The sequence below is a fragment of the Solwaraspora sp. WMMD937 genome (genome assembly GCF_029581175.1).
Classification (GTDB): domain Bacteria; phylum Actinomycetota; class Actinomycetes; order Mycobacteriales; family Micromonosporaceae; genus Micromonospora_E.
In genome coordinates this window covers 5,524,294-5,639,636 of the sequence record NZ_CP120738.1, presented here as the reverse complement: position 1 = coordinate 5,639,636, position 115,343 = coordinate 5,524,294, and the positions used below count along the sequence as shown (strand labels likewise).

At 72.5% G+C, this 115,343-nt stretch carries 92 protein-coding genes and 5 pseudogenes (2 of these 97 only partly in view); 68 read left to right on the top strand and 29 right to left on the bottom strand.

Translation table 11 applies throughout. The features are described 5' to 3' along the window. The 5 genes in view from O7621_RS24810 to O7621_RS24790 are tightly spaced (each overlapping or abutting the next) and all read right to left on the bottom strand, a layout consistent with a single transcriptional unit that may run on beyond the window. Positions 1 to 2,044 carry the 5' portion of a TIGR03986 family CRISPR-associated RAMP protein gene (locus tag O7621_RS24810; protein WP_282231469.1) on the bottom strand. The gene continues 530 nt to the left of window position 1, outside the view, so 2,044 of the gene's 2,574 nt are visible here — the first part of the coding sequence; it begins with the start codon at positions 2,042 to 2,044; its stop codon lies off the left edge, out of view. Beyond that, positions 2,037 to 2,597 (bottom strand): CRISPR-associated protein Csx19, encoded by a 561-nt coding sequence (gene csx19, locus O7621_RS24805; RefSeq protein ID WP_282231468.1) that lies wholly within the window; start codon positions 2,595 to 2,597, stop codon positions 2,037 to 2,039. The genes O7621_RS24810 and csx19 overlap by 8 nt, the downstream gene beginning before the upstream one ends. Continuing rightward, positions 2,594 to 4,258, bottom strand: a complete 1,665-nt coding sequence (locus tag O7621_RS24800) for an RAMP superfamily CRISPR-associated protein (RefSeq protein WP_282231467.1) — start codon at positions 4,256 to 4,258, stop codon at positions 2,594 to 2,596. The genes csx19 and O7621_RS24800 overlap by 4 nt, the downstream gene beginning before the upstream one ends. Continuing rightward, the gene (locus O7621_RS24795; RefSeq protein WP_282231466.1) at positions 4,255 to 6,825 is read right to left on the bottom strand and encodes an RAMP superfamily CRISPR-associated protein; all 2,571 of its coding nucleotides are present in this window, start codon (positions 6,823 to 6,825) and stop codon (positions 4,255 to 4,257) included. The genes O7621_RS24800 and O7621_RS24795 overlap by 4 nt, the downstream gene beginning before the upstream one ends. After that, on the bottom strand, positions 6,825 to 8,510 hold the full coding sequence (locus O7621_RS24790; RefSeq protein WP_282231465.1) for a hypothetical protein: 1,686 nt from the start codon (positions 8,508 to 8,510) through the stop codon (positions 6,825 to 6,827). The genes O7621_RS24795 and O7621_RS24790 overlap by 1 nt, the downstream gene beginning before the upstream one ends. Positions 8,511 to 9,062: 552 nt before the next feature. Here O7621_RS24790 and O7621_RS24785 point away from each other — a divergent pair. The 8 genes from O7621_RS24785 to O7621_RS24750 all read left to right on the top strand — a co-directional run bounded on the left by O7621_RS24785 (position 9,063) and on the right by O7621_RS24750 (position 21,927). Continuing rightward, the gene (locus O7621_RS24785; RefSeq protein ID WP_282231464.1) at positions 9,063 to 9,488 is read left to right on the top strand and encodes a hypothetical protein; all 426 of its coding nucleotides are present in this window, start codon (positions 9,063 to 9,065) and stop codon (positions 9,486 to 9,488) included. Between the two features lie 12 nt (positions 9,489 to 9,500). Continuing rightward, positions 9,501 to 12,962: a hypothetical protein gene (locus tag O7621_RS24780; protein WP_282231463.1), complete on the top strand. Its 3,462-nt coding sequence runs from the start codon at positions 9,501 to 9,503 to the stop codon at positions 12,960 to 12,962. Between the two features lie 174 nt (positions 12,963 to 13,136). After that, positions 13,137 to 13,982, top strand: a complete 846-nt coding sequence (locus O7621_RS24775; RefSeq protein WP_282231462.1) for a hypothetical protein — start codon at positions 13,137 to 13,139, stop codon at positions 13,980 to 13,982. A 389-nt stretch (positions 13,983 to 14,371) separates the two neighbouring features. Beyond that, on the top strand, positions 14,372 to 14,992 hold the full coding sequence (locus O7621_RS24770) for a C39 family peptidase (RefSeq protein ID WP_282231461.1): 621 nt from the start codon (positions 14,372 to 14,374) through the stop codon (positions 14,990 to 14,992). 516 nt (positions 14,993 to 15,508) lie between these two features. Next, positions 15,509 to 16,018: an SAV_6107 family HEPN domain-containing protein gene (locus O7621_RS24765; RefSeq protein WP_282231460.1), complete on the top strand. Its 510-nt coding sequence runs from the start codon at positions 15,509 to 15,511 to the stop codon at positions 16,016 to 16,018. 123 nt (positions 16,019 to 16,141) lie between these two features. Then, positions 16,142 to 16,939 (top strand): hypothetical protein, encoded by a 798-nt coding sequence (locus O7621_RS24760; RefSeq protein WP_348775262.1) that lies wholly within the window; start codon positions 16,142 to 16,144, stop codon positions 16,937 to 16,939. Positions 16,940 to 16,991: 52 nt separating this feature from the next. Continuing rightward, complete coding sequence (locus O7621_RS24755) at positions 16,992 to 18,578, top strand: DNA polymerase Y family protein (protein WP_282234722.1); 1,587 nt, start codon at positions 16,992 to 16,994, stop codon at positions 18,576 to 18,578. After that, the gene (locus O7621_RS24750) at positions 18,571 to 21,927 is read left to right on the top strand and encodes an error-prone DNA polymerase (protein WP_282231459.1); all 3,357 of its coding nucleotides are present in this window, start codon (positions 18,571 to 18,573) and stop codon (positions 21,925 to 21,927) included. Before O7621_RS24755 ends, O7621_RS24750 begins: the two co-directional genes overlap by 8 nt. Positions 21,928 to 21,948: 21 nt before the next feature. On the opposite strand, the gene O7621_RS24745 is transcribed toward O7621_RS24750, so the two are convergent. Both O7621_RS24745 and O7621_RS24740 read right to left on the bottom strand, forming a co-directional pair. Beyond that, entirely contained in the window at positions 21,949 to 22,926 is a 978-nt protein-coding gene (locus tag O7621_RS24745) for a hypothetical protein (RefSeq protein ID WP_282231458.1), read from the bottom strand. Further along, positions 22,923 to 23,255: a PadR family transcriptional regulator gene (locus O7621_RS24740; protein WP_282231457.1), complete on the bottom strand. Its 333-nt coding sequence runs from the start codon at positions 23,253 to 23,255 to the stop codon at positions 22,923 to 22,925. Before O7621_RS24740 ends, O7621_RS24745 begins: the two co-directional genes overlap by 4 nt. Before the next feature lie 145 nt (positions 23,256 to 23,400). Between O7621_RS24740 and O7621_RS24735 the strand changes: the two genes are divergently transcribed. The 3 genes from O7621_RS24735 (at position 23,401) to O7621_RS24725 (ending at position 26,003) form a co-directional block, all read left to right on the top strand. Next, on the top strand, positions 23,401 to 24,147 hold the full coding sequence (locus tag O7621_RS24735) for a methyltransferase domain-containing protein (protein WP_282231456.1): 747 nt from the start codon (positions 23,401 to 23,403) through the stop codon (positions 24,145 to 24,147). Next, the gene (locus tag O7621_RS24730; RefSeq protein WP_348775261.1) at positions 24,144 to 25,334 is read left to right on the top strand and encodes a nucleotide pyrophosphatase/phosphodiesterase family protein; all 1,191 of its coding nucleotides are present in this window, start codon (positions 24,144 to 24,146) and stop codon (positions 25,332 to 25,334) included. The genes O7621_RS24735 and O7621_RS24730 overlap by 4 nt, the downstream gene beginning before the upstream one ends. Before the next feature lie 282 nt (positions 25,335 to 25,616). Beyond that, positions 25,617 to 26,003, top strand: coding sequence for a DUF3040 domain-containing protein (locus tag O7621_RS24725; protein WP_123602618.1), 387 nt, complete (start codon positions 25,617 to 25,619; stop codon positions 26,001 to 26,003). Positions 26,004 to 26,222: 219 nt separating this feature from the next. On the opposite strand, the gene O7621_RS24720 is transcribed toward O7621_RS24725, so the two are convergent. Genes O7621_RS24720 through O7621_RS24710 form a run of 3 tightly spaced genes read right to left on the bottom strand, consistent with a single transcriptional unit; the run spans position 26,223 to position 31,099 of the window. Next, positions 26,223 to 28,730: a DUF3488 and transglutaminase-like domain-containing protein gene (locus O7621_RS24720; protein ID WP_282231455.1), complete on the bottom strand. Its 2,508-nt coding sequence runs from the start codon at positions 28,728 to 28,730 to the stop codon at positions 26,223 to 26,225. Next, positions 28,727 to 30,025 carry a DUF58 domain-containing protein gene (locus tag O7621_RS24715; RefSeq protein ID WP_282231454.1) on the bottom strand — a complete coding sequence of 433 codons (1,299 nt, stop codon included), beginning with the start codon at positions 30,023 to 30,025 and terminating at the stop codon, positions 28,727 to 28,729. Before O7621_RS24715 ends, O7621_RS24720 begins: the two co-directional genes overlap by 4 nt. 3 nt (positions 30,026 to 30,028) lie before the next feature. Next, on the bottom strand, positions 30,029 to 31,099 hold the full coding sequence (locus O7621_RS24710) for a MoxR family ATPase (protein WP_282231453.1): 1,071 nt from the start codon (positions 31,097 to 31,099) through the stop codon (positions 30,029 to 30,031). 445 nt (positions 31,100 to 31,544) lie between these two features. On the opposite strand from O7621_RS24710, the gene O7621_RS24705 reads away from it, so the two are divergent. The 8 genes and pseudogenes from O7621_RS24705 (at position 31,545) to leuS (ending at position 41,336) form a co-directional block, all read left to right on the top strand. Continuing rightward, a complete protein-coding gene (locus O7621_RS24705) occupies positions 31,545 to 32,207 on the top strand; it encodes a universal stress protein (protein WP_282231452.1) in 663 nt (220 codons plus the stop codon). A gap of 81 nt (positions 32,208 to 32,288) precedes the next feature. After that, on the top strand, positions 32,289 to 35,099 hold the full coding sequence (gene mbhE / locus O7621_RS24700; protein WP_282234720.1) for a hydrogen gas-evolving membrane-bound hydrogenase subunit E: 2,811 nt from the start codon (positions 32,289 to 32,291) through the stop codon (positions 35,097 to 35,099). Then, a pseudogene (locus O7621_RS29255) lies at positions 35,096 to 35,359 on the top strand (NADH-quinone oxidoreductase subunit K); the annotation flags it as partial. The gene mbhE and the pseudogene O7621_RS29255, both read left to right, overlap by 4 nt. Positions 35,360 to 35,565: 206 nt before the next feature. Beyond that, entirely contained in the window at positions 35,566 to 37,104 is a 1,539-nt protein-coding gene (locus O7621_RS24690) for a monovalent cation/H+ antiporter subunit D family protein (RefSeq protein WP_282231451.1), read from the top strand. Between the two features lie 113 nt (positions 37,105 to 37,217). Further along, a complete protein-coding gene (locus O7621_RS24685; RefSeq protein WP_282234718.1) occupies positions 37,218 to 37,604 on the top strand; it encodes a Na+/H+ antiporter subunit E in 387 nt (128 codons plus the stop codon). Continuing rightward, entirely contained in the window at positions 37,601 to 37,858 is a 258-nt protein-coding gene (locus O7621_RS24680) for a monovalent cation/H+ antiporter complex subunit F (RefSeq protein WP_278170202.1), read from the top strand. The genes O7621_RS24685 and O7621_RS24680 overlap by 4 nt, the downstream gene beginning before the upstream one ends. Continuing rightward, a complete protein-coding gene (gene mnhG, locus O7621_RS24675) occupies positions 37,855 to 38,241 on the top strand; it encodes a monovalent cation/H(+) antiporter subunit G (protein WP_282231450.1) in 387 nt (128 codons plus the stop codon). The genes O7621_RS24680 and mnhG overlap by 4 nt, the downstream gene beginning before the upstream one ends. Before the next feature lie 254 nt (positions 38,242 to 38,495). Further along, the gene (leuS, locus tag O7621_RS24670; protein ID WP_282231449.1) at positions 38,496 to 41,336 is read left to right on the top strand and encodes a leucine--tRNA ligase; all 2,841 of its coding nucleotides are present in this window, start codon (positions 38,496 to 38,498) and stop codon (positions 41,334 to 41,336) included. Here the strand turns inward: leuS and O7621_RS24665 are convergent. Genes O7621_RS24665 through O7621_RS24655 form a run of 3 tightly spaced genes read right to left on the bottom strand, consistent with a single transcriptional unit; the run spans position 41,320 to position 44,019 of the window. Then, positions 41,320 to 42,063 carry a VTT domain-containing protein gene (locus O7621_RS24665; RefSeq protein ID WP_282231448.1) on the bottom strand — a complete coding sequence of 248 codons (744 nt, stop codon included), beginning with the start codon at positions 42,061 to 42,063 and terminating at the stop codon, positions 41,320 to 41,322. The two genes, leuS and O7621_RS24665, sit on opposite strands and share 17 nt — an antisense overlap. Further along, a complete protein-coding gene (locus tag O7621_RS24660; protein ID WP_282234717.1) occupies positions 42,060 to 42,773 on the bottom strand; it encodes a DJ-1/PfpI family protein in 714 nt (237 codons plus the stop codon). Before O7621_RS24660 ends, O7621_RS24665 begins: the two co-directional genes overlap by 4 nt. 25 nt (positions 42,774 to 42,798) lie before the next feature. Continuing rightward, positions 42,799 to 44,019: a MurT ligase domain-containing protein gene (locus O7621_RS24655; RefSeq protein ID WP_282234716.1), complete on the bottom strand. Its 1,221-nt coding sequence runs from the start codon at positions 44,017 to 44,019 to the stop codon at positions 42,799 to 42,801. A gap of 84 nt (positions 44,020 to 44,103) precedes the next feature. Between O7621_RS24655 and O7621_RS24650 the strand changes: the two genes are divergently transcribed. The 24 genes from O7621_RS24650 to O7621_RS24535 all read left to right on the top strand — a co-directional run bounded on the left by O7621_RS24650 (position 44,104) and on the right by O7621_RS24535 (position 72,058). After that, the gene (locus O7621_RS24650) at positions 44,104 to 46,932 is read left to right on the top strand and encodes a DEAD/DEAH box helicase (protein WP_282231447.1); all 2,829 of its coding nucleotides are present in this window, start codon (positions 44,104 to 44,106) and stop codon (positions 46,930 to 46,932) included. A 317-nt stretch (positions 46,933 to 47,249) separates the two neighbouring features. Then, positions 47,250 to 47,681, top strand: coding sequence for a division/cell wall cluster transcriptional repressor MraZ (mraZ, locus tag O7621_RS24645; protein WP_123602607.1), 432 nt, complete (start codon positions 47,250 to 47,252; stop codon positions 47,679 to 47,681). Between the two features lie 261 nt (positions 47,682 to 47,942). Next, positions 47,943 to 49,076 (top strand): 16S rRNA (cytosine(1402)-N(4))-methyltransferase RsmH, encoded by a 1,134-nt coding sequence (gene rsmH / locus O7621_RS24640; protein WP_282234715.1) that lies wholly within the window; start codon positions 47,943 to 47,945, stop codon positions 49,074 to 49,076. An 11-nt stretch (positions 49,077 to 49,087) separates the two neighbouring features. Beyond that, positions 49,088 to 49,666 (top strand): hypothetical protein, encoded by a 579-nt coding sequence (locus O7621_RS24635; protein WP_282231446.1) that lies wholly within the window; start codon positions 49,088 to 49,090, stop codon positions 49,664 to 49,666. A gap of 5 nt (positions 49,667 to 49,671) precedes the next feature. Next, entirely contained in the window at positions 49,672 to 51,909 is a 2,238-nt protein-coding gene (locus O7621_RS24630) for a penicillin-binding transpeptidase domain-containing protein (RefSeq protein WP_282231445.1), read from the top strand. 54 nt (positions 51,910 to 51,963) lie between these two features. Further along, positions 51,964 to 53,553: a UDP-N-acetylmuramoyl-L-alanyl-D-glutamate--2,6-diaminopimelate ligase gene (locus tag O7621_RS24625; RefSeq protein WP_282231444.1), complete on the top strand. Its 1,590-nt coding sequence runs from the start codon at positions 51,964 to 51,966 to the stop codon at positions 53,551 to 53,553. Continuing rightward, positions 53,550 to 54,995 (top strand): UDP-N-acetylmuramoyl-tripeptide--D-alanyl-D-alanine ligase, encoded by a 1,446-nt coding sequence (gene murF, locus O7621_RS24620; RefSeq protein ID WP_282231443.1) that lies wholly within the window; start codon positions 53,550 to 53,552, stop codon positions 54,993 to 54,995. Before O7621_RS24625 ends, murF begins: the two co-directional genes overlap by 4 nt. Continuing rightward, a complete protein-coding gene (mraY, locus tag O7621_RS24615) occupies positions 54,992 to 56,116 on the top strand; it encodes a phospho-N-acetylmuramoyl-pentapeptide-transferase (RefSeq protein WP_282231442.1) in 1,125 nt (374 codons plus the stop codon). The genes murF and mraY overlap by 4 nt, the downstream gene beginning before the upstream one ends. A gap of 259 nt (positions 56,117 to 56,375) precedes the next feature. Next, complete coding sequence (locus O7621_RS24610) at positions 56,376 to 57,782, top strand: putative peptidoglycan glycosyltransferase FtsW (RefSeq protein WP_348775330.1); 1,407 nt, start codon at positions 56,376 to 56,378, stop codon at positions 57,780 to 57,782. Between the two features lie 127 nt (positions 57,783 to 57,909). Continuing rightward, a complete protein-coding gene (gene murG / locus O7621_RS24605) occupies positions 57,910 to 59,016 on the top strand; it encodes an undecaprenyldiphospho-muramoylpentapeptide beta-N-acetylglucosaminyltransferase (RefSeq protein WP_282231440.1) in 1,107 nt (368 codons plus the stop codon). Between the two features lie 21 nt (positions 59,017 to 59,037). Next, on the top strand, positions 59,038 to 60,471 hold the full coding sequence (gene murC, locus O7621_RS24600; RefSeq protein WP_282231439.1) for a UDP-N-acetylmuramate--L-alanine ligase: 1,434 nt from the start codon (positions 59,038 to 59,040) through the stop codon (positions 60,469 to 60,471). Positions 60,472 to 60,659: 188 nt separating this feature from the next. Continuing rightward, positions 60,660 to 61,397 carry an FtsQ-type POTRA domain-containing protein gene (locus tag O7621_RS24595; protein WP_282234714.1) on the top strand — a complete coding sequence of 246 codons (738 nt, stop codon included), beginning with the start codon at positions 60,660 to 60,662 and terminating at the stop codon, positions 61,395 to 61,397. A gap of 289 nt (positions 61,398 to 61,686) precedes the next feature. Continuing rightward, positions 61,687 to 62,805 (top strand): cell division protein FtsZ, encoded by a 1,119-nt coding sequence (gene ftsZ, locus O7621_RS24590; RefSeq protein WP_282231438.1) that lies wholly within the window; start codon positions 61,687 to 61,689, stop codon positions 62,803 to 62,805. After that, positions 62,802 to 63,542, top strand: a complete 741-nt coding sequence (locus tag O7621_RS24585) for a YggS family pyridoxal phosphate-dependent enzyme (protein WP_282231437.1) — start codon at positions 62,802 to 62,804, stop codon at positions 63,540 to 63,542. The genes ftsZ and O7621_RS24585 overlap by 4 nt, the downstream gene beginning before the upstream one ends. Before the next feature lie 186 nt (positions 63,543 to 63,728). Next, positions 63,729 to 64,427, top strand: coding sequence for a cell division protein SepF (sepF, locus tag O7621_RS24580; RefSeq protein WP_282231436.1), 699 nt, complete (start codon positions 63,729 to 63,731; stop codon positions 64,425 to 64,427). A gap of 25 nt (positions 64,428 to 64,452) precedes the next feature. Further along, positions 64,453 to 64,758, top strand: coding sequence for a YggT family protein (locus O7621_RS24575; RefSeq protein ID WP_123602596.1), 306 nt, complete (start codon positions 64,453 to 64,455; stop codon positions 64,756 to 64,758). 40 nt (positions 64,759 to 64,798) lie between these two features. Continuing rightward, positions 64,799 to 65,605 (top strand): DivIVA domain-containing protein, encoded by an 807-nt coding sequence (locus O7621_RS24570; protein ID WP_278170187.1) that lies wholly within the window; start codon positions 64,799 to 64,801, stop codon positions 65,603 to 65,605. A gap of 52 nt (positions 65,606 to 65,657) precedes the next feature. Further along, complete coding sequence (locus tag O7621_RS24565; protein WP_282231435.1) at positions 65,658 to 66,230, top strand: hypothetical protein; 573 nt, start codon at positions 65,658 to 65,660, stop codon at positions 66,228 to 66,230. Positions 66,231 to 66,315: 85 nt separating this feature from the next. Then, entirely contained in the window at positions 66,316 to 66,606 is a 291-nt protein-coding gene (locus O7621_RS24560; protein ID WP_282234713.1) for a DUF167 domain-containing protein, read from the top strand. A 392-nt stretch (positions 66,607 to 66,998) separates the two neighbouring features. Further along, a complete protein-coding gene (locus tag O7621_RS24555) occupies positions 66,999 to 67,418 on the top strand; it encodes a TraR/DksA family transcriptional regulator (protein WP_278174555.1) in 420 nt (139 codons plus the stop codon). Positions 67,419 to 67,576: 158 nt separating this feature from the next. After that, positions 67,577 to 68,101: a signal peptidase II gene (gene lspA / locus O7621_RS24550; protein WP_282234712.1), complete on the top strand. Its 525-nt coding sequence runs from the start codon at positions 67,577 to 67,579 to the stop codon at positions 68,099 to 68,101. After that, the gene (locus tag O7621_RS24545) at positions 68,098 to 69,039 is read left to right on the top strand and encodes an RluA family pseudouridine synthase (RefSeq protein WP_282231434.1); all 942 of its coding nucleotides are present in this window, start codon (positions 68,098 to 68,100) and stop codon (positions 69,037 to 69,039) included. The genes lspA and O7621_RS24545 overlap by 4 nt, the downstream gene beginning before the upstream one ends. Before the next feature lie 59 nt (positions 69,040 to 69,098). Continuing rightward, the gene (locus tag O7621_RS24540) at positions 69,099 to 70,418 is read left to right on the top strand and encodes a hypothetical protein (protein WP_282231433.1); all 1,320 of its coding nucleotides are present in this window, start codon (positions 69,099 to 69,101) and stop codon (positions 70,416 to 70,418) included. A gap of 221 nt (positions 70,419 to 70,639) precedes the next feature. Then, entirely contained in the window at positions 70,640 to 72,058 is a 1,419-nt protein-coding gene (locus tag O7621_RS24535; RefSeq protein ID WP_282231432.1) for an AAA family ATPase, read from the top strand. 27 nt (positions 72,059 to 72,085) lie between these two features. Here O7621_RS24535 and O7621_RS24530 read toward each other — a convergent pair whose 3' ends face one another. Continuing rightward, on the bottom strand, positions 72,086 to 73,615 hold the full coding sequence (locus tag O7621_RS24530; RefSeq protein WP_282231431.1) for a hypothetical protein: 1,530 nt from the start codon (positions 73,613 to 73,615) through the stop codon (positions 72,086 to 72,088). A 231-nt stretch (positions 73,616 to 73,846) separates the two neighbouring features. Here O7621_RS24530 and dnaE point away from each other — a divergent pair, with 231 nt between their 5' ends. Continuing rightward, positions 73,847 to 77,389 carry a DNA polymerase III subunit alpha gene (gene dnaE, locus O7621_RS24525; protein WP_282231430.1) on the top strand — a complete coding sequence of 1,181 codons (3,543 nt, stop codon included), beginning with the start codon at positions 73,847 to 73,849 and terminating at the stop codon, positions 77,387 to 77,389. 21 nt (positions 77,390 to 77,410) lie between these two features. Then, positions 77,411 to 78,214, top strand: a complete 804-nt coding sequence (locus O7621_RS24520; RefSeq protein WP_282231429.1) for a DUF2567 domain-containing protein — start codon at positions 77,411 to 77,413, stop codon at positions 78,212 to 78,214. Here O7621_RS24520 and O7621_RS24515 read toward each other — a convergent pair. Next, on the bottom strand, positions 78,129 to 78,830 hold the full coding sequence (locus O7621_RS24515; protein ID WP_282231428.1) for an LON peptidase substrate-binding domain-containing protein: 702 nt from the start codon (positions 78,828 to 78,830) through the stop codon (positions 78,129 to 78,131). The genes O7621_RS24520 and O7621_RS24515 overlap by 86 nt on opposite strands. Positions 78,831 to 78,917: 87 nt before the next feature. Between O7621_RS24515 and hisD the strand changes: the two are divergent. The 8 genes and pseudogenes from hisD to hisF form a co-directional block, all read left to right on the top strand. Continuing rightward, a pseudogene (gene hisD, locus O7621_RS24510) lies at positions 78,918 to 80,210 on the top strand (histidinol dehydrogenase); the annotation flags it as partial. Between the two features lie 92 nt (positions 80,211 to 80,302). Next, positions 80,303 to 81,403, top strand: a pseudogene (locus tag O7621_RS24505) (histidinol-phosphate transaminase); the annotation flags it as partial. Between the two features lie 112 nt (positions 81,404 to 81,515). Then, positions 81,516 to 82,127 carry an imidazoleglycerol-phosphate dehydratase HisB gene (hisB, locus tag O7621_RS24500; protein ID WP_123602584.1) on the top strand — a complete coding sequence of 204 codons (612 nt, stop codon included), beginning with the start codon at positions 81,516 to 81,518 and terminating at the stop codon, positions 82,125 to 82,127. Position 82,128: 1 nt separating this feature from the next. Continuing rightward, a complete protein-coding gene (locus O7621_RS24495) occupies positions 82,129 to 82,299 on the top strand; it encodes a hypothetical protein (protein ID WP_282231427.1) in 171 nt (56 codons plus the stop codon). Continuing rightward, complete coding sequence (hisH, locus tag O7621_RS24490) at positions 82,299 to 82,964, top strand: imidazole glycerol phosphate synthase subunit HisH (RefSeq protein ID WP_282231426.1); 666 nt, start codon at positions 82,299 to 82,301, stop codon at positions 82,962 to 82,964. Before O7621_RS24495 ends, hisH begins: the two co-directional genes overlap by 1 nt. Continuing rightward, the gene (locus O7621_RS24485) at positions 82,961 to 83,287 is read left to right on the top strand and encodes a hypothetical protein (RefSeq protein WP_278170174.1); all 327 of its coding nucleotides are present in this window, start codon (positions 82,961 to 82,963) and stop codon (positions 83,285 to 83,287) included. The genes hisH and O7621_RS24485 overlap by 4 nt, the downstream gene beginning before the upstream one ends. Before the next feature lie 27 nt (positions 83,288 to 83,314). Continuing rightward, on the top strand, positions 83,315 to 84,061 hold the full coding sequence (gene priA / locus O7621_RS24480) for a bifunctional 1-(5-phosphoribosyl)-5-((5-phosphoribosylamino)methylideneamino)imidazole-4-carboxamide isomerase/phosphoribosylanthranilate isomerase PriA (protein ID WP_282231425.1): 747 nt from the start codon (positions 83,315 to 83,317) through the stop codon (positions 84,059 to 84,061). After that, on the top strand, positions 84,058 to 84,840 hold the full coding sequence (gene hisF, locus O7621_RS24475; RefSeq protein ID WP_282231424.1) for an imidazole glycerol phosphate synthase subunit HisF: 783 nt from the start codon (positions 84,058 to 84,060) through the stop codon (positions 84,838 to 84,840). Before priA ends, hisF begins: the two co-directional genes overlap by 4 nt. A gap of 33 nt (positions 84,841 to 84,873) precedes the next feature. On the opposite strand, the gene O7621_RS24470 is transcribed toward hisF, so the two are convergent. Beyond that, entirely contained in the window at positions 84,874 to 85,353 is a 480-nt protein-coding gene (locus O7621_RS24470) for a hypothetical protein (RefSeq protein WP_282231423.1), read from the bottom strand. 56 nt (positions 85,354 to 85,409) lie between these two features. Here O7621_RS24470 and O7621_RS24465 point away from each other — a divergent pair, with 56 nt between their 5' ends. Continuing rightward, the gene (locus O7621_RS24465) at positions 85,410 to 86,927 is read left to right on the top strand and encodes a beta-N-acetylhexosaminidase (RefSeq protein ID WP_282231422.1); all 1,518 of its coding nucleotides are present in this window, start codon (positions 85,410 to 85,412) and stop codon (positions 86,925 to 86,927) included. Here the strand turns inward: O7621_RS24465 and O7621_RS24460 are convergent. Then, the gene (locus O7621_RS24460; RefSeq protein ID WP_282231421.1) at positions 86,902 to 87,708 is read right to left on the bottom strand and encodes a hypothetical protein; all 807 of its coding nucleotides are present in this window, start codon (positions 87,706 to 87,708) and stop codon (positions 86,902 to 86,904) included. The genes O7621_RS24465 and O7621_RS24460 overlap by 26 nt on opposite strands. Before the next feature lie 59 nt (positions 87,709 to 87,767). Between O7621_RS24460 and O7621_RS24455 the strand changes: the two genes are divergently transcribed. After that, entirely contained in the window at positions 87,768 to 89,228 is a 1,461-nt protein-coding gene (locus O7621_RS24455) for a PLP-dependent aminotransferase family protein (protein ID WP_282231420.1), read from the top strand. A 25-nt stretch (positions 89,229 to 89,253) separates the two neighbouring features. On the opposite strand, the gene O7621_RS24450 is transcribed toward O7621_RS24455, so the two are convergent. Further along, entirely contained in the window at positions 89,254 to 91,080 is a 1,827-nt protein-coding gene (locus O7621_RS24450) for a long-chain fatty acid--CoA ligase (protein WP_282231419.1), read from the bottom strand. A gap of 382 nt (positions 91,081 to 91,462) precedes the next feature. On the opposite strand from O7621_RS24450, the gene O7621_RS24445 reads away from it, so the two are divergent. Both O7621_RS24445 and O7621_RS24440 read left to right on the top strand, forming a co-directional pair. Next, on the top strand, positions 91,463 to 92,677 hold the full coding sequence (locus O7621_RS24445) for a S8 family peptidase (protein ID WP_282231418.1): 1,215 nt from the start codon (positions 91,463 to 91,465) through the stop codon (positions 92,675 to 92,677). Between the two features lie 266 nt (positions 92,678 to 92,943). Further along, the gene (locus O7621_RS24440) at positions 92,944 to 94,326 is read left to right on the top strand and encodes a S8 family peptidase (RefSeq protein WP_282231417.1); all 1,383 of its coding nucleotides are present in this window, start codon (positions 92,944 to 92,946) and stop codon (positions 94,324 to 94,326) included. Between the two features lie 66 nt (positions 94,327 to 94,392). Here the strand turns inward: O7621_RS24440 and O7621_RS24435 are convergent, their stop codons facing one another. From O7621_RS24435 to O7621_RS24420, 4 genes and pseudogenes are all read right to left on the bottom strand, one after another. Next, positions 94,393 to 94,734 (bottom strand): PepSY domain-containing protein, encoded by a 342-nt coding sequence (locus O7621_RS24435; protein ID WP_282231416.1) that lies wholly within the window; start codon positions 94,732 to 94,734, stop codon positions 94,393 to 94,395. 106 nt (positions 94,735 to 94,840) lie between these two features. Then, a pseudogene (locus O7621_RS24430) lies at positions 94,841 to 95,029 on the bottom strand (ATP-binding protein); the annotation flags it as partial. 5 nt (positions 95,030 to 95,034) lie between these two features. After that, complete coding sequence (locus O7621_RS24425; RefSeq protein ID WP_282231415.1) at positions 95,035 to 95,985, bottom strand: terpene synthase; 951 nt, start codon at positions 95,983 to 95,985, stop codon at positions 95,035 to 95,037. Between the two features lie 87 nt (positions 95,986 to 96,072). Beyond that, positions 96,073 to 96,702, bottom strand: coding sequence for a TIGR03085 family metal-binding protein (locus tag O7621_RS24420; RefSeq protein ID WP_282231414.1), 630 nt, complete (start codon positions 96,700 to 96,702; stop codon positions 96,073 to 96,075). A 175-nt stretch (positions 96,703 to 96,877) separates the two neighbouring features. Between O7621_RS24420 and O7621_RS24415 the strand changes: the two genes are divergently transcribed. After that, positions 96,878 to 98,818 (top strand): ABC transporter ATP-binding protein, encoded by a 1,941-nt coding sequence (locus O7621_RS24415; RefSeq protein WP_282231413.1) that lies wholly within the window; start codon positions 96,878 to 96,880, stop codon positions 98,816 to 98,818. A 113-nt stretch (positions 98,819 to 98,931) separates the two neighbouring features. Then, on the top strand, positions 98,932 to 100,665 hold the full coding sequence (locus O7621_RS24410; protein ID WP_278174553.1) for an ABC transporter ATP-binding protein: 1,734 nt from the start codon (positions 98,932 to 98,934) through the stop codon (positions 100,663 to 100,665). Between the two features lie 52 nt (positions 100,666 to 100,717). Here the strand turns inward: O7621_RS24410 and rpsD are convergent, their stop codons facing one another. Then, the gene (gene rpsD, locus O7621_RS24405) at positions 100,718 to 101,329 is read right to left on the bottom strand and encodes a 30S ribosomal protein S4 (protein WP_282231412.1); all 612 of its coding nucleotides are present in this window, start codon (positions 101,327 to 101,329) and stop codon (positions 100,718 to 100,720) included. Positions 101,330 to 101,403: 74 nt separating this feature from the next. On the opposite strand from rpsD, the gene O7621_RS24400 reads away from it, so the two are divergent. Further along, positions 101,404 to 102,153, top strand: coding sequence for a DUF2470 domain-containing protein (locus O7621_RS24400; protein WP_282231411.1), 750 nt, complete (start codon positions 101,404 to 101,406; stop codon positions 102,151 to 102,153). Between the two features lie 16 nt (positions 102,154 to 102,169). Here the strand turns inward: O7621_RS24400 and O7621_RS24395 are convergent, their stop codons facing one another. From O7621_RS24395 to O7621_RS24380, 4 genes are all read right to left on the bottom strand, one after another. Then, entirely contained in the window at positions 102,170 to 102,805 is a 636-nt protein-coding gene (locus tag O7621_RS24395; protein ID WP_282231410.1) for a TetR family transcriptional regulator, read from the bottom strand. A gap of 26 nt (positions 102,806 to 102,831) precedes the next feature. Continuing rightward, positions 102,832 to 103,587, bottom strand: coding sequence for an ABC transporter permease (locus O7621_RS24390; protein ID WP_282231409.1), 756 nt, complete (start codon positions 103,585 to 103,587; stop codon positions 102,832 to 102,834). After that, entirely contained in the window at positions 103,584 to 104,324 is a 741-nt protein-coding gene (locus O7621_RS24385; RefSeq protein WP_282231408.1) for an ABC transporter ATP-binding protein, read from the bottom strand. Before O7621_RS24385 ends, O7621_RS24390 begins: the two co-directional genes overlap by 4 nt. A gap of 107 nt (positions 104,325 to 104,431) precedes the next feature. Continuing rightward, positions 104,432 to 105,652 (bottom strand): hypothetical protein, encoded by a 1,221-nt coding sequence (locus O7621_RS24380; protein ID WP_282231407.1) that lies wholly within the window; start codon positions 105,650 to 105,652, stop codon positions 104,432 to 104,434. A 371-nt stretch (positions 105,653 to 106,023) separates the two neighbouring features. Here O7621_RS24380 and hisI point away from each other — a divergent pair, with 371 nt between their 5' ends. From hisI to O7621_RS24365, 3 genes are read left to right on the top strand one after another with little or no spacing between them, the layout of a single operon-like run. After that, complete coding sequence (gene hisI / locus O7621_RS24375) at positions 106,024 to 106,470, top strand: phosphoribosyl-AMP cyclohydrolase (protein ID WP_282231406.1); 447 nt, start codon at positions 106,024 to 106,026, stop codon at positions 106,468 to 106,470. Beyond that, on the top strand, positions 106,467 to 108,023 hold the full coding sequence (locus O7621_RS24370; protein ID WP_282231405.1) for an anthranilate synthase component I: 1,557 nt from the start codon (positions 106,467 to 106,469) through the stop codon (positions 108,021 to 108,023). Before hisI ends, O7621_RS24370 begins: the two co-directional genes overlap by 4 nt. Then, positions 108,020 to 108,604 carry a Trp biosynthesis-associated membrane protein gene (locus tag O7621_RS24365; protein ID WP_282231404.1) on the top strand — a complete coding sequence of 195 codons (585 nt, stop codon included), beginning with the start codon at positions 108,020 to 108,022 and terminating at the stop codon, positions 108,602 to 108,604. Before O7621_RS24370 ends, O7621_RS24365 begins: the two co-directional genes overlap by 4 nt. A 55-nt stretch (positions 108,605 to 108,659) precedes the next feature. Here the strand turns inward: O7621_RS24365 and O7621_RS24360 are convergent. Continuing rightward, positions 108,660 to 108,887 (bottom strand): annotated as a pseudogene (locus O7621_RS24360) (hypothetical protein); the annotation flags it as partial. Between the two features lie 434 nt (positions 108,888 to 109,321). Between O7621_RS24360 and trpC the strand changes: the two are divergent. The 5 genes from trpC to O7621_RS24335 all read left to right on the top strand — a co-directional run bounded on the left by trpC (position 109,322) and on the right by O7621_RS24335 (position 114,842). Beyond that, on the top strand, positions 109,322 to 110,125 hold the full coding sequence (gene trpC / locus O7621_RS24355; RefSeq protein WP_281555624.1) for an indole-3-glycerol phosphate synthase TrpC: 804 nt from the start codon (positions 109,322 to 109,324) through the stop codon (positions 110,123 to 110,125). Further along, a complete protein-coding gene (gene trpB / locus O7621_RS24350; RefSeq protein ID WP_282231403.1) occupies positions 110,122 to 111,420 on the top strand; it encodes a tryptophan synthase subunit beta in 1,299 nt (432 codons plus the stop codon). Before trpC ends, trpB begins: the two co-directional genes overlap by 4 nt. Then, positions 111,417 to 112,217, top strand: a complete 801-nt coding sequence (trpA, locus tag O7621_RS24345; protein ID WP_278170147.1) for a tryptophan synthase subunit alpha — start codon at positions 111,417 to 111,419, stop codon at positions 112,215 to 112,217. Before trpB ends, trpA begins: the two co-directional genes overlap by 4 nt. Positions 112,218 to 112,334: 117 nt before the next feature. Continuing rightward, positions 112,335 to 113,600 carry a prolipoprotein diacylglyceryl transferase gene (gene lgt / locus O7621_RS24340; protein ID WP_282231402.1) on the top strand — a complete coding sequence of 422 codons (1,266 nt, stop codon included), beginning with the start codon at positions 112,335 to 112,337 and terminating at the stop codon, positions 113,598 to 113,600. A gap of 45 nt (positions 113,601 to 113,645) precedes the next feature. Continuing rightward, entirely contained in the window at positions 113,646 to 114,842 is a 1,197-nt protein-coding gene (locus O7621_RS24335) for an NAD(P)/FAD-dependent oxidoreductase (protein WP_282231401.1), read from the top strand. A 49-nt stretch (positions 114,843 to 114,891) separates the two neighbouring features. On the opposite strand, the gene O7621_RS24330 is transcribed toward O7621_RS24335, so the two are convergent. Continuing rightward, positions 114,892 to 115,343 carry the 3' portion of a GNAT family N-acetyltransferase gene (locus O7621_RS24330; protein WP_282231400.1) on the bottom strand. The gene runs 544 nt beyond the window's last position, so the window shows 452 of its 996 coding nt (coding positions 545-996); its start codon lies off the right edge, out of view; the stop codon is at positions 114,892 to 114,894.

Here is a 115,343-nt window from a genome sequence, read left to right as displayed (position 1 = left end):
GTGACAGCGACAGTGTGCGGTAGCGGTCCAGCAGCCGATCGCCGGTGAACAGCCGGGTGTCGTCCCAGTCGACTTCGACCCGTACCGCGCCGAAGCCTAACGGCTTGCCCAGCCCCAGCTTGAGGCAGGCGCCGTCGGGCAGCGACAGCAGCCACAGCAACGCCCCCAGCTCGGTGCCGGTCAGATTGTCGACCTGAAGGGTGAGCGTGAACGTGGTCCCCGGCTTTACCCAGTGCGACACCGACGTGGTGATCTGGGTGTTGTCTCTGGCATTGCGGTCGACAGGTGGGCGAGCGTACTCCCGGAAGCGGGTCCGCCCGCCGACCGCCATCGGTCTTGGCTTCGGCGGTGGGGGACCGTTCGGTGTCGCCGGCCGGGGCAGCTGAGCCGGCGGCGTCCAGTAGTCCGCCGCGCCCGGCTCGCCGTCAAGTACCTCGGCGTGGGTGAGATAGGTCTTCCGGCCCCGCAACCGGCGAGCACCGGCGGCGGCCGGGTAGCCCTGCCCAGCGCGCCGATCCGGAGCCTCCAGCGGAGCCCCGTCACGGTCGCCGAGATAGAATAGGAACTGCGACGGTTTCGGCCCGTTGAGCACGACCAGCTCCAGTGGGCGGATGAGCCGATGAACCTTGTCCTTGCCGGGCACCCCGTCGCCGTCGGGCGGTAGCACCCTCAGGTGCCCCCGATGCGCCACCCGTGAGTCGTCCTCGCCTTGGCGTACCCACCCGAACACCCGGTCGGCAGGCGAGAGTTGTGTGCGGTCGGTGGCGGGTTGGTGTCGGTGCGGCAGGCTGGTCACCGGTGCTCCCGGGAACGGCACCCGCCCGATCATCGCCGGATACAGCCCGACCGGCGCACCCCGTCTCGGCTCGACGTAGAGCGTGTCACCGACGTGCAGTGTCCGCCATCGCTTCGCGTCCCACACGTAGCTGCCGTAGCGGCCCGTCAGGCTGCTTTCCGTCTCGTGGGCGCGCTCGTAGGAATCGATCACCGCTCGCCAGCCGTCGACCAGGGCCTTGCCGACGGTCGGGGCCGACAGTCCCGGCTTTGCCGGACCCTCTTTGACCTGCGTGACAACGAACCGTTCGAACCTTTTGCGCCCTTCGCCGGCCGGAAATGTGCTGCCGGTGACATGTAGCCGCCCCCGGACCCGCACCAACGGATGGTTGGTGACGATCAGTCCCGTGTTGTTGTTCTTCTTCTTTCCCTCCTCCTGAGCCTTTCGTGCCCGCTCTATTGCCCGGGCCCGTTCGTCCTGGCGGTCGGCGACACGGCGCTGCTCCGCCACCGACTCGTCGCACAGCTCGCCGGGCCGGGCATAGACCGCGACCCGCCACAGCGGAAACGGGCCGAGGAGAGCGAAGTAGATCCACGCCTCCATCTCGGGGCTGCGCGTCGACTCCTGCGAGCCGGCGACCGCATGACCGACCTTGCCGCTACAGCCTCCGACACACTCACAGGGCAGGTCCATGGGCACCCACACCGCCGTCTGCACGGGCTTCTCCAGCGGATCACCCTGCCAGTCCTTCGGATCCAGCGCATCAACCACCTGCAGTGTGGCGCTGCCGTCCCCGTTGACCTCTGTCACCACTGCGGGTCGCAACCGCTGGGCATGGTCGGTGGTGGCTCGGATCGCCAACTGCTGGTCGTGGCCGGTGAACACGCCGAACCGCGAGTTGGTGACCGCCTCGTACGCCGACCGCAGCGCACCCTTGACCGCCGAGCCGGCCAGCACCGGTCGGCCGGCGTGGTCGACCCGTACCGGCAGCGGCGCGTTGGCCGCGGTGCCGTCGGCCGCGCGCCGACCGTGGTCCGGGATCAACATCGGGGTACGGGTGGTGACCCGGACCCGGATCGTGCCGGTCCACCGGTCCGGGTCGTAACGGTCGTGGCTGGCCGGCGGCCCGTCGGCCAGCTCCGGCGGCAGTGCGGCGCGGTCCGGGATGGACACGAAGCCGTACGGGTTGAGGAAGTGCCCCTCGGCGTCCTTCAACTCGGTCGGGCCGGCCGCGTCGATAGAGCCGTCAGGCAGGTGCTGGTCACTCATCGGGCTTTGCCTCCTCGGTCACCTCGCTGTTGGGGTGTGGTCGGGCGACCAGCCCGACCAGCCGTTCGTCGACCACGGCGACGTTGCCGTGCCGGTCCTCCTCGACGTACTCGACGGCCCGCAGCCACACCAGGTCGCCGTCGGCGGGAGCCGGGCCGCCGACCGGGACGTGCAGTGCGCCGATCCGGGCGTCGTGCAGCGTCACCCAGCCCGGTCCGGGAGCCGGGCCGACCACCGTGCCCCACAGCAGCCGACGATGCTCTGGCAACCCGTGGCCACGGACCACAGCGGTGGTCCCGGACCCGGCGGAGCAGTGCCGCCAGCGCAGCTCCTTTTCGGCGGTGAACGCCCGCAACTCGAACACCCCGGTCAGGTCCAGCGCCGTCCCGTCGGCACCTCTGGGCACCCCGTCGGCACCGAACCGGAACCAGCGGACGTCAACCGGCCGGTAACAGAACCCGACCCCCGACGTCCTACTGTCCACGAACATGCGCAGTGCCTGCCCGGTCGTGCCGCGCCCCAGATCCGAGATGACCCGCCCCACGGTGTTCATGCCGCCCCTCCTGTCGTCGCCGTGAGCCAGGCCGTGGTCAGCGACGCGGTCAACTCCTCGTCGGCGAGCACATCGGCCAGTGACCGGTTGCCGAGCGCGTGGAACCAGCCGGTCCGGTGACCGGCCCGGAACGTCACCGCCTCCGGATCGACCCGTACGCCGCCCGCGCCCCGGGTGGTGCCGTGGCCGAAGCCGAGCCAGCCGTCGCACAGATCCCGCAGCACCAGCAGCAGCAACGCCAACGCGGCCCGCCGGTCGTCGTCGGCTCCGGGGCCGGCCGTCGTCGGATCCTGGTCGAGTTGGTCCACCGCCAGGTCGAGGATGATCGGCTGCCACGCGTCCGGGCCGGTGGTGTGCGCCTCCACCGTCGCGAACAGCAACGCATCTGCCGCCCCGCCGGTCCACCGGTCGACCGCGACATGGTGGGCGATGGTGAACCGGATGCCGTCGACCGCTTCGTTGAGGTCGTCGACGGCCAGTTGCAGCCGACTCAGCGCCGCCCGCTGGTCCGACACCTTCGGTGGTGCCGGATCGTCACCACCGGTGCCCCCCTCGACCCCATCTTCGCCCCTGTCCTGCCCACTGTGGTCAGCCGTCTCACTGAGCCGCTGCTGCAGCAGGCGGACCGCGTCCCACTGGGCGGCAGGTAGGGCGGTGGCGCTGACGCAGGTGGCGACCTGCAGCGCGCCGCGCCGGCCGGCGGGCAGATCCCGGTCGCCACTGTCCCGGGCTGCGGCGGTGCCGAACAGCGCCGCCACCGGCCCCAGCCCGTCGGCCCGCATCTGAGCCAGGAACTTCTCCCGCACCTCGGCGCCGGTCACCGTGCGGGTGATCCGCTCGGCGTGGCTGCGCAGCACCCCTTTGATCGAGCTACCGGGCAGCTCCAGCCGGTGGCCGCCGGCACCGTCGCGGCCGGTCAGCGGGAACGCGCTGACCACGTCACCGTCTGAGCTGACCTGCACTGCCAGCGGACCGTGCGGGCGCCACGGCACGACGACCCGCAGTACGCCGGCCGGCACCTCGTCCGGGTCGGCGTCCGGCAGGTCAGCCGGCTTCCCGCCGGAGCGCAACGCGGCGATCATGCCGGCCCGGGTGGCCAGCATCGACTCCTGCAGTTCGGCGTCCGCCAGCCGGACCAGGCCGAGCCCACGGGTGACCGCCGCTCCGACGCTGATCCCCGGTCCGCGTAGCCGGGCCGCGATGGCGTGGACGAGCTGCTCCGCTTCGTCGGCGTCGATGCTTTCCGGCGCGTCAACCACCATCCGGAAGGCGAACCGGGTGCCGGCGGGCAGCACCTCCCGGCTGAACAGATGCCCCTTGGCGGCCACTCCGTGCACCCGGTCGATCGACACGTGGTCGCGTAGCTCGACCTGCGGCTCGTCGATGGCGGGGGCGTCGTCGACCCGTACCCAGGATGCTTCGCCGCCGGCACCGTCGCGGTCCGGTGGCAGCCCCCACAGTTGATAGTCGGGTACGCCTTCCGCCTGCAACGCCGACCGGATCACCCCGGCCAGCGTGGTGCCGGGCAGCAGTGGACGGTCTGCGCCGTCGCGGGCCTGGACCAGCTGTGCCGGTCCGACGTCGAGCCCGCCGATGTGCAGCGGAGCCTGGGCGACGAGTGTGCCGGTCAGCTCCCACCGGCTGGTCACCCGGCGGCTCACGACCGTACCCCGGTCTGCGTCGCGGCGGCGGTTTCGTCGCTCGCCGGCTGGTTACGGCGTTGCCCGACCTCGGCCCGCACCACCTCGGCCAGCAGCCACCCGGCCGCCGCCGGGTGCAGTTCCCCGGCGATGTCGGCCGGCGGTTCGGTCAGGTGCCGCCACAACACATCGTCTCCGCTGGCCAGCATCCGCAGCAGGCCGAGCCGCTCGGCGCCCCACACCTCCTTGCGTGTCCGGTTGCGCTCGGTCGCGGCGATCCAGCTCAGCATCTGCTGCGGACCGCCGGCTACGGTGAGCCGGTCGGCCAGGGTTCGTAACGTGCCGAGCTGCGCTGCTGTCGCATCGGGCGGCACGAACTTGCGCCGCAGCTCGGCGCTGGCCGCCCGGACCGCCGCGGTGCGGTGCAGTTCGCGTCGCCAGCCGCGCCGTCGCAACTCGACCGCCAGGCCGGGCTGCTGTTCGGCGGGCCGCTCGCCCTCCTGCTGCTCGGTACCCGGTTTCTGCGCGTTTCCGCAGTCGTGCGGGAGGGCCGGGTCGGACAGTCGGACTGTGTCGGCTGCGAGTAGTGGCGGCTGCAGCGCAATTCGGCCGTACCCTTCGGCGGTCCGTTCTCCGAGACCGGTCGCTTCGACCCGCAGCACCCGCTTCCTGTCGAGCTTCCCGGTCATCTCGAACCGGATGACGCTGCCGGCGGCCAGCCCGGTCAGCGAAGGGCGCGGCATCGACCATCGGCGCTGCCACGATTCGACCCGCCGGGTGGTGACCAGCTCCCTCGGCGGCCCGTCCGGGCCTGGATCCGGCAGGGTCAACGTGACCCCGAGCCGCTTGCCGAGCACGGCCCCGACCACCGTCGGGTCGGTGACCGGCTCACCGGCCGGCCCGGACAGCAGCAGATCCGACAGCAGCCAGAGGACGAGCTGACCGTTATTCGCGTCGCCGCCATCGTCGTTGACGTCGCCGTCGATGTTGTCGCCGGTCCGGTCCGGCGACGAGTGGGCTTTCAACGGCCTCCCCGGAGCGATCACTTCGACCGTGACGTGTCCGTAGTCGTCCTTGCGGGACCGGCCGATCGCGTGCTTGCCGTTGAGCCATTTGGTGTCCAGCTTCGTGCCGGCCGGAAGCCACAGCTCGCAACGCAGCACCGTGCCGGCGGCGATCGCCTCGTAGACGAACAAGCCGCCGGAGTCCTCGGTCGGCCGCTGCGAGGTGTCGTCGACGACGGCGTGCGCCTGCGCCACCAGGTCAGCCTCCGCGTGACGGATGCCACCGCGGCCGTCGGGTACGTAGTAGCCGGTCATCGGTTGTAGCCGCCGGCCGTCGTCGGTCCGGGGCCGCAGGAGGTTGATCAGCTGCACTGGCTGATCGCCGTGCTGTTCGTCCGGCCCGGTGCCTTCTGTGTCCGGGTCGGTGTCCTTGGGCCGGTGCAGGGCACGCGGCACCGGCAGCGACCGCTTGTCGTTGACCTCCACGGTGGCGTTGGTGACCACCACCTGACCGCCGGTGATCAGCTCGGTGGCCGATCGGTCGTTGGCCGACTGATCCAGCGCCTGCGCCACCATCGGCAGCAGCGACGTACCCGGCACGAACCGCTCCGTCAGCACCATGTTGCCGATCACGCCCCGGGCGACCAGCAGCGGAGTGAGCGTGGTGATCCGCAGATCGTGCAGGTGCACAGGCGGTTCGGTGGCCCAGGCCCCCAGCGGCGTGGCCTTGTCGTCGGTGCCCGTCGACACCACGTCGGCCGGGGGCCGGACCTCATCGACCCGGTCCAGCAGCGCGGTCAGCTGGGAATCGGCGCCTCGGCCGACCTCCGGTCCAACTTCTTCTCCGTCGGCGCCGTGGTTCGGGGGCGCGTCATCGACGATGGTGACCCGGCACCGGCCTGCCCCCCGGCGGCGCTTGCCGCCGATCGCGTCGACCAGCCGGGCTGCGGCCCGCAACAGCAGCTCCGCCTCCCACGGCACCTCGCTGCCCACCCCAGGAAAGATCAACTGCCATTCGGCGGTGACGGTCAGCCCGACCGCTGCCCGCTCCTCGATTCGGAACGTATCGTCGGCGGCGGTGCGCCGGTCGATGTCGATCGCCACCCCGGGGCGGAGCAGCGCCGTCGCCTCCCGGGCCAGGTCCCGGTCACGTGTGTCGAAAGCGGCGATCGCGCGCCGGACCTCCTCGGGCAGGCGCAGCGGCCGAGCCTGCAGGGCCGCCGGAACCGGCGTGGCGCGTTGCTGCGGCCGGAACCGCCCGCCGGGGTCGAGCCGCTGCCGGGACGAGGCGCCCGGCTGACTGCCGAAAATCGCTTCGACCCAGTCCTGCCAGACACCGCTGATGGCTCCGTCGTCCAGCCCGACGGCGACTGTCTCCGCCGCGTCGCGCAGTACCGCCGCGAGCGCCTTGCCCCGCAGCATCGGCAGACCGTCGGCGTCGCGCTGCACCTCACGGTCCACCGCACCGTGCCGGGACGTGCCGGTGCCGCACGCCCAGTCGCTGAGAAACTCCACCTCGACGGTGAACGGCTGGCCGTTGCGCAGCCCGCTGCGGGCGTCGCGGGTCGATTCCAGGTCGCCCATCAGGTCGCCGCCTCCTGTCGTGGCCGCCGGCTGTCGTAGCCGATGCCCCGGCTGGCGTGCGGTGCGGTGCCGGTCGCCATGTCGATCAGGTCGATCGCGCCGAGGATCCGGCTGAACCAGACGGACCGGACCTTGCCGTCCAGGGCACGGCTGGTGACCTGGCGGCCATCCGGGCCAGCGGGTTCCGGCATCAACAGGTGCGCAGCCAGAAACGCCCCCGCCGCCGCCGGATCCGGCGCCCAGACGGCGACCTGGTGGCGGGCCCGGCCCGCCTCGGTACGGCCGGCGAGCAGCGCCTGCCGCAACCGGTGCAGTGCACTTCGGGGCAACACCGGCGGATCGTCCTCGTTCGACTGCTTGCCCAGCCCCTTCACCGCCGCGCGCAGCAGCGTGACGTCGCGGGCCGCCGCCCGGCTGCCTTTCTTCGGCTCGCCGATCACCACTGGGCCGGGCCACAGCCGCAGCTCGGTCTCACAGTCGGTCACGGTCAGCGGTGCCCGGATCTGTTTCAGATGCTGCCCGACCGAGTCATGCAGCACGTGGAAGTCCAGCGCGCCGCAACTGGGATCGATTCGTTTGATCTGCTTGGCGGACGTGCACAACTCCTCGGCCAGCTCGTATGCCTGGCTGAACGGGTAGTGCGGCTTGACGTACGCGATCCCGGCGCAGGCGGTCAGCCTCGGCTGCCCGACGTCGGTCGCCTTTCGGCGGCCGATATCGGCCAGCACCTGCGAGATGGTCGCGTTGCCGGCGGCCTGCTCGGCGAACCGTTCCACGAAGGTCGCGGTGACCTCGAACGCATGTCGAGCGTCCATCACCACGGTCACGTCGTCACCGCCGACGACCAGTGGCAGCAGCCAGCCGGTCCGGTCGGCGACCTGCTCGACGGCGTACCGCAGGGCGGTGACCGTCACCTCGTCGAGCGCCCGGCTGAAGGCCCGCAGCTGGTCCAGGAACTCCTTACCGCTGTACGCATCGGCGATGCTGCGGAACACGCCGCCGATGCCGTTGCCGTCGGCGTGCATCACCGCCACCCAGCCGGCGTTGCTCACCCCGTCCGCCAGTTGACTGGCGCTGACCACAGCTTTCTCGCCGAGTCGGCTCGCCATCCGCTGTCGGCCCGGGCTACGCCGCGACCAGGCCGCGTGCACGCTCGCCGCCCTCGGGTACGGTGTGCCACCTTCTTCACCCATCACGGTCGACGGCTGTCCCGAGTAGTGACACGGCCGGGTGAACGGCAACGTCGGGTGTCGCAGCAGCGGCGACGGGCGGCGGCTGCGCCACGCCGCCTGCCGCCGGTAGGCCCGGCCCAGCCCATCCGCCAGATCGGCGTCGCCGACGATTGGCTTCGGGTCAACGGTGCCCCAGATTTCCAGGCCCGGTGCCTCGTCGAGGGCACGGCGGGTCACCGCCCGGATGACCCCCCTGCCGGCGTCCTCGTCGTCGGCGAGCAGCAGCGCTTTGCCGGAGGCGGCCACCACGATCTCGACGACGGGCTCCGTACGCTCTTCGTTGACCTTGTCAACGGCGGTCTTCACCCACTCGGTGCCGCTCCGGAAGATCAATTCGCTGGCCCCGACGTTCACCGCCTGTTTGTTGCTGGCGAACACGTACGCCTGATTGGCGCCGGTCTCTATCACCACCCAGTGCCGGCTCTTGCCGCTCGCTGGAGACTGGCTGCTCATCCGTTCCCCTCTGTCGTTCCGGTGCCTGTACTTAAGACACGGACGGACAGGCGGACCGTGGATGCTGGTCCACCGCTGCTTCGAGGGCAGCCGGCAAACATATCCGACCCGACTGGCCAGCCGCACAGAACCGGTAGACAGATTTCAGACAACCGCCCGGGTACGGCCAATGGTTCGCCGCCGACGCCGGACAGCCAGCGGTTGATCCACTTCGGCTGATCGACGCGACATGCCGTACCACTGTCTGCTGACGCGAAGTGGATCAAGCCGTAATCTGTCGGACCGGTCCCGTGGTGCGGTGCGCCCGGCAGGGATGCGGGCGGGCGCTACCGTCGGCCGGGTGTCCCGGATACGAGCGATCGGATGGCGGACTGTCGCCCAGCGGGTGAGTGCCGTTGCCGCTGTGCTCGGCTGGTTGCTCCTCTGCGTCTACAGCGGCTCGCTGTACCACAATGGCCAGTACTGGGGGGAATCTATCTCGGTGCCGCTCTCGTCGGCGGCAGTCTCGGACTGGGACTGCTCATCGTCCGGGCCATCCGCCCTCGGGCTTCGGTGCCGTCACGGGTCGCGCTCGTCGCTGTCGTGCTGCTCGGCTGGGCGGTCTTCGTCGGGCTCGGCCCGGTCTATCTGCACCTCACGGGTGAGCGGACACCGGTCGTCGTGACCGACACCTGGCGCGGCAGTGAAACCGAGCGGTACCGGTTGTCGCGGTTGGACACCGGAGCGGACGTCGGCTGGCAGTACCGGCACGACATCGGGGTACGCCGCGACGGTGACCAGTTGACCATGTGGGTGGACCCGAACGGCTGGTACGGCCCACTACCGGCCGACCGCAGCGCAGGCCGCTGGGCGGTGACGGTGGCGATGTCCGGCCTCCTGATGGCCGTCGCGACGGCTCTCAGCGGCTACCTGCTCGACCGTTGGTCGGTGTCGCGTCGGCTCGTCTGCCGGAGCGGATACCCGGTTGCCGGCGGCTGAGACGATCATGCGGTGCCGCACCCCACCGCCGAATTGCTCGCCGCCGGAGACCCGCTGACCCACCGGGCCCGGATGTCCGCCCTGGCCGGGCACGCCCGCAGACTGGCCGCCGCCGGGGACCTGACCGCCGTACTGACCGACCTGGCGGCCGGCGACTCCCACCAGCGGTTCCTCGGGCTCACCATGGCGGTGATCGTCGGCGACCAGGCGACGGTGCGCGCCGGCTTCGTCGACCCGGACCGCCGGCTTCGGGCGGTCGCGGTCACCGCGTACCTGCGCTCCGGCTGGGCGGACCCCGACGAGGCGGCGGCGCTGCTGCACGACGCCCCGGCCGACCTGCGGCGCACCGCGTACCGGACGCTGCGCGCGGCCCGCCGCGCTGACCTGGCCGACGCGCTGATCGACCCGGTCCGCGCCCGGTTCGGTGACACCGAGGCCGCGGTCCTGCTGCCCGCCTGCGGCCCGGAGACCGTCGCCCGGCTGCTGCCGCCGCTGTCGTACGCCGTCGCCGGCGGCACCGCGCTGGCTCGCCGGCATCCCACCGTGCTGCTCGATTTCGCCGACACGCAGCTCGCCGGCCGGTCCGGCGTCGCCCGCGAGGACTGGTGGTCCGAGTGGGGCCGCGCGGTGCTGCACACCGCGCAGCGGCATCCGACGCGGGTGTTCGACCTGCTGGAGCGGTACGCCCCGACGACCCGCCTGCCCGGCGAGCTGACCGCGTACGGCGTGCTGGCCGGTGCCGATCCGGCGCGGACCCTGCGGCTGCTCACCGCCCCGGCGCGGGCCGGCTGGCTGCGCCGCCAGCAGTTGCCGTCCGGGTTGCTGGACCGGCTGCGCGACGCCGACCTGGCCGACCTGACGCCGCTCGGGGTACGGCTGCGCGGCACCGACCACACTTTCGCCCGGCTGCTCGCCGCCCTGGCCCCGGCCCGCCGGGGCGAGCTGTACGACGCGGTGACGGCCGATGTGGACACCACCGAGCTGCTGCTGTCGGAGCAGCTGCTGGCCGTGCTGCCCCGCCGCTGGCGGCACCGGGAGGCCCGTCGGATGCTCGGCCTCGACCGGGTCCGGGGCAGCGAGGACCTGACGCTGACGTACACCGCGTTCCTGCCCTGGGCCGAGGCCGAGTCGGCGCTGGTCGCGGCGGCCCGGCGCGCCGACGCCACCGCCCGGGGCACCGGCTACACGCTGCTGCTGGCCGCCGCCGGGCGCAGCGGTGACCCGGCGGCCGTCGTCGCCGCCGTCGAGCAGCTGCGCCGGCTGCGCAACGACCAGGACCCGGTACGGGCCCGCGCGTTCACCGCGCTGTCGCAGGTCGTCGGCCTGCTCACCCCGGCGACGGTGCCGGCGCTGACCGACGTCGTCACCCAGGCGGTGGCCGCCCGGGACACCTCGTCGGCCAGTCTGACCGCGATCGGCGGGCTGGCCGGGCAGGTGCTGCGCCGGCACGCGGCCGACCCGGCGCTGGCCGGCTGGGCGATGCAGACCTTCGACACGCTGTACGACGGCCGGCAGCTGCCGTTCCTCGGCCGGCTCGACCAGGTGCTGCGCCGAGGCCAGGAGCACGACCTGTTCACCCGGATCGCGCCGTGGATCGAGGGCGCGGCGGCCCGGGACCGGTACGAGCCGCTGTTCGCCGTCGCCTGGTCGCTGGGCCGGCGGGCCTGGCTGCTGCCGCACCTGCAGCGGCTGCTGCGCCGGGCGATCCACCCCGGCGTGGTGTCGTCGGTGTTCCGCCGGGCGGTGGCGTTGTGGCTGGCCGACCCGGCGACCCGGGCCGACCGGGTCGGCGAGGTGCTCGCCGTCGACCCGTCCACGGTGGAGATCCACGAGGTGTGGCAGACGATCTGCGCCCGCCGCACCGACCTGCTCGACGAGGTGTTCACCACCCCAGCGGACCGGCGGGCCGGCAAGTTCTTCTCTGCCGGTGCCCACTGGGTGCCCGGCCCGGCGCACCGGGTCGACCGGTGGTTGCCCCGCCACCAGCAGGCGTACGTCGACCTGATGGCCTCGATCGCCGCCGATCAGAGCATGGCCAGACACCATCGGGTACGGGCGATCAGCTGCGCCGCTCCGGTGCCCGGCGCCGGCTGGGCGGTCGTCGCCCGGTATCTCGACGCGGCGGACGTCACCCTCGCCGAGGCGGCGCTGGCCGCGCTGGCCTGGACCGACCGCCCGGACGAGGCGCTGCCGGTGCTGCTGCGGCACGTCGACGACGACCGGGCCCGGGTCGCCGTCTACGCGGCCGGCCGTACCGCCCGGCTCGTCGCACCGTCGCCGCTGGTCGCCACGCTGACCGGCGTGGCCCTCGGCACCGGCAAGGTGACCAGCCGCAAGCAGTCGCTGCGGCTGCTCGCCCGGTACGGCCCACCGGAGGCGTTCGACGTGGTCACCGCAGCGTACCAGCGGGAGGACCAGCACCCCGACGTGCGGGCCGCCGCGGTCGCCGCCGCCCGGCAGCGGCCCGACGTCCCGGCCAGCTGGGCGATCCTGGCCGGGGCGGCCGGCGTCGGCCGGCCGGATTCGGTGGCCGACGCCGCTAACTCACCGACACCGTCGCGGGCCGAGGTGACGGCGCTGCTGGACGCGCCGCCGTCGACCATCGCCGAGCCGGACCGCCCCCGGTACGCCGCCCTGGTCGTGGCCGCCACCGGCAACCCGGACCCGGAAGCGGCCCGGCTGGCCTGGATGGCGTTGCCGGCCTGGGCCCGCTGGGCACCCGAGCTGACCGGGTTGACCGTCGCCGCCCTGACCGACCTGGACGACCCGTACCGGTGGGCGTCGGCGATGCGGGTGGTGACCCGGCTGCTCGACGAACCGGCGGCGGCAGCGGCAGCCGATGGATCGCCGCCGGCGGCTGACGGGTCGCCGCCGCCGGCCGTCGACCGGTCGCCGCTGGTGGTCGCGGTGGACGCGCTGGCCCGGCTGGACCGGTCCGACGACCGGCCGGGTGACCCGGCGCGGGACCGGCCGGCCCGGCGCCGCCTCGACCGGGCCGTCGACGCGGCGGTGCGCTGGTGCCGCGACGCCGACCCGGACACCGACCGGGCGGCGGTGCGGGCTGCCGCGCGTACCCTCGCCGGGTTTGCCGATCTGACCCCGCAGGCGGCCCGGCTGCTCGCCCACCTGGTGCCGCTGGCCGCACCCACCGCGCTCCCGATCGTGGCCGAGCTGACCGCGCTCGCCGACCTGGTCGCCGACCGGCCGGTGCTGGCCGGCCGGCTCGCCGAGACGCTGACCGAGCAGGTCCGCCGCGCCGACGGCAGTTGGGATCCGGCGGTGCTGACGGCCGCCGTCGGGACGCTGGCCGACCGAGGCGACCTGGCGACCGGGTTGTTCGCGATGGCGCTGGTCCGGGCCGGTGACCGGTACGGCTGGTCGCCGCCGTGGCGGTCGTCGCTGCACCGGCTGCGCCGCCATCCGGTGCCCGATGTCCGGTCGGCGGCCCTCGACATCGCGATGTCGTCCGGCTGAGCCCGACCGGGCGTTGACCTTGCACGACCACCTCACCATGATCAGCAAACCGGCAGGTCGGTGCCGGTGTGGTCGGAGAGGCGGTAGGTGCGCGTGCAGCGAACGGGACGATCGCGGCCGTACGGAGGTAGCGGGTCGGGCCGGCCGCCCGTGTCGGGCCGATGGGTCCGGGCGGTGGCCGGGCTCGTCGCGGCCGTCGTCACGGTGACCGCCGTCGCCGGCTGCGGCGACGACGAACGGATGGCCGCCTTCGAGGAGGCGATCATGCCGATCGTCGTCGAGATCGCCAAGGAGTCGGTGGCGGCGCTGCCGGCGCCGTACCGGATCGTCGCCGAGGTCGGCATCTACGCCACCGAGGAGGCGGCCCGTGAGCAGGCGACCGACCGGGACGCCACCTACCTGTTGATCAACCAGACGATCGACGGTACGCAGCGGGTGAGTGTCTTCCGAATCGACACCACCCGTAAGTTGCGGATCGACATGGACGGGCGGTTCGTCACCGAGATCGAACAGAACCGGATCACGATCACCGCCGACCCCACCGTCGACTCCACGCTCGTGATCACCGACGCGTTGGACAGCGAACCGGTGTACGCCGGTGACCGGCTCGTCTTCACCGGCGACGACCTGCACTACGACCTGGACACCGGGCGGTTCGGCGACCCGGAGCAGGATCCGGAGTTCGCCGCCGCGATGGACCTGGTGGAGCCCCGGTTCGCCGGCACCTGGAGCTCGCTGACCGGCGGCCAGGCCGCGCTGCGTAACGGCGCACAGGCCGCAGACTGGGACGAAGGCACGCCTACCCTCGGCGGCTGCTCGTCACTGCCCGACTCGGCCTGGAACGACGAGGAGGTCGTCCAGGGCATGTTCAGTGGCAACCGGTGGCGGCGGCTGTTTCCGGTCTACTGCATCCGGACCAGCGACGGGCGGTACGGCACGCTCACCCAGCGCACGTCGGTCGACGGCGAGGAAGGCCCGCTGCAACTGGAGTACGTGCTGTGGAAGAAGCCGGGCGACTGACCAGGGTCGGGCGGCATCCCATTTGTGTGGTTGAGGTCCGTCTGGGCGCTTCAACGCGGCGCAGCGGGCGGGTGGCTGAGGCACCGGGCGCGGGGGAACATCGGCCGGCGGGGCGGCGTTGGATCCTGGCGTTGGACCGAGTAGGCGAGCGCCCGTGGTGCGGGGTCGCCCGGTCCGCCCGGTGCGGAATGCCGGGCAGCCCCGGGTGGTTGTATCTGGTGCGCCGGTGAGACCGCCCCCCGCCTGGACCGGCGGGTGTGCGCGGGTCGGAGCGCGTCGTTTGAGTTCGACTTTCTTGTGCGTGTTCTTGTTCTGTCCCGTTCGTGACCGGTCATCGACCCGGTGTGGTCTGGTGTCCGGTTCATTCCCCTCGGAACGGAGATTCTGTTATGAACACGATTTTCCGTAAGTCTGCTCTGTCGGTTGCTGGTGTGTTGACCGCTGGTGGTGTGGTGGCTGCTCCTGCGGTGGCGGCGCAGGCGGCTGGTCCGGGTGCCGCTGACGGCGGTGCGCGTGAGGTGGCGGTGCAGTACGAGGCGCAGCCGAATTTCTACTACTGCGGGCCGGCGGCGACGCGGATCGCGTTGACGGCGCAGGGTCATGCTCCGTCGCAGGATGAGGTGGCGGGCAAGCTGGGGACGACCGAGGCCGGTACGGATTCGGCGGAGGAGACGACCCGGGTGCTGAACGAGGTGACCGGTGGCGACGAGTACGAGACGGTGTCGATCGGTGCGGCTGCGGCGAAGCCGGAGCATGTGGAGAAGCTGAAGGCTGATGTGCGTGAGGCCGTGGACGACGACCGGGCCGTGGTGGCGAACATCATGGGTACGGCGTCGGACGTCGACGGGGTGGCGCATTCGTATGAGGGTGGGCATTACCTGACGGTGACGGGTTACCGCGATGGTGGTGACACGGTGAAGATCGCCGACCCGTACTACGAGGGCCAGGAGTACTGGATGGATCTTGAGGTGCTGGCGGACTGGACCGCCAAGCGCGGCTACTCCGCCTGAGCCGTCCCTGAGCCACGTCCCTGAGCTCTGCCCAGGTCGAACCGATGAGGTTGCTTGACCGGTCCGCTGGCCGGGTCCCGTACGCCGGGACCCGGCCAGCGGCGTTTGGTGTGCCTGACGTTGCATTTTCGTCGGTGGCAGGGTGTACTGTGAAGCAGAGGTTAGAACGGGTGTTCGATAACAGGTAGCTCTGCTGGTTGGGTCCGCCGGTCAGCAACGGCACCACCGGAGTCGACACCCGTCCTGGCCGCCGGGAGGAGCGATTCGCGGCGCGAGTCCCGGCAGTGCGGCGCCGCGAGCCGCACGCCCCGGCACTGGACTTTCGCGGGTCCAGCGCCACCAGGCAGGACCGCTGCCCGCCGCCCCCGACCCCCGGGCGGCGGGCAGCGGACCCCGCCAGCATCGTCGGTGCGGATGCGGTGTGGGGAAGCATCCGCATCCGCACCGACGACGTCCCGCCGACGTCTTCCTCCGTGGGCGGGCACCCGAACAGGTGAAACGCGCGGAGGAGGATCCATGCCGACCACTTCGGCACCGGCTCATTCGGCACCGGCCCAGGCCACGACTGCAGTCCCGGCCCAGGCACCCACGGTGCCGGCGCACCTGCTGCCCAACCGCACCCCGGCCCAGTTGCTCGTCCTCGCCCGGCACGGGCTGACCGAAGCGGGCAACACCCGCCCCGACGGGCTGCGGTACGCGGCGGCCCACCTGTCCGCTCTGCGCGCCGCCGCCGCGATGCTCGCCGCCCGCGCCCGGCCCGCCCCGACCCGCCGCAACCGGGTCACCAGCGTCTGGGCCCTGCTGATGATGGTCGCTCCCGAGATGGCCGAGTGGGCCACCTTCTTCGCCGCCGGTGCCAGCAAACGGGCCGCCGCCGAAGCCGGCATCCCCCGGGTGGTCACCGCCCGGGAAGCCGACGACCTGCTGCGCTCCGCCGGGCAGTTCGTCTCCCTGGTCGAGGACACCCTCGGGCTGGCCCACCAACCAGCTCTCGACCCGGCTCTCGACGGCCTGGCCGCTGCCTGACCAACCAACCCCCACACCGGCGTGACCTCTGTCGCCGCCGGCACTCGTGGTGCCGGCGGCGACCACGCGCGCACCAACACCGAGACCAACACCAGTGAGCGAAACCCGGGGGAGAGAAGCAGGATGGCGGGGCGAATGGTGGCCGGCACGGCGGCACTGTCCGCGGTCGCCGCCGCCAACCTGGTCCGCCCGGCCAGCGCGCTCGCCGGCGGTGCCGGCTCAGCGGTGACGGCCGGTACGCCGGACCGGACCGGCCTGCCCGGTTCGGCCGGCATCGACCAGGTGCTTCCCGTCCCGACCATGCTCACCGGCCTGCTACCCGGGCGAGGGCTGCGCCGCGGCTCCACTGTCAACGTGCTGCCCCACCGGTCGGCCCGGCTCGGTGCCACCTCGCTGCTGCTGGCCCTGCTCGCCGAGGCGTCCCGGGCCGGCCTGTGGTGCGCCGTCGTCGGAGTGCCGGCGCTGGGCGTGACCGCCGCCGCCGAGCTGGGCATCGCCTTGGACCGGCTGGCCCTGGTGCCCAACCCCGGACCGGACTGGCCGGCGGTGGTCGCCGCGCTGATCGACGGGGTGGACGTGGTGGTCGTCGCCGCCCCCGCCGCCGTGACAGCGCAGGTGACCGGCCGGCTCGCCGCCCGGGCCCGGCAGCGGGGCTGCGTGCTGGTGCCCTGCGGCCGGTGGGACGCCCCCGACGTCACCCTGCAGGTGGTGAACGGCCGCTGGGAAGGGCTCGGGCCGGGCCGGGGCCGGCTCCGCCGTCGGGAAATGGTCGTCTCCGCCCGGGGCCGGGGAGCGCTGACCCGGCCCCGGGAGATCCGGATCTGGTTGCCCGGTGGCCCGCCCCCGGCAGCCGCCGCGCCGACCGGCGGCATCACCCGCCGGGCCCGCCGCGCCGAGCTGACCCTGGTGCGGCGGGGATGAGCCGCCCTGAGCCGACTCTGGTGCGGCCGACTTTGGTGCGGCGCGGATGAACATGGCCACCCCGGCCGGCTCGCCCACCCGGGCGCTGGTCGTCTGGTGCCCCGACTGGCCGGTGACCGCCGCCGAGATCATCGACGGCGTGCCGGCCACCGGGCCGGTGGCCGTCCTGCACGCCAACCGGGTGGTCGCCTGCACCGCGGCTGCCCGCGCCGACGGCGTACATCCCGGGTTGCGCCGACGGGAGGCACAGAGCCGCTGCCCCGGGCTCACCGTGCTCGACCACGACCCGGCCCGCGACGCCCGCGCGTTCGAGCCGGTCGTCGCCGCGATCGAACAGGTCGTCGCCGGGGTCGAGGTGCACCGCCCCGGGGCGTGCGCCGTCGCCGCCCGGGGCCCGGCCCGCTACTTCGGCGGCGAGGAGGCCGCCGCCGAGCAGATCGTCGAACACGTCGCGCAGGTCTGCGAGGTCGAAAGCCAGGTGGGTGTCGCCGACGGGTTCTTCGCAGCCGGGCTGGCCGCCCGTACCGGCCGGATCGTCCCGCCCGGCGACAGCCGCACGTTCCTGGCCGGGCTGCCGCTGCGGGTGCTCGGCCGGCCCGACCTGGCCGGCCTGCTGCGCCGGCTCGGTCTGCGTACCCTCGGGGATTTCGCCGCGCTGCCGGCCCGCGACGTCCTCGCCCGGTTCGGCCCCGACGCGGCGCTGGCCCACCGGCTGGCCGGCGGGCGCGACGAACAGCCGTTCACCCCCCGACAACCGCCCCCCGAACTGTCCGTCACCGCCGACTACGACGAACCGCTCGACCGGGTCGACGCGGCCGCGTTCGCCGCCCGCGCCCTGGCCGAGCAACTGCACGACCAGCTCAGCGGGAACGGACTGGCCTGCACCCGGGTCGGCATCGAAGCGGTCACCGCACACGGCCAGGAACTGCACCGCGTCTGGCGGCACGACGGCATGCTCACCGCCGCGGCGATCACCGACCGGCTGCGCTGGCAGCTCGACGGCTGGCTCACCGGCGCCGCCGCCCGCCGGCCGGGTGCCGTCACCGCTGCGGCACCGCCGGCGCCCACCGCCGGGATCGTCCGGCTGCGGCTCGTCCCGGACGGGGTGCTCGCCCGGGTCGCCCTGCAGCCCGGCCTGTGGGGGGAGATCGGCGCGGAGGACGCCCGGGCCCGCCGGGCGTTGACCCGGGTTCAGGGGCTGCTCGGGCCGGACGCGGTGGTCACCGCCGTGCTCGGTGGCGGCCGGTCCCCGGTCGACCAGGTCCGACTGGTGCCGTGGGGCGACGAACGGGCGCCGGCCCGGCCCGAAGCGCCGCCGTGGCCCGGCCGGCTGCCACCACCGGCACCGGCGGTCGTGCTGCCCGCCCCGCTGCCGGCCGAGGTGTACGACGCGGCAGGCGAACCGGTCACCGTCAGCGCCCGGCTGGTGGTCAGCGCCCCACCGGCCCGGCTCGCCGTCGGTACGGGCACCCCGGTCGACGTCACCGGCTGGGCCGGCCCGTGGCCGCTCGACGAACGCTGGTGGGCACCGGCCGAGGCGCGCCGCCGGGCCCGGTTCCAGGTCGCGCTCGCCGACGGCAGCGCCCTGCTGATCGCCCGCACCGACGGGCGCTGGGTGGTGGAGGCCGTCTATGACTGACGACCCGATCGTGGTCGACCCACTCGCGGCCGACGGCGACGGCGGCGACGCGCCGGGCTGGACCCGCAAGCGGGCACCGTACACACCGCCGCCGGCACTGGCCGCACCGTCGACCGCGTCGCTGGCCACCGCCGGGGGCGGGTTGGTCACCGCCGGGGGCGGGCCGGTCACGCCGTACGCCGAACTGCACTGCCACAGCAACTTCAGTTTCCTCGACGGGGCCAGCCACCCGGAGGAGCTGGTCGAGGAGGCGGTCCGGCTGGGGCTGACCGCGCTGGCCGTCACCGACCACGACGGCTGCTACGGGGTGGTGCGCTTCGCCGAGGCGGCCGCCGCGTACGGGCTGCCGACCGTGTTCGGTGCCGAACTGACCCTCAGCGCCGTGGACGCCGCAGACCGGCGGGCGGCACCGCGCACCGGGGAGCCGGATCCGGCCGGGCGGCACCTGCTGGCGCTGGCCCGTGGCCCGGCCGGGTACGCCCGGCTGGCCCGCGTCATCTCCCGGGCGCAGCTGCGCGGCGGTGAGAAGGGCCGACCCGACTACGGCAGCCTGGAGCAGGTCGCCGCCGAACTGCGCGACCACGTACTGGTGCTCACCGGCTGCCGCAAGGGGGCGGTGCCGGCGGCGCTGCGTACCGGCGGAGCAGCCGCCGCCGACGCGGAGCTGGACCGGCTGGTGGCGCTGTTCGGCGCGGACAGCGTCGCGGTCGAGCTGACCGACCACGGGCATCCGGACGACGGTGACCGCAACGACGCCCTCGCCGAGCTGGCCCGCACCCGGCGGCTGCCGACGGTGGCCAGCGGCAACGTGCACTACGCCGCGCCGGCCCGGCACCGGATGGCCGCCGTGCTGGCCGCGATCCGGGCCCGGCGCGGCCTGGACGACATCGACGGCTGGCTGCCCGCTGCCGGCGCCGCCCACCTGCGCTCCGGTGCCGAGATGGCGGCCCGGTTCGCCGACTACCCGGGTGCGGTGGCCCGGGCCGCCGCGTACGGCGCCGAACTGGCGTTCGACCTGCAGCTGGTCGCCCCCCGGCTGCCGGACCACCCGGTGCCGGCCGGACACACCGAGATGAGCTGGCTGCGGGAGCTGACCTGGCGGGGCGCGCTGGAGCGGTACGGCCCCCGCGAGGCCCACCCGGATGCGTACCGGCAGCTCGACCACGAACTCGACATGATCGAACAGCTGGACTTCCCCGGCTACTTCCTGGTCGTGCACGACATCGTGGCGTTCTGCCGCGAAGCCGACATCTACTGCCAGGGGCGGGGGTCGGCGGCCAACTCGGCGGTCTGCTACGCGCTGCGGATCACCAACGTCGACGCGGTCCGCCACCAGCTGCTGTTCGAGCGGTTCCTCGCCCCGGAACGCGACGGCCCGCCGGACATCGACGTCGACATCGAATCCGGCCGCCGCGAGGAGGTCATCCAGTACGTCTACCGCCGCTACGGCCGGGAACACACCGCCCAGGTGGCCAACGTGATCTCGTACCGGCCCCGGTCGGCGGTGCGCGACGTGGCCCGCGCGTTCGGGTTCTCGCCCGGCCAGCAGGACGCCTGGAGCAAGCAGATCGACCACTATGGCGCGGTCGCGGCGGCCGGCGAGGACATCCCGGCGCAGGTGGTGGCGTACGCCGACGAACTGCAGACCTTCCCCCGGCACCTGGGTGTGCACTCCGGCGGGATGGTGATCTGCGACCGGCCGGTGATCGAGGTGTGTCCGGTGGAGTGGGCCCGGATGCCGGGGCGCACCGTGCTGCAGTGGGACAAGGACGACTGCGCCAGCGTCGGCCTGGTCAAGTTCGACCTGCTCGGGCTGGGCATGCTGACCGCGCTGCACGACGCGCACGACCTGATCGGCTCCGAACTGGACCTCGGCGCCATGTCGTTGGACGACCCCGAGGTGTACGCGATGCTGTGCCGGGCAGACTCGGTCGGGGTGTTCCAGGTGGAGAGCCGAGCCCAGATGGCCACCCTGCCCCGGCTGAAACCGACCTGCTTCTACGACCTGGTCGTCGAGGTGGCGTTGATCCGGCCCGGCCCGATCCAGGGTGGCTCGGTGCACCCGTACATCCGGCGGCGCAACGGCCAGGACCCGGTGACCTACCCGCATCCGCTGATGCGCAACGCGCTGGAGAAGACCCTCGGGGTGCCGCTGTTCCAGGAGCAGCTGATGCAGCTGGCGATCGACCTGGCCGGCTTCGACGCGGCCGGTGCCGACCAGCTGCGCCGGGCGATGGGGTCGAAACGGTCGGCGTCTCGGATGGCCGCGATCCGCGACCGGCTGTACGCCGGGATGGCCGGCCGGGGCATCACCGGTGAACTGGCCGACGACATCTACCTGAAGCTGTCCGCGTTCGCCAGCTTCGGCTTCCCGGAGAGCCACGCGATGAGCTTCGCCTACCTGGTGTACGCCAGCGCCTGGCTCAAGCGTTACCACCCGGCGCCGTTCCTGGCCGCGTTGCTCAACGCCCAGCCGATGGGGTTCTACTCGCCGCAGACCCTGGTCGACGACGCCCGCCGGCACGGGGTGCGGGTGCACCGGCCGGACGTCAACGCCAGCGGCGCGGCGGCCACCCTGGTCGTCGACGCCCGTACCCGGTGGGGTGGCGCGCCGGGGGAACCGCCGCACCGGTGGGGGGTCGGCGGCCCGCAGGTGCGCCTCGGCCTGTCGGCGGTCCGGGGCATCGGTGACGACCTGGCCGAGCGGATCGAGGCCGAACGGGTCGCGCACGGGCCGTACCGGGACATGCCGGACCTGGCCCGCCGGGTCGGGCTGACCGCCGCCCAGCTGGAGGCGCTGGCCACCGCCGACGCGTTCGCCTGTTTCGGGCTGACCCGTCGGCAGGCGCTGTGGGCGGCCGGGGCCGCCGCGCAGGAACGCGCCGACCGGCTGCCGGGTGTCGCCGTCGGGGTCGCCGCGCCGACCCTGCCCGGCCTGGACGAGGTCGACGCGCTGATGGCCGACGTGTGGGCCACCGGGCTGTCACCGGACACCCACCCGGTGCGGTTCGTCCGGGACCGGCTGGTCGCCGCCGGGGCGGTGCCGATCGCCGCCCTGGGTCGGGTCGACGCCGGCACCCGGGTCCGGGTCGGCGGTATCGTCACCCACCGGCAGCGCCCGGCGACCGCCGGTGGGGTGACCTTCGTGAATCTGGAGGACGAGACCGGGATGCTCAACGTGACCTGCTCACCCGGGCTGTGGCAGCGCTACCGGACGGTGGCCCGGTCCAGCGCCGCCCTGCTGGTGCGGGGCCGGCTGGAGAAGGCCGAAGGGGTGATCAACCTGGTCGCCGACCGGCTGGACGCGGTCACCACCCCGGTCAGCCCGGCTTCCCGAGACTTCCGCTGAACACACAGCCGATGCCGCAGATCAGCTCGGCGACGGGCCGGGTGCCGGGGTGGTGTCGGGGCTCGGAGTCAGCGCGGGCAGTTCGAACGGGTTCCGCTCGGGACAGAGCGGGTAGGTGTACTCCACATTCGGGTCGCGCAAGGTGACTCGGCCGCCCATACGCGAGAGGCTCTGCCCGACCCGCAGCTGTTCCAGGTCTGACAACTCACACCAGTTCGGGGAGCCGAGAACGATCGGCTCGCCGTTCTCGTCGAACAGCCGGGCACCTTCCACCAACTGTCCCTGACTGTCGTAGACATACACGTCCAGCGGAGCCGGCAACGGGGGAGCGAGGTAGGCCGCACCACCGTTCGACTCCAGAACGACGAGCGGACCTTCTGACCTTGATCCGAGGCCGAACAGGAAGTACGAGGCGAACCCACCGAGCGCCAGGGCGGTGGCGACAGTCACCACCAGCCGTGGCCGTCGGGTCGGTCGTAGTCCCCGGCGGCCGAGCCAAACCGAGCCGGTCACGGCCACGGTGAGAAGTAGCAGCCCGGCCGGGACGCTGCCACCGGGGGTGGGCAGCGGCGAGGAGATCCCTCCGAAGAGCAGGTGGGTGAGGAGCATCGCGGCGAGGTAGCCGCGCAGCACCCACCAGCCGGGACGCAGCGACCGCAGGAACTCGCTGGCGGTGGCGTAGCCGAGGACCGGCCCGACCCGGCGGTCGATCTGGCCCAGCCGGTCGCGGGTGGCCCGCCAGGCGACACCGGCCCGCCGGCCGAGACCGACTGGCTCCGCCGGGGCGTCCAGTGCGGCGCTGGTACGCAGTTCGGCGGCGTACTCCGTCGGGTCGCCGAGCCGGTCGACCAGCGTGCCGTCGCCTTCGGCGAGCACCTCGGCGAGGTGCTCGGGCAGATCCTCCAGCAGTTCGGCGCGGACCGGGCCGGGCAGGTCGGCCAGCGCGGACCGGACCTGCTCGACGTAGTGCGTGATCTCAGCCTGCGTCGCGGCACTCACGCCGCCACCCCCCGATCGTCAAGTAGGTTGTCCATCGTCGTGGCGAAGCTGCGCCAGGTCTTGCCGGAGCGGGTCAGCTGGTCACGCCCGGCGCCGTTGAGCGAGTAGTACTTGCGGTGCGGGCCCTCCTCGGACGGGACCACGTAGGTGGTGAGCAGACCGGCCTGGAACAGTCGGCGCAGCGTGCCGTACACCGAGGCGTCGCCGACCTCGGTCAGCCCGGCGGTGCGTAGCCGCCGCAGGATGTCGTAGCCGTACCCGTCCTCGTGCCGCAGCACCGCGAGGACGGCCAGGTCGAGCACCCCTTTGAGAAGCTGGGTGGTATCCACGCTTCACAGACTACTTCGCAGTGCGATGTACCGTCAATCGTGTAATACCGCTCTACGACGAGCGCCGCCCGGATCCGGCCGCCCCGGACCAGCCCGGGTCGCACCGGGCCGAGTGGGACCGGACCGGGCCGATAGGCTCGCACGGGTGGAACTGACACACATCCCGGCCGGCCAGGCGGCCGGCCCGCGAACCGCCGTGGTCTGGTCCGTCCTGCGTCACGAGCTGGACCGGCAGCCCGACCGCAGGCTCACCGTGGTCGACGTCGGCGGCGGCACCGGTGGCTTCGCGGTGCCGTTGGCCGAGGCCGGACACCAGGTGACCGTGGTCGACGCCAGCCCCGACGCGCTGGCCGCGCTCACCCGCCGGGCCGCCGACGCCGGGGTCGCCGACCGGATCACCGCCGCCCAGGGCGACGGCGACGCGCTCGGCGAGCTGATCGCGCCGGCCAGCGCCGACCTGGTGCTCTGCCACGCGGTGCTGGAGGTGGTCGACGAGCCGGCCCGGGTGGTGGAGTCGCTGGCCACGGTGCTGCGGCCCGGCGGGGCGGCCAGCGTACTGGTCGCCGGCCGCGCCGCGGCGGTGCTGGCCCGCGCGGTCAACGGACATCTCGACCTCGCCGCCGCGCTGCTCGCCGACCCGCACGGCGCCGCTGGCGCGCGGGACACGCTACGCCGCCGCTACGACGCCGATCTCGCCGTCGATCTGCTCGCCGCCGCCGGGCTGCGGGTCGAGCAGATCCACGGGGTACGGGTGCTGTCCGACCTGCTGCCGGCGGCCGTCGCCGAGGGCGACCCGCAGGCCCTGCTCGCCCTGGAGCTCGCCGTCGCCGCCCAGCCGCCGTACCGGGACCTCGCCACCCAGCTGCACCTGTTCGCCCGGCGTCCGCTGTGACAGCGCCGGAACCGCCGGCCGCGGAGCTGCTGCGCCCGGTGCGTCCGGAGTACGGCGCGGCCAGCCTCGCCGACGTGCTGCCCAGCGTGCTGGCGGTGCTCGGGGTGCCCGGCGCCAGTGACGTACTCGGCCTCACCGGGCCGCTCACCGGGGTGCGGCGTGTCGTGGTGCTGCTGGTCGACGGGCTCGGCTGGCACCAGTTGCCGGCCGCTGGCGAACACGCCCCGACGCTGGCCGCGCTCGCCGCCGGCCGGTACGCCCGGCGGCTCACCACCGGCTTTCCGTCCACCACGCCGACCAGCCTGGTCAGCTTCGGCACCGGCGCAGCGCCCGGGGCGCACGGGGTGCTCGGCTTCCGCAGCCTGGTGCCCGGCACCGACCGGGTGCTCAACCACGTCGACTGGCGTGACGACCCGGACCCGGAGCGGTGGCAGCCGGTGCCGACCCAGCTGGAGCGGGCGGCGGCCGCCGGGGTGACGGTCACCGTGGTCAGCCGGCCCGAGTTCGCCGGCAGCGGGCTGACGGTCGCCGCCAACCGGGGTGGTGCGTACCGGGGCGCGGCCGACGCCGACGCCCTCGCCGCCGGGCTGCTCGACGCGGTCACCGCTGGCGACGCTCCGGTGCTGGTCTCCGGCTACCATCCCGACCTGGACCGGCACGGCCACCTGTCCGGGGTCGGTTCCCCGGCCTGGCGGGCCGCCGCCGCCGACCTGGACCGGCTGCTGGACCGGGTGCTGGCCAATCTGCCCCGGGACGCGGCGCTGCTGGTGACCGCCGACCACGGCCAGCTGAACGTGCCGGCCGACCCGCGACACCGGTTAGACCTGGACACCGACCCCCGGCTGCGGGCCGGCGTGCGGGTGGTCGCCGGGGAGCCCCGCGCCCGCTACCTGCACCCGGTGCCGGGCGCGGTGGGCGACGTCATCGCCGGGTGGCGGGCCGTCCTCGGCCCGGCGGCCCGGGTGGCCGAGCGGGACGAGCTGATCGCCGAAGGCTGGTTCGGCCCGGTGCCACCGGATCATTTGGGCCGGATCGGTGACGTCGTGGTGATCTGTCGGGACCGGTCTGTCGTGGTGGCCACCCGGACCGATCCGGTCGGCTCCGCGCTGGTCGGCTTCCACGGTGGAGTGACCGAGGTCGAGATGGCTGTTCCACTGCTGATCGCCACCGGTGCGGGTCCCGAGTGATTTGCCCGGTTGGGTGTGCTATGGGAGTGAAACTCGCGGTGTGGCAGGCGAGAAAGATCGAGTTCCTGGTGCGACGAGGGCCGGGCAGCGGTGCACTGTCCGGTTGGGCGGCTACTCTGTTACCAGGTGATGACGTCCGCCGGACGGAAAATCAACCTAGGCGGTCCGTCGTCCGGCTTTCCGACCCGCGACCCCCCTCGTAGACTTGCGGGTAAGCAGCCGGTTGGCTGCCACGGTCTGTCGGTCCGACCGGGCTGACCAACGTGACCGGGGAGGAGTGCCGTGCCGCTCTCGGAGCACGAGCAGCGGCTGTTCGAGCAGATCGAGCGGTCGCTTGCCGAGGACCCCAAATTCGCCTCGGCCGTGCGCGCCAGCGACCCGCGTTTCCACGCGCGGCGTCGCCTGCTCGTCGCTGCCGGTGTGATCATCATTGGCCTTGCCCTGGTCGTTTACGGCACAGTGAGCAAAGTGCCGCTGCTCGGTGTGGCCGGCTTCGTGGTCATGCTCGGGGCAGCGGCGTTCGCCATGCAGTCCCAGCGCAAGTCGAACTCGCCCGATCTGCGGGTGGTCGGCGGGACCACACGTCGGAAGACCCGCAGCGGGCGACGGTCATCGTTGATCGACCGGCTGGACGAGCGCTGGCGCCAGCGGCCGGAGGGCCACCGCTGACCTAGCGGGCGGGACCAGTCGCCCGGTCGGGCGTGACCGGGGCGGTCTTGTCGTGCCCACCTACCGGCCCGCCACGCGGGGCAGCGGCGGTCGGCCGCGGATCTCGTCGACTGACCGCGCTTCTTGATTGACCGCGCTGCGATCGAGCGTCTCGGCACGTGGGCGATTATGCCCGTCGCGCGGACCTCAGGTGGCGGTTTCGCGAAACCCCGGGACGGGTCAGCGACCCGCCCGGTTGGCCAACAGCCGGCGCGGACTCAACCGCGCCGCCGCGTCGCGCCACCGGCCGACGACCGAGAACACCCGGCTGTACGCCTCGACAACCGCGTCCCGCCAGCGCAGCAGTACCGACAGCGGCAGGAGCCGGGCCGCCAGCCGGGTACGCCGACCCACCCCGGCCGCCAACGCCGCCCGTACCCGCCCCAACGCCTCGACCAGCGGCTCGCCCGGCACCGGCTGACGGGCGTACCGGGCCCGCTCCTCCGCCCGGCTGAGCAGCTGGACCGCGTCGGCCGCCGCACCGTGGACCGACTCAAGAGCAGCCAGCCGCACCGCCGTCGCCCGTGGCGTCTCCGACCGGTCGACCGGCATCCGCAGGTCGACCAGGGTGTCGACCAGTTCGCTCCAGACGGCGTGCGCGTGCTGCCGGGCGGCCCCGGCGTCGGCGCCGGTGACCGTCATCAGCGGGGCAGCACCGGCGGCGGCCCTGCTCACGGCGGGGGAGTCGGTGTCCCGAGCGCCCGTCGGGTCGGTGCCCGCCGGGGTCACCGGAGCCAGGACACGGGCCAGCCGCCGACGGCGTACCGTCGCGCGTCGGGCCGCCGGCAGGGCCGCCAACACGAGCACCGCGACCACACCGGCGAGGGTCCACCACGGCCAACGGGGACCGGCGGTGGAATCGGCGGCGGATCCGGCACCCAGCGCACCCGGGTCGAGCTGGCCGGGTCCGGTCTCCGGCAGCGCCGTCGTCGACGGCGCGGCGGACGGGGCCGCGCTCGGTCCGGCGCTCGGGCCGGCGTCCGGCGGGGCGTCCACGTCCGGCGCCCACTCGGAGCGCACCGAGCCGGGGATGCTCGCCGCCGGGGTCGGGTCGAACGGCACCCAGCCGAGCCCTTCGAAGTAGACCTCGGTCCACGCGTGCAGGTTCAGGTTGGTCAGCGTGTACGTGTTCTCCAGCCGCCGGGATCCGTTGGTGAAACCGAACGCCACCCGGGCCGGCACGTCCGCCGCACGCACCAGCCACGCCATCGCGGCGGCGTACTGCTGGCAGAAACCGACCTTGTTGTCGAGGAAGTTGACGATGTCCTGGCCGGCCGTGCCCCCCTCGGTGGCCAGGCTGTAGGTGAAGCCGTTGTCCCGGGAGAAGTGTTCGTAGATGGCCAGCACGCGGTCGTAGTCGCTGCGCGCGCCGGCGGTCAGCTCCCCGACCAGCTCGGTCACCTGCGGCACCTGCGGCACCGCGGTGAACGCCTGCCGCAGGTCGTTGTCGGCCGGCAACGGTTGGGACCGGCGCAGTGCCCCCGGGGTGTAGCTGGTGCGGACGTACTCGAATCCGTAGGTCATGTTGCGGGCCCGCGACTGGCCGGAGAAGACGATCTGCGCGGTGCGGTCGTAGGCCCAGCTGCCATCCACGTCGCGCATCTGCACCGGCACCGCGTAGGTCGGCAGCAGCGCCATGTTGAAGTTTCCAGTGACCTCGACGGTCGCCTCGTACGCCTGGTGGCTGACCCCGGTGTTGCGGATGTCCGGGTCGGTACGCGGGTCGGGCAGCGACCGGGCCGAGTCCGGCCGCCCGCGTGGCGGGCGACTGGCGAAACCGTCCTCGCGCAGCTCATCGGCGATACCGATCCGCAGGTACGCGGGGGCCGGGTCGTTGGTCGTCACCCGGACCATCTCGGTGACCTCGCTCTGGTTGAGCTGGCCGCTCAACGCCGCGAACAGGTTCACCTGGCCGGGCCCGTTGCCCAGCCCGTTGCCGCCGGTCCCGCCGCCGCTGAGGTTGGTCAGCAGGCCCGAGGTCATGCCGGGGATGGTCAGCGGGATCAGCACCGCGACGACCACACCGAGCACGGCGAGTCGCCGTCCGGCGGCGGCCAGCGGCGACGGCTCCCAGACGTCGACGTCCCGGCCGTCGCCGGTGAACCGGCGGCCGAACCGGCGGACCCGGTCGACATTGTCGGCCATCAGCAGCCACAGGTAGCCGACCGCGCCGACCACGAACGGCACCGCCGGGACGCTGTCGACGTAGATCGCCACCGGTACCGAGTAGATCGCCAGCATCGGCAGACCGGCCAGCGCCGGCCGGCGCAGGGTCACCGTGAGCACGTCGACGACGACCGCGACCGAACCGATCCCCAACGCGGTGATGAACAGCAGCGCGTCGCCGTCGGGCACCGGCACGCCGTACGCGTGCACGTCCTGCGCCGACTGGGCCAGCAGCGCACCGAAGTGACCGATCGTCGCCGGCGACGGCAGCACCGCGAGCAACTCGTCGCCGCTGGGGAACAGCCAGGTCAGGGCGAGGAGCAGCGCGCCGATCATGGCCACCGGGTGCAGCCATCCGGGAGCCCGCAACGAGCGGACCAGCAGCCCGGCGCCACCGATCATGGTCACGGTGATCGCGCACTGCACCAGCCAGGTCCAGTCCTGGAAGATGGTTGCCATCGGCGCGGCCGCCATCAGGGTGGCTGCCGCCGCGACCAGACCGAGGTGTCTGCGGGTGGTCAATTCACTCCTCCGGCTATCGTCTCGGCCAGCGCGGCCCGCCAGGCGAAGCCCTGGGAACCCCGGGCGAGCTGCGGCCACAGCGACGGCAACTGGTCGCCGTGGTTCACTCCGATCACCCGCCAGCCGCTCTGCAGCAGCGACAGCGCGGCGGCACCGTGCGCCCGGTCGGCCTCGGCCCGCTCGTCCGGGCTCAGATTCATCCAGGTCGAGCTGTCGATCAGCAGGCCGACGCAGGTCGACCGGTTGCCCCGCAGCCCGGCCAGCAGCTCCGCCTCGGTCGGGGTGAGCGCCCCGAACAACGCCACCACCAGTGAACTGTCCGAGCGGCGGCGTACCTGATCGACCAGAGTGGCGATGTCGCTGCGCTGGCTGGCGGTGACGTCGGCCAGCCGGTCGAGCAGCAGTCCGTCCCCGTCGGCCTCGGTGGCGTCGGCGTCGATGCCGGTGTCGGTGACCAGCCGCAGCCGGTAGCCGTTCGACCGGAAGTGCACGGCGATGCTCGCCGCCGCCGCCACCGCCCACTCGAAGCTCGCCGTCGGGCCCTCGCCACGGTGCGCGTACGCCCGGGTGTCGAGCACCACGGTCGCCCGGGTCTCCCACGGCTGTTCTTCCCGGCGCACCATGAGTTCACCGGTGCGCGCGGTCGACTTCCAGTGCACCCGGCGCAGGTCGTCACCGCGGCGGTACTCGCGGGTGGCGGAGTCGTCGTCGCCGTGCACCGCCACCGACCGGGCCCGACTGTCCCCGGAACCGGCGTACTCGCCAGCGAGTCGGACCGACGGCAGTGCGGTGACCTGTGGGATGACCGTGAGCCGGTCGACACTGGGGAAGGCCCGGGTCAGCTCGCACAGGCCGAACGGGTCGGTTAGCCGGACCACCAGCGGGCCGACCTCGTAGCGGCCGCGGACCTCGGCCCGCACCGTGTACGCCACCGAACTGGCCTGCTGGGCACCGAGCCGCTCCAGCACCACCCGGGGCCGGCTGCCCAGGGCATACGGCAGCCGGTCCTCCAGCAGCAGGGTGCCGGTGGGCAGCCGGGACAGGTTCTGCAGCCGCAGCACCACCCGGGCGGTGGAGCCGACTGGGACCCGGTGCGGCTCCAGCGAGCGGGTGCAGGCCAGCTTGTACCGGCTACGGCCCACGTACAGGGCGGCCAGCAGTGGCAGGACGGCCAGCAGGATGGCGACCCGCAGCAGGTCCTTCTCGCCGAGGATCAGCGCCGAGACGACCGCCGCCGCGCCGGCGGCCAGGAACGACCGGCCGCGGGTGGTGAGGCCGCGCAGCGCCGCCCGCATCGGTCACCGGCCTCGCGGCTCGAAGGGGACCGCCATCGTGCCGTCCGCCGGGCCGAACTGGCGACCGTCGTACGCCGCAGCGGCCGGCCGTTGCCGTTCGTGGGGTAACGGCATCCGGTGCACCAGCTCGGCGATGATCGCGTCGGTGGTCCGCCGGGCGAGTTGGGCCTCGGCGGTCGGGATCAGCCGGTGGGCCAGCACCGGAACGGCGAGCGCCTGCAGGTCGTCCGGGAGTACGTAGTCGCGGCCCTCCAGCGCGGCGACCGCGCGGGCGGTACGCAGCAGCTGCAGCGTCGACCGGGGCGAGGCACCGAGCCGCAGCTCCGGGGACTCCCGGGTGGCGGTCACCAGGTCCACCGCGTACTGCTTGACCGGGTCGGCGACGTGTACCTCCCGGACGGTGGCGATCAGCCGCCGTACCCCGGCCGCGTCGGAGACCGGCTGCAGCTGGTGCACCGGATCTGCCGCGCCGTGCCCGTCGAGCATGGCCAGCTCGGCGCTCGGGTCGGGGTAGCCCATCGCGATCCGGGCGGTGAACCGGTCCCGCTGAGCCTCCGGCAGCGGGTAGGTGCCCTCCATCTCGATCGGGTTCTGGGTGGCGATCACCATGAACGGCGTCCGCAGCTCGTAGGTGGTGCCGTCGACGGTGACCTGCCGCTCCTCCATGCATTCGAGCAGCGCGGCCTGGGTCTTCGGGGACGCCCGGTTGATCTCGTCGCCGACCACCAGGTTGGCGAAGACCGCGCCCGGCTTGAACTCGAAGTCGTGGTTGTCCTGGTTGTAGACGCTGACTCCGGTCACATCACTGGGCAGCAGGTCCGGGGTGAACTGGATCCGGCGTACGGAGCAGTCGATCGACCTGGCCAGCGTCTTGGCGAGTTTGGTCTTGCCGACTCCGGGAACGTCCTCGATCAGGAGGTGTCCCTCCGCGAGCAGGACGGCGAGTGCCAGCCGAACCGTGGCGGTCTTGCCCTCGATGACCTGCTCTATGTTGGCCACGATAGCGTCGGACACGGCGCGGAACTCGTCATGGGGCATCGGAGCACCCAGATCGTCCCAGCTGTCTTGGGTCACGATCCTCCTCCTCGTCGTACGGCGTCACGCGGGTCGGCCCGGCCGCCCGCCGTCGGTCACGTGGGGGACCGTCGTCTCCCGCCGCAGGGACCCCACATGCCTCTCAGGCTATCCATCTTTCGCGCGTCCGCCATCCACGGGATGGTGTGGTCCGCTAACCCGCCCATGCTCACCGTGGGCGACCCGGTCGTAGACGGACGGTTCGGGTGCCGTGTGGGAGCGGGCAGGGCGGCACCCGCTCCCACCGGGAGTACGGGCCGGTGACCGGTCCGGTTCAAGTGCCCACCCGGACCACTTGCCCCGCCCCGACCGACCCCACCCGCCGGGGTGAACCCGCCGGGCGGCCGGGTAGGACCGGCATTTCCCGGGTAGTCGGCGACGCCAGCGGTGACCAGGTCAGATAGTCGGGCCGGGTCGACCGGTACGTGCAACCGGAGGGAGCTGGATGTCCACAGCCGGCTACATCGTGACCGTCGTCGCCGTCTGGGTGCTCTCCGGGATCGTAGCGGTGGCGGTGTTCCTCACCCGGCACGGCCAACGCGCCTGGTACTGGTATCCGTTGGGCGCGGTGCTCGGACTGCTCTTCGTCCCGATCGCCGTGGAGCGCGGATCGCGACCGACGGGGCGGTTGGAAGTCCGCCCGGCACCGGCCGGCACCGGGCCGAGCGCACCCGGCCCCGGGCCCCGGGTGCTGGTCGGCCTGGACGGCTCCGCCGACTCCGAGCACGCCCTGCGTACGGCGCACCGGGTGCTCGCCGGTCGGGTCGGCGAGCTGATCCTGACCACCGTGGTCGACGTCGCCGCAGTCGAGCGGGGCGACCGCACCGCCGAAGAAGTCGACCAGCTGGACCGGGCGCGGGACCTGCTCACCGATCGGGCGGCCCGACTGCGCCGAGCCGACGGGCCGCCGCTGCCGAGCAGCATCGAGATCGTCACCGGCCGGCCCGCCCGGGCCCTGCTGGACGTCGCGCAGGCTCGCGACGTGGACATGATCGTGGTCGGGCGGCGGGGCCGTGGACTGTCCAACCGGCTGCTCGGCAGCGTCGCCGACCAGGTGCTCCGGGACGCCACCCGGCCGGTGCTGCTGGCCGCCAGCGAGGACGGTTGAGGTGCGACCGGCGACCGTCGACCGGTGCCGGGCCGGTCCGTACCCCTGGATCACCGCCGCGCCGAGGGACGTCCGTTGACGATGATCGCGGTGCTGGCCCTGTTGACCGGGCTCGCCGCCGCCGTACCACTGCTCACCCGTTCGCTCGGCCGCGACGCCGGCTACCCGCTCGCGGTCGGTTACCTGATCGGTTGCGGGTTGCTCGCCTCCCGGCTTCCGGTGGTACTGGACAACGGCGCGGTCTCGGTCTCGGTGCGCTGGCTGCCGTCGCTGGACATCGCGTTCGCGCTGCGGCTCGACGGCCTGGCGATGGTCTTCGGGCTGCTGGTGCTCGGGGTCGGCGCGCTGATCATGATGTACTGCCCGCGCTACCTCGCCCCGCACCGCCCGTGCACCGCGCTCTACACGTTGCTGACCCTGTTCACCGTGGCGATGCTCGGCCTGGTCTTCGCCGCCGACACGGTACTGCTGTTCCTGTTCTGGGAACTGACCACGGTCTGCTCGTTCTTCCTGATCGGCCAGGCCAGTCCGGCGGCGGCCCGCCCCGCCACCCGGGCGTTGCTGATCACCGCCGGTGGTGGCCTGGCGCTGCTGGCGGCGGTCGTGGTGATGGTGGTCGCGCTGGGCACCAGCGACCTGACCACCATCCTGGCCTACCCCGACCGGCTGCTCGGCTCGCCGGTCGCCTGGGTGGTCGGTGGGCTGCTGATCGTCGCGGCGTTCACCAAGTCCGCGCAGTTCCCGTTTCACTTCTGGCTGCCCAGCGCGATGGTGGCGATCACCCCGGTCAGCGCCTACCTGCACGCCGCGACGATGGTCAAGGCCGGGATCTACTTGCTGATCCGGTTCTCGCCGATCTACGCCGAGCAGGTCGCCTGGACCATCGTGCTGGTCCTCGGCGGGCTCGGCACCGCGCTGGCGGGTGCGTTCCTCGCGCTGCGCCAGCACGACCTGAAGGCCATGCTGGCGTACTCGACGGTCAGTCAGCTCGGGCTGCTGGTCGGGGTGATCGGGGTCGGCACCCCGGCGGCGCTGGCCGCCGCGGTGCTGCACACCGTCGCGCACGCGCTGTTCAAGGCCACCCTGTTCATGCTCGTCGGCATCATAGACCGGGAAGCTGGCAGCCGGGACATCCGACAACTCTCCGGCCTGCGCCACGTGATGCCGGTTACCGCCACCCTGACCGGGCTGGCCGCGATGTCGATGGCCGGCCTGCCGCCGCTGCTCGGCTTCGTCAGCAAGGAGGCGATCTTCGACGCGTTGATCAAGACCGGGGTCGATCCGTGGCTCAGCCCGTCGGCCGAGGTGCTGGCCGTTTCGGCGTCGGCCCTGACCTTCGCGTACGGAGCCCGGATCGTCTATGAGACCTTCGCCGGACCGCCGCGACAGCCGGAGCTGTACGAGCCGGCGTGGACGTTTCTCACCCCGGCGGCGATCGCCGCGCTGCTGAGCCTGCTGCTCGGCCCGGCGGCCGCGCTGCTCGGCCCGTTGATCGACCAGGCGACCGAGGACGCGTCCCCCGGCGGCGATCCGCCGTACGTGGCGTTCTGGCACGGCTTCACCCCGGCGCTGGCGCTGTCGGCGCTCACCGTGCTGGCTGGTACGGCCCTGTTCATCGCCCGCAGTCGGGTCGACCAGCTGGTGCAGTCGGTCCGGCTGCCGCCCGCCGGGGCGGTCACCTTCGACCGTTGCTACGGCGCGCTGCTGAGACTGGGCGGGATCGTCGGCCGGCCGACCCGCTACGACTCGCCGGCCGCCCATCTGTTCCGGCCGGTGCTGCTGCTGGTGCTGCTCGGGGGGGCCGGAAGCGCCGCGTTGGGGTCGATGCCGCCCTGGCCGGCCGCTGCCGCGGCGGCCGGCGACTGGCCGCTGCTGGTGCTGCTGGCGGTGGCCCTGGCCGGGATCGTGCTGGCCAGGTCGGCACTCGCGGCGGTCGGGCTGCTGAGCCTGGTCGGTCTGATGGTCGCCACCTGGTTCCTGCTCGCCGGCGCGCCGGACGTGGCGCTGACCCTGATGCTCGTCGAGGTATTGACCGCAGTCGTCGCGATGCTCGTCCTGCGCCGGCTGCCGGCCCGGCTGCCGGGCGCCGGGCGCCAGCCGGTCAGCTTCTTCGCCGCCGCCCTCGCGGTCGCCGCCGGAGCCGTCGCGGTGGCCGCGACGGTCGGGCTGACCGGTCGTCGTGACCTGTCCGCCCCGGCGGTTTACATCCTGCGGACTGCGGAACCGGCGACCGGCGGCGGCAACGTGGTCAACGTGATTCTGGTCGAGTTCCGGGCGTTCGACACCCTCGGTGAGGCGACCGTCCTCGTCGCCGTGGCGCTCGGGCTGATCGGGCTGTTCCGGACCACCGGACGCGGCGTCGTCGGCGGGCCTGGCGGCACCGCTGGGCGCGGCCGCACCGGATCCGGCCCGGCCATACCGGATCCGGTGCTCCGGTTCGCGCACCGACTGCTCACCCCGGTGATGCTGGTGGTCTCGGCGTGGCTGTTCCTGCGCGGCCACGACGAGCCCGGCGGCGGCTTCGTCGCCGCGCTGGTGGCCGGGATCGCGGCCGGGCTCGGCCAACTGGCGTACGCCGGCCACCCACCGACGGCGGCCGGCCGGCTGCGGCCCCGGCCGCTGCTCGCCGCAGGGCTGCTGACCTGTCTCGGGATCGGCCTGTCCGCGCTGCTGGCCGGTGAGCCGTTCCTGACGCCGTCGCCCGGACTGAAACTGTCGGTGCTCGGCTTCGCGGTGTCGCCGGTGACCGTCTTCGACCTCGGCGTCTATCTGATGGTGCTGGGCCTGATCGCGGCGGCGGTACGGCGGCTCGGCACGGTGGTCCCGTCGGACGCTGGAGTTCCGTCGGACGCGCCGGTCCCGCCCGACGCGGCGGGGGTGCGGGCACCGTGACTGTCGCGTTGGTGATCGGCCTGCTCACCGCAGCCGGCGTCTATCTGATCCTGCACCGCGGCCTGATCCGGGTCGTCATCGGCTTCGTCCTGCTCGGCCACGCCGTCAACATCCTGCTGCTCGCCTCGGGCGGGCTGTGGCGCCGACAGCCGCCGTTCGGCGACATCGACCCCGCGGCGACGGCCGATCCGCTGCCCCAGGCCTTCGCGCTCACCGCCATCGTGATCACCTTCGGCATCACGATCTTCCTGCTCGCGCTCGCGGTGGTCGACCGGCCGCGACCGGGCCGACCCGATCTGGAGCTGGGCGAGGCCGGCCCGGACGGCAGGGACGGTCCGGACGGCGCGGCGGGACCGGAGCCGGAACCCGGCCCGGAGCCGGTGCTGACCGAGCCACGGTCGATGTCCGACCAGGTCGCCGAACACGGTCGGACAGCGGCCGGCGGCGACACCGGGGAGCTGCCCCGATGAACGCGCCGCTGCCGCTGGTCGGTCCGATCGTGCTGCCACTGGTCGTGGCCGGACTGCTGCTGGCCGTACCGCGTCGGTTGACGCTGCACCGGATCGGCTGGCTGGGTACCGGCGCGGCTGTGCTCGCTCAGGGCGGTACGCTGTTGGCCGCGACCCGCCGTGGTGAGGTGCTGACCGAACGGATCGGTGGCTGGCCGGCCGGCTTCACGATCACCCTGGCGGCGGACACCTTCAGCGCACTGATGGTCACGGTCGTGGCGCTGGTCGTGCTGCTGTGCGGGGTCTTCGCCATCGGTTCCGGGGACGACCGACGGCCGTACCTGGTCCCGCTGGCGCTGATGACGAGCGCCGGCGCATTCGGGGCCTTCCTGACCGCCGACCTGTTCAACCTGTTCGTGCTGATCGAGGTCATGCTGGTGCCGTCGTACGTGCTGCTGACCGCCGGCGCCGGCCGGGAGCGGACGGTGGCCGGGCGGATCTACGTGACCGTCAACCTGCTGGCGTCCACGATCCTGCTGGCCGGGGTGGGGCTGGTCTACGCCGTCGCCGGCACCGTCGATCTCGGCGAACTGGCCGGGGCAGCCGGCCGCGACGGCGCGTTGGCCCTGGCCGGCACCGTGGTGCTGCTCGCCCTGGCGGTGAAGGCCGCGGTGGTGCCGCTGCACGGCTGGCTGCCCCGCAGCTACCCGTACGCGCCACCGGTGGTCACCGCGCTGTTCTCCGGCATCCTCACCAAGGTCGGCGGGTACGCGATCGTCCGGATCGTGGCGGTGGTCTACGACGGCGCGGTCGACTACCGGTGGGTGATCGGGCTGGCTGCCGCCGTGACCATGGTGATCGGCGTCCTCGGGGCGCTCGGCGAGACCACGATGCGTTCAGTGCTCGCGTTCCACATGGTCAGCCAGATCGGCTACCTGCTGATCGGGCTGGTGGTGTTCAGCCCGGCCGCACTCACCGCGGCGATCTTCTTCCTGGTGCAGTACATCCTGGTCAAGGCGGCGTTGTTCCTCTGCGCCGGTGCGGTGGTGGTCGGCTACGGCACCGATCGGCTGGACCGGCTCGGCGGGCTGGCCACGGCGCACCGGCTGCTCGCCCTGGCCTTCATCGGCGCGGGGCTGTCGCTGGCCGGGATGCCGCCGTTCTCCGGATTCCTGGCCAAGTTCCTGCTGCTGCGGGCCGCGGTCGCCGACGGCAACTATCTGATCTTCGCGGTCGCGGTGCTGGTCAGCCTCGGGACACTCATCTCGATGATCAAGATCTGGGATCTGGCGTTCTGGGGCGAACCCGCGCCCGCACCCCCGGACCCGGCCGGTCAACCGCCGGTCTCCGCGGACTCGGCCGGCCACCCGCCCGCCCGCACCACCGACGACGTACCGCCGCGAATCGCCACCTGGCTGACCGGGCCGGCGGTGCTGCTCGCGGCCCTCACCCTGCTACTCGGGCCGGCCGCGCAGCCCCTGCTCGGTCTGGCCGCCACCGCAGCCGACGGACTGATCAACCCGAGTGCCTATGTAGAGGCGGTGACCGGACGGTGACCAGACGAACGCGACGGACGGAAGAGCCCCGTACCGGCCAGGTGGAGAGCCGCACCGGCCGGCGAGCCGGCGGTGGCCGGGCCGGCAGGCCACGCCGGGGGTCGGCCCGGACGCTGCTGCACTGGCCGGTCCGGACGCTGCGCCGGGCCGGCCGGGTACTGGGCTTTGCCGGCTACTTCACCGGTCGCCTGGTAGTGGCGAACGTCGTCGTCGCCCGGGAGATCGTCACGCCGGGCAGCGGGCTGTCGCCGGGGATCGTCGAGTTCCCGCTGCGGACCCGGACCAGTACCGAGATGGTGCTGATGGCGCTGGCCGTCGGACTGACCCCGGGCACACTCACCGTGGCGGTCCGGCCGCAACCGCCGACCCTGTTCGTGCACGGTATGCATGCCGAGGACCCGCAGCGGTTCCGTGCCGAACTCGCCCGGCTACAGGACCACCTGCTGCCCGCCGCGCGCCCGGTCGAGCCGGTCGACCAGCCGGGGGGAGCCCGCCGGTGACCGGACTCGACCTCGTTCTCGCCGTCCTGGCCCTGGCGATGGCGACGGCGATCATCCGTCTGGTGATCGGCCCGACCGACGCCGACCGTGCCGCCGCCGTCGACTTCGGCTTCTTCGTCTTCATCGCCGGGGTGGCGGTCCTCGCTGCCCGGCTGCGGATCGCCGAACTGCTCGACATCGTGCTGACCGCGACCCTGGTCGGGTTCCTCGCCACGGTCGCGCTCGCCCGCCTGGTGCATCGGAGGAGCCGGTGACCGGCTGGAACGTGCTCGCCGGGGTACTGCTCGGTGCGGGCACCCTGCTGATCGGGATCACCGGGCTCGGCATGCTACGGCTGCCCGACGTCTACAACCGGATGAACGCGGTGGCGAAGGCGGCCAGCCTGGGCCTGGTGCTCATCCTGCTCGGCGTGCTGACCCTGCTGCCCAGCCCACGGACCGCGGCGGTGGTGACCCTGGCCGTACTGCTGCAGGTGGTCACCGCGCCGGTCGGCGGGTACGCGCTGGCCCGGGCGGCCTACCTGTCCGGTGCGCCGATGAGCCCGCAGAGCAGGTTCGACGCCCTCGCCGAGCAGGGCGAGACACGGCCGGGCGCGGTGCCGGAGGGACCGGGGGAGGCCAGCCGACCGGAGCCCTAGCCGAAGCCGTCGCCGAAGCCGTCGCCGGAGGCGGCGGTGAGGGCGGTCCACCTGGTTCTCCGACCCGGAGTACACTGGCGCCATGGCCGGCGCCTTCCTGCTCCTTCTCCGGCCGTGCTGACCCACCAGGCCGCCTGACCGGCGCAGCGGCCGTCCGGCGGCGGCAGCACGGCGACCCCTCCTGTGGAGGGGTTTTTTCATGCCCACGACCAACACATCACAGCACTCAACCGACCCTGAGGTGGCGACCGACGATGAGCGAGGCAGTCGAGACCGCGGCGGACACCCCACCGTTCCGGTACACCGCCGCGATGGCCGGCGAGATCGAGCGACGGTGGCAGCAGCGGTGGGAACGTGACGGCACCTTCCACGCGCCCAACCCGGTCGGCCCGCTGGCCGACCCGGCCCACCCGCGCGCCGGCGCCGAGAAGCTTTTCCTGCTGGACATGTTCCCGTACCCATCCGGCGCGGGCCTGCACGTCGGCCACCCGCTGGGCTTCATCGGCACCGACTGCTATGGCCGCTACCAACGGATGGTCGGCCGCAACGTGCTGCACGCGATGGGTTTCGACGCCTTCGGCCTGCCCGCCGAGCAGTACGCGGTGCAGACCGGCCAGCACCCGCGGACCACCACCGAGGCCAACATCGAACGGTACCGGGCCCAGCTGCGGATGCTGGGGCTGGCCCACGACGACCGGCGGTCGGTGGCCACCACCGATGTCGAGTTCTACCGCTGGACTCAGTGGATCTTCCTGCAGGTCTTCAACTCGTGGTACGACACCGAGGCCGGCAAGGCCCGGCCGGTCAGTGAACTGATCGCTGCGTACGAGTCGGGTCGGCGCGCGACCCCGGACGGGCGCGCCTGGTCCGAGCTGACCGACCGGGAACGCCGCGAGCTGGTCGACGCGCACCGGCTGGCGTACGTCTCCGAGGCGCCGGTCAACTGGTGCCCCGGTCTGGGCACCGTGCTGGCCAACGAGGAGGTCACCGCCGACGGCCGGTCCGAGCGCGGCAACTTCCCGGTCTTCAAGCGCAACCTGCGCCAGTGGATGATGCGGATCACCACCTACGCCGACCGGCTGCTGACCGATCTGGACCTGCTGGACTGGCCCGAGCCGATCAAGCTGATGCAGCGCAACTGGATCGGCCGGTCCACCGGCGCGCACATCACCTTCCCGACCGACGCCGCTCCGATCGAGGTCTTCACCACCCGACCGGACACCGTTTTCGGCGCCACGTACATGGTGCTGGCCCCGGAGCATGCCCTGGTCGACGAGCTGGTGCCGACCGCCTGGCCGGCGGGCACCCGGCCGGCGTGGACCGGCGGGCACGCCACGCCGGCCGAGGCGGTCGAGGCGTACCGCAAGCAGGCGGCCGGCCGCACCGACGCCGAGCGGCAGGCCGAGTCCCGCGACAAGTCCGGCGTCTTCGTTGGCGCGTACGCCACCAACCCGGTCAACGGCGCCCGGCTGCCGATCTTCATCGCCGACTACGTGCTGGCCGGCTACGGCACCGGGGCGATCATGGCGGTGCCGGCGCAGGACGAGCGGGACTGGGACTTCGCCGAGGTGTTCGACCTGCCGATCGTGCGGACCGTGACGCCGCCGGAGGACTTCACCGGCAAGGCGTACACCGGCGACGGACCGGCGATGAACAGCGACTTTCTGAACGGCCTGGGCGTGACCGAGGCCAAGGAACGGATCATCGCCTGGCTGGAGGCGGGCGGCCACGGCCGGGGCGCGGTCACCTACCGGCTGCGGGACTGGCTGTTCAGCCGGCAGCGCTACTGGGGCGAGCCGTTCCCGATCGTGTACGACGAAACCGGGCTGCCGATCCCGCTGCCGGAGCAGATGCTGCCGCTGGAGCTGCCCGAGATCGACGACTTCTCGCCGCGTACCTTCGACCCCGACGACGCCGCATCCGACCCGGAGACCCCGCTGTCGCGCGCCACCGACTGGGTCGAGGTGGAGCTGGACCTGACCGGGGTGCCGGGTGCGCCGGCCGGCCGGCGGCGCTACCGCCGGGAGACCAACACGATGCCGCAGTGGGCCGGCTCCTGCTGGTACGAGCTGCGCTACGCCGACCCGGCCAACAGCGACGCCTTCGTCGACCCGGCCAACGAGCGGTACTGGATGGGTCCGGCGTCGTCGGCCGACTGCGGCGGTGTCGACCTGTACGTCGGCGGGGTCGAGCATGCCGTGCTGCACCTGCTGTACGCCCGGTTCTGGCACAAGGTGCTGTTCGATCTGGGGCACGTGTCCAGCGTCGAGCCGTTCCGCCGGCTGTTCAACCAGGGCTACATCCAGGCGTACGCGTACACCGACGCGCGCGGCGCGTACGTCGACGCGGCGGCGGTGACCGAGCGCGACGGCGGCTGGTTCCACGGCGACACCGCGGTCAACCGCGAGTACGGCAAGATGGGCAAGAGCCTGCGCAACGTGGTCACCCCGGACGAGATGTGCGAGGCGTACGGCGCCGACACGTTCCGGGTGTACGAGATGTCGATGGGCCCGCTGGAGGTGTCCCGCCCCTGGGAGACCCGGGCGGTGGTCGGCTCGTACCGGTTCCTGCAACGGGTCTGGCGGGCCCTGGTCGACGAGCGGTCCGGGGCGTCCCGGGTGACCGACGACCCGGCCGACGACGAGCTGCGTCGGTTGACGCACCGGGTGATCGACGGCGTCCGGTCGGACATGGACGGGCTGCGGTTCAACACCGCGATCGCCAAGCTGATCGAGCTGACCAACGCGTTGACCCGGCTGCCGGCCACCCCCCGCGAGGTGGCCGAGCCGCTGGTGCTGATGCTGGCCCCGTTCGCCCCGCACGTCGCCGAGGAACTGTGGCAGCGGCTCGGCCACACCGGTTCGCTGACCTACGCCGACTTCCCGGCGGCCGACCCGGCGCTGCTGCGGGCCGCGTCGGTGACCTACCCGGTGCAGGTGGCCGGCAAGGTGCGGGGCCGCGTCGAGGTGCCGGCCGAGGCCGCCGAGGACGAGGTACGGGCCGCCGCGCTGGCCACCGTCGCCGAGCACCTGGCCGGCCGTACGCCGCGCAAGGTGATCGTGGTCCCGGGCCGGATGGTCAGCGTGGTCCCGTGACCCGCAGCGCCGCGCGGTCCGCCCGGACCGCGCGGCGCCAGCGCAGCAGCAGGACGACGGTGGCCGCCGCGCCCAGCCCGGCGGGCGCGGCGGCCAGCCAGTTGACCTCACCGGGGGCGACCACCGCCGCACCGATCACCGCGTAGCCGACCGCGGTCGGCGCCGACGCCAGCACACTGCCGATCAGGAACGGGGCCAGCCGGGCACCGGTGGTGCCGTAGCCGTAGCTGACCATGCCGAACCCGCTGATCGGCAGCAGCCGGACCATGACCACGCCCAGCACGCTCTGGGTGGCGAACCAGCGGTCCAGCCGGGCCAGCCGCAACCGGATCCGGTCGGTCCGCCCGGCCAGGCCGGCCGGCGGGGCCGCCATCGAGGTCCGGCTGACGACGTATTCCCGGCCGAGCCACCGTCCGACACCGAAGCCGATCAGCGCCGCCAGCGCGGCCGCGGCGAGGCTGTAGCCGGCACCCGCCACCGGGCCGAACAGCGCTCCCCAGGTCAGGGTGATGAACGTGCGGGGGACCAGCACGGTCAGCAGCAGCGCGCCGCCGACCACGGCCAGCACCGGCCCGGCCGCTCCGAGCCGGTCGGGCAGCCCGGCCAGGGCCGCCAGATCGGGCCGGGGGACCAGCAGCACCAGCAGGCCGCAGCCGCCGATCAGCGCGAGCAGGGCCGCGAACCGGGCCACCGCCGGCTCGCGCAGTGCCCGGCCCAGCCGCCTCACGTGCGGATCGCGGCCATCCGTTCGGCCCGCAGCCGGTCGGCCCACAGGTCGTTGAGCGGTGGCAGGCTGGCCGCGCCGATCGCCCAGCGCAGCAGCAGGTCGGCCAGCGCCGGGTTGCGGGCCAGCGCCGGGCCGTGCGCGTAGGTGCCGAGGATGTTGCCCCGCCAGGCGCCCTCGCTGGTCCCGTCGTTGCCGACCCCGGCGGTGACCCGGGCCAGCGGCGAGACGCCGTTGCCGAGATGGGTGCGCCCGCCGTGGTTCTCGAAACCGCTCAGCGGCGGAACACCGAGCCGCGGGTCGATGTCGCCGGCGAGTTCGCCGACCGCCCGGCTCGGTCCCCGGTCGGAGTACAGGTCCAGCAGCTCCAGGCCGGTGCACTGGGTGCCCTTGGCAAAGAACGAGGTGCCCAGCAACTGGTAGCCGGCGCAGACCGCGAAGATCACCGAACCCTGGTCGACCGCGTGGTGCAGCCCGGTGTCGGCCCGTAGCCGCTGGGCGGCCAGCGCCTGCGGGCCGTCCTCGCCGCCGCCGATCAGGTAGATGTCGGCCGACTGCGGCACCGGCTGGTCGGAACGAATCTCGGTGAGCTCCACCGGGATGCCGCGCTGCTGGGCCCGCCGGGCCAGGATCAGCAGGTTGCCCCGGTCGCCGTAGGTGGACAGCAGGTCAGGGTAGATCCAGACCAGGCGGAGCACGCTTGGGCCGCCGATCGACGGGCCGATGGCCGGGAACGACTCAGTTGACACGGTCCAGCTCCGCTCGGATGTCCTGGAATGCGGTGTAGTTCGCGATGACCTCCAGCCGGCCGGGCGGCACCGAGGCGATCGCCGCGTTGAGCGACGGGACGTGCAGGAACGGCACGTCGTTGACCTCCAACCGGACGGCGAGGTCGAAGGCGCGGTCCCCGGTGATCAGCACCTGGCGGCCGCGTAACGGCGAGAAGTCGACGTCGAACAGCCAGGAGGTGTCCAACCCGTCGGGGTCGCGGGCGTTGATCGACAGCAGCGTCGGTGCCTGTTCGGCCATGTCGAACGCCTCCAGCCAACTGGCCGGGTTCTTGGCCAGCAGCAGCCGGATGGTCCGCCCGTTGCGGACCACCTGCGCGTACCGGCCGGCCACCGAGGTGACCACCGCCAGCCGGGACACCGCGTCCACCGGGCGTACCCCGAACTCGGCGGCCACCGCCAGCGCGGTGGCGGCGTTACCGATGTTGACCTGGCCGGGCAGCTGCAGCGTCACCTTGTGCCAGGCGCCGGTCGGGTCGATGACGCCGTCCTCGTCGACCACCCACTCCGGCTCGGGCCGGCGCAGCGGGCAGCCGGCACACCACCACTGGTCGTCGGAGCGTTCGATCGCCGAGCCGCATTCCGGGCAGACCCAGGAGTCGTCGTGCCACCGCTGCCCGGCGCTGAACCAGGAGACCGCGCCGGCGGTCGCGGCCGCCCACACCACCATCGGGTCGTCGGCGTTGGCCACCACCTTGACCTCGGGGTGCTCGGCCAGCGCCACCTGCCACAGCTGGGCCATCATCGCCACCTCCTTGGCCCGGTCCAGCTGGTCGCGGGAGAGGTTGAGCAGGGCGACCACCCGGGGACTGGTGGCCTCCAGCACCTGAGCCAGGTAGTGTTCGTCCACTTCGAGCACCGCGTAGGGCGTGGTGCCGGCCTTGGCCAGTGCGGAGGTGTGCCCGGTCGGCATGTTCGCGCCGTACGAGTTCGTCGCGACCCGGCCGAGTACGCCGACCGCCGCCGCGGCGAGCCGGGTGGTGGTGGTCTTGCCGTTGGTGCCGGAGACCAGCGCGACGGCCCGCCCGGCGGCGAGATGCGCCAGCAGCTCCGGATCGATCTTGAGGCCGATCCAACCGCCGATCACCGACCCGTCGCCCCGTCCGGCGGCCCGCGACAGTGCTGCGGCGGTGCGCGACACCGAGCTGGCCACCTTCGCCCGCAAGGGCATCTTCGCGTCCGTCACCCGAGCGAGGTTACCGGACCCCGTCCGGTGCCGATCGTCGCACGGACGCGTTGGTACGGTCGACGACCGATGAGTAGCTCAATGGTCGCCACCGCGCTGCGGGCGTTGGCCGAGCTGGCGCCCGCCGCACCCGAGCGGATGTTGGACGTGACCCGGGGCGGCCAGCCGCTGCTCTGGCTCGCCGATCCGGACCGGCACCAGCGTGATGCCGCCACCGACCGGTTGGCCGCGGTCGACCTGTTGCACCGCGACGAGCGGATCCTGCGACGCGGCCTGGGTCTGGTCGTCGGCACCGTCGAACGGGACGGGGTCCGCCGTCGGGTCCGGCTGCCGTTGCTGTCCGAACCGGTCCGGTTGGAGCGTGCGCTGCGTGGTTACCGGGTGGTGTCGGCCGGTGAGTTGGAGCTGACCTCCCTGGTCACGGATCGCGCCGCGGCGGCGAACCTGGAATCGGTGCCGGGTCTGGGCGGGCCGGGTTGGCTGACGGCGACCGGGACGCAGGCATGGCTGCGGACCGCCGCCGCGGCCGCCGGGCTGCCGTTGACCGAGGTACGGCCGGCACCGACCGGTCGGCGGCCCCGGCTGCCGGCGAGCGGGCTGACCGGCTATCTGGCTGCGGTGCTGTTCACCGTCCGGGATGTCTACGGGGTGGCGCTCGCCGACGGACTACGGGCCTGGGCCGGCCGGGACCTGACCGGCACCGCGCTGGCGGCGGTCTACCAGCCGACGCCGACCGGCGCTGACGGCGGTGCCGGCGAGACAGTGGCGGGGGACGCCGCCGCGGCCGGCGCCCGGTTCGACGCCGCTGCGGTCGAGTCGCCGTTGCCGCTGACCGCCGCCCAGTCGGACGTGGTCCGGCGGGTCCGGCGGGAACGGCTCACCGTCGTGTCTGGTCCACCGGGCAACGGCAAGAGCCACGCCGTGGTGGCCGCGGCCCTGGACACGGTCGATCGGGGCGGCAGCGTCCTGGTGGTGACCCAGTCGCCGCATGCCGCAGACGTACTGGTTGATCTCCTGGCCCGCTACCGGGGGCCGACCCCGGTGCTGTTCGGTGACGCTCGACGACGGGCGGAGGTCGCCGCCACTCTCGCCGCCGGTGCCGGTTCGGGTGTCCCGGCCGTGCGGGTGTCCGCCGCCGAGGACGCGGTGGCGGTGGCCCGCCGCCGAGTTGCTCGGGAGACCGGACTGATCCGGCTCGCCCTGGAGACCGAGCGGCTGGCCGCCGCCGCGACCGAGTGGGAGCCGCTGCTCGGTGCGCTGTCCTTGACCGCACCGGGTGCGTTCGTACCCGGGGCCGACCTGTCCGGTGCCACGCGTGCGGTCCGGCTGGCGCGTACCCCGGGCGGCGGGAACTGGTGGACGAGGTGGCGTCGGCGGGCCGCCCGTCGCTGGCTGCGGCGTCGGCTCGGTGTCGCCGTCGACCTCGCCGGGGACACCGACGGTGCGCTGGACCAGGTCGCCGACGCGGTCGAGGCGGCCCGGGCGGTGGCGGCTCGGGCTCGGCTCGCCGCCGCGGGCGGCACTGATCTGGCGGCGTACTGGGACCGGCTCGATGAGGCCGACCGGGAGCTCGCCGAACGGGTCGCGACCGCGATGCGGGACCGCGCCGGCAGTGAGCGTCGATGGGATCCGTCGGCCCGGCGCAACGCCGGGGCGTTGGCGAGCGCGTTGCGGGCGGGGCGCAACCGGCGCCGCGAGCTGCTGACCGCCTTGGACGGTCCGGCCCTGGTCCGGGCGTTGCCGTTGTGGATCGGCACGGTGACCGACGTAGCCGAACTGTTGCCGCCGTCGCCCGGTCTGTTCGACCTGGTCATCCTCGACGAAGCCTCGCACAGCGACCAGATCCGGGCTGCCCCGGCGCTGGCCCGGGCCCGGCGGGCGCTGGTCGTCGGTGACCCACGACAGTTGCGCTTCGTTTCCTTCGTCGCGGATGTGGACGTGACCGACACGCTGGACCGACACGGTCTGGACGACCGGCTCGACGTCCGCCGGGTCAGCGCCTTCGATCTCGCTGCTGCCGGCGCACCGGTGACCTGGCTCGACGAGCACTTCCGCTGCGTACCGCAGCTGATCGAGTTCTCGGCCCGGCGGTTCTACGCCGACCGGTTCGCGGTCACCACCCGCCACCCGGCGAACGAGTCGATCGACGTGATCGCGGTGCGACAGGTGGTGTCGGCGGCCACCGTGGACGGGGTGAATCAGGCGGAGGTGACCGCCACCGTCGAAGCGGTGCGGGAACTCGCCACTTCCGGCCAGTCGCAGATCAGCGTGGTCACTCCGTTCCGCGCGCAGGCCGACGCGCTGGAGGCGGCACTGGTCGCGGAGTTTCCGGTGGAGCGGATCGAGGAGCTGGGGCTGCGGGTCGGCACCGTGCACGCGATCCAGGGCGGTGAGGCCGAGACGGTGGTGGCGTCGTTCGCGGTGACCGACGACGATCCGCCGGCCAGGTTACGTTTCCTGGCCGATCCGAACCTGTTCAACGTACTGATCACGCGGGCGCGGCGGCAGTTGGTGGTGGTGACCTCACTGACCGTCGCCGACGGCCTGGTGGGGGAGTTTCTGCGGTACGCGCGCCAACCGCCGCCAGCGGTGCCGTCCGGGGGCGCGGTGACCACCGCCGGGGTCAGCGGTTGGACTGAACAGCTCGGTGCCCGGCTGACCGAGATCGGCGGCGCGGTGCGGTTCGACTACCCGGTCGGACGGTGGACGGTGGACATCTGTCTAGGTGTCGGCGCCGACGCCGTCGGTCTCAACTGCGTGGTCCATCCGGATGGTCCGCAAGCGCACCTGGCGCGGCAGCGGGCGTTACGCCGGGCCGGTTGGGCGTTGGTCGACGCTTTCGCCTCCCGCTGGAACGGTGATCCGGTGCGGGCGGCGCTGGAGATCCTCGTCGGGTAGCGGGCCGCCATCGGGTGCGGACAGCCCTTGCCGTCCCCGCTGCGGGCGGTGCCGGTGTCCGCGCCGTACGGGAGCCGGACGGGAGACCTCGGTGTCGCGTTGTCGGAAAGCGGACCGGTGCCGGCCCGCCCTCCACTCGGCACCACCCCCGCTGACGTGCGGTTTTGTCGGTGAATCGGGCGTGTTTCGGTCGCGATTCTGGTTGCAGGTGGAGGGAAGTGGAGTAGAGTGGGGCGCGATGGCGGGGCCGGGAGGGCCCGCCGGCCCCGGGGGATGCGGCACCGCGAATGCCGTACAAGGGCAAGGGGGGTTGGGCCGTGTTTCTCGGCACCCATACTCCGCGCCTGGACGAAAAGGGCCGGTTGATCCTTCCGGCCAAGTTTCGGGACGAGCTGGCGGGAGGTGTCGTGATCACCAAGGGACAGGAACGCTGTCTGTACGTGTTCCCGACGCCGGAGTTCCAGCGGATCGCCGAGCAGCTGCGCGAGCAACCGATGACGCACAAGGCGGCGCGGGCCTACAGCCGGGTCTTCTTCGCCAGTGCGCATGACGAGGTGCCCGACAAGCAGGGCCGGGTGACGATTCCGGCACATCTGCGGGAGTACGCCGGGCTCGGCCGCGACCTCGTGGTGATCGGGGCGAGCAGCCGGGTGGAGATCTGGGACAAGCAGGCATGGGAGACATACCTCTCCGATAGCGAGGACGACTTCGCGGACATCGAAGAGGGGGTGCTGCCCGGCGGACTGTAGGGCAACGGATGATCGACTGCCCGGCTTCAGGTCGGGTGTCGGTGGCTGACGCGAGAGCCGCCGGTCGGCACCGGTCGTCCGACGTACTGCGAGATCTCCAGCCGCTCCCGCACCTGGCGCCACTTCCCCGGCGCCAGGCGCGTGTTTCGAGCACCGGTCCGGCACGGGCGGTGGGCGGGAGTAGAGCGGATGGGGATCTGGCGGTACGACGAACGGCAACGCAGCAACCGGGCACGACACGGCAGGCCACTGGGGGTCGACATGGGGGAGCTTCGCGGTACGCACGTACCGGTGCTGCTCGAGCGGTGTCTCGAGCTGCTCGCCCCCGCGCTGGACCGCGGTGACCGGCCGGCCGTGCATGTCGACGCGACTCTCGGCCTGGGCGGTCACGCCCATGCGGTGCTGGCGGCGTTCCCGCTGGTCACCCTGGTGGGGCTGGACCGTGACCGGGAGGCGCTGGCACACGCCCGGGCGAGGCTGGCCGGGTTCGCCGACCGGGTCCATCTGGTCCACGCGGTGTACGACGAGTTGCCCGAGGTCCTTGATCAGCTCGAGCTGTCCGGGGTGGACAGCGTGTTGTTCGATCTGGGGGTGTCCTCACTGCAGCTCGACGCGCCCGAGCGCGGGTTCGCCTACTCCCGGGACGTCGCCCTGGACATGCGGATGGACCAGGGGCGGGGGACCACGGCCGAGGAGATCGTGAACGGCTACCCCCCGGGGGACCTGGTCCGGGTGCTGCGGGAGTACGGCGAGGAGCGGTTCGCCAGCCGGATCGTCTCGGCGATCGTGCGGGAGCGGCAGCGGCAGCCGATCACCTCGTCGACGCGATTGGCCGAACTGGTCGAGTCGGCCGTGCCGGCGGCTACTCGAAGAACTGGGGGAAACCCCGCGAAGAGGACGTTTCAAGCGTTGCGCATCGAGGTAAACGAGGAGCTGGCGGTGCTCCGCAGGGCGCTGCCGGCCGCGCTGGACGCGTTGCACGTCGGCGGCCGCATGGTGGTGCTGTCCTACCACTCGCTGGAGGACCGGATCACCAAGCAGACGTTGGCTGGCCGGGCGCGTAGCACGGCGCCGGTGGAGCTGCCGGTCGAGCTGCCGGGCACCGGCCCGACGCTGCGGCTGCTCGGCCGGGGTGCCGAGCAGGCCAGCGAGGCGGAGATCGCGGCCAACCCGCGGGCGGCGTCGGTACGGCTGCGCGCGGCGGAGCACATCGGACAGGCGGCGGTGCGCAGTGCCGGCACCGCCGGGCGGGGAAAGGGTGGGGCCGCCCGCGAACGGCCCCACCCGGGGAGAGCACCACACCGGCCCGACGCGGCGGCGTCCGGGCCATCCACACCGGACGGGATAGCCGGCCGGCGGAGACGTCACGATCGGGGTCGTGACGAGAAGGAGTAGGGGGAGGGGAGATGAACGTCGAGAAGCGCGACCGCTCGGGGCAGGTCGGTCAGCGCGGCGCCCGGGTGGGCGCACCGCGGTCGGGGGGCCGGACCGCGGCGCGGCGCAGCAACCCGTCAGGGGGCTACGTGACCCAGGGCAGCGCGGCGCTGCAGGAGCAGTCCACGACTCAGGACTCGGTCCGGGTCTGGGACAGCTCGGCGGAGCCGGCGCCGCCGCGACTGCGGGTCGCACCGCCGGCACCGGTGTCGGTGCCCCGGGCACCGTTCATCGCGATGATCCTGGTGGTCGTCGTCGGTGGGGTGCTCGGTGTGCTGCTGGTCAACACCAAGATCAACGAGAACGCGGTGCGGATCGGCACGCTGCAGCAGCAGCAGTCGAACCTGGATCTGCAGGAGCAGCAGCTGGAGAAGGAGATCGCGCAGTACGAGGCGCCGAACAACCTGGCCGCTCAGGCACGCAAGCTCGGTCTGGTCGAGTCCGGTCCGCCAGCGTTCATCCGGCTGCCGGACGGACGGATCATCGGCGTACCGCAGCCGGCCACCGGTGAGCCGGCCATCACCAGCTCGCAGCAGGGGGCGGGGGAGTAGGCCGGGTGGCTGACCGTTCCGATCCGCCGCGCCGGGATCCACGTGGATCCCGGCGCGGCGGCGTCGGTGAACCCGGCCCGATCGGCGGCATCGCCGACGCCCGCGCCTACACCCCCCGGGGTAGGACGGTGCGCGAGTCTGCCGAGCAACGCCGCACCGGCCGCGCCGAACGCAGTCGGGATCCGTTCCGGCCCGCGCTGCAGGTGCTCGACGGGGGTCGGTCCACCAGCGGTCGGCCGCCAGCCCGGACCGGTCCGGCGGACCCCGGCGACCGGGGTACCGGACCACGTCGCGACGCCGACCTGCGGAGCACGTCGCGCCGCGACGTGGACCCGGACCGGGCAGCGCGACGCGGAGCCGACTCCGACCGCCGCAGGTCGACCACCGGCCGTGCCGGGTCGGCCGGCAAGTCCCGGCAGGCGTCGTCCGGCTCCGCCCGGCGTGCCCCGGGCCCGGCCCGACAGGGCACTCGGGGCCGCCCACGGCGGCCCGCCACCCTGCCCCGGCTGGCCGACCCCCGGCGCCGGCTGCGGCTGGGCACCTTTCTCACCCTGACCATGTTCGTGGTGATCGGGATCCGGCTGATCGTGCTGCAGGTCGTCGACGCCCCGGCGTACGCCGACGGCGGCGTCTGGGACCGGGTCGGCTCGCCGGTCGTCGTGCCCGCCCCCCGGGGCAGCATCTACGACCGCACCGGCGCGGTGCTGGCACACAGCGTCGCCGCCCGGTTCGTCTACTCCGACCCGGGTCTGGTCGAGGATCCGCAGGCGACGGCGGAGGCGCTGTCACCGCTGCTCGGCATCCCCCGCTCCACGCTGCTGGACCGGCTGGTGCCGCAGACCCGCGAGGACGGGCAGGAGTCGCGGTTCGAGTTCCTGGCCCGTGGGGTGGACGTCGAACTCGCCGACCAGGTGATGGACCTTGAGCTGGCAGGTATCGGGGTGGACTACGACGAACGGCGCGAGGTGCCCGGCAACGACCTGGCCGCGAACCTGCTCGGCTTCGTCGGCCTGGACATGAACGGGCTGGAAGGCCTCGAGGCGCGCTACGACGAGGTGCTGCGCGGGGTGAACGGGCAGCGGATCGCCGAGCAGGGCAACCGTGACCTGCGATTGGCCGAGATTCCCGGCGGCTACCGGCAGGAGACCGAGCCGCAGCCCGGCAGTTCGCTGGTGCTCACCATCGACCGGGACCTGCAGTACGAGGTGCAACGCATCCTCAGCGCGACGCTGGAGCAGTGCACCGTCAGCGTGGCCGCCGCGGTGGTACTGGACCCGCGTACCGGGGAGGTGCTCGCCCAGGCCAGCGAGCCCACCTACAACGCCGCCGACGCGTGGTCCAGCGACCCGTCCGACCGGCAGGACATCGCCACCACCTTCACCGCCGAACCCGGCTCGGTGCACAAGCCGCTGGTGCTCGCCGCGGCCTTGGAGGAAGGGCTGATCGGGCCCGACACCACACTCGACCTCGGGCCGACGATCCGCAAGGGCGACACCACCTTCCGGGACACCCGCCCGATCGAGGCGGGTGTCGCGACCAGCCTGGCCGGCATGCTGGCCTACTCGTCGAACGTCGGCACGATCAAGATCGCCGACCAGCTCGGGCCGGAGCGGCTGCACGCGTACCAGCAGGCGTTCGGTCTGGGTAGCCCGACCGGTGTCGGACTGCCCGGCGAGGCCAGCGGCCGGGTGCTGCCGCTGGACGAGTGGAGCGCCTCGTCGTACGGGTCGGTGCCGCTCGGGCACAGCGTCGACGCCACCCCGCTGCAGATGGCCGCCGCGTACGCGGCGATCGCCAACGACGGCGTCTACGTACCGCCCCGACTGGTCCGGGAGATCATCGACGAGCACGGGCAGCGGACCCCGACCGAGGAGCCGACCGCCCGTCGGGTGCTCGGCGCCGACAACGCCGCCACGCTGCGCTGGATCATGGAAGGCGTCACCACCATCCCCGGTGCCACCGGCACTGCGGCGGCGGTCCCCGGCTACCGGGTGGCCGGCAAGACCGGCACCGGTCGGCGGATCGTCAACGGCTCCGTCGCCCCGGGCGAGGTGACGTCGTTCATCGGCATGGCGCCGGCCGACGACCCGCGTTACGTGATCGCCGTGATGTCGCACACCCCCGGTGGTGACTGCGGGGACGTCGCCGCCCCGGCGTTTCGCGACATGATGCGCTTCACCCTGCTGCACTACCGGGTGCCGCCGACCGGCACCGAGCCACCCCGTTTCGTGGTGCACCCGTGACGGTCCGTCCCGACCGACGTTCGGGACTCATCCGTACGGACGAAACGCCGCGCGATGCGGAGTGACCGGTACGCCGCTGCGCGGGCCCGGACCGCGGACCGGGTAGGGTCTAGCGCCGTGCCCGGCAATCCACGACCCCGCACCAATCGTCCGATTCCGTTCGCGGAGCTCGCCGCGTCGCTGGCGGTGCCGCCACCGACCGCCGCAGCCCCGCTGATCAGCGGAATCACCCACGCCAGCGGCGACGTCCGGCCCGGTGACCTGTACGCCGCGCTGCCCGGAGCCCGCCGGCACGGCGCCGAGTTCGTCGCCGACGCTGGTGCCCGAGGCGCGGTGGCCGTGCTCACCGATCCGGCCGGCGCCCCGGCGGCTGCCGAAGCCGGGCTGCCCGCCCTGGTGGTCCCCGAGCCGAGGACCGTACTGGGCCGGGTCGCGGCGGTTGTCTACGGCGAGCCGACCCGGCACCTGGCCATGATCGGGTTGACCGGCACCGCCGGCAAGACCTCCACCGCGTACCTGGTCGAGTCGGGGCTGCGGGCCGCCGGCCAGTCGACCGGGTTGATCGGCACGGTCGAGACCCGCCTCGGCGAACTGATCGTGCCCAGCGTGCGGACCACCCCCGAGGCGACCGACCTGCACGCGATGTTGGCCGTGGCCCGCGAGCACGGCGTGGCCAGCGTGGTAATGGAGGTGTCGAGCCACGCGCTGGCCCTGGACCGGGTCGGTGGTGTGCGGTTCGCGGTCGGCGGCTACACCAACTTCGGGTCGGACCACCTCGACTTCCACGCCGACGCCGCCGATTACTTCGCCGCCAAGGCCCGGCTTTTCGACGGCCGCTGCGCGGTCGAGGTGCTCAACCACGACGACCCGGCCCTGGAGCCGCTGCGTCGTCCGCACACGGTCACCTACTCGGCCGCCGGGGACGCCGCCGCCACCTGGCGGGCTGCGGCGGTCAGCGACGACGGCTACCGGCAACACTTCATCGCCCTGGGTCCGGACAGGATCTCCATCGAGGCCGCCGTCGGGCTGCCGGGGCGGCACAACGTGGCGAACGCGCTGCTGGCCATCGCGACCCTGGTCGCGCTCGGCGTCGATCCGGCCACGGCCGCTGCCGGAGTGGCCGACTGCCCCGGCGTACCCGGCCGGCTGGAACAGGTCGCTGCCCCCGGCCCGGTGCTCGGCGTGGTGGACTACGCGCACAAGCCGGACGCTATCGTCGCCGTGCTGACCGCGCTGCGCGGTCTCGCCGACTCCCGGCGGGGCCGGCTGATCTGTGTGATCGGAGCCGGGGGCGACCGGGACCGGGGCAAACGTCCGACGATGGGCGCCGCCGCCGCCCGCGGTGCCGATCTGGTGATCGTCACCGACGACAACCCGCGGACCGAGGACCCGGCGGCGATCCGGGCCGAGGTACGCCACGGGGCCGACGGCGTCGCCGGAGCCGAGGTGATGGAGGTCGCCGGCCGGCGGGCGGCGATCGACGAGGCGGTCCGGCTTGCCGGGCCCACCGACGTGGTCGCGCTGCTCGGCAAGGGCCACGAGCAGGGACAGGAGATCGACGGCAACGTCCAGCCGTTCGACGACCGGGTGGAGCTCGCGGCGTCACTGACCGCCCGGTTCCCGGCACTGGTGAGGCAGAAATGATCACGATGACGCTGGCCGAGGTGGCCGAGGCGGTCGATGGGCGGCTGCAGGACGCCGATCCAGCCAGCCGGGTCACCGGCGGCGTGGAGTTCGACTCCCGCAGGATCGGGCCCGGCGGGTTGTTCGTCGCCTTCGCCGGCGAGCGAGTCGACGGGCACGATTTCGCCGGCGCGGCGCTCGCCGCCGGAGCCGTCGCGGTGCTCGGCACCCGCCCGATCGCCGTCGACGGCGGAGCCACCCCGGTGCCGATGGTGCTCGTCGACGACCCGCTCGACGCGATGGCCCGGCTGGCCCGGGCGGTCCTGGACCGACTGCCCCAGCTGACCGTGATCGGTCTGACCGGATCGTCGGGCAAGACCACGACCAAGGACCTGATCGCGCAGCTCGCCGCCGGGCTCGGCCCGACGGTGGCGCCGGCCGGCTCGTTCAACAACGAACTCGGCCACCCGTACACCGTGCTGCAGGCCGACGCCGAGACCCGGTTTCTGGTGCTGGAGATGGGTGCCCGGGGCATCGGCCACATCCGGCACCTGTGCGAGGTCGCGCCGCCCCGGATCGGCGTGGTGATCAACGTCGGGGTCGCGCACCTCGGGGAGTTCGGTTCGGTCGACGCCATCGCCACCGCCAAGGGCGAGCTGGTCGAGGCGTTGCCGGCTGACGGCGTCGCGGTGCTCAACGCCGACGACCCCCGGGTGCGGCAGATGGCTGAACGCACCGCCGGGCGGGTGGTGCTGGCCGGGGAGGACTCCGCGGCGACGGTGCGCGCCGAGAACGTCACAGTGGATGACCGCGGGAGGGCCGCGTACCAGCTGGTCACCCCGGCAGGGTCGGCGCCGGTGCGGCTAGCGGTCAGCGGCCGGCATCAGGTCGGTAACAGCCTGCTCGCCGCAGCCGTGGCGATCGAGCTGGGGCTGTCCGACCCGGCGGAGCTGGCGGCCGGGCTCGGCCAGCTCCGGCTGGTCTCGACCCGTCGGATGGACGTGATCGACCGGGCGGACGGAATCACCGTGATCGACGATTCCTACAACGCCAACCCCGCCTCCACGGCGGCGGCGCTGCGGGCGTTGGTCGATCTCGGCTCGGGGCGACGGACCACTGCGGTGCTTGGCTACATGGCTGAGCTTGGCGAGTACGAGGAGCAGGGGCACGCCGAGGTCGGCAGGTTGGCCGCCGAGCTCGGCGTGCACCGGCTGTTGGTGGTGGGTGAACAGGCCGCGCCGATCCGGCATGGGGCGGCGGCGGTTGCGACGTGGGAAGGGGAGTCGGTGCTGGTCACCGATCAACAGGCGGCGATCGACCTGCTCCGGCGGGAACTCACCGACGGGGACGTGGTGCTGGTGAAGGGCTCGCGGTACCGCACCTGGGAGGTCGCCGACGCGCTGCGCGACGGATCGGCCTCCGAGGGTACGCCGGTGACCGGGGCCGGGGAGGCGACGGCGTGAGAGCGGTCATCGTCGCGGCGGCCGTGGCCTTCCTGGTGTCGCTGTTCGGCACCCCGGTGGCGATCAAGGTCTTCACGCGGCTCAAGGCCGGCCAGCCGATCCGGGCCGAAGGCCCGGTCATGCACCAGGGCAAGAAAGGCACGCCGACGATGGGCGGCGTGGTCTTCATCGTGGCGACGGTGATCGCGTACGTCGCCGGTCACCTCGCCCTGACCACCCTGCCGGCCCAGCAGATCGCCCAGGTCGGGCCGACCATCACCGCGCTCGTCCTGCTCGGCCTGTTGGTCTTCTCCGGGGCGGTCGGCTTCGTCGACGACTTCCTCAAGGTCCGCAAGCGCAACAGCGCCGGGCTGAACAAGCGGGGCAAGCTACTCGGTCAGATCCTGGTCGGCGCGGTGTTCGGGGTGATCGCGCTGTACTTCCCGAGCACGATGGTGGACTCCACCGGCGACGCGACCAACACCGAGACGGTCGGCAGCACCACGCTGTCGTTCATCCGCGACATCGACGCCCTCGACGTCGGCAAGGCCGCGTCGGTGGTCATCTTCATCCTGGTGGTGATGGCCACGACCAACGGCGTCAACCTGACCGACGGGCTGGACGGTCTGGCCACCGGCGCGTCGGTGATGGTGCTCGGCACCTACGCGTTGATCGCCTTCTGGCAGTACCGGCACTGGTGCGCCGATCCGAACTACACCGCCCAGTACTGCTACCAGGTGCGCGACCCGTTGGAGATCGCGTTGATCGCTGGTGCGGCAGCCGGGGCCTGTGTCGGTTTCCTCTGGTGGAATACCTCGCCGGCGCGGATCTTCATGGGTGACACCGGCGCGCTCGGGCTCGGCGGGCTGATCGCCGGGATGGCGATGGCGACCAGGACCATGCTGCTGCTGCTGATCATCGGTGGGCTCTTCGTCATCATCACCATGTCGGTGGTGATCCAGATCATCTCGTTCCGCACCACCGGCAAGCGGGTGTTCCGGATGTCGCCCCTGCAGCACCATTTCGAACTGGCCGGATGGAGCGAGGTCAACATCGTCGTCCGGTTCTGGATCATCGCCGGGATCGGCGTGGCGATCGGTCTCGGCCTGTTCTACAGCGAGTTCCTCGCGGTGATGGGCTAGCCCAAGCCGGCCCGCGCCCGTCGTGGCGGCCGGCCCGACACGCCGGTGCTGTGTTGATGTCCGGCCGCCGGGGACGGCAGCGCCGATGATGGACCGATGGCGACGACAGGTGGCGGCCCGGATGAGCGCTGACCCGGGCCGGCCCGTCACTGATCGGCCTGTCACCGCTGCGGACCGGTCTGTCCCGGACCGCCCGGCTGCGGACCGGTCTGTCCCAGATCGGCACGGCCCCGCGGCCCGGCTGGATCCGATCGGCGGACTGGCCGCGTTGCGTGGTCTGCTGGCCCGGCCGCTCGCCTCGTACTATCTGCTGATCTTCAGCAGCGGGCTGCTGCTGATGATCGGCCTGACCATGGTCTTCTCCGCGACCAGCATCAAGGCGTACATCGACGACGGCAGCGCGTTCAGCGTGCTGAGTCGGCAGGCGACCTTCGCGGTGATCGGCCTGGTCGCGTTCTGGATCTGTCAGCGGCTGCCGGCAGCGACGTTCCGTACTCTGGGCATCGTGGTGCTCGGCGCGGCGGTCGCCCTGCTGCTACTGCTCAACGGCCTGCTGCTGGTGTCCACGCTGGCGGGCTGGCAGGCCGCCCGGGTCGGTCCGGTGGAGGCGGAGCTGCTCTGGCTCTACTTCGGTTCCTTCCAGCTGCAACCGTCCGAGCTGGCCAAGCTCGGCCTGGTGCTGTGGGGTGCCGACGTCATCGCCCGCAAGGGTGCCGAGCTGGGTCACTGGCGGGAGTTGGCCATCCCGCTGTTCCCCGCCGTCGGCCTGTTGTTCCTCCTGGTCGGCTACAACGACCTGGGCACCATGCTGTGCATCCTGGCCCTGGTCGTCGGGCTGCTCTGGGCGGCCGGTGTACCGCTGCGGATCTTCGCCACGTTGGGCGCGGTCGGGCTGGTCGGCATCGGCCTGCTGATCGCCGCCGCCTGGCAGGGTGCCGGTTCCGGCGCCCAGGACGCGGACAACTACCGGCTGGCCCGGCTGACATCGTTCTTCACCCCACCTGACCAGTGCGTCGACGACTGCTACCAGGCGCTGCAGGCGAGGTACGCGATCGCGAACGGGGGATGGTTCGGTGAAGGGCTCGGCTCCAGCCGGTTGAAGTGGGGCTACCTGCCGCAGGCCGAGGACGATTTCATCTTCGCCATCGTCGCCGAGGAACTCGGGGTGGTCGGCTGCGTCGTGGTGCTGGCCCTGTTCGCGGTCCTCGCGTACACCGCGTTGCGGATTGCCCGCCGGGTGGACGACCCGTTCCGACGACTGGCCGCCGCAGCGGCGGCCAGCTGGCTGATCAGCCAGGCGGTGATCAACATATCCGGGGTGATCGGGCTGCTGCCGATCACCGGTATTCCGCTGCCGTTCATCTCCGCCGGTGGCAGCGCGCTGGTGGTCACGCTCGCCGCGATCGGCATGCTGGCGTCGTTCGCCCGGGCCGAACCCGACGCCGCCCGGGCGCTCAACGCCCGTCCGCCGGCCCGCTGGGTGCGACTAGTCTGGGCCCCGCTGCCGCCGATGCCCCGCCAGCGCCACCCCGCCAAGCCGCGGATGACCGGCGTCGGACCGCGGCGGGCCGGTGCCGGGCAGCCGGACGGTCGCGGTACGTCACGGTCGGGTAGCCAGAGCGGATCGGTGCCGCCCCGTGTGCCACGGCGACGGGACGGGCGTTAACGTACCCCCGCGAAGCGCGCATCCGGGTCGACGGGCCCCGTACGCACCGCCCGGCGTGCCGCGTAAGCCGTCGGTGGTCCCGTCGGGTCCGCCGCGCGGCCACCGAGTCGAGCGAGAGGAGATGCTGATGGGTCCGCTGCGATCGGTGGTGCTGGCAGGTGGGGGGTCCGGTGGGCACGTCTACCCGCTGTTGGCGTTCGCCGACTGTCTGCGTCGGCACGACCCGAGTGTGCAGATCACCTGTCTCGGTACCCCTAGAGGGCTAGAAAACGAGCTGATTCCGCCGAAAGGGTACGATCTGCGGTTGATCCCCGCACATCAGCTGCCTCGGTCGGTCAACATGGACCTCGTGCGTACGCCAGACCGGATGTTCAAGGCAGCCCGCGCCGCCGGCAAAATCATCGACGAGGTACGGGCCGATGCGGTGGTGGGCTTTGGCGGGTATGTGTCCGTACCGGCCTACCTGGCGGCGTGGCGTCGTGAGATGCCGATCGTGGTGCACGAGGTGAACGTGCCTCCGGGCGTGGCCAACCGGATGGGCATGAAGTTCACCAAGCACGTCGCGGTGGGCTTCCCACACCAGCCGAACCAGGCCGAGTCGCTGCGCGACGCCCGGGTGGTCGGGGTGCCGCTGCGCCGGTCCATCACCGGGCTGGACCGGGCGGCCACTCGGGAAGCCGCCCGAGCGCACTTCGGGCTGCGACCGGATCTGCCGACGGTGTTCGTCTCCGGTGGATCCCAGGGCGCCCGGTCGATCAACCTGGCGGTTGCCGGGGCGGCGAAGGAGCTGTCCCGGGCCGGTGTCCAGGTGCTGCACGCGATCGGTGCCCGCAACGAGCCGGTCTCGGTGCCCAGTGATCTGCCGGTGCCGTACGTGACGCTGACGTACCTGTCGGAGATGGAGCTCGGGTACGCCGCAGCCGACCTGATGGTCTGCCGGGGGGGTGCGATGACCTGCGCCGAGGTCGCCGCGATCGGACTGCCTGCGGTCTACGTGCCCTATCCGCACAGCAACCAGGAGCAGAAGCGAAACGCGCTGCCGGTGGTCGAGGCCGGTGGCGGTCTGCTCGTCGACGATGCCGAACTGACCCCGGCATGGGTGGAGCAGGTCGTGGTCCCGTTGGCCCGCGACCCGCAGCGGCTGGCCGCGATGGGCGCGGCGGCGGCGCAGTACGGTCGCCGCGACGGCGACGAGGCGCTGCTCGACTTCGTCTACGAGGCGGTGTCCCGATGACCCGCACGGGAAGGTGACCACGTGAACATCACCGAGTTCGCCCCCACCGGTACGCTCACCGCTGAGGAGCTGGGCACCGTACACCTGATCGGCATCGGCGGGGTCGGGATGAGCGGTCTGGCCCGCCTCCTGCTGACCAGGGGGATCCCGGTGACCGGCAGCGAGCTGCGGGACTGGCCGTCGCTGGCGGTGCTACGGGCACTCGGCGGCACCATTCACATGAGCCACGAGGAGGCCAACCTCGACGGGGTGGACACGGTGGTCTACTCCACCGCCATCCCGGCCGACCACGTGGAGCTGGCGGCCGCCCGTCGGCGCGGGCTGCGGGTGCTGCACCGGTCGGAGGCCCTTGCGGCGGCGATGACCGGCCGGCGGACGATCGCGGTCGCCGGCACCCACGGCAAGACCACGACCACCTCGATGGTGACCCTGACCCTGCAGCGGGCCGGCGAAGACCCGTCGTTCGTCATCGGTGGCGAGATTTCCGAGGTGGGTTCGAACGCCCACCACGGTACGGGTGAGTACTTCGTTGTCGAGGCCGACGAGAGTGACCGTTCGTTCCTGCTCTACCGCCCGTTCGTGTCGATCATCACCAACATCGACGCGGATCACCTCAACACGTACGGTGATCTGGCCGGGCTCGCTGCGGGTTTCGCCGAGTTCGCTGGGTTGACCGATCCGGATGGGTTCGTGGTGACCTGCGCGGACAACCCCGGGACCCGGCAGCTCACCGAGGCGCTGCGCGACCAGGGCCGGACCGTCTACACCTACGGCGAGTCCGCTGACGCAGACCTGCGGCTGTCCGAGATCACGTCGTCCGCAGCCGGGGTCCGCTATCTGGCCACGCTGGACGGCGCGACGCTCGGCGAGATCGCCCTGCCGGTGCCCGGCCGGCATCTCGGGCTCAACAGCGCCGCCGCGGTGCTCACCGCGCTGCGCCTCGGGCTGCCGTTGAGTGACGCGGTCGCCGCGCTGGGCGCGTTTCCCGGGGTACGGCGCCGGTTCGAACGCAAGGGCTCGGTCGGCGGCGTCACCGTCTACGACGAGTACGCCTACCACCCGACGTCGATGACCGCGGCGCTGCACACCATGCGGGAGGTCGCCGGTGCCGGACGGCTGGTGGTGGTGTTCCAGCCCTACCGGGTCTACCGGACCCGGGACCTGCAGGCCGAGCTGGCCGCCGCCCTGGCGATCGCCGACGAGGTGATAGTGATGGAGGTGTTCGGACCGGGTGAGCTGCGGGAGCCGGGCGAGGGCGGGGTGGCGCTGACGGCGGACGTCCCGTTGCCGGACGATCACAAGGCGTTCGTACCGTCCTGGGAGGACGTTCCACCGGAGGTGGTCCGCCGCTGCCAGCCGGGTGACCTGGTGGTCACGATGGGCGCTCCGCCGATTTCGTTGCTGGGTGACGAACTGTTGTCCGCGCTCGCCGTTGCGGCGGCCGACGCAGGATGACCCCGCCAGGTCGCCCGCCGCGACCCGGCTCGGGCCGGTCCGGTGCCGGTCGGGTGGGCGATGCCCGGCCGGCAGGTCGGACTGGTCGGGCCGGGGCGAGCGCCGCCCGGTCCGGGCCGGCGGGAGCGGATACCGGGCACACCCGGCGCCAGCCGGGACGCCCGGACGGGTCGACGGGCCGCTGGCGGCTGGTCCGGGCGAGCCGGGAGGCGGTGCCGCCGTCGGTCCGGCGGTTCATGCGCCGGGCCCGGCGACGACGGTTGCGGGCCGCGCTGCCCTGGGCGGTGGCCGGTTGCGTGGCGGCCCTGGCCGCGGTCAGCTGGTGGGTGGTCTCGGCGACCTCGGTGTTCGGCGTGGACCAGGTCCGGGTCGCGGGGGCGGCGCTGGTGACCGAGTCGGACGTACGGCAGGCCGCGCAGATTCCGCCGGGGACCCCACTGGCGCGGGTGGATCTGGCCGCGGTGGCCGGTCGGGTCTCCGGCCTGGCTGCGGTGGAGCGGGCGGTGGCGAGCCGGGACTGGCCGGGTACGGTGGTGATCACCGTGGTGGAGCGGGTGCCGGCCGCCGTGGTGCCCCGGGAAGACGCGTTCGTCGTGGTCGACGGGGCCGGGGTGGCCTTCCGGACACTGGCTGCGCGTCCGGACGACCTGGCGGTCGTCCGGCTGGAGACTGCCGAGTTCGATCAGGCGTTGGTCCGTGACGCGGTCGGGGTGCTCGAGTCGCTGACCGCCCAGCTGCGCGCGGTGCTGGTGGAGGTCGTGGTCAGCGGCCCGGCCGGGATCGAGCTACGGATCGCCGACGACCGGGTGGTGATCTGGGGTGACGCCACGGAGAATGCGGTCAAGGCCCGGGTCGCCGACGCGTTGCTGGTCCAGGACGGCAGCGTGATCGACGTCAGCGCGCCGGATGTGGTGACCATCCGCTGATCCGGCATGTCGTCTGGGTGATTTCAGGGCGGATCGGTGTAGAAGGTACATTACGGTTTGCCGAGACTGGCTCGGCCCGGTGCGGCCTGCGACACGCCCAGCATGGTCCTTGGATCACGCGGTACGTGCGCATACGTTGCCCGGAGAGGTTCAGTGGTTGACATAGCCCTAAGCCTCTAGTAGAGGGTGAGGGTTCGCCCCGCTCTCGTGTACCGACGGGTCTGTCCTCCGTGGTCCCAGTGGGCCGGGTCAGGCCGGCGCCCGCCACTCTCGAAGGGAAGGCACCCCGATGACACCTCCGCACAACTACCTGGCGGTCATCAAGGTCGTCGGCATCGGCGGAGGCGGAGTCAACGCCGTCAACCGGATGATCGAGGTTGGCCTCAAGGGCGTCGAGTTCATCGCGATCAACACCGACGCCCAGGCGTTGCTGATGAGCGACGCGGACGTCAAGCTCGACGTCGGCCGGGAGCTGACCCGGGGCCTCGGCGCCGGGGCGAACCCGGACGTCGGCAAGAACGCTGCGGAGGATCACCGCGACGAGATCGAGGAGGTGCTCAAGGGCGCCGACATGGTCTTCGTCACCTGCGGTGAGGGCGGCGGTACCGGCACCGGTGGGGCGCCGGTGGTGGCCAACATCGCCCGCAAGCTCGGTGCCCTGACGATCGGCGTGGTCACCCGACCGTTCTCCTTCGAGGGCAAGCGACGCCAGGTGCAGGCCGAGGCCGGTATCGAGGAGTTGCGTAACCAGTGCGACACGCTGATCGTCATACCGAACGATCGGCTGCTGGCCCTCGGCGACCGGGGGATCAGCATGATGGACGCCTTCCGGCAGGCCGACCAGGTGCTGCTCTCCGGTGTCCAGGGCATCACCGACCTGATCACCACGCCCGGCCTGATCAACCTGGACTTCGCCGACGTCAAGAGCGTGATGAGCGGGGCCGGTAGCGCGTTGATGGGGATCGGCAGCGCGCGGGGCGAGAACCGGGCGGTCGAGGCGGCCGAGGCGGCGATCTCCAGTCCGCTGCTGGAGCAGAGCATGGACGGTGCCCGGGGGGTGCTGCTCTCCATCGCCGGTGGATCCGATCTCGGCCTGTTCGAGATCAACGACGCGGCACAGTTGGTCACCGACGCGGCACACGCCGACGCCAACATCATCTTCGGGGCGGTCATCGACGACGCGCTGGGCGACGAGGTGCGGGTCACCGTCATCGCCGCCGGCTTCGACGGTGGCGCTCCCGCGTACAAGCCGGCCGAGGGTCCGCGTAAGGTCCCGGCCGCGCCGGTCTCGCCGGCCGCGCCGGCCGGCCCGGCTGTCGCCCCGGCGCCTCAGACGCCGACCCAGCAGACCCGCCGGGTGCTCTTCGACGACGTCGACGTGCCGGACTTTCTCAAGAACGGATCATGACTGTCGACACCGAACGCCGACGCGCGGAACTGGCCGACCGGCTGGCCGCCGTACGGTCCCGGCTCGCCGCCGCCACGGCGGCAGCGGGTCGACCGGTGGACAGCGTCACGCTGATCGCGGTGACCAAGACATATCCGGCCGCCGACGTGCGGCTGCTGGCCGAGCTCGGGGTCACCGACGTCGGCGAGAACCGGGACCAGGAGGCGGCGGCCAAGGCCGCCGAGCTGGCCCCCGGACCGTCCGGCGGGCCCGGGCTGCGCTGGCACTTCGTCGGCCAACTGCAGCGCAACAAGTGCCGGTCGGTGGTCGGCTACGCGGACCTGGTGCACTCGGTCGACCGGGTGCCCCTGGCCCGGGCCCTGGCCGCCGCTGCCGGTCGGCGTGGTCGACCGCTCGACGTGCTGGTCCAGGTCAGTCTGGACGGCATGGCGGGGCGCGGCGGCGCGTTGCCGGACTCGGCGGATGGAGTGACCGGCTTCTGGCCGGTGGTCGAGTGCATCCTGAGCCAGTCCGATCTGCGACTCGCCGGGGTGATGGCGGTGGCTCCGCTGGACCAGCCGCCGGAGCCGGCGTTCGCCCGGCTGGCGGAGGTGTCTGACCAGCTCAGAGCCGCCGTGCCGGAGGCATGGATGGTTTCGGCCGGAATGAGCGCTGACCTGGAGGCGGCGGTGGACGCCGGCGCGACACATGTCCGTGTCGGAAGTGCGTTGCTCGGAAAGCGCCCAACGCTACGGTAGCCTGGCGGCGGATACCAAACTACATCAGTGTTGTTTGAGCCGGGCTCCCCGTCGTCGGGGGTCGACGTCCGTGACCGCGCACCGGTCATGGCGGGGAGCCGGCTCGGACCGGTGGGCACTGCAGTGTTCACGCGCGACAGTGGCACGGCGGGGGCGCGTGCCGCACGGCGGACGGAGGGGCGCGGCATGGGTGCACTGCGCAAAGCGGGGGTCTGGCTAGGCCTGGTCGAGGAGGACGACGACCAGGGCTACGACGACGGCTATGACAAGGGTGGATACCGAGAGTCACGATACCGTGACAACAGGTATGCCGACGAGTTCGCCGACGACGAGGAGCCGGACGACCCGCCACCACGCGCGCGGCCACCGGTGGATCGGCTGCGGCCGTCGGAGCGGCTGCAGGCCCGGGCTGCCGAGCGGGAGCACCGGGCTGCCGAGCGGGAGCACCGGGGTCCGGACCTCGACCGGGGTGAGCGTGCCAGTGTGCGATCGATCACCCGGGCCGGTGCCGAGGCCACGCCGGCCAGCTACCCGACCAGGGACAATCTGGCTCTGGCGCCACAGCCTGTGGTGCGGGAGCGGATGGTCGTCGCCGAGGAGGAGCAGCGGTACCAGATCACCACGCTGCACCCGACCACCTACCGGGAGGCCCGGACGATCGGGGAGCACTTCCGCGACGGCACGCCCGTGATCATCAACCTCACCGAGATGGATGAGGCCGACGCCCGCCGTCTGGTTGATTTCGCTGCCGGTCTGGCGTTCGGTCTGCGCGGTACGATCGAACGCGTCACCAACCGGGTGTTTCTGCTCTCACCGGCCAACGTCCAGGTCACCGCGGAGGACAAGGCCAAGATAGCCGAGGGTGGATTTTTCAGCCTGGGCTAGCCCTGACCCGAGGACCTCGCCTGCCGTGTTGTCGATCCTGTTCCAAGTCCTGTATCTGCTGCTGTACGTATTTCTGCTGACCCTGTTGGCGAGGTTTGTCCTGAGTGCGGTGCTTCAGTACGGTCGACGCTGGCAACCCGGTCGGGGTGCCGCAGCCGGATTGGAATCGGTGTGGAGCGTCACTGATCCCCCCCTTAAGGCGTTGAGGCGGGTGATCCCACCACTGCGAATTGGTACCGTGAGCTTCGACCTGGCCTCCCTTGTGCTCCTGGTTATCCTGTTCGTGCTGATCACGTTCGTGGTGGAGCCGCTGATCAGGGCAACCAACTGACCGGCGCGCTACGCGGCCGCAACTGACCCGAGGAGTTTCGATGCCGCTAACCCCGGCCGACGTCCACAACGTCGCCTTCAAAAAGCCTCCGATCGGCAAGCGGGGGTACGACGAGGAGGAGGTCGACGCCTTCCTGGACGAGGTCGAGCGTGAGCTCGCCCGTCTGATCGAGGAGAACAACGAGCTGCGCGCCCAGGTGGAGCGCGGAGGTCGTGGCGGGCCGGCGGGCCCGGGCGCCGACCCGCGTCTCGCGGCGGAGCTCAACGACATGAAGGCCCAGCTCGACCGCGTACAGCGGGACAAGGCCGCCGCCGAGCAGGCAGCCCGGGCCATGCAGGCCGAGTTGGAGCAGGTCAGGTCGGCGGGTGGCCCGGTCGTCGGTGGCGGCGGCGACGGCGAGCAGCAGGCGCTGCGGGTGCTGATGATGGCCCAGCGGACGGCGGACGACCACGTCTCCGACGCCCGTCGGGAGGCGGACAAGCTGCTTACCGACGCCCGCACCAAGGCCGAGGAGGTCACCCGCGAGGCGCGGGCCAAGGCCGACGCGCTGGAGCGGGACGCACGCCAGCGCCACCAGGAGGCGATGGGCGGCCTGGACGCCAAGCGCACCGCCCTGCAGAAGCACATCGAGGAGCTCAAGCAGTTCGAGCGGGAGTACCGCACCCGGCTCAAGGCGTACCTGGAGAGCCAGCTGCGTGACCTGGACGGTCGCGGGCAGGGCCTCGAGGCCGAGATGGGGCGGGTCGAGGGCGGCCGCTCCGCGTCAGGTGGTGGCGGTCTGGCGACCGCCGGCCTGGCCAGCTCCTACGGCGGTGGGCGGTCCGGCGCGCTTGAGGCCGGCCGCTGAGGCCGAGCCTCTCGCGGGGGGTACGTCAGCAACGAGGCGGCGGGGGTGAGCCGTGATAGTGGCAAGTCTGGTGCTCATCCTCGTCGCCGTCACTCTGCTCGTGCTCGGCCTGGCGAGCGGGTCCAGCCTGCTGCTGGTCGGCTCGATCGTCGCCAGTCTGCTCGCGGCGGTGGCTCTCGTGGTCGGTGCTCGGCAGGCCGCTGCGGCCCGTGCCGGCAACCTGCGCACCGGCCCGTTCGACCCGGAGACGGTTTCCCGTCCGGCGTTCGGTGTCGACCCCGATCCGGACCAGTGGGCCGGTCAACGGTCATCCGCCGCGCCGGTCGGTCGGCAGCAGATCGACCCGGTCGACGACCATCTCGGCGGCGGGACAGCCGACGATGACCCGCCCGACGAACCGGCGGTCGAGGAGACGGGTGAGACCGATCACGCCCGGCTGGCCGGGCTCGATGCCGAGGTGATCGTGGTCGACGGACGGCCCCGCTACCACCGGGCGAGCTGCCTGCACCTGGTGACCAGGGACGGTGAGCCGCTGCCGGTGCGCGAGGCCCTGGAACTTGGATTCACCCCGTGTGGGCTCTGCCAGCCGAACCGGACTCTGCTGGCCGAGTCCGGCCGCGTCTGAACAGGCGGCGTCTTTCGTGTCCGGTGCGAGCAGCCGCCGGCCCACCCGGCCGGCCGCCGGTGCCAGCGGGCGTCCGGAGACCGACCTGGTGGTCGCCGTCCGGGTCAAGCCCGGTGCGTCCCGCACCCGGATCGGTGGTTGTCACCCCGGCCCGCAGGGACCGGCGCTGATCGTCGCGGTCACTGCCCCGGCGGTGGACGGCCGTGCGACGGAGGCGGCCCGGCATGCGCTCGCGACAGCGCTCGAGGTGCCGACCCGGCGGGTCACGCTGCGGGCCGGTGCCGCCAGTCGGGACAAGCTGTTCAGGGTGGACACCGTGTCCACCGACGAGGCCGAGGCGTTGGCCGCCCGGCTGCGGCGGCTGCGGGACGGGTGAACGGTCGGCTGCCGACACCCCGACCACCCGGCTCACTCCCCGACAAGGCGCGGCGACTGTCCTTGATGAGTGATATGTCGGCCCGCGCCGTGCCGCCGTGTCCTTCGGCTCGATCTGGCCGGTCGAATCGGTGCATCACCGGACGAAAGCTGTGCCATTGTTGTCGGATGTCTTCACGTTCCGTATCCTTGCGAATCTCCGGAGTGTGCAACGGACCCGTTGTACGCCCGTTTTGTGCTTTGGGGGCAGCATGGCCGAGCTGACGGGAGCGAGGTGCCGGACGGGTCGGGTGACCCTGTCCACCGCGCCGCGGACCGTCCGGCCTGCCGACGCCGGAGGATCCCGTACAGGCACTGCCGATCGCCGCGGGTGACGCGGCCGAGGGAGCGACGATGGCGAAGCCAGCCGACACGAAGACCGCCGCCCGCGGGCGAGCGGCCCGGGCACCGCGCAGCGCGGCCGAGACCACCAAGATCCAAATTGCCCTGCAGGCCCGTCGGGACGAGTTGCGAGCCGAGTATGATCAGACGCTGAGCGAGATCACCGAACTGCAGCGGGAACGGCTGACCGACTCGGCCGGCGACGATCAGGCCGACACCGGCACCAAGACGTTCGAGCGGGAGCAGGAGATCTCCCTCGCCAAGAGCATCCTGGATCGCATCAACCAGGTCGAGCGGGCGCTGGAGCGGCTGGACGAGGGTAACTACGGCTGGTGTGAGCGGTGCGGCACGGACATTCCGGTCGAGCGGCTCGCCGCCTTCCCCTCGGCCACGCTCTGCGTGTCCTGCAAGCAGATCGAGGAGCGGCGCTAGCCGGGCGGTGACGGGCCCGACGCGGGCGAGCCGCTCCACTGAGAAGGGAGAGGCGTCTGTCTGCCGACGGCGATCCGCGCCCGGACGTTCCGAACGCCGGTGGCGACGCCCCGCCAGCACCTGAAGCGGGTTTCGGCGTGCCCGTCACCGGCGAGCCGGTGACGGGCACCGACCGACGCGCGCTGTGGGTCTTCGCCCTGGTCGCGGCGGCGGCACTGCTGGTCGACCTCGGCGCGAAGCAGTGGGCGATCAGCGCCCTGACCGACCGGGAACCGGTCCGCCTGCTGGGCGGCGCCCTCTACCTGACGCTGATCCGCAACAGTGGTGCGGCGTTCAGCCTCGGATCCGACTACACCTGGATATTCCCGCTCGTCACCGTGGCGGTCGTTGGCTGGATCGGCTGGTTGACCAGAGGGCTGCGGTCGCTGCCCTGGGCGGTGGCGCTCGGGCTGATCCTCGGTGGGGCGCTCGGCAACTTCCTGGACCGGGTGTTCCGCGCCCCCGGGCCCCTTTTCGGCCACGTGGTGGACATGTTCAGTGTCTTCCATCCGTACGGCCAGGTTTTCCCGATCTTCAACGTGGCCGACAGTGCGTTGGTCGTCGGCGTACTCCTTGCCGTACTGCTGGAACTGACCGGCCGACAGCGCGACGGCCGCCGGCTGTCCGGAAAGGTGGACCGTTGACCACACCTGCCCGCCATGGGGAGCGACGGTCGCTGCCGGTGCCCGACGGGCTCGACGGCACCCGGCTCGATCAGGCCGTCTCCCGGCTGTTCGGACTGTCCCGCACCGCGGCCGCCGCGCTGGTGGAGTCCGGCGACGCTGCGGTGGACGGGGTGACCCGGCACAAGTCCGACCGGGTGACCGCCGGCGCCTGGCTGGAGGTGGTCCTGCCGGCGCCCGTCGCGGCTCCGGTAGTGATCGCCCAACCGGTCGACGGACTGCGGGTCGAGTACGCCGACGAGGACATTGTGGTGGTGGACAAGCCGGTCGGCGTGGCGGCGCACCCAAGCCCCGGATGGACCGGCCCGACCGTGCTGGCCGGTCTGGCGGCTGCCGGTCACACCATCGCGACCAGTGGCGCGGCCGAACGCCAGGGCATCGTGCACCGGCTCGACGTCGGCACCAGCGGGCTGATGGTGGTGGCCAAGAGCGAGCGCGCGTACTCGGTACTCAAGCGTGCGTTCAAGGAACGCGAGGTGGACAAGCGGTACCACGCCGTCGTGCAGGGGCATCTCGACCCGTTGCGCGGGACCATCGACGCCCCGATCGACCGTCACCCCACCCACGACTACCGGTGGGCGGTCGTCTCGGGCGGCAAACCCAGCGTCACCCACTACGAGACGGTGGAGGCCTTCCCCGCCGCCAGCCTGGTCGACATCCGCCTGGAAACCGGCCGTACCCACCAGATCCGGGTGCACTTCTCCGCGCTGCGGCACCCGTGCGTAGGTGACCTGACGTACGGTGCGGATCCGACACTCGCCGCCCGACTCGGACTGACCCGCCAGTGGCTGCATGCCCGTGCGCTCAGTTTCCTACACCCCCGTACGGCGGAGGAAGTTCGCTTCCACAGCGACTACCCTGACGACTTGAAGCGTGCCCTGGCCGTGCTCGGCGATTGAGAGCCGGCGAACACGCGGTCACTCAGCGTCCACCCGCCATAGGGGAAAGGGAGTCGCCCGTGCGTGCCGGCAACCTGTTGCGGCGAATCGACCGACGGCTGCTGCCGATCCTGGTGGACGCCGCCGTCCGGCTCGCGCAGCGACCGGTCCGTCCCCAGTTGCTCGTCGGGGTGGCCGGGGTGTCGATCAGCGCGGTGCTGGTCGCCGCCGTCTGGGCGGTGGATCACGACGACGGCGCCGTCCGTGCGGTGGACGACATTGTGCAGGTGGGAGTGGCCGAGGGCGAGTCCATACCGGACTACCTCCGGGCGGTACGTGGTGAGCTGGCCACCCTACCGGAGGATCCGGTCCCGGCCGGGTCGACCGGCGACAGCTACGCACTGGTGACCTTCAACGGATACCTGACACCCGACCGGCTCGCCGCTGTCCTGTCCGGAGTGTCCGCCGTGGAGGTGTACACCCGGGTCCCGTTGGGACGGGAGAAGACCCAGGTGATCCGGATGCCGGCCTTCCAGCTGCCCGAGGACGTGCTGACCGGGATGGATCAGGTCACCGAGCGCAAGAGCAGGCAGGCGACCGACTACCGCCGCCGGGTCGCTGAACTCGGCCGGGCAGCCGACCTGGACCAGTGGCTGGCCTACGACAAGGGTGCCCGGGTGGCCACCGCCGAGGCCGCCGCTTACCGCGAGCACTGTGCCTGCGTGTTCGCAGCGGTGGTCCAGGGCGTTCCGGTAGACCTGCGCAGGCTGGCCCGGCTGGCCGAGATCCGGGCCGTCGATCCCGCGCCCGAGGTCCGCCGCCTGGACCGGGCGGTGTTTCTGCCTCCGCTACCGGAGTACGACGGGGTGGTGCCGGTTGGCGACGCCGCGCTCACCAGCAGCGGTTTGCCGTTCGACGTTCCGGCCGCCGAGCCGAGCGGTGCGGCCGACAGCGCGGTCGGTGGCGGCCCGACCGGCGTCGCTCCGGCGACCGGCGTCGCTCCGGACGTGGGGTCAGGCACGCAGACCGGGTCCGCGCCCGACCACGATTCCGCCCCGGACAGCGCCGATTCCGCCCCGGACGCCGAGGACGGCACCCGGGACGGCGCCGACACGTCGCCGGCCGGTCCCGGAAACTCGGCAGCTTCTGGAAATCCGGCAGCTTCTGGAAATCCGGCAGCTTCTGGAAATCCGGCAGCTTCTGGAAACTCGGCCGGTGCTGGAAACCCGGCGGGTCGGGCCACTTCGTCGGCCGGGTCGGGGAGCCCGACCACGGCTCCGTCGGGCCGATCGACCAGCGGGGCGGGCCGTCCGGCCACGCCGGCTGGCTGTACCCCGTCACGGACCGGCGCGTCGCCGGCCACCGTCGGACCGTCGGGCTGCCCGGAGCACCCCCGGTGAACCTTAGTAGCGGGCCGGTATCGACCACCGGTGTCTCGGTTCCGTACGCTACCCCCGGTGCCGCCACGATCCTCGTCAGGTGACGGCTGCGGTGACCGGACTGGGGGAGTCCGGTAGAGATGGCCGGTCGGGCCGAACAACGGGCCTTTGGCGGTGTGGCCTGAACAGGTCTAGCTTCGTAGCCTGTCAGGCGGGGACCGATAGCGCTGGGAGGGCGAGCCGTGGAGGGCACCGAGTCCGGCTGGGGCCGGCCTGCCGAACCAGCGCCGCGCTGGCGTGCGCTGCTCGACCGGGCTCGACTCGGTGGCCGCACCGGTGAGCATCCCGAGGTAGCGGACCGCAACGGGGCGGTACCCCGGCTGCGGGAGAACGGTCGCGGCACCGCCCAGGTGCCGGGTCACCAGCCGGAGCCGGGGCATTCCGCCGGTTCCAGTTGGATGGGCGACTCCGGCCATCCGGCCGGTCCCGGCCACCCCGCCGATCCTGGCTATCCGGCTGATCCTGGTTATCCGGCCGACCCGGGGCCGTCGGCGCCGGCCGCCGGTCGGTACGCCGCCCTGGCGCCGCCGCCGGGTCCGGTCGCCCCGGGTGGCTACGCACCCAGCTATCCGGTGATGCCCGGTCACCCTGCGGACCGAGGCGCTCGCCCGGTGCGCCCGAGTGTGCCGCCACCTCCGGAACAGGGCTTCCCGGCCGGCCCCGAGGTCGGCGGCTACCCGCCGGTCGCCGAGCCGCCCCGCCGGGGCGGGCCAGGGCCGGGGTACCCGCCGGGTCCGGACGGCGGCGGCGGATACCCGGCGCGGATCGAGTGGCGGGAGAGCCGGCCTGACGCGGAGGTCGACCGGGCCACCGGCATCCTGCGCCGCAACCTCGGCATACCGCGGGTGCTGGCGTTTGCGAATCCGAAGGGCGGGGTGCACAAGACGACGGCGACCGTCCTCGCTGCGGCGACGATCGGTAGCGTCCGTGGCCGTGGCGTGCTCGCCTGGGACGACAACGAGCTGCGCGGTACGCTCGGGCTGCGGGCCGGCAGCGCCCGTCACGCCCGGACAATTCGCCATCTGATCTCCGATCTGGTGGAGATCGAGGGATCGCACGGCTACGAGTTGACCGACCGGCTCGACGATTACCTCCGGCACGCCTCCGACGGCTCGTACGATGTACTCGCCGGTGAGGAGAGCCCTCGGTTCGCGCAGCGTCTCGACCCGCACACCGTTCGGCGGGTGCTGGAGCTGCTCCGCCGGACCCACGACGTGATCTGCGTGGACACCGGCAACAACGTGGAGAGCGCCAACTGGCAGACCGTCCTGCAGGCCGCCGATCAGCTGGTGGTCACCTGCGTACCCCGGGAGGACGCGGCATTCACCGCGGACTGGATGCTGGACCTGCTGGACGACGTCGGCATGGGCGACCTGGTACGCAACGCGGTGACCTTGCTGTCCTGCCCGAGTCCGGGGCCGATGCCGCTGCTCGACGACCTGCGCCGGCACTTCGCCACCCGGACCCGGGCGGTCGCCGTGGTGCCCTACGACCCGGCTCTGGAGACCGGATCGTCGATCGAGTACGTGCAGTTGCAGCCGGAGACGCGGCAGGCGTGGCTGCAGGCGGCCTCGATGATGCTGGAGCCGTTCGTCCGCTGAGTCCGGGCCGGTCCCGCTGACCCTTCGTCAGTCGGCCGGCACCCGGTCGGTCGTCGGCTGGCAGCCGTGTGCCACCCCCCAGCGGGAGCACCGGCCGTCCGGGTAGGGCGTCGTGTGTGCGATCCAGGCGAAGTAGCCGGCGTGGTTGGTCCGCTCGTCGGGCAGGTACCGGTCGACGGTGGCGGACCCGGCGGAGGCGAACACGAACAGCAGCGGCACGAGCAGCAGCCCGGCCGGGGCGGTCGGCTCCCGGCCGGCTGGGCCGGTGGCGCCGGTGCGGTCGTGCCAGCGTTGGACGGCGAGCAGCACACCGAATCCGGTGAGGATCAGCAGACAGTAGAGCACCACGGCGGTGGTCCGCGGATACAGCCGTACGGTCTGGGTCTCCCACTGTTCGCTGGCCAGCCACATCCGCAGGAACCAGGCGCTGGCCGCGCACGCGCCGAGGGCGATCACGATGCTGCGCCGCCAGGCCAGCGCGAGGGCCAGCCCGAGCCCGACCGCGAGCAGCAGGGTGAACAGTCCGACCCCGCCGAGTTCGCCGACCGGCGGCCAGACCGGGCCGACGTCGGCTGGTCGGTCGTTGCGCCACATCGCGATGTACGCCGGCTCGGTGTCGGTGTCGAAGTAGAAGTAGTCGTCGGAGGTGCCGCCGGTCGGGGCGAGCAGGCCGCGTAGATGTACCCAGCCGACCAGCACGAAGCTGACCACGGTCGCGCCGCCGAGTAGCAGGACCGACCGCGAGCCGGTCCGCCACGGGGCGGTCAGCGCGACGGCCACCAGCATTCCGCCCGCGCACCAGACGAACCACCCGGAGTAGAGCAGGAAGAGCAGTCCGAGGCCGAGCCCGGCCAGCGTGCCGGCCAGCAGTGCCCGCCGGGCGGTCATCCGGTCCGCCCGGCGGACCGTCGACAGGAACTTCACCAGCACCGGGATCAGCATCACCAGGGTGATCTGCGGGTACGGCTTGACCGGTTCGATCATCGGCAGCATCGCCAGCACCCCGACGGTCACCGCCCAGAGCGGACGCAGCACCAACCGCCAGGCGAGGTAGGCAGCCGGGCCGAACAGGGCCGTACCGGCCAACTGGAGGTCCTTGAGGGCGAGGACCTGCGGTTGGTCGGTCAGCCGGGCCCAGGCCCCGATCATCCAGAAGACGGCCGGTGGGTAGTGGTCGGAGATCTCCTGCCCGGACCACAACGCGGCGGTCCATTCGAGGATCCACTGGTAGTCGCCGCCGCCGGCCCACAGCGGCAGCTGGGTGCCGCGCAGTGCCACCGCGATCCCCCCGGCGACGAGCCCGGTAGCGAGTCCGGCGATCGCGGCGCAGCCGGCCCGGACGATGTACGGGCGGTGTGCCGGGGCGAGCAGCCGGTGGGTCAGCACCATCGCGACGACCAGCACGCCGGCCAGCACCGCGAACCGGAGCTGGAGTGCTGCCAAGCCGCTCACCTGGCCTTTTCGGTCCAGCGGATCGACATTAATGTCTTTGCTCCAGGCCAGGAACCCGAACGCGGTGCCGATGCTGACCAGCGCCTCGATGCCGATACCGGCCAACCTGGAGCGAAATGTGGGTCTCTGTCTGGCTGCCTTCACACAGAGACGGTAAACCCTCACTGACGGTGTTGTCGGGCGGAGCTCGTGGTCTGCCGGGAGTGTCGCGAGTCGCGACGAGTGAAAGTGGCGCGGCGTCGTACGGCTACGGACCCCGCGCGCCTCGGTGCGGGGCCGGCGGCGACACGATAGGGTTCGCTGGTCGTGCCGGGACGGGAGAAGGGGGCCGGGTCGGTGTCCGATGGTTTTGTGCACCTGCACGTGCACACAGAGTATTCGATGCTCGATGGAGCGGCCCGGTTGAAGGAACTGTTCGCCGAGGCCAACCGTCTGGAAATGCCGGCCCTGGCGATGACCGACCACGGCAATCTTTTCGGCGCGTACGATTTTTTCAAGCAGGCGACCGGCGCCGGGGTGAAACCGATCATCGGCCTGGAGGCGTATCTGACGCCGGGGACGGACCGGCGGGACCGGACCAGGGTGCGGTGGGCCGACGGCGGGGAGAACGACGTCTCCGGTGGTGGCGCGTACACCCACATGACGATGCTGGCGGCGGACGCGGACGGCCTGCGTAACCTGTTCCGGCTGGGCTCGCGGGCGAGCCTGGAGGGGTACTTCTACAAGCCGCGTGCGGACCGGGAACTGCTGAACGAGTACGGCAAGGGGATCATCGCGACCACGGGGTGCCCGTCCGGTGAGGTCCAGACCTGGTTGCGGATCGGTGACTTCGAGAAGGCGTGCGCGTCGGCGGCCGAATTCCGCGACATCTTCGGGGCCGACAACTTCTACCTGGAGTTGATGGATCACGGTCTGGGTATCGAGACCCGGGTCCGGGACGATCTGATCCGGCTCGGAAAGCGGTTGAATCTCAAACCGGTCGCGACCAATGATCTGCACTACACGCATGAACGGGACGCGGATGCGCACGAGGTGCTGCTGTGTGTCCAGTCCGGTTCGACGATGGCTGACCCGAAGCGGTTCAAGTTCGACGCCCGGGACTTCTATCTCAAATCCGCTTCGGAGATGCGGAAACTGTGGGACGCCGAGGTGCCGGGGGCGTGTGACAACACTCTCGAGATCGCCGAGAAGATCGGCGACTATTCGGCGTTGTTCTCGTCCCGGGACCTGATGCCGCAGTTCCCGGTGCCGGCCGGGGAGACCGAGGAGTCGTTCCTGCGGGCCGAGGTGATGCGGGGGCTGGAGCGTCGGTTCCCCGGCGGGGTGCCCGACGGGCACCGCCGGCAGGCCGAGTACGAGCTCGACGTGATCCTCAAGATGGGGTTCCCGGGCTACTTCCTGGTGACTGCGGACCTGGTGCACTACGCCAAGCGGGAAGGCATCCGGGTCGGTCCGGGCCGTGGTTCGGCGGCCGGGGCGCTGATCGCGTACGCCCTGGGTATCACCGAGCTGGATCCCATCCCGCACGGCCTGCTGTTCGAGCGGTTCCTGAATCCGGACCGGGTGTCGATGCCGGATATCGACATGGACTTCGACGAGCGTCGCCGCGGTGACATGATCCGGTATGCGACCGAGCGGTACGGCGAGGAACGGGTCGCCCAGATCATCACCTACGGCACGATCAAGGCGAAGGCCGCGATCAAGGACGCCGCCCGGGTGCTCGGCTACCCGTTCGCGATGGGTGACCGGATCACCAAGGCGATGCCGCCGCCGGTGATGGGCAAGGACATCCCGCTGACCGGCATCTTCGACCCGAAACACCCGCGCTACCCGGAGGCGGTGGAGTTCCGGGCGCTGTACGAGTCCGACGGCGAGGTCCGCAAGATCGTCGACACGGCCAAGGGCCTGGAGGGGCTGAAACGGCAGTGGGGGGTGCACGCGGCCGGGGTGATCCTGTCCCGCGACCCCTTGGTGGACGTGCTGCCGATCCAGAAGCGGGAGCAGGACGGGGCGATCATCACCCAGTGGGACATGGGCGCGTGTGAGTCCATCGGCCTGCTGAAGATGGACTTCCTCGGGCTGCGCAACCTGACCGTGATGGACGACTGCCTGGCCGGGATCGCCGACAACCAGAACCTCAACCTGGTCCTCGAGGATCTGCCGCTGGACGACAAGCGCGCCTACGAGCTGCTCGCCCGGGGCGACACGCTCGGGGTGTTCCAGCTCGACGGCGGGCCGATGCGGTCACTGCTGCGCTCGATGGTGCCGGACAACTTCGAGGACATCTCCGCCGTCCTCGCCCTGTACCGGCCGGGTCCGATGGGCGCCAACGCGCACAACGAGTACGCCGACCGTAAGAACAACCGTAAACCGGTGGTGCCGATCCACCCCGAGCTGGCCGAACCCCTCGCCGACATCCTGGGCGACACCTACGGGTTGATCGTCTACCAGGAGCAGGTCATGGCGATCGCCCAGCAGCTGGCCGGCTACACGCTCGGCGCCGCGGACCTGCTGCGTCGGGCGATGGGCAAGAAGAAGAAGGAGATCCTGGACAAGGAGTACGTGCCGTTCTCGCAGGGCATGCGGGACAACGGCTACTCCGACGAGGCGATCAAGACGCTGTGGGACATCCTGGTCCCGTTCTCCGACTACGCGTTCAACAAGGCGCACACCGCCGGCTACGGTCTGGTGTCGTACTGGACGGCGTACCTGAAGGCCAACTACCCGGCCGAGTACATGGCCGCGCTGCTGACCAGCGTCGGCGACGACAAGGACAAGGCCGCCGTCTACCTGGCCGAGTGCCGGCGGATGAAGATCAAGGTGCTGCCGCCGGACGTCAACGCCTCCGGAGCCCGGTTCACCGCCGTCGGCGCCGACATCCGGTTCGGCCTGGCCGCCGTGCGTAACGTGGGCACGAACGTCGTCGACGCGATCGCCCGGTGCCGCAAGGACAAGGGCGCCTACACCGACTTCTACGACTTCCTGCGCAAGGTCGACCCGGTGGCCTGCAACAAACGCACCGTCGAATCGCTGATCAAGGCGGGCGCGTTCGACTCCCTCGGCCACACCCGCCGGGGTCTGCTGACCGTGCACGCCGACGCGATCGACTCGTTCATGGACCTCAAACGCAACGAGGCGGTCGGCCAGTACGACCTGTTCGGCGACGCGTTCGGCGCCGCCGACCCGGCCGGCGGCGGCGCGGGCCCGATGGTGGTCACCCCACCGATCCCCGACGACGAGTGGGACAAGACCGACCTGCTCACCTTCGAACGGGAGATGCTCGGCCTGTACGTCTCCGACCACCCGCTGTTCGGCGTCGAGCATGTCCTCGCCAACGCCGCCGACATGTCCATCGCCGCCCTGGCCGAGGACGGTGCGGTCGCCGACGGCACCGTGGTCGTCCTGGCCGGCATCCTCTCCGGGGTGCAGCGGCGGATCACCAAGCAGGGCCGGGCGTGGGCCTCGGCCACCCTGGAGGACCTCGGCGGCGCCGTCGAGGTGCTGTTCTTCCCGAACACCTACGAACTCGTCGGCCAGTACATCGCCGAGGACGCCATCGTCGTGGTGAAGGGCCGGGTCGACCGCCGCGACGACCAGCCCCGACTGATGGCGATGGACCTGTCCGTACCGGAGATCACCGCCGCGGACGAGATCAAGCCCATCGTGATCGCGCTGTCCCCGGCCCGCTGCACCCCGCCCCTGGTCGACAGCCTCCGCGACGTGCTGACCAGCCACCCCGGCTCGGCCGAGGTGCACGTCAAACTCGTCAACGGCGGCCGCGCCACCCTGCTGCGCCTCGGCCCGCACCGGGTCGCCCCGACGACCGCGTTGATGGCCGACCTCAAGGCGCTCCTTGGCCCTACCGCCGTAGCCGGCTGAGATCTGCGAGAGGATCGACGGGTGAGTTCCACCGCCGACGCCGGCCCACCCGGCGACCCGACCGGCCCGTCCGGAGCGTCGCCGGCACCTTTGCCCGACGTCGGCGCGGCGGGGTCCACCCCGGCCGTCGGCCGTCGCCGGACCTGGCGACGGCCAGGGCTGTACGTCGCCGCCGCGATCACCGTGGGCGGTGCTCCGCTCGGCGTCGCCTGGTCGATGCTGGCCCCCTGGATCCCGGTGGTCAAGACCGAGCAGGGTGCGGCGGTACGGGGCGGCGACCCGGAGGTCTTCGTCGCCGCCGACGGCTGGTTCGCGATGCTCGGCGTCGGCTACGGGATCCTCGCCGGGATCGTCGTCTGGGCGGCACTGCCCCGGTCCCGCGGCCCGTACGGGCTGGTCGCCGTTACCGCCGGTGGGCTCGGCGCGGCGGCGCTGGCCTGGGCTCTCGGCCGGCAGATCGGCCTGGCCGGCTACCAGCGGGCGATCGAGGCGGCGGCGCTCGGTGCCCAGTTGGAGCGGCCACCGGACCTGCAGGCCGGCGACTTCGACCTGTGGTTCGGCGTGCTGCCGACGGTCACCGGCGCGTTCGGCGCTCCGGCGCTCGGCGCAGTGCTGGCGTACACCATGCTGGCTGGCTGGTCCAGCCACCCGGACCTGCGTCCGGGTCCGGACCGGGGCGAAACCGGGTCTGACCTTCCGATCCTCCCGGCGGCCCCGGACGTCGCCGCCGACCCGCGAATCAGTTCGGACTCGCCGGAACCGCCAACTCGGGCAACGGGACCGGCACCGCCCGCACCCGGCGCAGCAGCGCCACCTCCCGATTGAGCATCCGCAGCTCGGCCCGCAGCCGTCGGGCGGTGTCCAGCTCCGCCAGCAGCGCCTGTCGCTCGCTGATGTGCAACGCGGCGGTCGCCGCCACCAGGTGGGAGAGCACGGTCGGGGTCTCCGGCAGCTGCTCGGTGATCTCGGCCGAGTCGGTCCGGACCAGATCGAGATACTGCCGGAACACCGCGAGCACCTGCGGGGCCAGCAGGTCGGCCAGCTTCTCGGACCCGGTCGGTTCGGGCAGCCACTGCACCGACGCGGTGAGGTACGGCGTACCTTCGGTGGCCAGGTCGGTGATCCGGAACCGGCGCCGGCCCACCGTCACGATGTCGTACCGTCCGTTCGGCAGCTCGGTGACCTGCCGCAGCTGAGCGGTGCAGCCGATCTCGTGCAGGCTGACCGAGGTCGGTGCCGGCGCGCCCGGCGGCCCGGCGCTCGGCAGCACCTCCCAGCCACGCCGGATCGCCACCACCCCGAACTCCCGGGTGACGCCCTCGGGCAGGCTGGTCAGATGCCGGACCAGTGCCCGGTAACGCTCCTCGAAGATGTGCAGAGGCAAGACCAACCCGGGGAAGAGCACCGTCCCGAGCGGAAAGACCGGTAGCCGCTGACCCACCGGTCGAGCCTAGCGTGGTCACGCTCACTGTCCCGTCCGCTGGACGGCCGGCGTCCGGCCAGTGGGAGGACGCCTAGACTCGCAAGCGTGCTGAACCGGATCGACCTGCGAGGCGGGTCGCCTGACCCGCGCGGCCTGCTGCCCCGTGCCCAGCTCGACGTCTCCGTGGCGGTCGAGCGGATCCGCCCGCTGGTGGAGGCGGTCCGTGACCATGGCTACCCAACGATCCGGGAGGCGGCCGAGCGGTTCGACGGGGTCAGCCCGCACCGGCTGCGGGTGCCCACCGAAGCGCTCGCCGCGGCCGAGCGCGACCTCGATCCCGGGGTCCGGGCCGCGCTGCTGGAATGCATCGACCGGGCCCGGCGGGTGCACGCCGACCAGCGCCGGATCGACGTCACCACCCAGGTGGTGCCCGGCGGCACCGTCACCGAGCGTTGGGTGCCGGTCGGCCGGGTCGGGTTGTACGTGCCCGGCGGGCTGGCGGTGTACCCGTCGACCGTGGTGATGAACGTGGTCCCCGCTCAGGTCGCCGGGGTGGCATCGCTGGTGGTGACCAGCCCGCCGCAGCGCGACAACGACGGGCTGCCCGATTCGCGGGTACTGGCCGCCTGCGCCCTGCTCGGCGTCGACGAGGTGTACGCGGTCGGCGGCGCCCAGGCCGTCGCGATGCTCGGCTACGGTGCCGCGGTCGACCCGGACGGGACCGACCGGTGCGCCCCGGTCGACGTGATCACCGGGCCGGGCAACATCTGGGTCACCGCCGCCAAGCGGCTGCTGCGTGGGGTGGTCGGTATCGACGCCGAGGCCGGCCCGACCGAGATCGCCATCCTCGCCGACGACACCGCGGACCCGGTGCATGTCGCCGCCGACCTGATCAGCCAGGCCGAGCACGACCCGTTGGCGGCCAGCGTACTGGTCACCCCGTCGACCGGGCTGGCCGACGCGGTTGACCGGGAACTGGCCCGGCAGGTGCCGGCCACCCGGCACGCCGACCGGATCGCGACCGCACTCGGCGGCGAGCAGTCCGGCCTCGTCCTGGTCGACGACCTCGACGCCGGTCTGGCCGTGGTCGACGCGTACGCCGCCGAGCACCTGGAGATCCAGACCCGGGACGCCCGGCAGTGGGCGCTACGGGTCCGCAACGCCGGGGCGGTCTTCGTCGGCGCGCACGCCCCGGTGTCGCTGGGTGACTACTGCGCCGGCTCCAACCACGTCCTGCCCACCGGCGGCTGCGCCCGGCACTCCTCGGGTTTGTCGGTGCAGTCCTTCCTGCGCGGTATCCACCTCGTCGAGTACGACGCGGACGCGTTGCGTGACGTCGCCGACCACGTGGTCACCCTGGCGGAGGCGGAGGACCTGCCGGCGCACGGGCAGGCGGTCCGGGCCCGGTTCGCCGACCCGGCCGGCATCGCCGCCCCGGTGGCGAACTCACCGGCCGTTTCCCCGACTGCGGGTGGACCGGCGGTGACCAGATGAGCGGCCCGGTCACCCTGGACGACCTGCCGATCCGCGACGATCTGCGCGGGCGCAGCCCGTACGGCGCACCGCAGTTGGACGTTGCGGTGCGGCTCAACACCAACGAGAACTCCTACCCGCTGCCGGACGTCGTGGTCGAGGCGATCGCCGAGGCGGTCACCGCCGAGCTGCGGCAACTCAACCGCTACCCGGACCGGGACGCGCTCGCACTGCGGGCCGACCTGGCCGGCTATCTCGGGCACGGGCTGACCACCGCCGAGGTGTGGGCGGCCAACGGCTCCAACGAGATCCAGCAGCAGTTGTTGCAGGCGTTCGCCGGTCCCGGCCGGGTGGCGCTCGGCTTTACCCCGGCGTACTCGATGCATCCGTTGCTGGCGGTGGGCACCGGCACCCGATGGGTGGACGGCCGACGCGGACCCGACTTCGACCTGTCCGCCGACGACGCGGCCGGCCAGGTGTTCGAGCATCAGCCGGACCTGGTCTTCCTCTGCTCCCCGAACAACCCGACCGGGACCGCCCTGGACCCGGCGGTGGTGCGGGCGGTGCTGGCCGCCGCGCCGGGCATGGTCGTCGTCGACGAGGCGTACGCCGAGTTCGCCCGTCCGGGTACGGCCAGCGCGGTGCGGCTGCTGTCGACGCATCCACGGCTGGTGGTGACCCGGACGATGAGCAAGGCGTTCGGTTTCGCTGGCGGTCGACTGGGCTACCTGGCCGCGCATCCTGCGGTGGTCGACGCGGTCCAACTGGTCCGCCTGCCCTACCATCTGTCGGCACTCACCCAGGCGGCGGCCCGGGCGGCGCTGGCGCACCGGGACACCCTGCTCGGTACGGTACAGGTGATCATGCAACAGCGGGACCGGATCGTCGCCGAGCTGCGTCGGCTCGGGCTCGCCGTGGCGGACAGCGACGCCAACTTCGTGCTGTTCGGCGTCGGTGGCGGCGACAGTGGCGTCGGTGACCAGCGGGCCGTCTGGCAGGCGTTGCTGGAACGTGGGGTGCTGGTCCGTGACGTCGGGCTGGCCGGCTGGCTGCGGGTGACGGCCGGGACGCCGCAGGAGACCGGCGTGTTCCTTGACGCGATGACCGAACTGGTCGCCAGGTCCGAGCCGGTCGCCAACTCCGAACAAGCTACCAAGTCCGAGACAGCCGCGATGACCGAGTCGCGCGCCGGCCTGCGTCCGGCGCGCACCGGCGGAACGGAGTGAAGTGATGAACCGCACCGCGCGGGTCGAACGCACCACGGCCGAGACCAAGGTGCTGGTGGAGCTGGACCTCGATGGCACCGGCACCGCCGACATCGGCACCGGTGTCGGCTTCTACGACCACATGCTGCACCAGATTGCCCGGCACGGCGGCTTCGACCTGACCGTACAGACGGTCGGTGACCTGGAGATCGACGCACACCACACGATGGAGGACACGGCGATCGCGCTGGGCACGGCGCTGCGCCAGGCGCTGGGCGACAAGGCGGGCATCCGCCGGTACGGCTCGGCCACCATCCCGATGGACGAGGTACTGGTACGGGCGGCGGTCGACCTCTCCGGCCGGCCGTACGTGGTGCACGACGAGCCGGCGCTGGCGCCGTACATCGGGCCGGTCTACCCGACCAGCATGACCCGGCACATCTGGGAGTCGCTCGGCCACTCGGCCATGATCACGCTGCACGTGTCGGTGCTGCGGGCCGCCCGCGACGGCGGCCACCCGGACGCGCACCACGTGGTCGAGGCCCAGTTCAAGGCGGTCTCGCGGGCGCTGCGCGAGGCGGTGGCGATCGACCCCCGGTCGGCCGGCTCGGTGCCCAGCACCAAAGGCGCGCTGTAACGTGGACGGCTTCCTGCCGGTGGCGCTGTTCGCGCTGGCCGGGGTGCTGGTCGGTGGTGTCTGGTCGCTGCACCGTCAGGGTGCCGGGCGGGGGGCCGTCGGTCTGGCCGCCGGCCTCGCCCTGCTGGCGGTCGCCGCCGGCGTGTTCTGGCTGCTACCGGGAGGTGACTGATGGCCACGCCACCGCCGGCTGTCGTGGTGCTCGACTACGGCTCGGGCAATCTGCGCTCCGCCGAACGGGCGCTGGCCCGGGCCGGTGCCGAGGTGACCGTGACCGCCGACCTGGCCGCGGCCGACGCCGCAGCCGGGCTGGTGGTGCCGGGCGTCGGCGCGTACGCGGCGTGCATGTCCGGTATCGACGAGCTGGGTGCGGCGCCGGTGATCGCGCGGCGGGTCGCCGAGGGCCGCCCGGTACTCGGCATCTGCGTCGGCATGCAGATCCTCTTCGAGTACGGCGAGGAGCACGGGGTGGTCACCAAAGGGCTCGGTCTGCTGCCCGGCGGGGTTCGTCGGCTGCCGGCCGAGCGGGTGCCGCACATGGGCTGGAACACCGTGGCCGCGCCGGCCGGCAGCACCCTGTTCGGCGGTCTGCCCGACGACGCCCGGTTCTACTTCGTGCACTCGTACGCGGCGCTCGCCGTCGACCAGCTGACCGCCGCCGGCGTCCTGGTCACCACCACCGAACATGGGACCGGTTTCGTGGCCGCCGCCGAACGCGGTGCGCTGTCGGCGACGCAGTTCCATCCGGAGAAGTCCGCCCAGACCGGGGCGATCCTGCTGGGAAACTGGTTGGCCACGTTGACTCCACCGACCACGACGGTAGGGGAGGACCGGTGAGCAAGGAACGGGCCCGCCGCCGGGCCGCCCGGCTGGCCGAGGCGGAACGCGAGCGGGCCGCCCGCGCCCGGACCAGCGCCCGCCGGCAGCGGCGCCGGTCCGCGCTGCGCCGGCTCACCCCGCGTCGGCCGGGCGGGCGCACCGGGCGGCTGTTCATCCGGCGTAGCCGCGCCGAACGCGCCGGGATCGCGGTGCTGACCGTGGCGGCGCTGGCGGTCGTCTGGCTGGCCGTGCCGGACATGGCGCTGCGTCTGCTGCTGATCGCCGTACTGCTGCTCGTGGCACCCGCCGTCGTGGTCATCGCGCTCGGCCGACGGACCTGACACCCACCATCTTCGAGGAGACGATCCGTGACCCTGACCCTGCTTCCCGCTGTCGATGTCGCCGACGGCCAGGCCGTCCGCCTGGTCCAGGGCGCGGCCGGTAGCGAAACCTCCTACGGCGATCCGCTGGAGGCAGCGCTCGCCTGGCAGCGTGACGGTGCGGAGTGGATCCACCTGGTCGACCTCGACGCCGCCTTCGGCCGGGGCAGCAACGCCCACCTGCTCGCCGAGGTGGTCCGGCAGATCGACGTGGCGGTGGAGTTGTCCGGCGGGATCCGCGACGACGAGTCGCTCGCCGCCGCGCTGGGCACCGGCGCGGCCCGGGTCAACATCGGCACCGCCGCGTTGGAGGACCCGATCTGGTGTGACCGGATCGTCGCGGAGTACGGCGACCGGGTGGCGATCGGCCTGGACGTGCGCGGCCGCACCCTGGCCGCCCGGGGCTGGACCCGCGACGGTGGCGACCTGTTCGAGATCCTCGAACGGCTGGACAAGGCCGGTGCCGCGCGGTACGTGGTCACCGACATCACCAAGGACGGCACCATGCGGGGACCGAACCTGGACCTGCTCCGTGAGGTGTGCTCGCGGACCGACGCGCCGGTGATCGCCTCCGGCGGCGTGTCCACCCTGGATGATCTGCGGGCGCTCGCCACTCTGGAATCGGCCGGGGTGGAGGGAGTGATCGCGGGCAAGGCGCTGTACGCCGGCGCGTTCAGCGTAGCGCAGGCGCTCGCCGCGCTGCGCGACGCCGGCCGATCGGAGGCCTCGGCGTGACCGTCGCGGTCCGGGTGATTCCCTGCCTCGACGTGGACGCGGGCCGGGTGGTCAAGGGGGTCAACTTCGTCGACCTGCGCGACGCCGGGGACCCGGTCGAGTTGGCCGCAGCCTACGACGCGGCCGGCGCGGACGAGTTGACCTTTCTCGACGTCACCGCCTCCTCCGATGCCCGCGGCACCATGCTGGACGTGGTCCGTCGAACCGCCGAGTCGGTCTTCATCCCGCTGACCGTCGGCGGCGGGGTGCGGTCGGTGGAGAACGTGGACACGCTGCTGCGCGCCGGGGCGGACAAGGTGGGGGTGAACACCGCGGCGATCGCCCGTCCCGGTCTGATCGCCGAGATCGCCGACCGGTTCGGCCGGCAGGTGCTGGTGCTGTCCCTGGATGTACGCCGCGCCGGGCGGGAGACGGTCGCCAGCGGCGACACGCCGAGCGGGTTCGAGGTGACCACCCACGGCGGTCGGCGGGGGACCGCGATCGACGCGGTGGCCTGGGCGCGGCGCGGTGCCGAACTGGGTGCCGGGGAGATCCTGCTCAACTCGATGGACGCCGACGGCACCAAGGCGGGTTTCGACGTCGAGCTCATCGCTGCGGTACGGGCGGTGGTCGACATCCCGGTGATCGCCAGTGGCGGTGCCGGTGCCACCGCGCACTTCCCGCCGGCGGTGGCCGCCGGGGCCGACGCGGTCCTCGCCGCGAGCGTGTTCCACTTCGGCGAGCTCACCATCGGCGCGGTCAAACGGGAGCTGCGCGACGCCGGCCACCCGGTGCGTTGACCGCCGTAGCCGGCCCCGTCGACCCGCCCGAGGTCAGGCCCGGCCCTGCCGGGCTGCGGCGGAGTTCTCCACCGAACGCCGGGGCGTCGGCGGTAGGAAACGCCCGGTGTATTCGAGCATCGCGGCAGCGTGGTCCTGGTCGTCCAGCTGCCACTCGGCCTCGGCGGTGGTGGTGTACCGCTGGTCGAGCACCCCGTGCACACTGTCCACAGTGGTAGTCAGACCGCTGCGTGGCCGGTCCCGCCACAGCTGTTCACCGGCCTCGGTGACCTGGAACCAGCCGTCGCTGACCGAGACCAGTCCGGCACCGAGCAGTCGGCGCACCCCGGTCTCGATCTCTTCCCGGGTGGGGATCGCCTGGTTGAGGTGTTCGGCGGTGGTGAGCACGTCGACCAGGCGTACCCCTTCGGGCCGGCGGCTCAGCGGCGACCTGCGGTGCCGACCCACCTTGCCCGCGATGACCGTCGAGACGAAGATCCACGCGTCCGACCAAGCCCACCCCTCGTCCATCATCTGCCCATGATGCCGCGCGGGGCGCGCGGGCGGAACTCCTGTGCTTGGCTGTGGACATGCTTTTGCCGCGTCCCACCCGGCTGATCCGTGAGGCCGGGCATTTCACCCTCGGTGCGACGACCGGTCTGTTCGCGCCGGCCGGCGTCGCCGACCTGCTGCGCGAACTGCTCACCCCGGCGACCGGGCTGCCGCTGCCGACGGCCGGGGCGCCCGGCGACGGCGTGATCAGCCTGCTGGTGCGCGACGATCCCGCGCTCGGCGCCGAGGGCTACCGGCTGCGGGTCGACCCAACCGGGGTCCGGGCGGTGGCCGCCGCCGAGGCCGGGCTGCGCTGGGCGGTGCAGACGCTGCGTCAGTTGCTGCCCGACCAGGTGTACGCGGCCGGGCCGGTCCGCGGCGTGCCGTGGCGGCTGCCGACGGTGGAGATCGTCGACGTGCCGGCGTACCCGTGGCGGGGATCGCTGCTCGACGTGGCCCGCTGGTGCCACCCGCTGCCGCTGCTCTACCGCTACGTCGACGTGCTGGCCATGCACAAGCTCAACACCCTGCACCTGCATCTGACCGACGACCAGGGTTGGCGGTTCGAGGTGCGGCGGTACCCCCGGTTGACCGAGGTGGGCGGGTTCCGGGCGGCGTCGCCGGCCGGTCATCTTCGGGACGGCCGCAGCGACGGGGTGCCGCACGGCGGCTGGTACCGGCAGACAGAGCTGCGTGACCTGGTGGACTACGCGGCCCGGCGCGGCGTGCGGATCATGCCGGAGATCGACCTGCCCGGGCACGCCCAGGCGGCGATCGCGGCCTATCCCGAGTTCGGCAACGATCCGACCCGCCAGTTGGCAGTCGGGACGACCTGGGGGATCTCCACCCACGTACTCAACCTGGAACCGGCCACCCTGGCCGCCGTGCACCACATCCTCGACGAGGTGGTCCAGGTCTTCCCGTTCGAGTACGTGCACGTCGGCGGGGACGAGGTGCCGACCGCCGAGTGGGCGGCGAACCCGGCGGCCGTCGCCCGGGCCACCGAGCTCGGCCTGCCCCGGGTGGCCGACCTGCAGGGCTGGTGGACCGGGCGGCTGGCCGAGCATCTGGCCGGTCACGGCCGGCGGACCGCGGTCTGGGACGAACTGCTCGACCGGGGAGTTCCAGGCGGGTCCACCGTCTTCGCCTGGCGGGGCATCGACCGGATCGACCTGGCCCGGTCCGCCGGTCTGCCGGTGGTCGCCGCGCCGTACAGCCACACGTACTTCGACTGGGCCGAGTCCGACGATCCGGCCGAGCCGTTGGCCATCGCCGGGGTGCTGCCGCTGCGCACGGTGTACGGGTTCCAGCCCGGCGACGTGCTCGGGGTGCAGGGGCAGTTGTGGAGCGAGTACCTGCCCACCGAGCAGCGGGTGTGGTGGCGGGCCTTCCCCCGGCTCGCCGCGTTGGCGGAGGTGGGCTGGTCCGGACCGGTGCCGACCGATGACACCGGCGCGGTGCCACCCGGGGTGTGGGCGGAGTTCCGTAGTCGGCTGACCGGGCAGCTGCGCCGGCTGGACCGGGTCGGCGTCAGCTACCGTCCGCCCGACGACTGACCGCAGGGACCGGCTCGGGTGCGGTGGCGTCAGGCGCGGTCGGGTCAGACACGGTGAGGTCCGGTGTGGCGCTGTCGGGCGCGGTGTGGTCGGGCGCGGTCGCGCCGGTGGGTACAGTGCACAGCGGCAGGAAGAACTGCACCAACGGTCCGATGCTGACCGCGTAGAGCACGGTGCCCACCCCGGCGGTGCCGCCGAGCAGCCAGCCGCACGCCAGCACGGTCACCTCGATCACGGTACGGACCAGCCGGACCGAGCTGCGCGGGTGCCGCGTGACCCAGCCGGTCATCAGCCCGTCCCGGGGGCCGGGGCCCATCCGCGCCCCGATGTACAGGCCGGTGGCCAGTCCGTTGAGCACGATCCCGGCGACCAGGAACGCACCCCGGACCGGCAGCTGCGTCGGTGCGGGCAGGAGCGCGAGGCCGGCGTCCACCGCGACGCCGATGACCACCACATTGCTGACCGTGCCGAGGCCGGGCCGCTGCCGCAGCGGTATCCACAGCAGCAGCACGGCGCCACCGACGAGCACCGTGACGGTCCCGAAGCTCAGCCCGGTCAGCTGGGTCAACCCCTGGTGGAAGACGTCCCACGGGTTCAGCCCGAGGTCCGACTCGATCATCAGCGCCATGCTGACGCCGTACAGGGCGAGGCCGGCGTAGAGCTGCCCGAGCCGCCGGGGCAGCCGCCGACCCGGGTGTCGGCCGGGGCGGCCGCCGGGGTGGTGACCGGGGTCGGGGTCCGATCTGCGGCGGAGGCCACCGCCGTTGCCAATCTTGGTCATGCATGCCACTCTGAAGGCCAATCGGGGATCGCGAAACGACCAATCGGAGGCAACTGGTTATGGCGGTGATCGTGCGGGGCAGCCAATTGGCCCGGCTGCTCGGCCAGTGGCATGCCCTGCCCGGCCGGCGGCGCAACCCGGACTACGCCGCGTTGGCCGGGGCGGTCCGCGGCCTGCTCGCCGACGGGCGGCTGGCGCTCGGCGTACGGCTGCCGGCCGAGCGGGAACTGGCCGAGTCGCTGCGGGTCAGCCGGACCACCGTCACCGCCGCGTACCGCAGTCTGCGGGAGACCGGCCACCTGACCAGCCGTCGGGGGGCCGGCAGCTGGACCACGCTGCCCATCGGACACCAGGTGGCCAGCTCCGGGCTGTGGACCGCGGAGACCGCTCCCGACATGATCGACCTGGGGTACGCGGCGCTGGCCGCCCCACCCGAGCTGGTACCGGCGGCCCGGGCCGCCGCCGAGGACCTGCCCCGCTTCCTGCAGCACGCCGGCTACTACCCGACCGGGCTGGCCGAGCTGCGGGCCGCGGTCGCGCACGGCTACACCCGGCGTGGCCTGCCTACCAGCGCGGAGCAGATCATGGTGACCAGCGGCACCCAGCACGCCCTCGACCTGGTGCTGCGGCTGCTGCTGCCGGCCGGTGCGCCGGTGCTGGTCGAGTCGCCGACCTACCCGAACGCGCTCGCCGCGCTCGCCGCCCGTCGGGCCCGGATCGCCACCCACGGACTGGCGACCACCGCCGGCGGTGGTTGGGACGCCGATCTGCTGCTCGGCGCGATCCGGCAGGACCGGCCCCGGCTGGCCTACCTGATCCCCGAGTTCCAGAATCCGACCGGTCACCTGATGTCGGCCGAGCTGCGGGAACGGGTGGTCGCGGCGGCCCATGCCAGCGGCACCGACCTGGTGGTCGACGAGTCGTTCGTGGACCTGCCGCTGGACGGCACCCCGGTGCCGCCGCCGACCGCGGTCTTCGATCGGCACTCCCGGGTGATCTCCATCGGGGGGATGAGCAAGCCCTACTGGGGTGGGCTGCGGATCGGCTGGGTACGGGCCTCGGCGCCGCTGGTGCAGCGGCTCGCCGCCCTGCGGGTCGGGGTGGACATGGCCGGTCCGGTGCTCGACCAGCTGGTCGGGGTCCACCTGCTGGCCGCTGCTGACACCATCGTGCCGGCCCGGTTGGCGCAGCTCACCGCCCAGCGGGACGCGCTGCTCGCCGAACTGGCCAACGTGTTGCCCGAGTGGCGGGTCAGCGTGCCGCACGGCGGGGTGACCCTCTGGGCGGAGCTGGACGGCCCGATCTCCAGCGCGCTCGCCCGAGCGGCCGAGGAGTCCGGGGTACGGCTGGCCCCCGGCCCCAGGTTCGGCATCGACGGCACCCTGGAGCGGTTCCTGCGGTTGCCGTTCACCCTGCCGGTGCCGGTGCTGACCGACGCCGTACGGCGGATCGCCGCCGTGCGCTACGACCTTGACCGCACCAGCCGCCGCCAGTGGCGGGAGCCCGCCATGATCGCCTGACGGCGGCTGGTGCCCGACCCCACGGTCAGATCTCGGCGAGCTGACCGGCGTACATCCGGTCGATCTCGGCGGCGAAGTTGTTCTCCACGATCCGGCGTTTGATCTTGAGCGACGGCGTCATCTCGCCGTCCTCGATGGTCAGGTCCCGACTGAGGATAGCGAACTTCTTGATTGTCTCCCACCGGTTGAGCTTGCTGTTGAGCTCCGCGACGTAGCCCGCCACCATTGTCTGCACCTCGGGGGAGGCGACGATCTCGGCGTACGGCCGGCCGGCCAACGGCCCGTCGGCGGCCCAGCCGGTGATGGCGTCCGGGTCCAGGGTGACCAGCATGGTGCAGTAGTTGCGGGCCTGGCCGATCACCACCGCCTGCGAGGTGTACGGGCAGACCGCCTTGAACAGGCCCTCGATGTGCGACGGTGCCACGTACTTGCCGCCGGACGTCTTGACCAGGTCCTTCTTGCGGTCGGTGATGGTCAGGAAGCCCTCGTCGTCGAGGTTGCCGATGTCGCCGGTGCGGAAGAACCCGTCGGCGGTGAACGCCTCGGCGGTCTCCGCCGGCAGGTTGTGGTAACCACGCATCACCGGTGCGCCGCGCAGCAGCACCTCGCCGTCCTCGTCGATGCGGCACTCCAGGTCGCCCAGCGCCTGCCCGACGGTGCCGATCTTGATCTGGACCGGCCGGTTGACGAAGTTGGCCGCGCTCGCCTCGGTCAGCCCGTAGCCCTCGCAGATCGGCAGGTTGGCGGCGGCGAAGAACTCGGCGATGTCCGGGCTCAGCGGCGCCGAACCGGAGACCAGCGCGTTGATGTGCCCGCCGAGGCGGGCCTGGAGCTTGCTGAAGACCAGCTTCTCGGCGATCGCGTACTTGAGCTTCAGCCCACCCGACACCGGCCGGCCGGCCTGTTGCCGGGCGACCCGCTGGCGACCGACGCCGACCGCCCAGTCGAAGATCCGGGCCTTGGCGCCGCCGGCCTCCTGCGCTGTGGTGACCGCCTTGTTGTAGACCTTTTCGAAGATCCGCGGGGCGGCGCACATCAGCGTGGGCCGGACCACCGACAACATGTCGACCAGCTTGTCCACCCGGCCGTCCACGTAGGTCGGAAGTCCGACGTGGATGATGCTGCACAGCAGGGTCTTGCCGAACGAGTGCGACAGCGGTAGCCAGAGGTACTGCAGGTCGTCGGGGTTCATGATGCCCAGCTGGGACTGGGCGACGGCCTCCCAGCACCAGCCGCGGTGCAGCAGCTCGACGCCCTTGGGCCGCCCGGTGGTGCCGGAGGTGTAGATCAGGGTGGCCAGGTGCTCCGGCTCGATGGTGGTGGCGATCCGTTCGACCAGGCCGGGTTCCTCGGCGAGTGCCTGGGTGCCTCGTTCCTCCAGCTCGGCCAGGGTGAGCTGGGGGACCGTCGCGGCGGGGTCGGCTGCTCCGTCGATGAGCACCACGTGGGTCAGCGCGGGCAGGTCCGCGCCGGCCATCTTGTCGGCCTGGGCGCGGTTCTCGGCGATCAGGATCTTCGAGCCGGAGTCGCCGACGATGAACGCCGCGTCGGCCGGCTCGGTGGTGGGGTAGACCGTGGTCGTCGCGCCGGCGGCGCACATGATGCCCAGATCGGCCAGCACCCATTCGATCCGGGTGTTGGCCAGGATGGCGACCCGGTCCTCGTTGCCGACGCCCAGCGCGTACAGGCCGGCGGCGATCGCCCTGGTCCGGCCGGCGACCTCGGCCCAGGTCATCCAGGTCAGGCCGGAGTCGCCGGGCGCCGGTCCGGCGATCGCGTTCCGGTCCGGCGAGGCAGCCACCCGCTGCAGAAACATGTCGGGAATCGACCGGTATGGGACGTCGAGAGCCATCGGGTCCGTCGCCTCCGCATATGTGATAGTGAGCGCCGTCACGTAAATTCTGTGTTACCGAACAGTAGTGCCAGGGTCGGCTTTCGGCTAGCCCCAAGCATCGCCCAGCGCGGCAAACCCGGCCATGCCTCGCGGTGCCGTTCCTCGTCAAGGGCTCATTCGCCCGCGCCCGGCGGTGTCCGTCGCCGGTGCCCGGCGTCGGGGTCGGTGGCCCGCGCCGGCGCCGGGCACCGGGAACCGTGGGTCGGCGGTATAGGGATATCGATATATAACCCTGCCAACGCTCCCGCATACGATCCCATCGATCGATATCCCGATCGCCCGCCCGCGACCGAGACGGCCACAAGCCGACGCGGGTGTCCGCATCCAGGAAGGAACAGGGATGACCGTTCTCCGTACCACCGGCCGCCGGCTGCTGCTGGCCGGCTGCGCCGCCGCGGTCGCCACCGCGCTGGTCGGCAACCCGGCGGCCGCCGCTCCGGCCGGGGAGATCAAGCTCGCCGGCGGGGCCACCGCGGTCGCGGGCAGCTACATCGTGGTGTTCACCGACGCCGCCGTCGCGGCCCGGGGTGACGCGGCCCGCGCGGCCGCCGTCGCCGACCGGGCCGACCGCCTCGCCGCACAGTACGGCGGTGCCGTCAACCGTGTCTTCGGCGCCGCGGTCAACGGCTTCGAGGCGCGGCTGTCGCCGTCGGCCGCCCGCCGGCTCGCCGCGCACTCGTCCGTAGCGTACGTGGAGCAAAACCACACCGTGTCGCTCGCCGCCACCCAGAACAACCCGCCGTCCTGGGGTCTGGACCGCATCGACCAGCGCAACCGGCCGCTGAACAACGCCTACACCTACCCCACGACGGCAAGCAACGTCACCGCGTACATCATCGACACCGGCATCCGCACCACGCACAACGACTTCGGTGGGCGGGCCCGCGCCGGCTACGACGCGTTCGGCGGCACGTCGGCGGACTGCAACGGACACGGCACCCACGTCGCCGGTACGGTCGGCGGCAGCGCGTACGGGGTGGCCAAGGGCGTCCGGCTGGTCGCCGTCCGGGTGCTCAACTGTTCCGGCAGCGGCACCATCGCCGGGGTCGTCGCCGGGGTCAACTGGGTCACCGCCAACGCGGTGAAGCCGGCGGTGGCGAACATGAGCCTCGGCGGCGGGGCCAGCAGCACGCTGGACAGCGCGGTGGCGAACTCCATCTCCTCCGGCGTCAGCTACGCGGTGGCGGCCGGCAACTCGAACGCCAACGCCTGCAACTACTCGCCGGCCCGGGTCTCCAGCGCGATCACCGTCGGCGCCACCACCAGCAGCGACGCCCGTGCGTCGTACTCCAACTACGGCTCCTGCCTGGACATCTTCGCGCCGGGATCGTCGATCACCGCACCGTGGTACAACAGCAACACCGCGACCAACACCATCAGCGGCACCTCGATGGCTTCCCCGCACGTGGCGGGTGCCGCCGCTCTGGTGCTCGGCCGGTTCCCCTCCTACAGCCCGTCCCAGGTGTCCAGCTACCTGGTCAGCAACGCCACCACCGGCGTCGTGTCCAGTGCGGGCTCCGGCTCGCCGAACCGCCTGCTCTTCGTGGTCAACTGATCCGGTGATCAGCTGACCGATCCGACGAGTCGAGCAGCGCACGCGGCCCCCGGGCACCCCAGCGCCCGGGGGCCGCACCCGTTGCTACCGCCGATTGGTGATGGTGCGGAGGGTAGCCGTATGCATACTGCAAGTAGTATGACCGAAGAGATATAGGAAACTGTCAATTAGCTCCGACCTACGATCGGTCCGATCGGCATCGTCGATCGTCCATCTGTCCGCAGTGGGCGCTCCGCTGTGGATCTAAGATCGAAGGAAGGACGGAGATGGCACCCTTGCGCACGCACGTCCGGCGGGCCCTGGTACTGGTCGTGGCGGCGGCAGTCGCCACCATCACGGTCACCCCGCCGGCCGCGGCCGCACCCACCGGCGAGATCCGCCAGGCGGGTGGCGCCACCGCGGTGACGGGCAGCTACATCGTCGCGTTGAAGGCCAGCGCGGTGAGCGGCTCCAGCACCATGCGGACCGCCCGGATCGCGACCCGCGCCGCCGCCCTCGCCGGCACCTACGGTGGTGTGGTCAACCGGCTGTACGAGACCGCCTTCACCGGCTTCGAGATCAAACTCTCCGAGGCCGCCGCCCGTCGCCTGGCGGCGCACTCGTCCGTGGCGTACGTGGAACAGAACCACACCGTCTCGCTGGCCGGCACCCAGGTCAACCCGCCGTCCTGGGGTCTGGACCGGATCGACCAGCGCTACCTGCCGCTGGACCGCTCCTACACCTACCCGAACACCGGTTCGACGGTCACCGCGTACATCATCGACACCGGCATCCGGTTCGACCACACCGACCTCAGCCCCCGGGCCGTTCCCGGGTACGACGCGTTCGGCGGCACGTCGGCGGACTGCAACGGGCACGGCACCCACGTCGCCGGTACGGTCGGTGGCACCAGGTTCGGAGTGGCCAAGCAGGTCCGGCTGGTCGCCGTCCGGGTGCTCAACTGCTCCGGCAGCGGGACCGTCGCCGGGGTCCTCGCCGGCGTCAACTGGGTCACCACCAACGCCGCCGGCCGGCCGGCGGTGGCGAACATGAGCCTCGGTGGCGGGGCCAGCGCCACGCTGGACAGCGCCGTGACCGCCTCGATCGCCTCCGGCGTCAGCTACGCGGTGGCGGCCGGCAACTCGAACGCCGACGCCTGCAACTTCTCGCCGGCCCGGGTGCCCGCCGCGATGACCGTCGGGGCCACCGACCGCAACGACAACCGGGCACCGTACTCCAACTGGGGACGCTGCCTGGACCTGTTCGCGCCCGGATCGCAGATCACCTCGGCCTGGCACACCAGCCCGACCGCTACCAACACGATCAGCGGCACCTCGATGGCCGCCCCGCACGTGGCCGGCGCGGCCGCCATGGTGCTGCAGGCGTACCCGAACTACACCCCGGCGCAGGTGACCGCCTTCATCCTGCGGCTCGCCACGCCGAACGTGGTGGTCAACCCCGGGCCCGGCTCGCCGAACCTGCTGCTCTACGTGCTGTTCCGGAACATCATCACTCCGGTACCGACGCTGACCGTCAATCCGACCGTGATCCCGACCCTCACCCCACGCCCGACCTTCACCCCACGCCCGACGCTGACCCCACGCCCGACGTTGACCGCGGTGCCGACGCTGACCCAGCGTCCGCCGCTGCTGCCCGCACCGATCGGCTGATCCGTCCGGCCGCCGGGACGGGCGGGACCTCGTCCCGGCGGCCGGCCGACCGGCCCGGACCGTCGCTCAGCGATCCCGGCGGTCGTCATCCCGGTCGTCGTCGTCCCAGCGGTCGTCGTCATCGTCGTCGCGGTCGACCTTGACGATGTCTCCAGTCACCCGTTCGATGTCCAGGTCCCACTCGACGCCGTCGGCTACGACCTCGATCTCCCAGATCGGCCGGCCGTCCGTGCCGGCACGCGGTACCGAAGTCGTTTCCTGTCCCGACTCGCTGGCGACCACAGCCGGGCTGGGTGACCCGGCACCGCCGGTCACGTCCTGGGCCGCCGCGCCGAGCGCGGTGCCCGCGACGGCGAGCGCGGCGACCGCACCCAGCCCGATCATCACGATCATCGGTCTGCTGGCCATCTCCAACCTCCTGTCGTCGTGGTACGACCAAAGGTTCGCCCGTCGCCGGATAGCGGCGCGCTGCGTCGTCGACAAAGCGGGGTTGAACCGAACGGGCCGGGCTGGCTCAGCCGCCGGTGGGCGGCCCGAACCGCAGCGTCACCACCGCGCCGGGGGAGCCGTCGGCCAGCTCGAGCCGACCACCGCTGGCCTGCGCGGCCCGGCGGGCGATGTCCAGACCCAGACCGGTGGAGCCGGCCCCTGAGACGCCACGTAGGACCAGCCTGTGCGGCATGCCGGGGCCGTCGTCGGCGACGGCGGTCACCCGGGCTGGTACCGGCTGGAGTTCACCGACCAGTCGTAGGTGCCACGGATCCAGTTTCGTCGCGTCGCGACCAGGCGGGCCACCGGCGGCGGTGCGTCGGTCAGCACCTCGGCCTGCAGCCGGAGGAACAGCGCGAGACCGTCGTTGAACCGTTCGGCGGCGGTGGCCAGAGCCGCCGCCGGACCGTGGCCGGTCTCGTGGGCGATCACAGTGGCCAGGTTGTGGGGATCCTGGCCATGTTCCTTGCCGTACGAGAACAGGTCGTTGCACCAGCAGACCAGATCCGCCGCCACAGTGTTCAGTCTGGCGAGCGTCGGGTCAACCCGGTGACGGGAATGCGGCAGTCCGCTTTCTGCGAGGTCGGTGAGCGCGAAACTGGGCAGTACCGCGCCGGCGTGCCGGCGCATCTGGATGTACTCGGCGACCGCCGGCACCCGGCCCTGCTGGCGGTTGCCGGCCTCCCAGAGCAGCGCGAAGAGGTACTGGTGCAGCGAAGCGGTGAACCGCAGCAGGACCCCGGACCGGCCCAGCCGGCGGACCCGGTCGCACAGATCCGCGAGGGTCAGCGCCAGTGGCGACCGGTCGGCCCAGTCGGTCGGTGGCGTGGCACCTGGCCCGTCGAGTGTCCGCATCAGCTGGCTGATCACCGGCACGACCCGGCCCGGGTCGGTGCCGAGCCCGTCCTCGTCGCAGCGGTCGTCGAGCGCGAACAGCCAGGTGATCAGGTCGCTGAGCAGCTGCACGCGGACGACGCCGGCGTCGGGCGCGACCCGGGCGGCCAACTCGGCGGCGTTGGCGCGGCGCAACCGGGCGGCACGCTGCGGATCAGCCGTCAGCCCGTGCCGGTCCGCCCAGCCCGCCGACGCCCTGGCGAGCGTCGACCGGTACGGGTTGACGCGGGGCCGGAACGGTGGGGCGACCACGGACGTCGGGGCGAACGCGCGCATACGGCCTCCAGCCGGCCGCCAAGGGGAGGGACGGCGTGCCGGTATGATCATCATCGCGGTCCGGCCGGGCCGCGACGAGGATCAGCGCTAGAAGCCGAAGCGGGCGTTACGCAATCGTTCTTCGACCGCAGCGGCACAGTCCAGCTGGACCCGGGCCACCCGCTGCCGGCCGGTCAGGAAGAGCACCAGCTCCCCGGGCGGGGCGCTGATCGACACCCGGTCCCCGCCGGTCCCGGTCGCCACGTCCCCGTAGCCGTCGGCGACGACGGTGACTGTGCCGGGGAACCGGCGCAGCCGCAGCCTGGTCAGCGCCGAGACGCGTTTCCACAGCGCGGCCTGCTCGCCGGGCGGCAGGTCCCGGGGCTGCCAGTCCGGCTGGGCCCGTCGGACGTCCTCGTGATGGATGAAGAACTCCATCAGGTTGACCACCTCGTCGGTGATCCGGTTGCTCACCGGACTCCACCCCGGTGGCTGCCGGACCATCCGGACCAGGTCGGGGAAGGGGCGGGCGGCGAGTTCGAGCCGGACCCGTTCGCTGTAGCCGCGCAGTACCGGCAACCAGATGCCCGCTGCCGCGTCGGGCCGCTGCTCCCGGACGACCAGGTGCGCGGCGAGGTCCCGGGTGGTCCACCCGTCGTTCACCGTCGGGGCATCCGGACCAACGGCAAGGAACAGGTCGGCCAGGGCATGACGTTCCATCTGTGCGAACCGCGCCATGAACCGATCCTAGGCGGGCGACGGACGGCGCGCCGAGCGAGTCGACGTCGTGGTACCGGGTCGAGTGCCGGGACCGGGGGTCTGCTGTGGCGGTGGCCACAGTCGTCGTACCCCGCTGGCATCGTGGGTCGGTAAGGACGAGATTTGATGATCAGGACTTACAGTCGGGGGTAGCGTGGCCAATCGAACAAGCCGTGACGTCCTGCTCCGCGGCCTGTGGGTGCTCGGCCAGGGCATCCGCGAGCAGCCGGGGCTGTTCAGCGTCGGCGTCGGCGGCAGCGTCGTGTTCGGGCTGCTCACCATCGCCAGCGCCTACGTGGTCGGGGCGATCGTGGGCGAGGTGGTGGTTCCGTCGATCGAGTCCGGGCGGGTGGACACCGGCCTGCTCGGAGCCGGTGCGGCGGCCCTGCTGGCGGTGAGCGTGGTCAAGGTGGTGGGCATCTTCGGTCGGCGGCTCGGCGCCGGCTTCATGCAGTACCGTCTGCAGGCCAGCTACCGCCGCCGGGTCACCCGCCGCTACCTCGACCTGCCGATGTCCTGGCACCAGCGGCACCCCACCGGCACCCTGCTGTCGAACGCGAACTCCGACGTCGAGGCGACCTGGTTCCCGGTCGCCCCCCTGCCGTTCGCCGTCGGCACGGTGGTGATGCTGGTCACGGCGATCGCCGCGCTGTTCGCCACCGACTGGGTGCTCGCACTGGTCGGGCTCGCGGTGTTCCCGGCGCTGTTCGCCCTCAACGTGGTCTACTCGCGCCGGATGGCGCCCCGGCAGGTCCGGGCACAGCAGCTGCGGGCCGAGGTCAGCGGGATCGCGCACGAGAGCTTCGACGGCGCCCTGGTGGTCAAGACCATGGGGCGGGAGGCCCAGGAGACCGCCCGGTTCACCGGCCGGGCGGTCGAACTGCGCGACGCGCTGATCTCCGTGGGCCGGCTGCGCGGGCTGTTCGACCCGTTGCTGGAGACCCTGCCCAGCCTCGGCACCCTCGCCGTACTGCTGGTCGGTGCCGCCCGGCTGCGGCAGGGCGCGGTCAGCGTAGCCGATTTGGTCAGCGTCGCATTCCTGTTCACCGTGCTGGCCTTTCCGGTTCGAGCGATCGGCTGGGTGCTGGCCGAGCTGCCCCGCAGCGTCGCCGGATGGGACCGGGTGCGGCACGTGCTCACCGCCACCGGCGAGATGCCGTACGGCGACACCGAACTGCCCGCCGCCGGCACCCCGGCGAGCCTGGTCTTCGACCGGGTCTGGTTCAGCTACCGGCCCCCGGTCGACCAGTCCGCCGCGCCGGCCGCAGCCGACCAGTCCGTCGACCCGACTGCGGTCACCGCGCCCGGCACCGACGGCGCGCTGCCGCCGGTGCTGCGTGACGTGTCGTTCACCGTGCCCGCCGGGCGGACCGTGGCCCTGGTCGGGCCGACCGGAGCCGGCAAGTCGACCATCGCCGCGTTGGCCGCCCGGCTGGTCGACCCGACCGGCGGCCGGGTCGTGCTCGACGGCGTCGAACTGCCCCGGCTGACCGCCGGCTCGCTGGCCCGAACGGTCTCCCTGGTCGCCCAGGTGCCGTTCGCCTTCGACGACACGGTCCGGGCGAACGTCACTTTGGACCGGCCCGGGCTGACCGACGAGGTGGCCTGGTCGGCGCTGCGGCTGGCCGAGGCGGACGGGTTCGTAGCGGCGCTCGACGACGGGCTGGACACCGTCGTCGGTGAGCGCGGCACCACGCTCTCCGGCGGCCAGCGGCAGCGGCTCACCCTGGCCCGCGCGTTGGCCGGGCAGCCCCGGTTGCTGGTGCTCGACGACGCGACGAGCGCCGTCGACCCCCGGGTGGAGGCGGCGATCCTGGCCGCGCTGCGCAACTCCGAGATCGCCACGTCGATCCTGATCGTCGCCTACCGGCGGGCCACCATCGCCCTCGCCGACGAGGTGGTCTACCTCGACCAGGGTCGGGTAGTGGACCACGGCACGCATCAGCAGTTGCTGGCCCGCTGCCCCGGCTACAACGATCTGGTGACCGCGTACGAGCAGGCGGAAGCGGAGCGGGAGCGGACCCGGTCCGGCGCCGACGGCGGCGACGGCGATCCCGGTGGCGGTCCGGCGCGGGCGGCGGAGGTGATCGCGTGAGCGCGCCCACCGTCGACCGCGCCGGCGGCGAGCGTCGAGGCGACCCCGTCGACCCGTCGGGCGGGCCGGCCGCCGGTCAACTGGCGGGCAGATCCGAGTCGACCTGGCAGACGATGCGCCGCGGGCTGGCGCTCTCCCCGGAGCTGCGGACCGGGCTGGCCGGTACCCTGCTGCTGGCGCTGGTGTCGATGATCGGCCGGGCCGCCATCCCGGTCGCGGTCCAGCAGGCAATTGACAACGGCCTGCGCGCGCCGGGCGGCCCCGATCTCGAAGTGGTGGGCACGATCGTCGCGGCCACCGCCGCCGTGCTGGTCGTGACGACTGTCTGCGGCTACTTCATGGTGCGCCGGCTGTTCACGGTCAGTGAGACCGCTCTCGCCGCCGTGCGGACCCGTGCGTTCCGTCACGTGCACGACCTGTCCATGCTGCACCAGCAGTCCGAGCGGCGCGGTTCGCTGGTAAGCCGGGTCACCAGCGACGTCGACCAGATCACCCAGTTCCTGCAGTGGGGCGGGGTCATCCTGCTGATCAGCATGGGCCAGGTGGTGGTGACCGCGGTCGTGATGGCGGTCTACTCGTGGCAGCTGACCCTGGTGGTCCTCGCCGCCTTCGTCCCCGCGTTGCTGATCATCCGGGCGTTCCAGCGTCGGCTCGCGGCCGCGTACGGCGTGGTTCGTCAGCGCACCGGCGCGCTGCTCGCCGCGGTCGCGGAGAGCGTGGTCGGCGCGGCGGTGATCCGGGCGTACGGCGTGTCCCGGCGTACCGCAGGTCGGCTGGACGAGGCGATCGAGGGGCAACGCCGCGCCCAGCAGCGCGCGCTGCGGACCAGCGTCGTCAGCTTCTCCACCGGGGAGATCGCCGCCGGTCTGGCGTTGGCCGGGGTGGTGGTGGTCGGCGTCCGGATGGGGGTGGACGGCGGGCTGACCGTCGGCCAGCTCACCGCGTTCCTGTTCCTGGTGACCCTGTTCATCCAGCCGGTCCAGATCGCCACCGAGGTGCTGAACGAGGCGCAGAACGCGATCGCCGGCTGGCGGCGGGTGCTCGACGTGCTGGACGTCGCCCCGGATGTGGCCGACCCGGGCGACGACGGGGTGCAACTGCCCGGCGGGCCGCTGGACGTGCGGTTCGAGCAGGTCTGCTTCGCCTATCCGGGCGGGCCGCAGGTGCTCTCGGAGGTGACCCTGGAGATCCCGGCAAAGACCCGGGTGGCGGTGGTCGGCGAGACCGGCAGCGGCAAGACGACCTTCGCGAAGCTGCTCACCCGGCTGATGGACCCGGTGTCCGGGCAGGTGAAGCTCTCCGGCGTACCGCTCGACCGGGTCCGGTTCGAGTCGCTACGGTCCCGGGTGGTGATGGTTCCGCAGGACGGTTTCCTGTTCGACGCGACGGTCGCCGAGAATGTCCGGTTCGCCCGCCCGGAGCTCACCGACGGGCAGTTGTCCGCCGCCTTCGTGGAGCTGGGGCTGGCCGACTGGGTTACCGGCCTGCCGGACGGGGTGCACACCCCGGTCGGTGAGCGCGGCGAGGCGCTAAGCGTCGGTGAGCGGCAACTGGTGGCGCTGGTCCGGGCCTACGTGGCGGATCCGGATCTGCTGGTGCTCGACGAGGCGACCAGCGCGGTGGATCCGGCGACCGAGGTGCGGCTGCAGCGGACCCTGGAGGCGGTAACCCGGGGCCGAACCACGGTGGCGATCGCGCACCGACTGTCCACCGCCCAGGCCGCCGACGAGGTGATCGTCGTGGACCGTGGCCGGGTGGTGCAGCGCGGCCCGCACGAGGAACTGCTCGCCGATCCGGAGTCGGTCTACGGCCGACTCTTCGCCTCCTGGCTCGAGCAGACCCGGTGACCTGTGCCCGAAAGGCGCAGGTCACCGGGTCCGGCGGGAGTGGCGGCCGGGGTCAGCGGGAGTAGAACTCGACGACCAGCTGCTCGTCGCAGATGACCGGCACCTCGCGGCGGGCGGGCTCGCGGACCAGGGTCGCGGCCAGCTCGGTGAGGCTGACCGACAGGTACGGCGCTGCCGGCCCCTCGCCGACGTGCGCCCCGGCGGCGGCGATCTGGAACGGCGGTTTGGTCCGGCTGCGTTCCCGGACCTGGACCAGCTGACCCGGGCGCAGCCGGTACGACGGCCGGTCCACCTTGTGACCGTCGACGGTGAAGTGGCCGTGGGCGACGAGCTGCCGCGCCTGGTAGATGGTGCGGGCCAGGCCGGCCCGGTGCACGATCGCGTCGAGGCGTCGCTCCAGCAGCGTGACCAGTGCCTCGCCGGTCTTGCCGGTGCCGCGGACCGCGTCGTCGAAGGCGCGCCGCAGTTGGGTCTCGCTGACGTTGTACTGGTGCCGTAGCCGCTGCTTCTCCAGCAGCCGTACCTGGTAGTCGGAGGGCTTGCGGCGGGCGCGGCCGTGCACGCCGGCCGGGTACGGGCGCCGCTCGAAGTACCGGGTGCACTTGCGGGTCAGCGGGATGCCGAGGGCGCGGGAGATTCGCGCCTTGGGTCGTGGGTGGTTCACGTGGACGTCTCCGGGTTCAGTAGGTTAGCCTGCCCTCACTAAGGTGAGCCTAACTGATCTCGGAGGTCCGTGTCATGCAGCCCAGTCCCGCGGAGATCGCCCGGACGATGGCATCCGGCCGGCTGCCCGGCATGGCGCACGTCGCCTGCCGCCCCGGACCGCACGCCGTACGGCACGCGACCGATCCGATGGGGCGGATCCTGCTGCTCGCCACCGGGTCCGACCTGCTCGACGGCGCGCTGCGACCCGTCGCCGGCACCGACGACACCGCCGTGGTGCTGGAGGTGGCCGACGTACCGCCGGTGGCCGGTTCGCCGACGCACGGCCGGGTCTGGGTGTCCGGCTGGGTCGGCCCGCTCGACGGTGCCCCCGCCCGGATGGCCGCGCTGGACTTTGCCGACGTGCACGCGTGCCCCGACCTGCTCGACGTCGGCCGGGGTGCCACCATGTACCGGATGGAGGTGGCCGAGGTCCGGCTGGAACGCTGTGGCGTCGCCATCGACGTCGACCCGGACGAGTACGCCGCCGCCGAGCCCGACCCGATCGGCGCCATCGAGTCGGAGCTGCTCGTCGACCTCGCCGACCACCACCGGGCCGAGATGACCGCGTTCATCCGCCGGCAGTTGCGCGACGCCGGTCACCGGTCGCTGGCCGGGGATCCGCAGGTCGTCCGGATGGACCGGTACGGGTTCGTGGTCGCGCTCGGCCCGCACGGACCGCGCGCCCGGTTGGCCTTCCCGGCCCCGGTCCGTGATCGCGCCGAACTCGCCCGCCTGCTGCACCCGGTGCTCTGCCGGCGCTGCGCCCCACCGGCCGCCGCCTGACGCGGCCGGCGCGGGCTCAGCCCGGCGTCGTCTCGGCCGCCCCGGCCGCCCCGGCCGCTGCGGTCAGCGGCCCCGTCAGGTAGCGCTGGATCGTCGGACCGACCGCTGCGGCCACCTCATCGGCCGCCATGGTGGACAGCGGTGCCAACCGCAGGATGTACCGGACCACCAGCAGGCCGGCCATCTGCGAGGCCACCAGGGCGGACCGGACCGGCAGCTCCGCCTGATCCAGGTCGAGTTGACCGAGCACCCGTCGGATGATCTGGGTGGTGACGAACTCGCGCATCAGCCGGGCGGTCCAGTCGTTGGTCAACGCCGATCGCAGCAGCGCCAGGGCAGCCACTCCGGCCGGCGAGTCCCAGACCCCCAGCACCAGTCGGACCAGCCGTTCGCCGACCTCCCCGGGCCCGCCCGCGAGCGCTTGCGGCAGCAGCTCGCCTGGATCCACCGGCGCGTCCATCGCGGCCAGGAACAGGTTGTCCTTGGTGCCGAAGTAGTGGTGCACCAGCGCTGGGTCCACGCCGGCCGCCGCCGCGATGGCGCGCACCGACGCCTGGTCGAAACCGCGTTCACCGAAGACCTGCCGGGCGGCGGTCAGGATCGCCTCGCGGGTGTCCGGGTTGCCCGGTCGCCGGCCGGTGCGTCGTGCCATCGGTACCGCTTCCTGTCGCGTCTGGTTCAGCCGCTGCGGCGGCGCAGCGTCGCGGCGGCGAGCACCAACGCGGCCACCACCGCCCCGGCGACCACGGTCAGGTCACGCCAGAGCGTCGCGGTCGGCTCCGGATGCGCCCCGACCTCGGTCAACGCCGACACGGCGTAGGACAGCGGCAGGACGTTGCTGACCGCCTCCAGCCAGCCGGCCATCTCGTCGCGCGCGACGAACAGGCCGCAGAGCAGCAGCTGGGGGATCACCACCACCGGCATGAACTGTACGGCCTGGAACTCGGTGCGGGCGAAGGCGCTGCACAGTAGGCCGAGCGCCACGCCGAGCAGGGCGTCGAGCACCGCGATCGCGATCACCAGCGCCGGGCTGCCGGCGGTGGACAGGTCGAACAGCCAGTACGCCACAGCGCTGGCCACGGTGGCCTGCACCGCCGCCGCGAGCCCGAACGCGAGGCCGTAGCCGAACAGTAGATCCAGCTTGCCCAGCGGCGTGGTGAGCAGTCGTTCCAGGGTGCCACTGGTGCGTTCGCGCAGCATCGCGATGCTGGTCACCAGAAACATGATCACGAACGGGAAGACGCCGAGCATGATCAGCGCGACCCGGTCGAACAGCGCCGGCTGCCCGCCGGTGGCCGGCTGGTCGCCGTACATGTAGTAGAGCAGGGTCAGCAGCAGCGCCGGTACGACGACCAGCAGCGCGACGGTACGCCGGTCGTGGCGCAGCTGGCGCAGCACGCGGCCGACCGTGGCGGCCAGAATCCTCGGGTTCACCGGTCCGCTCCTCGGCTCGGTGCGGTCGGCTGGCGGTCGCGGATCAGCCGCAGGAACGCTTCGTCCAGGTCGTCGGTGCCGGCGGCGGCGCGGACCGCCGCCGGGGTGTCGTCGGCTATCAACCGACCGTCGCGGATCAGCAACAGCCGGTCGCACCGGCCGGCCTCGTCCATCACATGGCTGGAGACCAGCAGGGTGGTGCCGGCGGCGGCGAGGGCGTGGAACCGGGCCCACAGCTCGGCCCGCAGCACCGGGTCCTGGCCGACGGTCGGCTCGTCGAGCACGACCAGTTCGGGGCGGCCGACCAGCGCGCAGGCCAGCGAGGCGCGACTGCGCTGTCCGCCGGACAGGTTGGCGACCAGCTGCCCGGCGGCGGCCGCCAGACCGACGTCCGCCACGGCCCGGTCGGCGTCGGCCGCCGGCAGGCCGTACAGCGCGGCGAAGTACCGAGCGTTCTCCCGAACGGTGAGGTCGGCGTAGACGCTGGGCGCCTGGGTCAGATACCCGACGGTACGCCGCAGCTGCGGTGCCCCGGCCGGCTGGCCGAACACCCGGACCTGTCCGGACCGGACGGTCTGCACGCCGACGACCGCCCGCATCAGGGTGCTCTTACCGCTGCCGCTCGGGCCGAGCAGGCCGGTGACGCTGGCACTGCCAACGGTGCACGAGATGCTGTGCAGCACGCGGCGCCGGCCGCGGTCGACCACGAGGTCGGTGACCTCGACGACAGGGTCCATGGCTGCCTCCGGATAACTCATCAGCTGCAGAACTCAACGATAGATGAATTATCTCGGCAGGTCGACCCGGGCGGGCGGGACGGAACGGACCGCCCCGCCCACAGCGGTCAGATCGCCAGCAGCCGGTCCAGGAACTCCCGGTACTGCCGCAACGCCATCCGCATCGACTCGGTGTCCGGCGTCTCGCTGTGCCGGTGCGGGTCAAGTTCGACCTGCTCGGCCAGCAGCCGCTCGGCCAGCGTACGGACGGTGTGCCCGACCAGCGACTGAGCCTGCGCCAGGGCGACCTCCGGTTCGTCGACGAACCGGGCCTTGATCTCGTGCCACTCGTCGCGTAGCTCGTCGGCGGCGTCCTCGGTCCAGATGGTGATCGGTGGCAGCGTCACGTCGCCCGGTCTCGCCGGCCGGGCCACTGCCGGCTGGTCGTCGCGCCCGGCCGCCGGCCCGGTCGTTTCCTCCGCTGTAGTCAGCATGGCAGCCCGCTCCTCGTCGTCCTCATCGTCGTCGAACTCGTCCTCGTCGTCCTCGTCCTCGTCGTCGTCGAAGTCGTCGTCGTCGGCGGCGGCGTAGAACAGATCACCGGCGTCGCCGTGCGCGGTGACGGTCTCCTCGTCCTCGTCCTCGTCCTCGTCCTCGGCCGGGTCGTCGTCCGTCTCGGCTGTCGGTCCCGACCGCTCGTCGTCATCCGGGTCCGCCGCCGCGGCGGTCGCCCGATCCGCCTCGTCCGTCCCATCCGGCTCGTCCGTCCCATCCAGCTCGACCGTCTTGTCCGGCTGGGCCGTCCCTTCGGGCTCGACCGTCTTGTCCGCCGGAACATCGGTGTCGGCCGGCTCGTCGGCCGCGCCGGCGGCCGGATCCCCGTCGCCGTTCCCGTCCTGGTCGTCGGCTGCGGCATCCTGCTCGACCGGCCCGGAATCCTCCCCAACCGGTTCGGCGTCGGTCTCCGCCCGTTGCTCGTCCGACTGGCCGTCGTCCGACTGGCCGGCTGCCGGTGTCGGTGCGACGCCCTGTGTCGGCGCCGTTGCGGCAGCCGGCGCGTCCCGATCGTCGTCAGCGGAGTCACCGGTTGGTTCGCCGGCCGGTTCGCCGGCCGCCTCGCCGTCGCCGCCGAGCAGTTGCGTGGCGATCGGCGGCAACGGGCTCGGGCCGGTGCGGTGGGCCGGCTTCGGCACGATCATCGGGATCTCCGTCGTCGCCTCGTTGATCGGATTGTCGTCGAGGGCGGGTCGGGGCGTCGGTACGGCAGTGCCGTGCACGGGACCCGGACCGGTGCCGGTCTCGTCCGGCTTCACCGGCCCGGCGTGTGCAGGGGTGGGGGTGGGCTGCATTGCTGATCCTCCGTCCGCTTCGGCGGGGCGACCGGTCCCGGGGTGACCGGAGCCGTCCGCACGGGCGTGGTGCTGGGTGGTGCGCCGACTCGCTGCGCCGGCCACGGCCGACAGGCCCGGCGGACACACATCACCGGCTCAGGCTTGGAACCTGAGCGGAAAGGTGCGATCGGCGGGCACCGGGGTCGGGTCCGCCGAGCAGTGGGTGTGCCCGCAAACCTGGACCGTGGCGGCGCACCGCCAAGGTACTCCTGATGCCGCACCGGCACAGCCCCCGAACCGTCGATTCCGGCCGGCCGCTGTCGGGCTCACGACACCGCATGCCGGACGCCGCGCCACGGCGGTCCGGGCGTACGGAACAATCGGGCACTGTGTCCGTACCAGATGAACCGGAAGCCGGCCCACCGACCACCGTCCGGCGGCCCACGCCCGGCGACCCGCCACGGCGCTCCGCGCTCGATCCGGCCGTCGCGGCCCGGCTGCGCCGATCCGCCGACGGGCTGATCGCCGCCGTCGTGCAGCGGCACGGCACCGGCGAGGTGCTGATGATGGCGTGGATGGACGACGAGGCACTGCACCGCACCCTCACCACCGGACGGGCCACCTACTGGTCGCGCAGCCGGCAGGAATACTGGGTCAAGGGCGCCACCTCCGGGCACCACCAGTACGTGCGGTCGGTGCGGCTGGACTGCGACGGCGACGCGGTGCTGGTCGCGGTCGAGCAAATCGGTGCCGCCTGCCACACCGGGGCCGGAAACTGTTTCTTCGACGAGCTGCCGGTGACCGGCACCATCACCGACCCCCAGGAGGATCGATGATCACCGGTACGGTCAGCCCGGACGAGCCGACCTTCCAGACCCTGGCCCGGCGGCGCCGGGTGGTGCCGGTGACCCGGCGGCTGCTGGCCGACGGAGAGACCCCGGTCGGGGTGTACCGCAAGCTCGCCGGCGGACCCGGCACCTTCCTGCTGGAGTCCGCCGAACAGGGCGCCGGGTCGGCGGGCACCGCCTGGTCGCGCTACTCGTTCATCGGGGTACGTAGCGCGGCGACGCTGACCGAGTCCGGTGGCGGTGCGCACTGGCTCGGTGATCCGCCCGACGGGGTGCCCACCGAAGGTGACCCGGTCCAGGTCCTGCGGGCGACCGTCGCCGCGTTGACCGGGCCGCCCCCGGACACCGACCCCGCCGGCGGCCTGCCGCCGCTGACCGGCGGCCTGGTCGGCTACCTCAGCTACGACTTCGTCCGCCGGCTGGAACGGATTCCCGAACACACCGAGGACGATCTGGCGCTGCCCGAGTTCGGGTTGCTGCTCGCCACCGACCTGGTGGTGCTCGACCATTTCGACGGTACGGCGATCCTGGTCGCCAACGCGGTCCTGCCGGCGGCGGCCGACCCGGTTACCGCGGCAGCCGCCTACCACCACGCGATCGGCCGGCTCGACGCGATGACCACCGCCCTGTCCCGGCCCAACCCACCGATGGTGTCGATGATGGACGCGCCCGGTGCGCCCGGGCCGGCGGCCCGTAGCCGCACCGCCGCGGGCGCGTACCCCAAGGCGGTGGAGGAGGCCAAGGAGGCGATCCGGGCCGGCGAGTGCTTCCAGATCGTGCTGGCCCAGCGATTCGAGCTGGACACCACCGCCGACCCGCTGGACGTCTACCGGGTGCTGCGGGCGACCAACCCCAGCCCGTACATGTACCTGCTGCGGTTCGACGACTTCGACGTGGTGGGCTCCTCACCGGAGGCGCACCTCAAGGTCACCGTCACCGCTGGCGGCACCCGCCGGGCGATGCTGCACCCGATCGCCGGCACCCGGCGGCGGGGTGCCACTCCGCAGGCCGACGCCGCCCTCGCCACCGAGCTGCTCAACGATCCGAAGGAGCGCGCTGAGCACGTGATGCTGGTCGACCTGGGCCGCAACGACCTTGGCCGGGTCTGTCGGCCGGGCACCGTCGAGGTGCCCGAGTTCGCCACCGTCGAGCGGTACAGCCACGTGATGCACATCGTGTCGACGGTGGTGGGCGAGCTGCGCGAGGACCGGACCGCGTTCGACGCGCTGGCGGCCACCTTTCCGGCCGGCACCCTGTCCGGCGCGCCGAAGGTCCGGGCGATGGAGATCATCGAGGAGCTGGAGCCGACCCGTCGGGGCCTGTACGGCGGCACCGTCGGCTACTTCGGGTTCGGCGGCGACCTGGACATGGCAATCGCGATCCGGACCGCGCTGATCCGTGCCGGCCGCGCCTTCGTGCAGGCCGGTGCGGGGATCGTGGCGGACTCGGACCCGGCCGCAGAGGAACGGGAGACGCAGAGCAAGGCGGCGGCGGTGCTGGTGGCGATCGCCGCCGCCGAGACGCTGCGTCCGGCCCGGTGACCGGCCCCGGCCTGTCGGCCGCACCGGGGCGGGCGTTGGCCGGCGCCGCCGTCACCTGTCTGGCCGGGGCCGGCCTGGTGCTGTACGCCGCCGGGCGGGACTGGGCGGTCGAGGTGACCGGGCGCCCGGCGCCACTGCCGGCCGTCGAGGTGGCCCGCACCGGTGCCGACGTGCTGCCGTGGCTGCCGGCGGTCGCTCTGGTCGGACTGGCCGGCACCGGCGCGGTGCTGGCCACCCGAGGGCTGGCCCGGCGGCTGGTCGGCGCGCTGCTCGCGGCCCTCGGCGTGGCGATGGCTGCCGGTGGGCTGACGGTGCTGCTCACTGGCGCAGGTCCGGCCGGTCCGACGACGGACAGCACCGTGTCGGCCCCGCAGTGGCCGGCGGCGACGGTGCTCGGTGCGGTGCTGCTCGCCGCCGGGGGGGCGGTCACCGCGCTGCGCTCCCGGCACTGGCCGGCGATGGGCGCCCGGTACGAGCGGAGCCGGTCCGGCGGCCGGTCTAGCCGGTCGACGCTGGACGCGTGGAACGCTCTGGACCGGGGCGAGGACCCGACCGACGACGACCCGGGCGCCGACCGGTGACGGTGGCGGCTTCAGCGATGGCGGTTGGCTCATCAGCGGCGTCGGATACCTCGACGGACCGGGCGGCGGCGAGCGTGGCCACCAGCCGGCGGATCTCGTCCCGCTGGTGGGCACGGGCCCGGTCGGCGCAGATCGCCTCCCAGGCATTGCCCTTGGCGGTACGTACCCGGTGATCGCCGATCACGGCGCGTTCCATGGTGTGCACGACCTCGGCGGCCAGCGAGACCACGGCCCGGGGGATGGCGATCAGGTCGACGTTGGCGTCCCGTGGTGTGCTGCTCATGGCGTCCCCCAGGTGGTTGCGCGGCCGGCGGCTACCGCCGACCAGTCTGCCCGAACCCCATGCTGACCGGAGGCTGTTTCACGGCGGTGACCCGCAGGTCAACTATCGCCCAACGGACCGGGCGGCACCCGTACCGCCGGTGTTGATCTGCACCACAGCGGAGCCGGCGCCGTCGACACGATATGATCAGCGTCGATGGGGTCCGGGGCTGCCGGGTGACCCGGCCCGCTGGGAGCCGTCGGCACGGTGGGTGATGCTCTTCTCACGAAAGATGGGCATTATGCCCCAGCCCAGATGGTGAGGCGCGCCATACCCCCGACTCCAGCTCACCTGCGCCGCCACCTAGCATCGGGCGCATGACACCCGGAGAGGGGAGTCCGTTGGTGACTGCTGACCAGGAGGACAGCGCCGGACCGTCGGCGCCGGCGCTCGGAGTGCTCGACGAGATCATCGCCGGCGTCCGAGCCGAGGTTCAACGCCGCGAAGGGCTGGTCCCGCTGAGCCGGATCCGTGAGCTCGCCGCCGCCGCGCCACCACCGATCGACGCCTGCGCAGCGCTGCGCAAGCCTGGGGTCGGGGTGATCGCCGAGGTCAAGCGGGCCTCGCCGTCCAAGGGCGCGCTGGCCGACATCCCGGACCCGGCCGACCTTGCCTCGGAGTACGCCGCCGGTGGCGCCCGCTGCATCAGCGTGCTGACCGAGCAGCGGTGGTTCGGCGGCTCACTGGACGACCTCACCGCCGTACGGGCCGCCGTCGACGTGCCGGTACTGCGCAAGGATTTCATCGTCTCCAGCTACCAGGTCCACGAGGCCCGCGCCCACGGCGCCGACCTGGTCCTGCTGATGGTGGTTGCGCTGGAGCAGAACGTGCTGGTCGGTCTGCTGGAGCGGATCGAGTCGCTGGGCATGACCGCGCTGGTCGAGGTGCACACCGAGGAGGAGGCCGACCGGGCCCTCGAAGCCGGCGCCCAGGTGATCGGGGTCAATGCCCGTGACCTGCGCACCCTGGAGGTGGACCGGTCGGTGTTCGAGCGGATCGCGCCAGGGCTGCCGAACAGCGTCGTCAAGATCGCCGAGTCTGGGGTGCGCGGGCCGCACGACCTCATCCGGTACGCGTCGGCCGGCGCCGACGCGGTCCTGGTCGGGGAGGGCCTGGTGACCCAGAAGAGCCCCCGGGACGCGGTCGCCGAGCTGGTCAACGCCGGCAACCATCCGGCGACGCCGAGGCCGGTCCGATGAGTGCCCCGAACGCCACCGGCGTCGACGCGCCCGGCGCCGGCGCGACCGGCGCCGGCGCGCCGCCCGCCGCGCTGCCCGACGACACCGGCCACTTCGGCCGCTACGGCGGTCGGTTCGTGCCCGAAGCGCTGATCGCCGCCCTCGACGAGCTGGACGTCGCGTACCGGCAGGCGATGGCCGACGACGGCTTCCGGGCCGACTTCGACCGACTGTTGCGCGACTACGCCGGCACCCCGTCGCTGCTCTACCGGGCAGAGCGGCTGTCCGCGCAGGTCGGCGCGACGGTGCTGCTCAAGCGGGAGGACCTCAACCACACCGGCGCGCACAAGGTGCGCAACGTGCTCGGCCAGGCGTTGCTGACCCGGCGGATGGGCAAGCCCCGGATCATCGCCGAGACCGGCGCCGGTCAGCACGGTGTGGCCAGTGCCACCGCCGCCGCCCTGCTGGACCTCGAATGCGTCGTCTACATGGGCGAGGTGGACACCGAACGGCAGGCGCTCAACGTGGCCCGGATGCGGATGCTCGGCGCCACCGTGGTGCCGGTGACCACCGGGTCGCGCACCCTCAAGGACGCGCTCAACGAGGCGCTGCGCGACTGGGTGGCCAGCGTCGACCACACCCACTACCTGATCGGCACCGCCGCCGGCCCGCACCCGTTCCCGGCGATGGTCCGCGACTTCGTGCGCGGCATCGGCGACGAGGCCCGCCAGCAGTGCCTGGACAGCCTCGGCGCGCTCCCTGACGCGGTCACCGCCTGCGTCGGCGGCGGCTCCAACGCGATCGGCATCTTCCACGCCTTCGTCGGCGACGACCAGGTCCGGCTGTACGGCTTCGAGGCCGGCGGCGACGGGGTGGCCACCGGCCGGCACGCGGCCAGCATCACCGGCGGTGCCGCCGGGGTGCTGCACGGTGCCCGTACCTACCTGCTGCAGGACGCCGACGGGCAGACCCTGGACTCGCACTCGATCTCGGCCGGGCTGGACTACCCGGCGGTCGGGCCGGAGCACGCCTGGTTGCACGACGCCGGCCGGGCCCGCTACCTGCCGGTCACCGACGCCGAGGCGATGTCGGCGTTCCAGCTGCTCTGCCGCACCGAGGGGATCATCCCGGCGATCGAGAGCGCACACGCGCTCGCCGGCACCCTGCGGATCATCCCGGAACTCACCGCCGAGCTGGGCCGCGAGCCGACCATCGTGGTCAACCTCTCCGGCCGCGGCGACAAGGACGTCCACACCGCCGGTGCCTACTTCGGCATCCTCGACGGGCAGGACCGACTCGACGGGCAGGACGGATGAGCATCTCGGTGGCGTTCGACAAGGCCCGGGCCGAGGGCCGCGCCGTGCTGGTCGGCTGTATGCCGGCCGGCTTCCCCAGCGTCGACGACAGCATCGTCGCGATGCGGGCGATGGTCGACGCCGGGGTCGACGTCATCGAGGTCGAGCTGCCCTACTCCGACCCGGTGATGGACGGCCCGGTGATCCAGCGGGCCAGCGACATCGCCCTGGCCGGCGGAGTCCGCACCGCCGACGCGCTGCGGATCATCGAGGCGGTCGCCGCGACCGGCGCGCCGGTGGTCACCATGACCTACTGGAACCCGATCGAGCGGTACGGCGTCGACGCCTTCGCCCGCGACCTGGCGGCGGCCGGCGGCACCGGGCTGATCACCCCGGACCTGATCCCGGACGAGGCGGACGAGTGGCTGGCCGCCTCGGACGCGTACGGCCTGGACCGGACCTTCCTCGTCTCGCCGTCGTCGACGGACGCCCGGCTGGCGATGACCGTGCGGCACTGCCGGGGTTTCGTCTACGCCACCGCGCTGATGGGTGTCACCGGGGCCCGCGAGCAGTCCTCCGGCGCGGCACCGACCCTGGTCGGCCGGCTGCGCCAGGTCACCGACCTGCCGGTCGGCGTCGGCCTCGGGGTGGGCAACGGAACCCAGGCCGCCGAGGTCGGTTCGTTCGCTGACGGGGTGATCGTCGGCAGCGCGTTGATCCGGTGCCTGCTGGACGCGGCCGATCTGCCCGCCGGGCTGGCCGCGCTGCGTTCGCTCAGCGGTGAACTCGCCGCCGGCGTACGTGCCGTGACCCGGTGAAGCGGGTTGGGCGACCCGGCAAAGCAGGGCACCGTGACCTGGTAGGCCGGCGACACGCCTGACGCCGGCCGGCCGGGGGTCCCGGGTTCGCGGGTCGCGACGGTAGCGTGTGCACCCGTGACACTCGCCGCGATCCCCAGCCCGGCCACCGCAGTCTGGCAACTTGGTCCAGTTCCCATCCGGGCGTACGCGCTCTGCATAGTCCTCGGCATCGTGGTGGCCAGCGCGGTCACCGAGTACCGGCTCCGCCAGCGCGGGGTCCGCCCGTGGGCGGTGCTGGACATCGCCATCTGGGCGGTGCCGTTCGGCATCCTCGGTGCCCGGCTCTATCACGTCGTCTCCTCACCCCAGGCGTACTTCGGCGCCAACGGCAACCCAATCGAAGCCTTCTACATCTGGCAGGGCGGTCTCGGTATCTGGGGCGCTGTCGCCGGTGGCGCGGTCGGCGCCTGGTTGGCCGGCCGGCAGCTGGGCATCCCGCTCAGCGTGATCGCCGACGCGCTCGCTCCCGGTCTGCCGCTCGCCCAGGCCGTCGGCCGGTTCGGCAACTGGTTCAACAACGAGCTGTACGGCGGCCCGACCACGTTGCCGTGGGGCCTGCAGGTGCACCAGATGGACCGCAGCAACCCCGGTCAGGCGCTGCGCGACCCGGAGGGAAACCCGGTGCTGGAGCCGGGGCTCTACCATCCGACGTTCCTGTACGAGGCGATCTGGAACGTCGGTGTCGCCGCGCTGGTGCTGCTCGCCGAACGCCGTTGGAAGCTCGGTGCCGGTCGGGCCTTCGCGGTGTACGTGGCGGGCTACACCGCCGGGCGGTTCTGGATCGAGATGATGCGTACCGACGAGGCCAACGAGATCCTCGGTGTCCGGCTGAACGTGTGGACCTCGGCGGTGGTCTTCCTGGCCGCGCTGGTCTATCTCGTCCGGGTACGCGGCCCGCAACAGTTCCTCGTCCCGTTGGACGCCGAGGGTCGGCCGCTGCCACCTGTCGGCGCGTCGACCCCGGCCGCCGGCGGTTCGACCGACGCCGGGTCGGGCACCGCCGAGCCGACCGAAAGCGGAGGGGCCGGGTCCGGGGCAACCGGTGGGGTGTCCCAGATCGACGTCTCGGGCAAGAGACCCACCGCCGAGTTGGCCGCCGGCTACCGGGTGGTCACCGAGGAACAGTTCCGGCGGTACGAGAGCACCGGTGAGCTGCCTGCCGAGACCGCCGCCGAAACCGACACGGGCAGCACCACCGACCCCGGCGCGGACGGTGCCGACGACGGTGCCGTCGAGAGCGACGCCGACGCCAAGACCGGCACCGAGACCGACGCCGACGTCGACGCCAGGACCGACGCCGAGACCGGAGCCGGCACCGGCACCGGTAAGACCGGAAGCTGACCGCCGGTCGGCGGGCGCCGACCGACCGGGGGAAGAAGGGGCGGGATGCGTACTGCGGTCGTGGTGGGGGCGGGTATCGGCGGTCTGGCGGTCGCCGGTGCCCTGGCCCGCACCGGTTGGCGGGTCACCCTGCTGGAACGTGAGGACCGGGTTCGGTCCGACGGCACCGCCCTGGTGCTCTGGCCCAACGGTGTTCGCGCGTTGCGGGCGTTGGGCCTCGGCGCCGGGCTGGAGGCGATTGCCACCCCGGTGTCGCACACCGGGGTACGCCGCCCCGACGGGCAGTGGCTGGTGCAGCCCCGGCCGCAGCCGGAGGACCGGGCCCCGGTGGTGGTGCACCGGGAGGATCTGCACGACGCGTTGATCGCCGGTCTCGGCGAGCAGGCCGAGATCCGCACCGGGGTGACCGTGAAGGGCCTGCGACCGGCGGTGGACCGACCGGCGGTGACCATCGGCCGGGGCGTCGTCGAGGCCGACCTGGTGGTGGCGGCGGACGGCGTGCACAGCGCGCTGCGCCCGGCGTTGGCCCCGGGCAGTTCGGTGGTCAGCTCCGGGTGCTCGGCCTGGCGGGCGGTGATTCCCTGGTACCGGGCGCCGCAGCTGGCCACCGGCCAGGTCGGCGGCGAGATCCTCGGCGCCGGCTACCGGTTCGTCTCGGCGTCGTTGGGTGAACGGGGTTCGGCCGGCGGCTCCAGCCGGGGCGGCATCTACTGGGTGGCGACCGCCGCCGGGGCCTCCCGCCCGGAGCCGCCGGCGACCCAGCTGACCCTGCTGCGCCGCTGGTTCGCCGGCTGGCCGGCCCCGGTGGGCGAGCTGCTCGCCGCTACCGAGCCGGCCGACCTGGTCCAGCAGGAGGTCCGCGAGCTGCGGCCGCTGCCCCCGGCGTACGGTTTCCCGGTCGGGCCGGGCGGTGTGGTGCTGCTCGGTGACGCGGCGCACGCGATGCCGCATCATCTCGGGCAGGGCGCGTGCCTGGCGTTCGAGGACGCGGCGACGCTGTGCGCCCTGGTTCGGGACACCGTGCCGGGGCCGGCGCTGGCCGCGGCGGTCGACTCGTACAGCCGGTTGCGCCGGCCGCGGGCGGTGGCGATGGTGCGTCAGACCCGGCGGATGGCGGCGGTGCTGTCGGCGCGGGGCCGGCTGGCGCTGCGGGCCCGGGACGCCACGCTCGGCACGATCAGCCCTCGGCTGATGGGCAGTGTGGCCGCTACCGCGGCGCAGTGGCAGCCGCCGCCGTCCTGACCGTGTTGCCCGCGGCGAGTGGGCTGGTCGCCTGCGGGGTGTGGGCCGGTCAGCCGCCGGGGTGGGCGGTGGGGTCGGCGATGCAGGAGGTGCCCACTCGGCGGAAGCCGAGTCGGTGGTAGAGCATCGCCACGTCGTCGTCGCCGGCGGCCAGGAAGATCAGGTCGACGCCGGTGGCGAGCGCGTGCCGGGCCAGCGCGGCGGTGACGGCCGATGCCAGGCCCTGGCGGCGGGCCGGTGCCACGGTGCCGACGCCGACGATCTCGGCGACGTCGTCGACCCGGTTGAGCGATCCGACGGCGGCCGGCTGCCCGCCAGCGGGCAGCTCAGCCGAGGGCAGCCCGGCCAGGGCGATGGTGTGGCTGCCGGCGGCGATCGCCGACCGTTCGTGGTCGACCAGGGCGTCCGGCAGGATCGGGTCGGCGGTCGCTGCCGGGGCGGTGGTGGCGAGCCTGCCGGGGGCCGGCGTGGGCTGCCCGGTCAGGTCCGGTGCACCGCCGC

Bases quoted from the DNA above. Each gene is read 5' to 3' on its own strand.
- csx19 (WP_282231468.1), bottom strand. From the start codon at position 2,597: ATGAACACCGTGGGGCGGGTCATCTCGGATCTGGGGCGCGGCACGACC.
- O7621_RS24795 (WP_282231466.1), bottom strand. From the start codon at position 6,825: ATGGGCGACCTGGAATCGACCCGCGACGCCCGCAGCGGGCTGCGCAAC.
- O7621_RS24790 (WP_282231465.1), bottom strand. From the start codon at position 8,510: ATGAGCAGCCAGTCTCCAGCGAGCGGCAAGAGCCGGCACTGGGTGGTG.
- O7621_RS24770 (WP_282231461.1), top strand. From the start codon at position 14,372: ATGAACACGATTTTCCGTAAGTCTGCTCTGTCGGTTGCTGGTGTGTTG.
- O7621_RS24765 (WP_282231460.1), top strand. From the start codon at position 15,509: ATGCCGACCACTTCGGCACCGGCTCATTCGGCACCGGCCCAGGCCACG.
- O7621_RS24760 (WP_348775262.1), top strand. From the start codon at position 16,142: ATGGCGGGGCGAATGGTGGCCGGCACGGCGGCACTGTCCGCGGTCGCC.
- O7621_RS24755 (WP_282234722.1), top strand. From the start codon at position 16,992: ATGGCCACCCCGGCCGGCTCGCCCACCCGGGCGCTGGTCGTCTGGTGC.
- O7621_RS24750 (WP_282231459.1), top strand. From the start codon at position 18,571: ATGACTGACGACCCGATCGTGGTCGACCCACTCGCGGCCGACGGCGAC.
- O7621_RS24715 (WP_282231454.1), bottom strand. From the start codon at position 30,025: ATGCGGGCGGCGCTGCGCGGCCTCACCACCCGCGGCCGGTCGTTCCTG.
- O7621_RS24705 (WP_282231452.1), top strand. From the start codon at position 31,545: ATGTCCACAGCCGGCTACATCGTGACCGTCGTCGCCGTCTGGGTGCTC.
- mbhE (WP_282234720.1), top strand. From the start codon at position 32,289: ATGATCGCGGTGCTGGCCCTGTTGACCGGGCTCGCCGCCGCCGTACCA.
- O7621_RS24690 (WP_282231451.1), top strand. From the start codon at position 35,566: ATGAACGCGCCGCTGCCGCTGGTCGGTCCGATCGTGCTGCCACTGGTC.
- leuS (WP_282231449.1), top strand. From the start codon at position 38,496: ATGAGCGAGGCAGTCGAGACCGCGGCGGACACCCCACCGTTCCGGTAC.
- O7621_RS24655 (WP_282234716.1), bottom strand. From the start codon at position 44,019: ATGCCCTTGCGGGCGAAGGTGGCCAGCTCGGTGTCGCGCACCGCCGCA.
- O7621_RS24650 (WP_282231447.1), top strand. From the start codon at position 44,104: ATGAGTAGCTCAATGGTCGCCACCGCGCTGCGGGCGTTGGCCGAGCTG.
- rsmH (WP_282234715.1), top strand. From the start codon at position 47,943: ATGGGGGAGCTTCGCGGTACGCACGTACCGGTGCTGCTCGAGCGGTGT.
- O7621_RS24635 (WP_282231446.1), top strand. From the start codon at position 49,088: ATGAACGTCGAGAAGCGCGACCGCTCGGGGCAGGTCGGTCAGCGCGGC.
- O7621_RS24625 (WP_282231444.1), top strand. From the start codon at position 51,964: ATGCGGAGTGACCGGTACGCCGCTGCGCGGGCCCGGACCGCGGACCGG.
- murF (WP_282231443.1), top strand. From the start codon at position 53,550: ATGATCACGATGACGCTGGCCGAGGTGGCCGAGGCGGTCGATGGGCGG.
- murG (WP_282231440.1), top strand. From the start codon at position 57,910: ATGGGTCCGCTGCGATCGGTGGTGCTGGCAGGTGGGGGGTCCGGTGGG.
- ftsZ (WP_282231438.1), top strand. From the start codon at position 61,687: ATGACACCTCCGCACAACTACCTGGCGGTCATCAAGGTCGTCGGCATC.
- O7621_RS24585 (WP_282231437.1), top strand. From the start codon at position 62,802: ATGACTGTCGACACCGAACGCCGACGCGCGGAACTGGCCGACCGGCTG.
- sepF (WP_282231436.1), top strand. From the start codon at position 63,729: ATGGGTGCACTGCGCAAAGCGGGGGTCTGGCTAGGCCTGGTCGAGGAG.
- O7621_RS24570 (WP_278170187.1), top strand. From the start codon at position 64,799: ATGCCGCTAACCCCGGCCGACGTCCACAACGTCGCCTTCAAAAAGCCT.
- O7621_RS24555 (WP_278174555.1), top strand. From the start codon at position 66,999: ATGGCGAAGCCAGCCGACACGAAGACCGCCGCCCGCGGGCGAGCGGCC.
- hisB (WP_123602584.1), top strand. From the start codon at position 81,516: ATGAACCGCACCGCGCGGGTCGAACGCACCACGGCCGAGACCAAGGTG.
- hisH (WP_282231426.1), top strand. From the start codon at position 82,299: ATGGCCACGCCACCGCCGGCTGTCGTGGTGCTCGACTACGGCTCGGGC.
- O7621_RS24470 (WP_282231423.1), bottom strand. From the start codon at position 85,353: ATGATGGACGAGGGGTGGGCTTGGTCGGACGCGTGGATCTTCGTCTCG.
- O7621_RS24465 (WP_282231422.1), top strand. From the start codon at position 85,410: ATGCTTTTGCCGCGTCCCACCCGGCTGATCCGTGAGGCCGGGCATTTC.
- O7621_RS24460 (WP_282231421.1), bottom strand. From the start codon at position 87,708: ATGACCAAGATTGGCAACGGCGGTGGCCTCCGCCGCAGATCGGACCCC.
- O7621_RS24455 (WP_282231420.1), top strand. From the start codon at position 87,768: ATGGCGGTGATCGTGCGGGGCAGCCAATTGGCCCGGCTGCTCGGCCAG.
- O7621_RS24450 (WP_282231419.1), bottom strand. From the start codon at position 91,080: ATGGCTCTCGACGTCCCATACCGGTCGATTCCCGACATGTTTCTGCAG.
- O7621_RS24445 (WP_282231418.1), top strand. From the start codon at position 91,463: ATGACCGTTCTCCGTACCACCGGCCGCCGGCTGCTGCTGGCCGGCTGC.
- O7621_RS24440 (WP_282231417.1), top strand. From the start codon at position 92,944: ATGGCACCCTTGCGCACGCACGTCCGGCGGGCCCTGGTACTGGTCGTG.
- O7621_RS24435 (WP_282231416.1), bottom strand. From the start codon at position 94,734: ATGGCCAGCAGACCGATGATCGTGATGATCGGGCTGGGTGCGGTCGCC.
- O7621_RS24425 (WP_282231415.1), bottom strand. From the start codon at position 95,985: ATGCGCGCGTTCGCCCCGACGTCCGTGGTCGCCCCACCGTTCCGGCCC.
- O7621_RS24420 (WP_282231414.1), bottom strand. From the start codon at position 96,702: ATGGCGCGGTTCGCACAGATGGAACGTCATGCCCTGGCCGACCTGTTC.
- O7621_RS24410 (WP_278174553.1), top strand. From the start codon at position 98,932: ATGCGCCGCGGGCTGGCGCTCTCCCCGGAGCTGCGGACCGGGCTGGCC.
- O7621_RS24400 (WP_282231411.1), top strand. From the start codon at position 101,404: ATGCAGCCCAGTCCCGCGGAGATCGCCCGGACGATGGCATCCGGCCGG.
- O7621_RS24395 (WP_282231410.1), bottom strand. From the start codon at position 102,805: ATGGCACGACGCACCGGCCGGCGACCGGGCAACCCGGACACCCGCGAG.
- O7621_RS24385 (WP_282231408.1), bottom strand. From the start codon at position 104,324: ATGGACCCTGTCGTCGAGGTCACCGACCTCGTGGTCGACCGCGGCCGG.
- O7621_RS24380 (WP_282231407.1), bottom strand. From the start codon at position 105,652: ATGCAGCCCACCCCCACCCCTGCACACGCCGGGCCGGTGAAGCCGGAC.
- O7621_RS24370 (WP_282231405.1), top strand. From the start codon at position 106,467: ATGATCACCGGTACGGTCAGCCCGGACGAGCCGACCTTCCAGACCCTG.
- trpB (WP_282231403.1), top strand. From the start codon at position 110,122: ATGAGTGCCCCGAACGCCACCGGCGTCGACGCGCCCGGCGCCGGCGCG.
- trpA (WP_278170147.1), top strand. From the start codon at position 111,417: ATGAGCATCTCGGTGGCGTTCGACAAGGCCCGGGCCGAGGGCCGCGCC.
- O7621_RS24335 (WP_282231401.1), top strand. From the start codon at position 113,646: ATGCGTACTGCGGTCGTGGTGGGGGCGGGTATCGGCGGTCTGGCGGTC.